Source organism: Sphingobacterium sp. 1.A.4 (genome assembly GCF_002734245.1).
Taxonomy (GTDB): Bacteria; Bacteroidota; Bacteroidia; order Sphingobacteriales; family Sphingobacteriaceae; genus Sphingobacterium; species Sphingobacterium tenebrionis.
Map to the genome: position 1 here is coordinate 115,343 of NZ_PEAZ01000041.1, position 87,808 is coordinate 203,150.

The window sequence follows — 87,808 nt, forward strand, 5'->3', positions numbered from 1 at the left end:
ATTTACAGACGATAAAGGCTGGGTTGCAAAACCCCGTGAAGACTTTGAGGGATTTATAGGTGGTATTGGAAGGGTGTGGCGTTGTGTAGGGTGTATTGGAAGGGTTTGAGAGGTTGAGTGGGGTTCGTCATTGCGAGGAGGCACGACGAAGCAATCTTTCGTTTTTGTCATGCTGAGCGAAGTCGAAGTATCTGAACGTTTACCACCAACCGTACAGATCCTTCGACGATGCTCAGGATGACAGGGTTAGTTAGATTGCTTCGTACCTCGCAATGACGCGAAAGTACCAATGATGCAAGAGGAACAAAAACCACAATACAAAAAATTAACATTAAAATTTTAAATTTAAACATGATAAGATTAGAACATATTTTCAAATGGTACAGTGTAGCAGGCACCAAATCCTTCATCCTAAAGGACATCAACCTCACCATCCAAGAAGGTGATTTCATTTCCATCATGGGGCCATCAGGTTCTGGAAAATCCACCTTACTCAATGTCATCGGGATGTTGGATGGACCTAATGAAGGAAAATACTTCTTCATGGATGAAGATGTTTTAACCATGAAACCGAAGAAACGGACCCAACTGTTCCAGTCCCATATGGGTTATGTTTTCCAATCCTATCACCTGATCGATGAACTAACAGTCTATGAAAACATCGAAACCCCATTGATCTATAAAAACATCTCCTCTTCTGAACGAAAAAGTATCGTCAGCGATCTGTTGGATCGATTCAATATCGTAGGTAAAAAAGACCTATTCCCCGCCCAATTATCTGGGGGCCAACAACAGATCGTTGGTATAGCCCGGGCATTAGCAGGATCCCCCAATTTATTGCTGGCCGATGAACCGACCGGAAACCTCAATTCAAAACAAGGAGAAGAGATCATGGAATTATTTAAACAATTAAATGATGATGGTGTCACCATCATTCAGGTTACCCACTCCGAAAAGAATGCCGAATATGGCAAAAGAATTATCCATATGTTGGATGGGCAGCTGAAATAATTTTTGAGTTGTGCCTTTATTTTTGTAATTTTCAATGTGAACGAAAAAGAAATAAAGGCACTAATTTATCTCTTGGACGATCCGGACACGGATATTTTCCGAGAAATCGAACACAAACTTATCACCTGTGGTCCCGAAGTTATTCCGCTCTTGGAAAGCTCTTGGGAGTCCTCATTTGATCCCCTCTCTCAGAGCAGAATCGAAAACATTGTTCATAAGATTCAATTTGATCAGGTCAAGAACGACCTACAGCTCTGGAAATTAAATAATGCAGAAGATCTTCTTGAAGGATTGTTGATCATCAATAGATATCAATATCCGAACCTGAATGATGAACAGGTGTATGTGCAATTGGCCGAGTTACGCCGGAATGCCTGGTATCATCTGATGTACGATATGAGCCCGGTAGAAAAGGTGAAATTATTGAACAATATCATTTTTAGGGAATTTGGCCTATCAGGAAATACCACAAATTACCACGATCCTCAGAATTCCTTTATCCATAAAGTCTTGGAGAGCAAAAAGGGGAATCCGATCAGCCTTGCCTGTATCTATGCTTTGGTAGCACAAAAATTGGATATCCCTATTTTTGGGGTAAACCTTCCGAAGCACTTTGTTCTGGCCTATGCAGATGGAGATAATCAGGATAAGGTACTCTTCTATATCAATGTATTCAACCGCGGTCAGATTATGCGGGAGGAGGATATATTTGCTTTCCTAAGGCAGCTGAATCTCCCCTTATCGGATGAATACACCTTGCCCTGTGATAACCTAGCGATTATCCGCAGAGTGCTTCGCAACCTGATTGCTGCGTATGACCATGTGGACAATGCCGAGAAAAAACTAGAAGTGGAATTGATGCTGCAATTAATTTCGAGCGTCGAGGGATAAACTCACTGGATTCAATCCTGCTCTAGAAAATTGGGATTCAGGTGCTACATCCCCATCCGCTGATTTCAGAAATCGATACACTAAAGAAGATCCCGGATCTGCCACATAAAAATATTTACTATCCTTTCTAAAGTCCAGGTCCACATCCGATGGTCTAATTAATTTTGTATTTGCTCCAGTGATGATTCTGGAAGGAGTAATCGTCTCTGAACCCTCCAGCAAGGAAGTAAAATTATCAAATATCAAGATCCTACCTGCCCCAGCTACCGAATTGTTATCCGGATAATCGGCTACTGCCATCATGTTGTTGACCGTATCGATCGAAATCCCCTGGATATTGGAAGTACCTACAATTTTCAAGCTTTTGGAAGGGCTTAAGTTCGGGATCAATGGTTCTCTACGTGGAACAAGATTATCAAAAATATCCAATCCACCATCCTTTCCTGTACGGCTAAGGATTAATTTTGAATTCACAATGGTGGCATCCCAGGCATTCAACTGATCAGCCAGTTCGATGGTCTGTGCAGGAATCACGACCTGGTTTATCCCACGTGGTCTATCAAAAACATACACATAGGAACTTCCTTCATTCACCTGAACAGTATATAATCGATCCAAATGAGGATGGAAAACCAACCCTCTTGGCTTCATCAGCAATTTGCTCATTATTTTACGATTATTTGCTGGTGCACCGGTCTCTCCAATGGTCGCGGTATGGATAATGGTATCCACAGCAGAAATATTCAAGGACGCATGGAATACCGTTCTCGCGGCCGGGTGGAAATAAATGGTAGACCCACCTGATGATGGGGTAAGGTAAAAGGATGTTGTCCTTGCATCTCCGAAATTGGTAGAATCGGCATTGGAAACAATCGCCATGTTATTGATCGGTGTCCCTTGTACATTCGGGTTCCAATTGGAATAGGAAATATACAACCTAGAAATGGACGTACTTTTAGCGGGTTCATCATCATCCATTTCACAGGAAGTAATCAATCCAAAACCTAACAAAATAAATAAAGCGTAAAGTAATCTTTGTTTCATCGGGAACCTATTATATTACAAATGTATAAAAATATCCCTTTCAGCAATCCTTGGCGCATGTGAAGAAGTGTTAATTTGATTAAATACTTGGTTTTTTGTACTATTGCAGAATAGTTTTGTCACATGGAGAAGAAAGAATTTGTAAGGGAGAAGCTAACGCTTCCGAATGAAGGCAAGAAATTATTGCTTCACTCCTGCTGTGCACCATGTTCTGGCGAGGTAATGGAAGCATTGATTGATTCGAAAATAGACTTCACTATCTATTTCTATAATCCGAACATCCACCCAAGAAAAGAATATGACCTTCGGAAAGAGGAGAACATCCGCTTTGCAGAAAAACACAACATTCCATTCATAGATGCAGATTATGATGTGGACCATTGGTTTGAACTCGCCAAAGGAATGGAAAATGAACCTGAAAAAGGCATTCGTTGCACCATGTGCTTTGACATGCGTTTTGAGAAAACGGCAGAATATGCGGCAGCCCATGGCTTTGACGTCATCTCTTCTTCCTTGGGTATCTCCCGTTGGAAAAACATGGACCAGATCAATGATTGCGGTGTTAGAGCGGCTTCCAGGTATCCGGATATGGATTACTGGACTTTCAACTGGCGTAAGAAAGGCGGCTCAGAAAGAATGCTGGAAATCAGCAAAAGAGAGCGTTTCTATATGCAGGAATATTGCGGTTGTGCTTATTCTTTGCGGGACACTAACAAATGGCGTATGGCCAACGATCGTCCAAAAATTGAACTTGGTAAAAATTATTACGAATAGCCTGTAGGATTTTTTAAAATAAATTTCATTTATGTTTAATTAATCGTTACTTTTGCAGGCTCAAATGCAAGATTGTGAAGTATCTAAAACAGTATAGAATACCTTTCTCAGGACTTTCGACAGGTAAACACAGCTTTGACTTTGAAATTGATGAGAAGTTCTTTGAATGTTACGAACATTCCCTAGTGAAAAAAGGCGACCTGAAAGTAGTGGTCGACTTGCAGAAACAGGAGAATATGTTGATTGCAAATTTTGATATCCAAGGAAGTATTGAACTGACTTGTGATGTTTGCTTATCCACATTCGACTCCCCTGTTCACATCAAGGAACGTGCATTGGTCAAATTCAGTGAAGAAGATTGGAACGATGATACCGAAGAGGTCATCATGCTTTCCAAAAGTGATTACGAATTGGATATTGCGCCGTTGTTATATGAATATATCAATGTCGCGGTTCCACCATACACGAAATGTTCGGAACAAGGTATTGGCGTTTCCTGCGACCCAGAAATGTTGAGCAGGATCGAAAACGAAAATAACGAGGATGATTCATCAGGTGGAGATAATGAAAACATTGACCCACGTTGGGAAGCATTGAAAAAAATTAAAAATAACTAAAATTAAAATACGAAATGGCACATCCAAAACGTAAAATTTCTAAATCTAGAAGAGACAAGAGAAGAACGCATTATAAAGCAGAAGCTCCAGGGTTGACAGTTTGTAAAGAAACTGGCGCAGTTCACAGACCACACCACGCTTATACAGTAGACGGTAATTTATACTATAACGGTAAATTAATCGTTGAGACTACTGCTGCTGTCTAAAGACATCTTTCTAAGTAAACATCCCAAAAAAGTGTAATATTTTTATATTATTCACTTTCACTTGGGATGTTTTTTGCGTATTATTGAATATTATAAATAATAACGAATGAAGATTGGATTAGACGTGTTGGGGGGAGATTTCGCACCTGATTCGAACATAAAAGGCGCAATTGATGCGCAGAAAGTATTGGAAGAATCACAGCGAATTGTCCTGTTCGGAGATGAAGAGGCCTGTAGAAAAGCGATTGAAGCGGCCGGTTCTGACCCCTCCAAATTTGACTACGTTCATGCACCTGAAGGGATTAGTATGCATGAACACCCTACTAAAGCGATCACACAAAAGCCAAATTCCTCCATTGCAAAGGGATTTGAACTTCTTAAAAACGGAGAGATCGACTCGTTCTCTTCGGCAGGTAACACAGGAGCTATGTTGGTCGGATCGATGTTCAGCGTCAAGACTGTACCAGGGGTACTGCGACCTGCCATTGCAACCAATGTTCCGAAGTTGAAAAGCGGTTTTGGAATCCTACTGGATGTTGGAGCCAATGCCGACTGTAAACCTGAAATGTTAAACCAATTTGCCATCCTTGGAAGCCTTTATGCCGAACATGTGTATGGTATTTCTTCTCCAAAAGTGGGACTACTCAATATTGGAGAAGAGGAAGAAAAAGGAAATAACCTAACTATTGCCTCATACGCTCTTCTTAAAGAAAACAACAACATTAATTTTATCGGAAATGCGGAAGGACGTGATCTTTTCAGCGACCATGCAGATGTATTTGTCTGTGATGGCTACACCGGTAATGTGGTGTTGAAACTGGCAGAGTCTTTCTATGTGGTAACCCTGAAAAAAGGGTTTAAGGATGAATTTTTCGATAGGTTTAACTATGAACGTTATGGGGGCAGCCCGATTTTGGGGGTAAATGCACCTGTAATCATTGGCCATGGAATTTCAACTCCGGAAGCCATTAAGAATATGGTTTTATTGTCTAGAGATATGATTGCATCCAACTTTGTGGATAGGATCAAATCTGCCTTTAATTAAGAAATATGTCAAAAATTCATGCAGCTATTACAGCTGTTAATGGTTATGTTCCTGATTATATCCTAACGAACAAAGAGTTGGAAACCATGGTGGATACCAACGACGAGTGGATCGTTACACGTACAGGTATCAGCGAAAGAAGGATCTTAAAAGACGAAGGAAAAGCAACATCAGACCTTGCCGTTCCAGCAGTAAAAGGATTATTGGAAAAAAGAGGAATCTCTGCTGAAGAAATTGAATTGATCATCTTCTGTACAAGTACTCCAGATATGTTGTTTCCAGCAACTGCCAATATCCTTGCCGATAAAATCGGCGCCAAAAACGCTTGGGGATACGATCTACAAGCCGCTTGTTCTGGATTTTTATTCGGATTAACTACCGGAGCTCAGTTCATTGAGTCGGGCAAGCACAAAAAAGTATTGGTTGTAGGTGGCGATAAAATGTCAGCTGTAGTCAATTATAAAGATAGAAATACCTGTATCCTTTTTGGAGACGGTTGTGGAGCAGTTTTGCTGGAACCAAACGAAGAAGGAAATGGTGTAATCGATTCTATCTTAAAAACAGATGGATCTGGTGGACAATACCTGAACATCAAAGGTGGAGGTTCTATGTACCCTGCCTCACATGAATCAGTGGATGCAGGCTTACATTATGCTTACCAAGAAGGAAGAACAGTGTTCAAATTTGCGGTTACCAATATGGCGGAAGTTGCTGCGGAAGTGATGGAAAGAAACAACTTGACCTCAGAAGATGTGGCCTGGTTGGTTCCTCACCAAGCGAACAAACGCATTATTGATGCCACAGCAGAACGCGCTGGACTACCTGAGGAAAAGGTGATGGTGAACATCCAAAAATATGGAAATACAACCAGTGGAACTATTCCTTTATGTCTATGGGAATGGGAAAACAAGCTGAAAAAAGGCGATAATTTGATATTAGCGGCTTTTGGAGGTGGATTTACCTGGGGCTCTATTTATTTGAAATGGGCATACTAATACAATAGATTTTATTACCTTTATAGCTAATCATTTTTACAATAATTAAACAAAACCTGCTAGCATATGAGTATGGATATCAAACAAATTCAGGATCTGATTAAGTTCGTTTCAAAATCAGGTGTGAATGAAGTATCAATCGAAGAAAAAGATTTCAAAATTACAATAAAAACAAATCAGGAGCCTACTTATGTAACTGCAACTGTTCCTGCCGCAGCACCTGCTGTTGCAGCACCACAAGCTGCTCCTGCACCTGTTGCTGCTGCACCGGCTGCTCCAGCTGCTGATGACAGCTCAAAATACATTACTGTGAAATCTCCTATCATCGGTACATTCTACCGTTCTCCAGGTCCAGACAAAGCTGTTTTTGTGAATGTTGGCGATGAAATCGCTCCTGGAAAAGTATTGTGTATTGTTGAAGCGATGAAATTATTCAACGAAATCGAGTCGGAAGTATCGGGTAAGATTGTGAAGATCTTAGTAAATGATGCGCAACCAGTTGAATACGATCAACCTTTATTCTTAGTAGATCCTAGCTAGAAATATGTTCAAAAAAATATTAATTGCCAATAGAGGGGAAATTGCGCTTCGTATCATCCGTACCTGTAAAGAGATGGGGATTCAGAGCGTGGCTGTATATTCTACAGCCGATCGCGACAGCTTGCACGTTCGTTTTGCGGACGAGGCAGTTTGTATCGGCCCTCCAGCAAGTAAAGATTCTTATTTAAATATTCCAAATATTATTGCTGCAGCGGAATTGACCAATGCAGATGCAATCCACCCAGGATATGGTTTCCTATCGGAGAACGCGAAATTCTCGGCAATCTGTGCAGAATATGGCATCAAGTTTATTGGTGCAACTGCGGAACAGATTGAACGCATGGGCGATAAGGCTTCGGCCAAAGAAACCATGAAGAATGCAGGAGTACCTACTATCCCTGGTTCTGATGGTTTGGTTCCTGATGTTAAATCGGGGATCAAAATTGCCAATGAGATCGGATATCCTATCATCTTGAAAGCTACTGCCGGTGGTGGTGGCCGTGGTATGCGTATTGTTTGGAAAGATGAAGAATTTGAACCTGCTTGGGATTCTGCCCGTCAAGAGGCAGGTGCTGCATTCGGAAACGACGGCATCTACCTGGAGAAATTTGTAGAAGACCCTCGCCATATTGAAATCCAGGTAATCGGAGATCAATATGGAACAGTATGTCACCTTTCAGAGCGTGACTGTTCCATCCAAAGACGTCACCAGAAATTGGTTGAGGAAGCTCCTTCCCCATTCATTACATCTGAGCTTCGTGCGAAGATGGGTGAAGCAGCCATCAAAGGTGCGCAAGCGGTAAAATATGAAGGTGCAGGAACCATCGAGTTCTTGGTTGACAAACACCGTAACTTCTATTTTATGGAGATGAACACCCGTATCCAGGTAGAACACCCGGTTACAGAGGAAGTGATCAACTTCGATTTGATCAAAGAACAGATCAAAGTGGCAGCAGGCATTCCTATCTCAGGAAAAAGTTATGAGCCAACCATGCATGCGATCGAATGTCGTATCAATGCAGAGGATCCGTTCAACAACTTCCGTCCATCACCAGGAAAGATCACCAATTTCCATTCTCCAGGAGGACATGGGGTTCGTGTTGATACGCATGTTTATTCGGGCTATTCGATTCCACCAAACTACGATTCCATGATTGCGAAATTGATCTGTGTGGCTCAAACACGTGAGGAAGCAATCAATACAATGTCTCGTGCATTAAGCGAATTCGTGATCGAAGGTGTGAAGACAACCATCCCATTACACTTGCGTTTAATGAATGATCCGAACTTTAGAGCGGGTAATTTTACCACCAAATTCATGGAAACTTTCGATCTTACGGAGTATCCTGATGAGGAAAGTGTATAAAATTTACTTTACAAATACAAAAGATGCCATTCTTCTGCAGAAGAATGGTATTTTTGTTTATTACGACTTAAATTACGCGTAAAAAAATTACATGTCAAAGAATATCAAACTTATACAGGCGATCAAGGATAAAGGAAAGAATATTGAGGCAGAAATGTCTTTCTTCGACCACCTTGAAGTTCTGAGATGGCATATCATCCGATCGGTAATTGCTATTTCCATATTTGCGATAATTTCCTTTTCTTATTTCGAACAACTATTTGATACCATCATTATGGGGCCTAAAAAACCAGAATTTTGGACGTATCAAATGATGTGCAAAGTGGGCGATGCCCTAAACCTGGAAGGGTTCTGCGTTAAGAATTTAAATTTCAATTTAATTTCCACAGAGGTTGGATCCCAATTTATGCTTACTATTAACGGATCTTTATTAATTGCTTTGTTCTTGGGATTTCCTTATCTTCTATTTGAAGTTTGGTTATTTATAAAACCAGCATTGACCAAAATTGAAAGAAAATCAGCACAAGGGTTCGTATTTTATGCCACCATATTATTTTTCTTAGGTGCATTGTTTGGATATTTCATTGTAGTACCCTTATCCATCAATTTCTTAGCAAACTATACCCTAAGTCCTGAGATCCATAACAACTTTACAACGGATAACTGGTTATCGACCATTGCAACCCTGACCTTAGGTTGTGGAATTATCTTCCTATTACCTATCCTGATATTCATCTTATCAAAGATTGGTATTATGACCCCAGAGTTCATGCGTGCTAGCCGTCGATATGCTATTTTAATCATTTTAACTATCGCAGCAATCATTACGCCTACGGCAGATATCCTGACCTTACTGACTGTGAGTGCTCCAATGTTCATTCTGTATGAGGTGAGTATCATGGTTTCCGCAAATGTGAAGAAGCGAAAAGAACAAGAAGAAAAAGAGTTTTACAATTCATAAATTATAGAAATCCATAACTTATAGATTATGTCTAAAAAAATAGCAATTGGCAGTGATCATGCCGGTGTAGATTACAAAGCAGCCTTGATTCCATTTTTGGAAGAATTGGGATATACTGTTCAAGATTTTGGTCCGAGTACTGCAGATTCAGTAGACTATCCAGATTTTGCTCATCCTGTGGCAAGCAGTGTAGAGACCAAAGAGAACGATTTGGGTATCTTAATTTGTGGAAGTGCAAACGGAGTTGCCATTACGGCGAACAAACATCAGGGAATCCGTGCAGCAATCTGCTGGTTGGAAGAAATCTCTGCATTGGCTCGTCAGCATAACGATGCTAATATTGTATGTATCCCAGCTCGTTTTATCGATCTAGATCTAGCAAAACGTATTGTTCGTACATTCGTGACCACTGACTTTGAAGGTGGCCGCCACGCTAACCGCGTAAATAAGATTTCCTGTTCATAACCAATATAAAACCATATGAAAAAGTTCTTTTTTGTATCCTTGTTGATCCCTACGCTGTTCAGCTGTTCGGTCAATCAACATACCCTTCAAAAGAAGTATGCAGACCTTTTAACCGAAGAATCTGCAAAGTCACATCTTACCATTCTTGCTTCGAAAGAATTTGCCGGTCGTGGAACTGGGCAAGAAGGTGGTAAAAAGACCGTAGAATACATCGCCAAGGTATTCCAGGAACTAGGTTTAAAACCAGCTGTAAATGGTTCTTATTATCAGCCTGTGAACCTTGTTAAATCTTCATATGTGGTGGAGCAGTTCAACCTGAACAACCAAACCTTGGTCAATGCCAAAGATTTTTATGTAACAGGATCCAATGCTTTCAGAAACTTCAATGCTTCAGAGATTGTATTCGTTGGATATGGAATTAATACGCCATCTTATAGTGACTATGCTGGACAGAATCTAGCTGGTAAAGTAGTTTTGGTCATCAACGAAGGCGAACCTATGGATGCCTCCGGAAACTCATTGATCACTGGAACTTCCACCTTATCGGATTGGTCGACCAGTCGTTCTAAAAGACTTCAAGAAGTCATGAAACAAAACCCAGCCTTGATCTTGTCCGCTAACTCTCAAGCAGCGGAAATGATCAAACGTTTTGGATCAAGAATGACCAGCGGAAGTTACAGGTTGAAATCATCAGATAAAGAAACTACAAATAACAGCACCGCAGCTCCAGTAGTAAATATTACAGAAGCAACTGCTAACCAGATATTGGCTGCAAACAATACATCGATTAGTAAATTCAAGCAAACTGTTAGCTCGACAAAAAAACCTAATTCTTCGGTCCTGAAAGCATCCTTGAATGCGAGCATGGGTTCTAAAAAAGAAGATCTATTCGATCCAAATGTACTAGGTGTTATCGAGGGAACTGACCTTAAGGATGAAGTATTGATCATCTCCGGTCACTATGATCATGATGGTGTATTGCCAGATGGCACTTTCTTTCCAGGAGCTGATGATAATGGTTCTGGAACGGTAGGTGTGATGGAGGTTGCGAAAGCTTTTGCAGCTGCAAAAAAAGCAGGTAGAGGTCCTCGTAGAACCATCTTGTTCATGGCTTTTGCAGCGGAAGAAAAAGGCCTTCTTGGATCCGATTTCTATTCCCAGAACCCAGTTTTCCCATTAGCAAATACGGTAGCCTGTTTGAATATGGACATGATCGGCCGTATCGACAATAAACATTTGGAAGGAAACCATAATTATATCCATGCCATCGGATCAGAAATGTTGAGCTCCGAATTGAAAGCGATCAATGAGAAAGCAAACCAGGATTTCACACAGATGGAATTGGATTATATGTACGATGATCCAAAGGATCCTATGCGCATCTATTACCGTTCAGACCAATACAATTTGGCTAAACACAATATTCCAGTGATTTTCTATTTCTCCGGATTACATCCAGATTACCATACGCCGAACGATACGGTAGATAAAATCAACTTCCCTATGATGGCAAAACGCGAGAAATTAGTGTTCCATACGGCATGGGAAATCGCTAACCGCGATAAAAAATTAGTGGTTGATAAAACCCCTCCTCCTGCTAGCGGAAGATAAAATATAAGATAATTTAGCCTTAAAGGCTTTTTGAGCTGTCCTGGAATGAAAATCTCCAGGACAGCTTTTTTTTAAATAATTCTTGGAAATTAAAAATCCTAGCTTATATTTGTAGTGTACTAACATACTAATACACTAAAACAATAAGCCTATGTTAACCGTCAATTCGGTATCCTATGGGTATACCAAAAAAAGAAAAATAATAAAAAATATCTCTTTAAATCTCCAACCTGGAACTATCTACGGATTATTGGGGTTGAACGGAGAAGGAAAAACCACCCTGATCAAATTGATGGAAGGTCTTCTTCTCCCCAAAGAAGGTGATATTAAATTCAGAGGGATAAATAGCAAGGAACGTTCAGGGAAATACTTCGACCAGGTATTTTATTTGGGAGACACGACCAATCTGCCTTATTTGTATGTCCATGATTTCGGTAGGATGTACGGTAATTTTTACAGCAATTTTAATTATACCGAATTTGAAAACTATTTACAGGAATTTCAAATTGATCCTAATAGTCACCTAAGCAGTCTCTCCTTAGGTCAAGGTAAAAAAGTACATCTGGCATTTGGATTAGCCTGTAATACGGCCGTTCTGTTGATGGATGAACCGACCAATGGATTAGATATCCCATCCAAAACTATATTCAGAAGGCTATTGGCCAATAGCCTCACTCCTGAAAAAACAGTGGTCATTGCCAGCCATCAAATCCGAGATATCGATCAGCTGCTCGATCACCTCTTGATCCTTCATCATGGTGAATTAATTTTAGATAAAAGCCTATCCGACATCAACGATCAATATGCCATTACTTCAGAAATCACTCCTGGAGATGAGATTATCTTTCAAACTGAAGAGGTTATCGGAAATAAATACCTGATTGTCAATAGGACGGAGGCAACCTCCAACATGGACATTGAATTTTTATTCAATGCATTTATTAATACTTCAAAAACTACAGTGAAATGAAAGCAGCTTTAAATTACGCCTTACTCATCTTCAAAGGGAACAAATCCATCTTAACCTCAATTATACTGGTTGCTTTGATTGGCTTTGGCATATTATTCTATTTTAGCAACCACAATACCTTAAGTATACTATCAGAAAAAAATGGTTTTGATACTGCAAAGAATTATATTACTGCGGTACAGCTTGCAGAGCGGACCTATTTTAATAGTGCGCCTTTTCTAGCTGTTCTTTTACCCTTCCTTAATCTTATTATTCTTCAAAAAAACATCTACAATCCGGTTGAATTTACTCTTCCATTAAAAACTATAGACAGATTTTTTGGAATTGTGATCTTTTGTAGCTTCGTTTTCTTACTCAATTTGATTTTGATTTTGCTCTGCAATTTTGTTGTTCAGCTTTATTTACAATTCAATTACCTGGATTTAGCAAAGGAAGGCTATGATAAATTAGGTTATCTGTACACAGAAATCCCAGATAATAGTATTCTATATAATGCCAATATAAACTTAGATGTATTAAAATATAGCTTTATTTTCTTCCTATTTCTACCCATTTATCTGGTAAGTATCCTATATTTCCGAAAATATAGCAGGATAAAATCCACCTTTATCATCATTGCTTATATTTTCTTTTCAGACCTCGCAATGGATAAATTATGGTCAGGAGCACATTCACAATACATCAATAATGAAACCTATGTAAAAGCTTATCCGTTTGTATTGGGAAGTATTGCAGCCATCTTCGCATACATAAGCTTTTACTATCTTCTAAAAGAAAAGGAGGTACACTGATGAAATTCTCCAATGAAAAACCCATATATATTCAAATAATTGATTTGGTGATGGAAAAAATCCTAAAGGATGAATGGAAATTGGACGAAAAGATCCCTTCTGTACGCGAATTGGGAGCTTTGATCGAAGTGAATCCGAACACGGTTATGAGATCATATGATAAACTCCAACAAGATGAAATCATCTATAATAAAAGAGGTTTAGGGTTCTTTGTTTCCTTGGATGCGAAAGATAGGATTCTACACGCTAGGCGATCAAATTTCCTTCTACATGAAGCCCCAAACTTTTTTCAAATGGCAAAACTGTTAGGCATCAGTAGAGAAGAATTAATCCAACTATATAACGATAATTAAGCAATCATGAAAAATACCAATATATTTATCCTCATAACACTATTAATTTTATGTTCAGGATTTTTTCTACTAGCACCCTTGAGTGGTTTACTCCGTATTGATCCTATCCTCTCTTCCAAAGACTTGAAGGCAGATCCGGTTACCAAAGATCCTATATCCAAATTCATGCTCCATTTTAGCCATGATGTAACCGCAGACCCTATTTCACTTGATGATATTGATGATATCGTGATAAATGGCAACGGCGACAAGGATTTGGTGTTATTGGAAATTAACGAAGATGATGAAAAGGCACGATTAGAATGTATGTCTCCCTATTATTTAATGGAGGTTGATCATCAAATAAAAAACAGGCAATTAATCCTGAATTTACAAGGCAGTAAGATCAAGAAGATAGTAATTAGCCTCTCTGCACAAAAAATAAAATCACTCCTATTAAATAATCTTAATGGTCAGGTGGAATACAGCAGTAGAGATACAGTAACGACCTCCATTGAAAGTTTCACCATATCGAAAAATTCAACTATTGCATTTCATGAATATTATAGAGATCCCATAAAAATTGTATCCACGTTAAATGTGAATCTCAAAGACGAATCAAAGCTAAGCTTCCAAGGATATAATATCCATCGATTGAATGCAAACATCGAAAATTCATTGATTGATGTATCCAATGTCAGTAAAATAGATAGTTTAGATGCCCAATTATCAGGACTCAGCCATATCAGGGGATTAAAAAAGAGCAAGGTGGTCAATCAGATCGGATTAGGTGGAAACTTAGATTACTATAATAAGCATTAATATTTAAATCTCAAGTGACATGATAGCTCATATTATTATCAAACTCCTTAAAATTATCATACTATTTCTTTTTGGTCTAAGTATCTCCCACGCCCAAATCATAAATGGTAATTTTGAAAGTTTTAATTCTGACGGAAAACCACAAGGATGGTATTTGAATAATCAAGATACTTTAAATAATATCCTAAGAATTACCACTTCCGATAAACATCAAGGTAAACACAGCCTACATTTTAACAAAAAGGAAGTAAAAGCCAAGTTAATGGCTTCCAATATTTTTTCGATTGAAATCAGTAAATTAACAAAGCTTCAAGTTTCCTCTAAAATAAAAACGGATAGCAAGCAGCTAGTGGCTAATTTTTTTATTCAGTTTTTTGATGAAAATAAAAAAAGAATTGGAGGAGAGGGAAGCCGAATAGTTGTTGATCCTTCCAAATCAGGTGAATGGCAAGATGTTAACTTCTCCATTTTGGTTCAACCAGAGGTCAAATCTATGATTCTTTTTGTTAATATGGGTGGACTTGGAAATCTATTTATAGATGAAGTAAAAACAGATTGGATTAATACTCCACCTGCTAAGGAAATCCTTGAATTTAGTGAAGAAATCAAATCAAAGATCCAACAAATGAGCATTGTTAATGATAGCTTAATTTGGAAAGATATCATCGCCCAAACACCTGCAGCATTAGCTGGTTTAACACTAGAAAATGGCGCACAACAAGTTGTAAATTTCTATTTAAATCATTTGAGAAAGGCAAAGGATTTTCATAGCAAATACTATAGTCCGGAAGCATATATTGCATATACCAGCAAACCCATAGAAGAAAATAAAACTAGGTCTCCTCTTGAATTACCCTCAGGAAAAATGCTCGATGAAAGAATTGCCTATGTCAATGTGCCTCGATTTGGGTCTACCTTTCCTGAAAGTCAGCAAGCATTTGCCGACCACCTAAATGATCTTGTTCTGTCCCTACAACAACAAAATCCAAAGGGATGGGTCATTGATTTAAGAACCAATTCGGGCGGAAATATGCATCCTATGATTGCTGGTCTAAATGCGCTTATTGCAGATGGAAATATTATAACATTTAAAACAAATCAAGGGGAGCAACCACTCTATTCATCAGCTGGAAAATTTGGAAGAATAACATTAAAAATTATGCCTAAAAGATTTAAGGTAAATAAAATTGCTGTTCTTACCAGTATTAAAACAGCAAGTAGTGGGGAGATGACCGCTATTTCTTTTATAGGTATGCCAAATGTAAAGTTGATTGGTGAAAACACAGCAGGACTAACAACAGCTAATCAGTTCTTTCCACTATCTAATGGTGGAGCGCTTAATTTAGCAAGTGCGGTAGTAAAAGACAGATTGGGAAAGGTCTATAAAGGGCAAATCATTCCCGATATATTAACAAAATCCCAAGATCCTCAAGAAACCTTAAACCAAGCAATAAAATGGATCCTAGAATAATTTAAGTTAGCAAAAAAAGAGCTATATGAACCAATGCCCACAGAAACGGTCAAATTTCTGTGGGCATCGGAAGTTCCTTTATTCAGGATTATCCGCAGTTGATTCCCTGGCCAAGGTCACCTCATCCGGTGCACTTTCCAAGAATTTATCCAACGCAAACAACGATTCATCGGTCGCACGATCTCCACCTGCAATCTTCAGTTTATCGATCAACTGAAGTGCTAATTTCTCTTCTTCAATCTGCTCCTTCACAAACCACTGTGCAAAATTCCATGTCGCCCAATCCTTTTCATCCATTGATTGGTTCACCAGGTTATAAATAGCATTGGTATTATCTATTTCATGTTGAAGCACCATATTGAAGCATTCCGTCATGCTCTTTGGCATTGTCTTAGGCGCCTCAACAGCCTCCACCTTCGGAGTCCCTCCTCTTTCCAATATGTACATCATGATCTTGATCATGTGATTACGTTCTTCTTGTGCATGGCGGAACAAAAAATTAGAAACACCACCATATCCTTGTGTATCCGCCCAGATTCCTAATGCCAAGTAAATCTGTGAAGCCTGATTCTCCTTCGTCATCTGTTTGATTAGCGACGATTCCATCGCCTTTGAAAGTCTATTCGTATTCATCTTATTTCTTTTTATTAATCAACACTTGGCAACGCACATTGTTTTGGGATAATCATCTTTGCTTTCCCGATTTCAGGTCGTACATTTGGGTAGAGGGAGGATAAACAAAACCCCTCTTCCACTTGTTCTATTTTTAAATCAAATTATAAAATGGCGTTTTTAGACTATTATAAAGTACTCGGTTTAGATAAATCGGCGAGCCAGGATGACATCAAAAAAGCTTACCGCAAGCTGGCAAGAAAATTCCACCCCGATCTAAATCCAAACGATGAAGATGCAAAAAAAAGATTCCAGGAGATCAATGAAGCCAATGAAGTATTGACCGATCCTGAGAAGCGAAAGAAATACGATCAATACGGTGAAAATTGGAAGCATGGCGAAGAATATGAAAAAGCCCAGCAACAGTACCGTCAGCAACAAGGAGCACGACAGGGTGCAGGGGGAAATCCTTTTGAAGGTTTTGACTTCAACTATTCCGGAAATTATGATACCGGCGAATATTCCGACTTTTTTGAAGAATTATTCGGTTCCCGCTTTTCCGGAGGTCGGAGTTCGGGCAGAAGAGGAAGCTACAGGGGACAAGATTATGAGACATCTTTGGAATTAACCCTCCTTCAGGCGTCCCAATCCCACAAGCAAACCTTTACCGTAAATGGAAAGAACATCCGTATCACTATTCCTGCAGGAGTGGAAGATGGCCAAAAGATCAGATTGAAAGGTCAGGGTGCAGAAGGTGTAAACGGCGGACCGAAAGGCGATCTATATATCACGTTCCATATTAAACCAGATCCGAGATTCCAGCGCAAAGGGAATGACCTCTATACCCATATCGACATCGACCTACCTACTGCCCTTTTGGGAGGAGATAGCTTAGTCGAAACACTTAGCGGAAAAATCAACGTGAAGATCAAACCCGAAACACAGAACGGCAGCAAGATCAGATTGAAGGGAAAAGGATTCCCGATCTATAAAAAGGAAGATGAACATGGCGATCTCTATGCAGAAATCCACGTGAAACTTCCCAAAAATTTAACAGAGGAACAAAAGAAAATTGTTCAACAATTAGCAGATTCAATGAAGTAGACTATGGAAAAGACATTATTTAAGGTAATCGATATCTGCCGATCCAACAATATCGAACAGGATTTTATCCAGGAACTTCATAACAATGGATTGATAGAGATTATTTACCAAGAAGAACAGGAATATATAGAAGAGGAACAGATCATTGTTTTGGAAAGATTTTCCACATGGCATTATGAACTGGAGATCAATGTACAGGGAATAGAGGTGGTGCAAAACCTGATCGACCGCATCGAATCCCTACAGCAGGAAATCCGGGAGATCAAATCAGGGAGAAAATAAGTTAGCCAAATCGGAAAGTTACAATGCAAATCGTAAAGGAAGTGCGTATTTTACTGCCACTTTTTCATTATTATGCACACCTGGCTTCCATTTGCTTTTTTTCGCAATTTCCTTTAATACACGTTTGTATTCCTCCCCCATACCGTAACCCATGTCCTTTACAATTTCGATATCGGTCAGTTCTCCAGTTTTAGAGATAACGAAAGTAGCCAACAAGGTGCCACTTGTCTTTGCTTTAATGGCTTCTTGAGTAGGTACAAAGAGACTGGCCACTTGATGGCGAAAAGCGTTCAAGCCAAATTCTGCTTCAGGAACTTGGTCTATTTTGTCCACCTTCCGAGAAAGTTCTGGTGCTTTATCTTGTGCATAAGCGCTTGTACCTATCAAAGTCACCAATAAGAAGGTCAGATACTTTAATTTGTCCATAATGTTCCTAATTAGTAGATATGGTAAATGGAATATTGTATCGAATGGATTTTGGTTGACCATCAACTGTTCCTGGCTTCCAGAGATATTTCTTCGAAGAACTCCTTATTACACGCCTTAATTCTTCGCCTGTTCCATGGCCTAAATGTTGAACTATTTTAACATCAGTTAGTTTTCCCTCCTTTGTGATCACAAATGAACAGATTACAGCGCCCTTTACACCATTGGTAATAGCTGAAGCAGGCAATCGATAATTGTTCAAAATCATTTTCCTAAAATTGGTCATTCCTTTTAATGGTTCTGCAGCAACAACACCCTCTCTTCCAAAATTCTCCAATGAGGTGCTATCATATACCGTATCCTGTTCAGCGGTTTGTGTTGGTAATACCTCCTGAGAAAACGATAAATTCACGAAAAGAAGTTGACTTACAACAAAAAGTGCAAAACTGGAAAGAATAATTGGTAACCTCATAATAATTGATTTTCACTTGGTTTTGTAAAAATACAAATAAAGTTAAATATTAATCAACATTCTTAGATTAAACTATATTCTTGGGCTTTAAAAATTAATGGGAAATTGTATCCCTTTTCTGAAACGCTAAGTTCTTATCCAGGTATTCGAGAAAATAGGTGCCTGGTTCCAATTTTAAACTTATTTCTGCAGGATCACCATGTTGCAGCAGTTGAAAATAAGCAATGACTTGATCATCATTTATCTTTTCAAATACCTTTAGGAAAAGCTGTTTCTCTTTTTTCAAAAGCTCCAATGGAATAGTTGCTTTTATCGCAGTAGATCGGCTATCGGAAATCCCTTGGCTACGCCAGGCCATTTTATAGTCCTTTTCTTTGTTTAGAGCAAAACCATTAATCTTTGCCAAGTAATCAAATAACGCCAAAGGGTTTTTTCTGTCTTCCGCATGGCTTACATAACCTAAAAAACTCAAAGGATCTTTATTCGGAACTTCTATGTACACTTCCCGAATCTTAAACTTTTCGTGAGCGATATCTCTTTGATAGTAGGTTACGCCTTGATATTCCTGCTTTTCAAACTGCTTTAAGTTTTTTAGAGCCCGACGATGCTGAACAGCGATCATATTATAAAATGGATGAATCTCGGGCACCACACTAAATAAAATACGGTTCCCTCTTTTCAAGAGATTGGCCTTATTCAACAATTCCTCATCTGTGGGATAAAGTGATTGGAGGCGTAATCCTGATTGTCCCTGCTCCCGATGTTTAAAATTATAATATAACCAAACATTGATTTCTTCCTTAGGGTTGAAATAGCGGTCGATATCACTAAAGAAATGCCCTTCTTTAATAAACCTTGGCCCAGAACAGGAAACAAAGAGGATGAAAAAAAGGATGTAAAGAAACCTTAATTTCATTATTGAATAGAAAGATCCATTCTGACAGGAAATGAAAATTTTACTGGTACATTCTCATTTTTTGCCTTAGCAGGAATCCAAGTTTGCGTATTTTCTAAGGCTTTGAGAACTGCTTGATCTAAATCCGGTGATAACGATTTGTCCACTTTGATATCAGTCAAATTGCCATTAACATCAATTACAAAGGAAATTTGTACCGTTCCTTTCAATCCAGCATCTATGGCGCTTTGTGGAAAAACAATTTTTTCCTGTACTTCTTTTCTAAAAGCCATTAGTCCACCAGGATATTCCGCAGGTGAATCCACTTGATCAAAAGCCACCACTTTTTTATTTTGAGGCTTTATGGTGTCTAAAGCAGCTTTTTCTTGTGCCTGATTGATAGATCCTGTTTCTATTGGAGTAGATGATTCCTTATTGGATTCCTGCTCAGTTAGTACTTGTGCATTTGCAACCAATTTGGTTGACCCAACTTCATTTGCCTCAACTTCATTCCTTCCAACCTGGCTTGATTCCATCACGGTTTTTTCCAATAAGGGCTGAATAACTTCTTCTTGATCTAATGTCTTAAAGCCTTGTGTTAAACCCATTAGTAACGCTAAAATCGGTAATACACTGAAATAGATCATTATTCTGTTTTTCTTCGTTTTTTCTTTAAATAACATGGTAATTCTTTCTTTTAGTAATGATTTATTGGAAAACTCATAACTCAACGCATACTGATTCGTGTTCAAGGCATAAGCCAACAAAAGCTCCGCGTATTTTACTTTGGAATCGCCAAAATTGCTATCCACCAAATATTCATGTAGCAGTTTCATCTCCTTCCGGAATAGGTAAACAACCGGGTTGAACCAATTGAGGATACAGATGATATCCATTAGCATGAGGTCATAGGAATGACCCTGTTTAACATGGATTTCTTCATGTTTGTTCATCAAACTGTTATCCTTTACCTTTTCGCCCATACTGATGGTTCCAAAAAAGGAGAAACTCTCATTTTCTGCTGGATTGGCGATTCGTCGGTTGACTAGAAAAAATTGGTAGACCAACCTTCCTATGCCTAATACGATGCCTAAGCCGTAGATGATCATAGCAATCTGTGAAATGCTCCATTCCTGCTTTTCTTCCTGCAAAGGTGATGCTGCAGGTTCTACATTTTCTATTCCGGCCTGGATAATTAGTTCCGGTATTTGGATGACCATTGCCTGAGGAACCTCATAGGAAATATATAATCCAATGGGCATCAGCATGGAAGAAATCAATCCCAATAGGATATAGAATCTATTCCATTTCAAAAAGGTCAACCTTTTTAAACCGTATCTATATAATAGATAAAATAATACCAGGGAAATATTGACAAGCAAAATATAGTTCATGGCAATCAAATAAGGTTTATGACTTATGTTTTTGAATCAGTTTTAGGATATCATCCAACTCTTGAACATCCAGTTTCTTATCTTCCAAGAAAAAAGACAACATGCTGCTCGCGGAGTTTTCAAAATATCCCTGCAGGAGTTTTCCTGTAATTAACTTCTTATACTCTTCTTTTTGAATCAATGGGAAATACCGATGGCTTTTCCCAAAGGATTCATGGCCCACGAAACCCTTGGTCTCGAGGATCCTGATGATGGTTGATACCGTATTATATGCTGGCTTTGGAGCGGGTAATTGGTCGATGACATCTTTTACAAATCCACCTTCAAATTCCCATAGCACGTGCATGATCTGCTCCTCGGCTTTAGTAAGTTCTTTTAATTCGTCCATACTTGTGTTTATTAAAAAAGACAATATTGCCTATAATCGATTATAGTACTAAGGTATAACTAAGTTTTTAGTTTATCAACTAATTTTTTAGTTTTTATTTGTTAATTTGGTTTAATTAGTTGATTTTCAAGGAATTATTTTTTTATCGTCATTGCGAGGCACGAAGCAATCTTTCGTCATTGCGAGGTGTCTTTCCCACGTCATTGCGAGGCACGAAGCAATCTTTCCGCATGTCATGCTGAGCGTAGTCGAAGCATCTAAATTTGGTACCCGTAGAGATCCTTCGACTCCGCTCAGGATGACATGGACGGCTCAGGATGACATGGACGGCTCAGGATGACATGGACCGCTCTGGATGATAAAAAAGTCCAAAGATTGCTTCGTCGTGCCTCCTCGCAATGACGCCACTCCATAATCCTACGGATTATACCGCCAGTTCCGGTCCGATTTCTTAGCACCTTGCTTCTTTTTCCGATCCAGCCTTTCCAACACCACACTCTTCGGAATCTTGGTCTTAATTCTTTTCTTCTCCACCTTCACCGCCTCTTCCATCACCTTCAAAAACCTTTCAACCACAATATCCTTATTCCTCAACTGGCTCCTATCCTCCGAAGAATCCATCAAAAGCTCCCCATCCTTATTGATCCTATTCGCCAATTTTTCCAGAATAATCCCCTTCTCCTGCTCATCAAAAACCTTTGACTCCGTAACATTCCATATCAAAGTAACCTTGGACGAAACTTTGTTCACATTCTGTCCCCCTTTACCCCCAGATCTGGAAGTTCTAAAGGACAATTCATTCAATAACGCTTCTGGATTATAGTTCATTTGTAATAAAATTAGCATAAATATTAAACTGATAAAAATTTTGCACTACAATTAATAAAGCATCCTTATCTTTAAACCAACAAACATAAACGTATGAAAATAGGAATCGTATGCTATCCGACCTTTGGGGGAAGCGGTGTAGTGGCAACTGAACTCGGTAAAGCATTGGCTAATAACGGACATCAGGTACATTTCATCACCTATTCCCAACCTGCACGATTGGATTTCTTCTCCGAAAACTTATATTACCATGAAGTGGCGATCAACCAATACCCTTTATTTGATTTCCCTCCTTACGAAACCGCACTGGCCAGTAAGCTGGTAGATGTGGTCCGGTTTGAAAACTTAGACCTCTTACATGTGCACTATGCTATCCCACATGCCTCTGTAGCCTTTTTGGCCAAACAGATCTTGGCAACCTACGGCATCAACATCCCGGTAGTCACTACCTTACACGGAACAGACATTACCCTAGTGGGTAAGGACAAAAGTTTTAGCCCGGTAGTTACCTTCTCGATCAACAAATCCGATGGGGTTACCACAGTTTCCGATAGCCTTAAAGAACAGACCCTAAGCTATTTCGATATCAGCAATCATATTGAAGTCATCCCTAATTTTATTGATCTTCATAGATTCCACAATAAAAACCATGAGCACTTCAAAAAGGCTATCGCGCCTAACCATGAACGGATTATTGTTCACACCTCCAACTTCCGTAAGGTAAAACGGGTAGACGATGTGGTCAAGATCTTCCATAAAATCATCCAGGAAGTTCCAAGTAAACTTTTAATGGTTGGAGATGGTCCGGAGCGTCGAAATGCCGAAGAGCAGGCTCGCGAATTGGGCATAACCGACTGTATCCGTTTCTTAGGTAAGCAGGATGCCATCGAGGAGATCCTTTCCATTGCCGATCTGTTCATTATGCCATCAGGATCAGAGAGTTTCGGTCTTGCTGCCCTTGAAGCCATGGCTTGTAAAGTGCCTGTGATTTCCTCCAATACAGGAGGTCTTCCAGAACTGAACGTGCAAGGATTCAGCGGATACCTGAGCGATGTGGGCGATGTGGATGATATGGCAAAAAATGCCATCCATATCTTGAAAGATTGCGAGGTGCTGAACCAATTTAAGGAGAATGCATTGACCCGAGCGAAGGAATTTGAACTCAGCAAAATCGTTCCACGATATGAGAAATTTTATGAAGAGGTGATCGAAAAGGTAAAAAAAGAGAATAAATCTAACTAATCGCAAGCAAAAAGTCATATCTTTGGCTTTTGGAAATATTCCAAAAATCAAATATGAAATACAAACGTATCCTCCTTAAACTCAGTGGTGAAGCTTTGATGGGTGAACAAAGCTACGGAATTGACATTAATCGTGTTCAACAATACGCAAACGACATTCAGGAACTTCATGCTTTAGGCATGGAAATCGCAATCGTAATTGGCGGTGGAAATATCTACCGTGGATTGAGTGCTGAAAAAGCTGGAATGGACCGTGTACAAGCGGATTATATGGGTATGTTGGCCACCGTGATCAACTCCATGGCTTTACAGGACGCATTGGAAAAAGCAGGGATGAAAACCCGCTTATTGACCGCCATCAAAATGGAACAGATCTGCGAACCTTTTATCCGCAGACGCGCTGTTCGCCACTTGGAAAAAGGTCGTATCGTGATCTTTGGTGCCGGAACCGGTAACCCTTATTTCACAACGGATACCGCTGCTTCTTTACGTGCTATCGAAATCAATGCCGATGCCGTATTGAAAGGAACACGTGTAGATGGTATCTATACTGCCGATCCAGAAAAAGATCCTAATGCGAAGAAATTCGATCATATCTCTTTCACGGATGTATATGAAAAAGGGCTGAACGTAATGGATATGACGGCATTTACCCTATGCCAAGAAAACAACCTACCTATCATTGTTTTCGACATGAACAAACCAGGAAACCTATTGAAATTGGCCAAGGGCGAACATGTTGGAACCGTAGTTAGTTAACTGAATAATAACGATAATATACAATCAAGATATGAACGAATTTATATCACTTCAACTGGACGAATGCAAAGAAAGCATGACAAAGGCTGTTGCTCATACGGAGACTGAATTAACGAAGATCCGTGCGGGAAAAGCAAGCCCAGGTATGCTTGATGGAATTTATGTGGATTACTATGGTACTTCTACGCCTTTGGCGCAGGTAGCCAATGTAAATACACCTGATGCAAGAACAATCGTGATCCAACCTTGGGAAAAACCCATGTTATCTGTGATCGAAAAAGCAATCATGGATTCTAATATTGGTTTGAACCCTCAAAACGATGGTTCAATCATCCGATTGGCTGTACCTCCTTTGACTGAGGAACGCCGTCGCGATCTAGTGAAAAAAGCAAAAGAAGAAACAGAAAAAGGTCGTGTTTCTATCCGTAATATCCGTAAGGATGCGAACGAAGCAATCAAGAAATTGAAGAACGACGGTGCATCGGAAGATGAGATCAAAACTGGTGAAGCTGAAGTTCAAAAATTAACGGATGCATATATCGCTAAAGTTGATCAATTAGCTGAATTGAAAGAAAAAGATATCATGACGGTATAAGTCAGATCAAATTTCGAACACATATGAAAGGATTCTATACTTAGAATCCTTTTTTTTTCGTTACTATTTCTAAATATTTTGGCTATATTCAATTAACAGATTAAAAACACTATGTTACAATCAAGAAGAAACTTCCTTAGGCTAGCAGGCTTAGGTATCGCAGGTGGATTAATTGCACCCCAATTTTTATCCTGTGATAACGCAAAACCAGGCTCTGATTCGCCACTCCACAATATCGGATTACAATTGTTCACTGTTAGGGATCTGCTCGCACAGAACCCCGAAGAAACTTTGAAGAATATCGCCAAGATTGGGTATAAACATGTAGAAACTTTTGGGGCAGATCCAAGTAATGGGAACCACTGGGGCATCAGTACGGATCAGCTCAAAAAATTCCTGAACGATAATGACTTGAAGACACATTCCGGGCATTATGATCTTCAGAAATATTTGGACAAGGATATTACGGATAAGGAAAACCTGGAGAAATATATTGAAGTTGCCCATAATCTAGGCCAGGAATTCATTGTAGTTCCCGTTCCTCCTATGCATAAGTTGAACCAATTGGATGTGGCCAGTTATCAATATATGGCGGAACAATTGAACAAGGCTGGGGAAATGTCGAAGAAGGCTGGGATTAAAATGGGATACCATAACCATTTCTGGGAATTTAAGGAATTTGGAAATGGAACGAAGGGATTGGATATCCTATTGGCATTTACAGAACCTGATCTGGTGAGTTTTGAGCTGGATCTATTCTGGATCAATAAGGCGGGAGAAAGCCCGCAGACGTATTTTGATAAGTATCCAGGTAGGTTTTCACAATGGCATGTCAAGGATATGGATAGAGCGAATTCTGTTCCTTTGGATCAGAATAAGTTGGATCCAAAGACTGGAAAAAGGGATACGATCAATTTGGATGAGATAACTCGGACGACTAAGTATACGGAGGTAGGTACTGGAAGTATTAATTATATTAATATGGCTACTTTTGCGAATGAAAGCGGATTGAAGTATGCGTATGTGGAGCAGGATGAGATTTATTCTGCGGATAAATATGCGAGTATTAAGAAAAGCTTTGATTATATGCAGAAGAATTTTAAATAAGGATTAGGAGAAATTGCATTTCTCTCGTCATTGCGAGGAACGAAGCAATCTTTACACCCGTCATTGCGAGGAGCCCGTCATTGCGAGGAACGAAGCAATCTTCCCGCATGTCATGCTGAGCGAAGTCGAAGCATCTGTTCGGTTGTATACGTACAGATCCTTCGACTTCGCTCAGGATGACAAAAACTACAATCAGGAAGACAAATACTACGCTCAGGAGGACAAAGTCCAAAGATTGCTTCGTCGTACCTCCTCGCAATGACGCTAAAGCCCAAGGCCTAACCCCCAGCACCTAAAACCTTAATCTCTCCACTTCTTCCGCGGTCTCTTCCACCTTCTCCCTCAACTCATCCTTAAACCCCTGCACCGCAGCGACCAACTTATCATCTGCCGTAGCCAATATCTGCGCGGCCAAAATCCCAGCATTCTTTGCTGCATTTAAAGCAACCGTAGCCACCGGAATCCCATTTGGCATCTGCAGAATAGACAACACCGAATCCCATCCATCAATAGAATTAGACGACTTCACAGGAACACCAATCACCGGCAAGGTCGTAATCGACGCCACCATCCCTGGCAGGTGCGCAGCACCCCCAGCTCCAGCAATAATCACTTTAATCCCTCTCACAGCAGCCTGTTCTGCAAAATCGAACATACGCTTTGGCGTACGGTGTGCCGAAACGATGGTCACTTCACATTCAACACCTAAATATTTTAAAACTTCAATAGCATCCTGCATAACCGGAAGATCTGATTTACTTCCCATGATGACACTTACTTTTGGATTTTCCATCTTACTATATTCTGTTTTATGCTATAACTTTAATTAAAGATTGTATTTTTCGAGCATTCTCAATCGCTAAGGATCTATCCGGATTCACGATCGTAACATGACCCATTTTACGGAACGGCTTGGTATATTTCTTTCCATACAAATGCACATATACACCATCCATCGCCAATGCTTCTTCCAGACCCTCGTATCTCGCCAGTCCCTCATACCCATCCTCACCCAACAGATTGATCATGATCGCATTGCTACGTGATTCCGTATTTCCTAATGGAAGATTGAAAATCGCACGTAGATGCTGCCCGAATTGCGAAGTATAATTGCCTTCAATGGTCTGATGACCACTGTTATGCGGCCTTGGAGCCAATTCATTCACCAATATATCCCCATCTGCTGTTAGGAACATCTCTACGGCCAACAAACCCACGATCTGAAGATCATTTGCAATCTTCTTGGCAATGCTTTCTGCTTTTGATTGGATATCGAAGGAATAGGTAGACGGTGCAATCAAGAACTCCACCAGATTTGCCTGCGGATTGAATTCCATTTCCACCATCGGAAAAGTACTCATTTCCCCACGATCGTTTCTGGCTACAATAACCGCTATCTCCTTCTCAAAATTCACCAGTTCCTCTACGATGCTTGGTTCATCAAAAGCATGCTCAAAATCAGCCGCTGTTGATATTTTTTTAACCCCTTTACCATCGTATCCATCTTTTCTCATTTTTTGGATATAGGGCAGTTGAATATGGCAATTACCTAGCCCTTCCCTGTTGGAAACAAACTGAAAAGCTGAAGTTGGAATATCATTCTGTTTAAAAAATTGCTTTTGCAACCCTTTATCCTGAATCAACCGAATCACGCGGGATTGTGGGTACACAATAACACCCTCTTCCTCCAAAGCCTCCAGTGCATCCACATTTACCTTCTCAATTTCAATCGTGATCATATCCAGATCCTTACCGAAATTATAAACGGTATCATAATCCGATAGTGACCCTACTTCAAACTGATTACATAGTTTCTTGCAGGGCGCATTCGGATCAGGATCCAACACATGGATATTCACATTATAATTGATAGCTTCTTGGATCAACATCCTGCCCAATTGACCACCGCCTAGGATCCCTAATCGAAGGTCACCATAAAAATCTTTTGCCATATTGTATGCTATTGCTCTACTGTTGTGGGAAATATATCCCCCTGCAGTAAAGACTGTTTTTCTATTATTTTCTGTAATTCCAGGAACGCTCCGATCAATGCTTCTGGCCTAGGAGGACATCCCTGCACATACACATCCACCGGAATGATCTTATCCACTCCTTTTACCACATGATAACCGTGTTGCCAATAAGGTCCACCACAGTTGGAACAGGAACCCATCGAAATCACATATTTCGGATCGGGCATCTGTTCGTATAATTTCTTGATCCGGTCGGCCATCTTAAAAGTCACCGTTCCAGCAATGATCATCACATCCGACTGCCTAGGTGAAGGCCTCGGGAATACCCCTAATCGATCCAGATCGTAAGTGGCAGCCATGGCGCCCATCATTTCGATTGCACAGCAGGCAATACCAAAACTAATTGGCCACATCGATGACAACCTTGCCCAATTCAGCAGATCGTCCATCTTGGCGATGATCACCCCATTATTTTGCTGCAAACGTTGATCTAGGCTCATGATTCGGAATTTGGTTTCTTAAATTTCGGCTTAAATCCCAATTTTACCGGAGCAGCTGCCTTTTCGGCAAGTACCTCTTCTATTTCCTTCTCTTTAAAATCTCGGACAGCATAGGTTGTTGCATTCAATTGATCATAGGCTGAGGGTGGAATACCGACCGAAACCGTAGGTTTCTGATGGGTGGGTTTTATCCAACTGATATCCCCACTTTTCCAAACATAGATCAAGCCTACAACCAGGATGGCTAGGAAGATCCCCATTTCAATCAAGGTAAACCAACCCCAACGGGAATCAGCAGCAATAAAATCTGCATTCCCGAAAACGGTTGCCCAAGGAAATATAAACAACAGCTCCACATCAAACAATAAAAAAACCAAGGCAATGACATAAAACCTGGGATTAAATTGTACCCAGGAAGTCCCCTTGGATTCTTCACCGCACTCATAGGTGCTCAATTTGATGGGATTCGGATTTTTTGGAGAAAGGAATTTAGCTAATAACATGGTCCCAGCAACCAATAAGATACCAATGATAGCCATTAAAAGTATCTTACCGTATTCTGATATCTGACTGGGTTCGTCCATATTACAAAATTAACAATTATTTCAATGCTTCCCTTCTTCTATTAAAAAGGTTTACCAGGCATTTTAGGCATATTACGCATCATTTTCGCAGCCATTCCTGGATTGGACATCTGCTTCATGACCTTACGCATATCCGAAAATTGCTTCATCAACTTGTTCACTTCATCCAGATTTGTACCTGAACCTTTTGCAATACGATTTCTACGACGTTGATCGATCGCATCCGGGTTCTCACGCTCAAATGGGGTCATGGAATCAATGATCGCTTCAATAGGCTTGAACGCGTTATCATCGATTTCCACATCTTTGATGGCCTTTCCAACTCCTGGAATCATACCCATCAAATCCTTCATATTACCCATTTTCTTGATCTGTTGGATCTGGGATTTGAAATCGTTGAAATCGAATTTATTTTTGCGGATTTTCTTCTGTAGCTCCGCCGCTTGTTTTTCGTCAAATTGCTGTTGCGCACGCTCAACCAAGGATACCACGTCACCCATACCCAAAATACGGGATGCCATACGATCAGGGTGGAAGACATCCAATGCCTCCATCTTCTCGCCGGTACCAATAAACTTGATCGGTTTGTTTACCACCGATTTAATGGAAAGAGCAGCACCACCACGGGTATCACCATCTAATTTGGTCAATACGACCCCGGTAAAATCCAGACGGTCGTTGAAGGTTTTCGCGGTATTCACGGCATCCTGTCCAGTCATGGAATCCACCACGAACAAGATCTCTTGAGGCTTGGTCGCTTCTTTCACCGCGGTAATCTCCTGCATCAATGGTTCATCGATGGCCAAACGACCAGCTGTATCGATAATGACTACATTGTTTCCGTTTCTTTTGGCTTCTTCCACACCCGCAACGGCAATGGCAATAGGATCAGTAGACGTTCTATCGGTATAAACCGGAACACCTACCTGCGAACCCAAAACTTCCAATTGGTCAATCGCAGCCGGACGGTAAACGTCGCCTGCTACCAATAATGGTTTTTTACCTTTAGATGCTTTCAAGAAATTGGCCAACTTACCCGAGAAGGTCGTTTTACCGGCACCGTTCAAACCAGCGATCAAAATTACAGTTGGGTTTTTGCCAAGTTCCAATTCAGTAACCGTTCCACCCATCAACTCCGTTAATTCGTCGTTCATGATCTTGGTCAATAATTGACCTGGCGAAATACTGGTCAGTACATTCTGCCCTAAGGCTTTTTGTTTTACATCATCGGTAAAGGTCTTGGCTGTTTTGTAATTCACATCGGCATCCAACAATGCCTTGCGAATTTCCTTCATCGTCTCAGCGACGTTGATTTCCGTAATATTCCCCTGCCCTTTTAATACTTTAAAGGCTCTGTCTAATTTATCCTGTAGATTTGAAAACATCTTATAATCTCTTGAAAATTCTTGCTAAACCACAAAGTTAATAATTACTTGTTAATTAGCGAAAATCTACTTTTTACTGGACTTCTTTTGACCACCTTTTTCGGTACGTTTTTGGGCTCTCACCGCAGAGTTTTGAAAAACAAGCACTGAAATTGTTCTCATCTTCAAATTGAAGCTCTCTAGCGATTTCTTTTATACTTTTGGTACTATTGACTAAAAGGTGTTTACTTATTTTCAGCATACCGATGCTAATGAGTTCTTTCGGAGTCTTGCCGAACACTTTCTTGGTTACAGAAGTCAGCTTTCTTTGGCTTACACCCAACTGTTCTGTATAGAAAGGTATTTTTTTCTCCTGATGCACGTGCTTACTGATCAGGCAACGGAACTTATTCGACAATTCGATCTCTTCCATCCGACCTTTCCTTTCCACCACTACAAAATCGTCCAAATAAATATTTCCGGTCAACAGGACCTGCTTGATCAGGGTCAAACCAAATTCCTTATAAATAAGTTCATTGCTGTGTTGTTTCGCAAGTTCCATATGGAAAGCCATGAATTCATTATAGCCACTATATTTTTCTGGAATGATGACCGTTCGGTAAAAAAGATTTTCACCGCTGAAAATATGTGATTGTTGTAGGGGTTGAAAATCCATGACCATTCGGTCAAAAAAAGATTCTGAAAAATAAAGGAGGAAAAACGGCCTGGGTTCTCCCGCTACCGCCCTTAGCTGTATATCTTTGGGTATAAATACCAAACTGTAGGGCTTAAACTCAATCTCTTCTCCATGAATATCTATTTTCCCTCCGTGCTCAAAAATCATCACGACTTTTAAAATCGCACAATTCCAGGTATTCACTGAAAATAATTCTCCCAGTGAATTGCCTGAAACTTCTTTAAAATCAAATTCCATAGCATTAAATGATATCTTTCAATATCTAAGTTCTTCATTAGGTTAGGCCTCAAAATAGGTAAAAATTCCCAAATAAATGAAATATTTTCTTAATAAATAAAAAAGGCCACCTCTTGAGGTGGCCTTGTGTATATCTTTGATTTTTTATTAGTCTCTTCTTCCGCCGAATAAAATGGAAGCATAGTACAACAACGTAACCAATGCGGATAATGCTGCTACCACATAAGTCATTGCCGCCCATTTTAATGCATCTTTTGCACCATCGTGCTCTTCCGTACTATGGGTAATGTTTGCCGTATTCAACCAGGCCAATGCTCTATTGGATGCATCAAACTCTACCGGAAGGGTAATAAAACTGAACACCGTCGTTAGGAACAGAGCACCCACACCAATGGCCAATACATAAAAATTGCCTGAAGCCGCCATGATCACACCTAAGAGCAACACCCAAGACACGATCTTAGAAGCCACACTCACCATAGGAACCATGGCCGAGCGGAACTGCAACCAAGAATAGGCTGTTGCATGCTGCACAGCGTGTCCACATTCGTGGGCTGCAACCGCCGCAGCAGCGACACTGCGACCGGCATATACATCCGGGCTCAAATTCACCGTTCTATTCGCTGGGTTGTAATGGTCCGTCAATTGTCCTTCTACCGAAATCACCTGAACATCACTGATCCCATTATCACGCAACATTTTTTGTGCAATCTCTGCACCGGACATGCCCGATGATAAAGGCATTTCCGAGTATTTCTTAAATTTACTTTTAAAGCGCCACTGGACTATCCAGCTCACCAACATAATTCCAATAAAAATTATCCAATACATATCTTTAATATTTTTTTTCTTATTTAATTACCTTTAACAAATCTGATTCCAAATCTTAATTCCTCCAAATAAATAAAAATATCCGACATTTTTGATGCATAAATTGGCAATTTTAGACAAATTGACATGGAAATTACGGATTTAGGGCATAAAAAAATCGGCAGGTAAAACCTGCCGATCTCCTATTTCGATTACTTAGTTCTATCCAAATTGAAATACCATATTATTCTCTTCGATCATTTTACGAAGATTGGTCAATGCATAACGCATCCTTCCTAAAGCGGTATTGATACTGACCTCGGTGATATCGGCGATATCCTTAAAACTCATTTCACAGAACAAACGCATGATAAGCACTTCTTTCTGATCGTCTGGTAAGAGTTGGATGATCTTTTTCAAATCAACGTCCCGTTGATCTTTTACCATTTTGGTTTCTACCGAATCGTCTGAAAATTGAAGGACCTCGAAAATATCAAACCCATCATTGTTCACAATGTTAGGGGTTCTTTTCTCCCGACGGAAATGGTCAATCACCATATTATGCGCAATACGCATTACCCATGGCAGGAATTTGCCCTCGTCATTATAACGGCCAGCTTTAAGTGTGTTGATTACTTTAATGAATGTCTCTTGGAAAATATCTTCGGCAAGGTATTGATCTTTCACCTGGTGATAGATCGACGAATAGATCTTCGTCTTATAACGCTCCAGTAATACCTGAAGGGCTTTCTCCTCGCCTTTTACGTACGCTTGTACCAATTGCTGGTCACTCTTCTTATTCAATAGTTTCATAATTATTCCTCCACAAATCTTGATAGAGTATTTCTATGTCTTTGTAATATTTTAGTTGTAGCGTAATCGTGTTCCTATAGGCGTTTTATTAAAATTTATATAATCAAAGAGAGTTAAAAATATCGGGTATTCAAAAATTAGGTTGCTATTTTAACATTTCTTCACAGTAATTACTAGTAACAAAAATAGCTCCAAATTATCTTTGGAGCTATTAATATTTTAAATTTTTAAGATTTATCTATTTATATAAAGGAAACTTAGCCATCATCTCTCTCACTTTTCCGTGGATTGCATTTAATGCAGCCTCATCAGCACGCTTTGTAATCGCTTCATCGATCAATTCACCGATCTGTACAATTTCGTTTTCCTTGATTCCACGAGTAGTGATCGCAGCCGTTCCGAAACGAACGCCTGATGTAACAAATGGAGAACGGGTATCAAATGGAACCATGTTTTTGTTGGTCGTAATGCCCGCCAATCCTAGAACAGCTTCCGCTTCTTTACCAGAAATATCCTTATTTCTTAAGTCTACCAACATCAAGTGGTTGTCTGTACCTCCTGAAATAATGTTATAGTCTTTATCTACAAAGTACTGAGCCAATGCTTGTGCATTTTTCTGAACTTGTTTGATGTAGGTTAAATACTCATCAGACAATGCCTCGCCATAAGCGATCGCTTTCGCAGCAATCGTATGTTCCAAAGGACCACCTTGTGTACCTGGGAATACCGCAAGATCTAATAATTGTGTAATGGTACGAGTCTCTCCTTTTGGAGTTTTGATTCCCCATGGGTTTTCGAAATCTTTTCCTACCATGATCATACCACCACGAGGACCACGTAAAGTTTTGTGGGTAGTGGTTGTTACGATGTGACAATGAGGGATCGGATCATTCAATAATCCACGAGCGATCAATCCAGCTGGGTGAGAGATATCTGCAACCACCAAAGCACCGATCTGATCGGCTACTTTACGGATACGAGCATAATCCCAATCACGCGAATACGCTGAAGCTCCTACAATGATCACTTTTGGTTTCTCACGTAAAGCTGTTTCTTCCAATTGTTCGTAATCGATCAATCCGGTATCTTGTTTTACTCCGTAGAATAACGGTTGGTATAATTTTCCGGAGAAGTTTGCTGGAGAACCATGTGTTAAGTGGCCACCATGAGAAAGATCAAAACCTAAAATCTTATCGCCAGGTTTTAAGATCGCTAAGAAAACCGCAGCATTGGCCTGCGCTCCTGAGTGTGGCTGAACATTCACCCACTCCGCACCGAACAATTCCTTAGCACGGTCGATAGCGATCGTTTCGATTTGATCGACAACTTCACAACCACCGTAATAACGTTTTCCCGGTAATCCTTCCGCATATTTATTGGTCAGTACAGAACCAGCAGCTTCCATCACTTGTTTGCTTACGAAGTTCTCCGAAGCGATTAGCTCAATACCCTCTTCTTGGCGTTTAAGCTCGTCGGCAATTAGATTGAAAATGGATTGATCTCTTTCCATGTTGATTATTTTTATTGGGGAATTTAATAATTCGATTTTAAGCAGCAAATATAGAGATTTACAAAGAATTGGAAGAGTATTCTTCCAATTTTATGAAGGTATGGTAATATGGTATGTCATCCTGAGCGTAGTCGAAGGATCTCTACGGTTACTAGCGACCAGATGTTTCGACTACGCTCAACATGACATGGACTACGCTCAACATGACATGTAGTACGATCAACATTTAATGCCAAATATTAACATTTATCCATTTAAAAAGCACTTTCTAACCTTAAAACCTTTGTTTAAGCATATTTAAACCAAGAAAAAAGCATGTTTTTATACCCATAACATACTAAATACATACTTTTACATTACTTTCACCCTACTTTCGCAGCGAAGCAAGTCGGCAAATTGTCATAAAACTCCCCCTATATCCAAATCCCTTTCAAAATGCTTAAATTTGCAACAATAAACAATAAGAAAAAGACATGTCAACAGAAAATATATCAACAGCAGCACCCTTAACCTTAACCGAAGGAGCTGTGAAAGAGCTAAAAAAACTGATTGATCAACAAGAAATCTCCGAAGACTTCGGGCTTCGTGTTGGTGTAGAAGGTGGTGGATGTTCCGGCATGAGCTATATGTTGGGCTTTGACCAAAAGAAAGAGGGAGATTCGGAATACCTGGTGAATGGCATCCGTTTGTTCATGAACAAAGCACATGGCCTTTACCTGGCCGGAATGGAAATCGATTTCAAATCCGGATTAGATGCCCGTGGCTTCACCTTCAATAACCCCAATGCCACCAGTACTTGTGGCTGCGGCAGTAGTTTCAGCGCATAAAAACACGAATAAAGAATATAAATGCTCCGATAGGGGCATTTTTTATGTGCTTTTAATTCATTAAATTAGCGACCTTAAAATTTAGAATAGGAATTTGATGTACAAGGAATATAAGCAGTTAAATCTATCAGAGATCGGCAAAGAAGTATTGAAACGTTGGGAAAACGAAAATATATTCGAAAAAAGTATTTCCAATCGCCCTGCCAGCAAACCATACACCTTTTATGAAGGCCCGCCTTCAGCAAATGGAATGCCCGGCATTCACCATGTGATGGCGCGTGCGATCAAGGATATTTTCTGTCGTTATAAAACCTTGAAAGGTTTCCAGGTAAAACGTAAAGGAGGTTGGGATACCCATGGTCTTCCGATCGAACTGGCGGTGGAAAAAACCTTGGGAATCACCAAAGAGGATATCGGCAAAAAGATTTCTGTGGAAGAGTACAACGATGCCTGTCGCAAGGAAGTCATGAAGTACACCGATGTATGGAACGACCTTACCTTGAAAATGGGGTATTGGGTAGATCTGGAAAACCCGTACATCACCTACCAGAACGAATATATCGAGACCCTTTGGTTCTTATTGAAAGATCTGTACAAAAAAGGGCTTTTATACAAAGGCTATACCATCCAGCCATATTCTCCGGCTGCAGGTACGGGCTTGAGTTCGCACGAACTTAACCAGCCTGGTACCTATAAGGATGTAAAGGATACCACGATCGTTGCGGAATTCAGATTGGATAAACAACAGATCCATCCGATGTTGGACAGCCTAGAGGAATCTCCAGAGGAAGATGTCGCATTCATCGCCTGGACCACCACGCCATGGACGCTTCCAAGCAACACCGCATTGGTTGTTGGAAAGAACATCGATTATGTAAAAATCCGCACCTTCAACCAGTACACCGGTCTTCCAGTATCCGTAATTTTGGCGAAGGCATTGATCCCGAAACACTTCAAGGCCGAAGGCCAACAGGTATCCTTCCAGGACTATAGCTTAGGCGATAAAATTATCCCTTGGGAAATCGCAGCAGAATTCAAAGGGGAAGAACTTGCGGGATTGAGGTACCATCAATTGTTGCCTTACATCACCTCCGAAGAATTGCTTGACAAAGCCTTCCGCGTGATCATAGGTGATTTTGTAACCACGGAAGATGGTACAGGTATCGTTCATGCTGCACCAACCTACGGTGCCGATGACTTTAGGGTAGCCCGCGAAAATGGGGTACCTGCTATCATGGTGAAAGATGAGTTCGGAAAAGATGTTCCTACCGTAGACAAAACCGGTCGTTTTGTGAAGGAAGTAACTGATTTTGCTGGCCGATTCGTGAAGGAAGAATACTATTCGGCAGAAGAAAGAGCCGATAAGGATTTCCGCCCTACGGATGTATTGATCGCCATCAAACTGAAAGAAGACAATAAGGCATTTGATGTCAAAAAATATGAGCACACCTATCCTCACTGTTGGAGAACGGATAAACCGGTACTTTACTATCCTTTGGATAGCTGGTTCATCAAAACTACCGCACGTAAGGAAGAATTGGTGGCTTTGAACAAAACCATCAACTGGAAACCTGAAGCTACGGGTTCAGGACGTTTCGGAAACTGGTTAGAAAACCTGGTCGACTGGAACCTTTCCCGTTCTCGTTACTGGGGTACTCCTCTTCCGATCTGGAGAAGTGAGGACGAAAACGAAGAGATCTGCGTAGGCTCCATGCCGGAATTGAGATCTTTGTTGGAAGCTTCCCTATCGACTGATGTGCTTTCAGCAGATGAAAAAAGAGTGAACAAGGCCTATCTGGATAAATTCGGTACGGATGAATTGGATCTACACCGTCCTTATGTGGATGATATCATCCTGGTATCAGAAGGTGGTCAGAAATTATACCGTGAACCCGATCTGATCGATGTATGGTTTGATTCTGGAGCCATGCCGTATGCACAATGGGGATTAGACTACGATAAATTGGCGAAAGGTGATCCTCAGCCGTTCAAAGACGAATATTTCTCTGCTTTCCCGGCAGATTTTATTGCTGAGGGAGTAGATCAAACGCGTGGCTGGTTCTTTACCCTTCACGCGATATCGACCATGTTCAAGAATTCAGTAGCCTTCAAAAACGTCGTTTCGAACGGCTTGGTACTGGACAAAAATGGAAACAAAATGTCCAAACGCCTGGGTAATGGTGTGGATCCATTTGCGACCATCGAAAAATACTCTGCGGATGCAACCCGTTGGTACATGATCAGCAATGCTGCTCCATGGGACAACCTGAAATTCAATGAGGAAGGATTGGATGAAGTACGCCGTAAATTCTTCGGTACGCTTTACAATACCTATGCCTTCTTCGCCTTATATGCAAACATCGACAAATTCAGTTATGCTGAGCCGGAAATCGCTATCCAGGATCGTCCGGAGATCGATAGATGGATCATCTCTTTACTGAACAGTTTGAGCAAAGAGGTGGATGAATTCTATGCCGATTACGAACCGACCAAAGCCGCACGTGCGATACAGACTTTCGTGGATGAGCATTTGAGTAACTGGTATGTACGTTTATGTCGTCGTCGTTTCTGGAAAGGCGAATATAGCCAGGATAAGATCTCGGCCTATCAGACCCTTTATACCTGTTTAGATACTATTGCCAAATTGATGGCACCTATATCGCCATTCTTTGCAGATCAACTGTATCTGGATCTAAACGCTGCTACGAAAAAAGAAAACTTCGAATCGGTACATTTAGCAGATTATCCTGCCTACCATGCTGATTTAGTTGATAAAGACCTGGAAGAGCGTATGGCTTTGGCGCAGGATATCTCTTCCTTGACCTTATCCCTACGTAAAAAGACGGGTATCAATGTTCGTCAACCTTTAGGAAAGATCATGGTTCCGGTATTGGACAACGCCTTCCAGGAAAAGGTGGAGAAAGTAAAAGATTTGATACTTTCCGAAACGAACATCAAAAACCTGGAATTCATTACCGATACGACCGGCATCATCAAGAAAAAGGTAAAACCTAACTTTAAGGTTTTGGGTGCTAAAGTCGGAAAGGATATGAAAGCAGTAAGTGCAGCTATTCAGGCATTGGATGCCCAACAATTGAACGAACTGGAAATCAAAGGTCAAATCCAGCTTCCAGGTACTGCCTACAGCATTACAACAGAGGATGTGGAAATTATTGCCGAAGATGTAGAAGGATGGCAAGTGGCCAATCTTGGTCGTTTAACGGTTGCTTTGGACATCCATATTAGCCAAGAATTAAAAGAGGAAGGTCTTGCTCGTGAGCTCATTAATCGCATCCAGAACTTAAGAAAAGACAAAGGATTTGAAGTTACCGACCGTATAAATGTAACTATTAGTCAAAATACTGAAATTCAAGAAGCTGTACAAAATAATTTCTCGTATATTTGTACGGAAATTTTAGCCAACAGTCTTAAAATCGACGGTACACTGGCAAATGGAGACACCGTTGAGATTAATGGAGAGAATTTATTGCTACTAATAGAAAAAATTTAAAGTATGGGAAACACAGAGAAAACAAGGTACAGTGATGCTGAATTACAGGAGTTTAAAGCAATAATTCTTGAGAAGTTACGTATTGCCAAAGAGGAATTATCCTCGTTGACCAAATCATTGAGCAACAGCAATGCGAACGGCACTGATGATACAGCAGGTACTTACAAAACATTGGAAGATGGATCGGCAACTTTGGAAAAAGAGCAGATCAACCAACTGGCAGCACGTCAGAAAAAATTCATCGATAACCTAGAGGCGGCTTTAGTGCGCATCGAGAACAAAACCTACGGCATCTGTAGAGAGACTGGAAAGCTTATTCAAAAAGAAAGATTGAAAGCAGTACCTCATACTACCTTAAGTATCGAGGCAAAAAACAAACAATATTAAGCGAAAGATTAAAAACAAATGGTCTTTGTAATTGCGCAAAGACCATTTTTTATGTACTATGAAAGGATATACCAAGCCCGTATTACTCATTACCATCATTTTATTGATCGACCAGATTTCTAAATTCTGGGTAAAACTGAACATGACCATTAACCAACAATTCAAAGTGATTGGCGACAAGGTTTTGATTCATTTTATCGAAAACCCTGGAATGGCCTATGGCATGGAATTCGGTGGAGAATATGGCAAGTTATTTCTTAGCGTGTTTCGTATCATCGCGGTAATCGGTATCGGTTATGGCTTGCATTACATGATCAAGAATAAGTATAACCGTGGTTTTATCCTGAATGTAGCCCTGATATTTGCCGGTGCCATGGGAAATATCATCGATTCTGCATTTTATGGTATGATATTCAGCGAAAGTACCCCTTTCCAAAAAGCGGTATTATTTCCTGAAGGCGGTGGCTATGCTACCTTTTTACATGGCTATGTGGTCGATATGTTGCATTTTCCATTGATCAATGGCACCTTTCCGGATTGGTTCCCATTCTGGGGTGGCGAACGATTCCAGTTCTTCAGCCCGATCTTCAACGTCGCTGACTCCGCCATCACCGTGGGGGTTATCATGATCTTGATTTTCCAAAAACGCTATTTCAAAGAAGAGCACGTGGAAAATTCAAATGTGAATTCAGAGATCGTAGAAGATTAATTCGTCGCTACTAACCATATATTCATGGATTAGTACCTCCTTCCTTTTTTGGATTATGTATATTTGGTCATGATAAATTTCCGAAAGCCATTTGTTGTGGCATCCTTAATCCTTAGCTGTTGCTTTATAAGCCTTTCTCAGGCTCAAGTAAAAGTGAAGAACCTTAAAAAACATATCGAATACCTTTCTGCCGATAAGATGAAAGGTCGGGAAACGGGTATGGAAGGATCTTTGAAAGCAGCCGATTATGTAGAGAAACATTTCAAAAAATATGGTCTGCTTCCCAAAGGCGAACAAGGATACCGGCAGCCCTTTCTTGCTAAAGTTACCCGTAAAAAAGTAGAAGACCCAGAAAGATCATCGGATAATATCATCGGCTTTATAGACAACCAATCTCCCTATACCATTGTTATTGGCGCGCATTACGACCATTTGGGTTATGGCCATATTGGCGGATCAAGGGATTCCTTGGGTGTAGGAAAAATCCATAATGGTGCAGATGATAATGCTTCCGGGGTAGCGGGGTTATTGGAGTTGGCAAGACATTATTCCAGCAATAACATTAAAGAGGCATTCAATTTTCTGTTCATAGGTTTTGGAGCGGAAGAACTGGGCTTATTAGGATCGAAACATTTCACAGAAAAACCGACCATTCCATTGGAAAACATACATTGGATGTTGAACATGGATATGATCGGCCGATACCAACCGGAAAATGGATTGGCGGTTATCGGATATGGCACTAGCTCGGCCTTTCCAAAGATATTTGAGGGCATCAGCAGCAGCATCAAATTCAACAAGAGCAAAGATGGGAATGGTGGATCCGATCAGACCTCCTTCTATCGTAAAAATATCCCTGTTTTATTCTTTCACACCGGTGGTCATGATGATTACCACAAACCAACGGATGATGCGGATAAAATAGATTACAAGGCTTTAGAAGCTATCCTAAAATTAGAAATCGATGTAATCGATAATTCGATGAAACAACCTAAAATGGATTTTATATGGACAAATTAGGGAATTCTTCTACTAGGGTGCTATTGACAGGTTCAAATGGTTTCTTGGGACAAAAGTGCACGGATTTTATTCTTGAAAAAACACATTATACGCTTTGTTGCACTTCCCAATCGCCCAACCGCAATCCGAACAATACGGGTTATCGTTTTGTTCAACTGGACCTGTTGGATCAAGAGGGCTTAGTTGAATTGATGGAGGAATTCCAACCGACCCATATCCTACATACTGCAGCGATGACGGCTGTGGAAGCCTGCGAACAGGATCCTGCATTATGCCAAAAGCTGAATGTGGATGTCGTGAAGCTGCTATTGGAAGCTGCAGAAAAAAATAATATCCATTTAACCTTTCTATCCACCGATTTTGTATTTGATGGCAAAAATGGGCCTTATAAAGAGATCGATGAAACGAATCCCTGCAATGCCTATGGCGCGAGTAAAGTTGCGGCGGAGCAGATCATTTTGGCTTCTTCTGCCAAAGCGGCTATTCTCCGAACTATTTTGGTCTATGGCGTCATCGCCGATAAAAAAAGATCCAATCTGGTTTTATGGGCTAAATCAAAATTAGGTGCCAATGAGGCCATCAAGGTGGTTAATGACCAATGGCGTATGCCTACCTGGGTGGATGATTTAGCGGATGCCTGTATCTTGTGCATCGAAAAATCGGCAACCGGCATCTATCATATTTCCAGCGAAAAGATGTATTCGGTTTTAGAAGCCGTACAGGAGATCGCTGATTACTGGGGATATGATCAATCCCTGATCAGCCCGATCAGTGCGGGAGAAATTGGCCAATCGGAAAACCGTCCGCAAAAAACGGGGTTTATACTTGATAAAGCGAAGAAAGAACTGGGGTATCAACCTACGTCCTTTCGTGATTCGCTTCCTTCAATCGATCAACAGATCAAATTTTACATGAAATAATGATGCGAGAGAAATTTGCTAGAGAATCCTATACAGAAATGAACGAGTTGGTGCTACCCAACGATACCAATACCTTCGGCAATCTAATGGGTGGTCGCTTATTGTACTGGATGGATATCTGTTCGGCCATGGCGGCACAAAAACATTGTAATAATCAGGTTGTCACCGTTTCTGTGGATAATGTATCGTTTAAACGGTCCATCAAATTGGGCGAGGTGGTTACTATTCAGGCACAGGTAACCCGTGCCTTCAATACTTCCGTAGAGGTACGCATGGAAATCTTTGCACAGAACCTTCCACAAGGGACGAAAGTAAAGTCCAACGAGGCTTATTATACCTTTGTTTCCATCGATGAAGAGGGAAAGCCAAAACCTATCCCTGCATTGGTCGCGGAGACGGATACGGAAAAGATCCTGTTTGAGGAGGCGCAACAACGAAGAGAATTAAGACTTTTATTGGCTGGTAAACTAAAACCAGAGAATGCAACGAAGATCAAAAACCTGGTTAAGTTGTTTGCACCGAAAGATCCTGCATAAAGCTAACTGCTGAGTTGCTATTTCCGAGGTAGGAAAATAGCAACTTGAGTCGTGTACCCTGGCTCTTTATGTGCTTCATCAAATAATAGATGGGCAAGGGGCGTAGGATAATTCTCATTGATCATATGGATCCGTTCCTGTATTCCCTTGATCCCAAAGGAGGTGGATTTAAAAACATTCGGTTTGTTCGGTTTTTTATTTTGGAATCCGACGCCATTATCTAAGATCCAGATCATCACCTGATCTTCATCCACTTCCATACGAATCAGGATTTTGCCCGGTTTATCTTTCAGATGCCGTATCCCATGATGCACTGCGTTCTCCACTAAAGGTTGGATCAGCATCGAAGGGATCTTAATCTCTTCATCCAATGCTTTTCCATAGACTATTTCAAAATCAAAAGCATGATTGAATCGATGCTGTTCCAATTCCAGGTACAAACGCACCAATTGGATCTCTGATTTGATGGAAACAATGGAATATTGGGAATTTTCCAATACGATCCGGCTCAAGGAGGAAAACTTCTGGATCAGATTGCTGGCGTTCCTGCTATCATTTTCCACGACATAAGCCTCAATAGAATTCAGTACATTAAATATGAAATGCGGATTCATCTGCGAGCGTATGGCTTTCAGTTCACTTTCAAACAACTTCTGTTTGAAATCCTTTTCCATCTTATCCTGTTTTTCCCTTTCAATGTCGGCTGCCTGTATTTTTATCGTTTCTACCTTTAAGGCTAATTCCTCCTCTAACTTTTCATTGTAATTTGCTTAGATACGGTTTATTTTCTTTTGCTGATGGATTCGATAAGCGAAGAACAGGATTATGGCAGATAGGAAGAAAAGCGCCAGCAAGGTTTTAAACCAGCCCGTAGCATACCAATAGGATTTCATCTCGATAGGGATTTCCAATATCTCGGATGACCAATTCCCAAACCTATCCCCTACTTTTACCGCAAATACATACTCTCCACCCTTGAGATTATTGTAATAGGCGGTCTGCTCAGTGTTGGCTACTACCCAGTCCTCATCCTGCCCCTTTAATTGATAGGCAAACTTCAACGGTTGGCCGGTGGCCTGTTCGGGAATCGAAAAGGATAGGGAAAAATTGTTCTCTTTGGCGGCGAATACGAGTTTATCCTTTCTCAATCGGTAGGATTGATCCTGATGAGAGACCATAAGCCTACTCAGGATGGGTCTATGGTTTTTCGGTTGCTGTTGGAAAGGTAGTGATCGAAGATCTCCAATTATCAATCCTTTATCGGTGCACCAAACCAAGGTTTGGCCTCGGAGGTAAACATCAAAGGTATGAATATGTTCCGCAGGATATATGCCCTTACCTGGCAAAAGTTGATGGAATTGTTTGTTCTTCTTATCAAAAACCATGGTACCATCAGATGTGCTCATCCAGATCAGTTTATTTCCATCCTCTAACATGCGCTTGGCATGCAACCATGGTAAAGCATGATCATCCCGATATTGTTTGAACTCGTAGGTGTTGCCCTGCTTGATGATTTCTCCTATCCCCGTTTGCAGATTGCTGAACCAAAACCGATCATCACTGTCGGAAAAGAATGAGAATATGGTATTCGATTCTAAAGCATTCTCCTTTTTTTCATTGAAACGGAACTGTTCAAAAGCCTTATCGGGGTGTTCCTTGTTCTTTAATAACAGCAGGCCAAAACCATCCATCCCAATCCAAATATCACCCCGAGGATCTTTACCAATACTGATCACTTTCTGATTGGGCAATCCATTCTTTTCATGGTAAAGTTCCATGGTTTTGCTCGATAGATTATATTTATAGAGTCCTGAGCTCCAGGATCCGATCCAATAATGTGGGATTCCCTTGATGGTATCCACGATCAGTTTATTGCAATCGGCCTTTCCAAAGCCATGGGTATGGCCTATGATTTCCAAGGGTTCCAGTTTCTTTCTATCTTCCACGAAACGATAAACGCCATTATCGTAAGTGGAGAACAATAGGCCTGAAGAGGTCGCATGGATGGCACTAATCTTTAAGCTATCCAAGGAAAAACTGCTCAGTCTTTGCTTAAAATCTGGGCTTATCTTGCCAAAAGTGGTTTGTGTAAAATACCAAGGATCTCCCCTCCAATTGCGGATATGTTGAATGGGATCTGTTGCATATTTGGGGTTAGAAATCAAGGTAGAAACAGTATTCAATGGATTGGCGTAGAAGAACAATCCCGATTCGCTACCGATCCAATAGCCTTGTTCAACCGGCAGAATCTCCTGTATCCGGGAAGGCTTAGGAAGCTCGGGCATCAGTTTATCCCAGGAGATACGTTCGATCTCACCGTTATGCCTATGAAGGATCTCCATACCCCTAACATTATGCCCAACTAGCAATTGATCTTCCTTCGGAAGGTAGGCCAAAGCACTGGCAAAATTATCATAGAAATCTTTATTCTTGTTCCAGTGCAACAATTGCGATTGAAATCGCTTCATGTCATAATCCAAGCGGATCACGTCATGATCATAATAACCTGCATAAACCGCATCCGGTGCAAGCGCAAAACTGGACACCGCATTCTCACCCGGATTTTCCAGGTTGAAGTATAACGTTTGTTTGGTTTTGGGATGATATTTCAGTAACCCATTATACCGGGTACCAATCCATATATTACCTTCCTGATCCTCCGCTAAGGAATAAACACTGGCAAAGGTATGGCGTGTTAATCCAGGGAAGTGAACCAAAGAAACCTCTCCAATTTCCGGATTCAACACCTGAAGATTGGTTTCCTGCCCTCCAAAATAAACAAGACCAGACTTAGCAGCCAGCACATCGTACAGATCGGATTTGATCAGGTCACCATTGGAGACTTTTGCATAAAAAGACTTCACCGCCTGATCTGGCGGAAACGACGGATCATAACAGAGTAGGCCACGATTATGGGTAGTGATCCATAAACGGTCTTTTTGGTCTATGGAAATTCGACCCAGGTTATTAGAAAAAGCTTCCTTGGCGTAATTGAGGTTGACATCTACAAACCGGAGTCCATCAAAATAGGATAAACCCCTCTTTGTACTGATCCAGAGCAGCCCTTTGCTATCTTTCGCCAACCCAGCAATCCGATCACTGGCAAGCCCTTCTTTTACCGTAAAATGCAGAAAATTATAGGTTCTTTCCTGTCCAATCGTAGAGTTAAACAGAAAGGTAAAAACAACCAAAAGGAATATCCTGCATGCCAAAACAGATTGTTTTAAGTGGAAAATAATCGTTCTATCAATAGGTTTTTCTTACTGGCGGAGACTTCAAGTTCTGAACCATCAATCATCTCCACCGTACCACCATCGCCTTTTTTGTATTTGATGATATAATCTAAATTTACGATTATACTTCGGTTTATCCGCAAGAAATTACCTGTCTCCAATTGAACCTCAAACTCTTTCAACGTTTTGGATACCATGATCTTAGAGAGGTTCGTGAGGTAGAAAACACTGTAATTGCTCATGGCTTCTACACGGAGGATATCTTCTCTTTTAATTAAATGTATCCCCTCGGAGGTCGGTAAAGCCATTTTTAAAGCAGGATTTGGTTTGGATTCGTGAAAATCCATTTTCCGGATCTTCTCTTTCAACTGAATTTTAGATTCCAGTTTGTCTATTGCCTTTCTGAGCTCTTCCATATCCACAGGTTTGAGCAGGTAATCCAGCGCATTCGCCTTCAGCGCATCAAGTGTATAGATATTATAGGCGGTTACAAAGATGACTTCAAAATCAAACTGGCCAAGGCTTTCCAGGAATTCAAAGCCATTCATAATGGGCATTTCCACGTCCAGAAACACAACATCGACCTTGAGGTTTCTTATTTGTTGTAAAGCCTCCTGGGGATCGTTATAAACAGCGATCACTTCAATTACCTCCCTGAAATCCTGAAGCTTATGTTGAAGTAAGGTGCTGCCACGGCTTTCATCATCCAAAATTACCGCTTTTATCATGGTAAAGCATATATAATTAGCCAATAAGGATGTATGGGCTTTGTGCCTGTCTGCATACATACTTATTAAAGGTAAATTAAATATTTAGGAGATTAAAAAAGAATGAGTGAATAAGGCTATTCACTGTGTAAACATGGATTTTGAATGAGTGATGCTTTCGGATCTACTCGCCAGTACCCATAGCGACCAATCGATCGAATTCTTCTCTTTTCAAGGGCATCACCGATAATCGTCCCTGTCTAACCAAGGCAATATCCTGCAATTGCGGATCAGCTTTAATGGTTTCCAAGGTTACGGGAACCTTGAATGTTTCAACAGGTGCCAGATCCACCACTACCCAACGCTCATCCTCGGTCGTTGGATCTTGGTAAAATTCCTTGACCACCTTCGCCATACCTACAATTTCCTTCCCTTCATTGGAATGGTAAAATAGAACAAGATCACCCTTTTTCATGGCTTTCAGGTTGTTCCTCGCTTGATAATTACGAACACCGTCCCAGAAAGTTTCACCATCTTTATTAAACTGTTCCCAACTATACTTGAAGGGCTCTGACTTTACCAAAAAATAATTCATGTCCTTTATGATGTGTATAGTTGAAGTTAATTCTGTTGTTCTAAAATCTCCATTTTATCGGCGTAATGTGCGCAATAATCCCGAAGATCGGCAATTACTTTTTCGGCCATTGGATCACCTCCAGATGCTCTAAGGAAAGAATCGCCTAAGGTTTGCATAGTCTCGTAAAAGAATCTTTTCATTTCATCGTACGGCATATCCTTGGTCCAAAGATCAATACGCATGGAATTTTTATATTGGCTATCCCATAAAGCTAAAAACATAGCCTTTGCCGGCAATTCATCACTTGACTCGCCATCCGATGAACTCCATAGGATCTGCTCTGGAACATTCTTATCATCCAATTCTACTTGGAGCTTTATTTCTGCTTTTTTCATATCTAAAACTGTGTTTTTATCAATATACTAATGATCCCCACTACGAGCACAAAGCCAATCTGCATCATCCATAATTTCTTGAGATCCTTGGTCCATAATCGGAACAGGATATCCAGAATAATCAGGACAACGATCAACAAAATGAGCCATCCCCAGGAAAACAAGGGTTCTTTTGAATCGCCCATTTCAGAGATTGCCCATACGATAATACAGGCCAATGTGATATTGAGGGGAGTTAATTTCATCTTCTTTTTCCAGATTTTGAAGGCCCTTTCTTAGGTCCTTTCCCTTTTCCTGCTCCCTTTGCTCCCGACCCCCGGCCAGACGACTTTCTGTTGTTCATCTTCATGGCATATTTCTTCTCATGGAAAGCACCTTTGAAATCAGGATCGTCCTTCTTTTTCTGGTTATCTATTTCACGGGCAATTGCTTGTTTCTCATCGAACGGTGTTTTCTCCAGTACCACTTCTGCAGGCATCTCCTTCACTGGAATGGTTTGCTTGATCAACTTTTCGATCTTCACGACATAATATTCTTCAGCTGGATTACAAAAGGTAATCGCATCACCAGTATTATAGGCTCTTCCCGTACGACCAATGCGATGTACATAATCTTCAATAACGATCGGTACATCAAAATTGATCACATGGCTTACCTGAGTCACATCCAATCCTCGAGCTGCCACATCCGTAGCGACCAAAATACGTACGGATCCTTCCTTGAAGGAATTAATCGAATTGATCCTGGTATTTTGTCCTTTATTGGCGTGAATCACACGTACCGCTTCTGGTCCATATTTACGCTCCAGATAACCAAATATATTATCGGCCACTGTTTTTGTTTTACAGAAAACGATGACCCTTGTAAAGGCTTGATCATCTTTAAAGAAATGCTGTAATAAATTCAGCTTCGTCTTTAAATTAGGTACATGATATAGACTTTGTTCGACTGTTTTGGCGGGTGTAGCTTGTTCCGTCACCTCTATTACAGTTGGGAATTCCAAGAAATCTCCTGCAATCTTACGAACTAATTCGCTCATGGTGGCCGAGAACAGTAAGTTTTGACGCTTACGTGGCACGATTTCCAAAATCCGATGGATTTTACTGATAAAACCCATGTCCATCATCTTGTCTGCCTCATCCAAGACTAAGAATTTGAGACTTTTGGTGTTGATCTCTCCTTCTAGGTATAGGTCCAAGAAGCGACCTGGTGTAGCCACAATTATATCACAGCCTTTTGCCAGTTGTTCTTTTTGGGTTTTAGGACCTAGACCACCGTATAATAATACGGTACGTAAATCCAGGTAGGTGGAGAACAAACGGATATTCTCTTCAATCTGCATAGCCAATTCCCGGGTAGGGCTTAAGATAAGCGCCCGAGGGTCATTGCCTTGTGCATATTTCAGCTTCATCAGCATGGGTAGTACATAAGCTGCAGTCTTTCCCGTTCCGGTTTGGGCAATTCCCATCACGTCCTGTCCCGCTAGAACAGGGGTGATTGCTTTTTCCTGAATTTCCGTTGGAATGGTATAGCCTGCTTCTGCAACCGCATTGAGAAGCTGCTTGTTGAGTTTAAAATCTTCAAATGATGCCATCCTTGCAAAGATAGCGAAACATTTTTCTAAATTTGTGATACTACAAAATAGGTTGATATGAAAAAACTGGTATTATTATGTGTGCTGACCCTAGTTAGCACCTTCTCGTTTGCGGACGAGGGTATGTGGTTCCTGATGTATCTGAAAAAGATGAATGAGGCCGACATGCAAAAAAAAGGGTTGAAGCTTTCTGCTGAAGAGATATACAGCATTAACAACTCCAGCCTAAAAGATGCGATCGTACAATTCAACGGTGGATGTACAGCAGAGATCGTATCTGGAAGCGGATTGGTGTTCACCAACCACCACTGTGGTTATGGCGCCATCGCTGAATTATCTACTCCTGAAAACGACCATTTAACCAATGGTTTCTGGGCAAAAAACCATAGCGAAGAGCTAAAACCTAAATCTTTATTCGTTCGTTTCTTCGTTCGTATGGATGATGTTTCCAAACGTATTTTAGGATTGGTAAATGATAAGATGACCGAGAAGGAAAGAGAGAAAATCATTAACCAAGAGATTGCAAAGATCCAGGCAGAGAATAGTGAAGGTGGTAAATATGTGGTTTCTGTACGTCCTTTCTTCAACGGAAATGAATATTATTATTTCGTTTACCAAGATTATACCGATGTACGTTTAGTAGGTACTCCTCCGAACAGCATTGGTAAATTTGGTGGAGATACCGATAACTGGGAATGGCCACGCCACACCGGTGACTTCTCGATCTTCCGTGTATATGGTGATAAGAACGGTAACCCGGCAGAATACTCCAAAGAGAATGTGCCATTGAAACCAAAACATTTCCTTCCGATCAGCATCAAAGGGATCAAAGAAGGTGATTTCTCCATGATCTTAGGATACCCTGGCCGTACCAACCGTTGGATGAATGCAGCAGGTATCGATCAGAATGTGAAATTCGCTTACCCGGCTTGGGTGGAAGCTTCGAAAGTGGGTATGGATGCCATGAAAAAATACATGGATAAAGACCAAGCTGTTAAGATCAATTATGCCTCTAAATATTCTGGTGTTGCTAACTATTGGAAAAACAGACAAGGGATGATCGATGCATTAACGAAGCACAAGACCGCAGCTACAAAAGCAAAACAAGAGAAGAAATTCAACAAATGGGCGAACAAAGCGGCTAATAAAGCAGAATATGGCGATGTGATCAGCACTATTAATGAATATTATGCAAAAACCAATGAAAAGGCTAGACATGATAACTATTTAACAGGCATGATGCGTTCTTCTACTTTTGCTTCCCTACCTTATTCATTAAGTTCTGCATTGCAACAATATGCTAGCTTAGACCAAGCAAAACGTGCAGAATTAGCTACACGTTTACAAGCGTTCATCAATGACAATTACGATAAGGCCTATATGCCGTTGGAAGTAGATGTGTTGGCAGATGAGTTGAATCTTTATGCTGCAAAAGCAGGAAACATTGCTCCATACATCCGCGAGATGGCAAACAAAAACAATGGTAATTTCCAAGCAGATGTTCAGCAAGCGTTTGACAACAGTATATTCGGTTCTAAAGCGAAATTGGAAGCTTATTTGAAAAATCCAGATGCATCGAAAGTTACAAATGATCCTTTGTTAAAAATTTCTAATGCATTGGTAGAAAAAAGTCGTGAGAGCAATCCGGAGTTGGCAACATTGACGGATAAGTTCCAAGCGGCTACCCGTAAGTACATTGCAGGTGTATTGGAAATGGATCCAAAAGGAAAATATTACCCAGATGCAAACTCTACCTTACGCTTAACTTATGGTACCATTCGTGCCCTTCCTAAGGATGCTCGCAACGATGCCAAAGTAAATAATTACACGACCTTGAAAGGTACGATCGCGAAATATAAAGCAGGTGACGAGGAGTTCGATCTTCCTAAACGTTTAATGGAACTATATGAAAATAAGGACTATGGACGTTATGCAGACAAAGCTGGATACATGCCGGTGAACTTCTTGAGTGATCAGGATATCACAGGTGGTAACTCAGGTTCCCCTGTATTGAATGGCAATGGCGAACTTATTGGCTTAGCTTTTGATGGTAACATCGAGGCAATGGCTGGTGATGTGATTTTCGATCCTAAATTGCAACGTACAATTTCAGTAGATATTCGATACGTTTTGTTCATCATCGACAAGTTTGCTGGAGCAACAAACATCATCGACGAATTGAAAATTGTGGAGTAATTGCCTCAAAACGGTGTTTTGAAACATAAAAAAAGATTACAAAATTCGCTTTGTTTGTATTCCTTTTGTATATTTATGATATATTAGAGAATTAATTAAGAAAAACTAAAATTATATTAATTAAAAAATGGAAAACTACACTAAATTAAAAGAGCTAGTAGCTTCTATCGAAGCTGACGCAGAAAAATTCTTCAACAACGGTAACTCTGCTGCTGGAACACGCGTGCGTAAAGGTTTACAAGACATCAAAACATTAGCACAAGAAATTCGTAACGAAGTAACTTCTAAGAAAAACGAAGGTAAAAAATAAGCTTGCTTATTTTTGAAAATAAAAAAGCCCGATTCCATTGAATCGGGCTTTTTTAGCTATTGGCTCCTCGTCTATAGGAATAGACTGGCCATCATGAGATCAATCTGTTTATCGGTCATCCATTGTCCCATAACTTCTTTCATTTTAGCCTTGACCTCTCTGCGGGTATTGGGCTTATCTTTTTTCTTGAAGATATCGGTCTTAATGGTAGGCGCGGTCATTTCCACTTTGGTTGCGTAGATGTTGAAGTGCTGCTCCGGAACCACAAACCCTAAGATCATCCCTGGTAAACCATGGATACTTCCCGGTCCTCCTGATGTAGGGATCTGATCCGTATAGAAAGCAACTACATACACTGAATCTAAGGTAATTCCATTCGCACGGCGGCAATCGTAGCCAGCAATGTTTCTGTATTCATTGGTAATCTTCCATTTTACGTCCGTTAAGCTATCCTGAACAACGATGGCAGAACCACCAAAATCCATCGCCATGGATACTTGTTCTTTTTCCAGGTTTTGGTAGACCTTAGCCCCATTATCCAACATCATCAGCATTTGGGAAACCAGTTGGTTCTGTTCACGAGGCATCGGTTCAAAATAGGTTTCATTGCCACGGAATGATAATTTCCTTTCTAAAACAGCTGTTTCCGGAGATTTTGATACCATTTGTTCCATATATGTACGTGACATATCCCCGTCCTTTAAACTGTTCATATAACGTCTCATCAAGTTCTTGATGTGGATGGTCTTTTCGTATGTAATTGCTCCCTCAGTTGGGAAATAGGCGTATTGTGCTTGCGCCGCTTGCAAACCTAGGCCTAGAAAAAATAAAACGGCTATATATAAATGCTTTTTCATGATTAATTTACTCCTATCATTTTAGTGAACTCCCAAGTTAACTTCAACATGTAATACCTGGAGATGGTGTTGTAGGTATTCTGTGTAATCGCTCCGTTGTACTGCGATCTGCTGAACCCCTTATTCTGATTGAACACATCATTTACATAAAAGTCTAAGATCAGACCTTCACTTTTCAAGAATTTCTTGGAAATCCCCGGTTTGAAAAGAATACGTTCGAAACGTTCAGGTAAAGCATCCGTAGGTGCTTCATAGTCATAAGTACCCTCTCCATATAAGGTAATTTTCCAAGGAAGGTAAGCTTTCACCGTCAGATCACTGTTGAAGGTGAATCCGTCACTGTTACGTTCTGGGTTCAACGAAGTTTTCAAGGTACGGAACCCTGGTGTAAAGGTCCAGTTGAAATCTACTTTCTTCGTCGTGTTTCTTTCAAAACCGATGCTCAGTCCGTAATTAAAATTGTCATTTACGTTCTCCGCAAACTCATCAGTAGGATTCGCAATTGTTCTATCGTTAATATAATTATAGTATCTATTGTATGAGGCATTCAGATTGAAGTTGGATTTTAATTGCCATTTACGGATCAGATCAAATCCGGCACCTCCATAAACAGATACATTGGTGGAGTTTTTATCCATGTTCTCGTAATAAAGCTTCCTTAAACCTCCCTTTTCGATCACCACATTGGTCTGGATCGCATCGATGGTCTGTCCTGCATTTGCCCATAGGTAGATATATTTACCTTTCATCATATCCCAGGAGTTGAACCCTAACCCGAAGCTACTTGATTTGGAAGGAACCAGGTTTTCATTACCAAAATATTCGTTCATCTGGTCCGTATTCTGACGTAATGGTTGAATCTGGAACAGCGAAGGCAAACTATTGCGATAGCTATAATTTAAGTTAATACGTTTAGATTTTGAAATGTTGTATCGCAAATAAGCGTTCGGGTTATAGGTCAGATAATCCCTGCTCAGCCCTGTATTTGCATAATTGTTCATTTGGCTCAAGTCATCATGACGAAGCACATTATTCAGATACACATCGATCTTTTCCGTCTTATATCCAAAACCGATTCCTCCGGAATTGCGGGTGGTGTTAAAGTTGAAGTCATTACTGAATTCATCATCCAATACCGTATAGCCACCACTTGCATCCTTATTGAAGGAATTTACAATGGCATGGGTTTTAGAGGATGCAAACTCATAATTGAATGAGGTTCTGAAAAGCTTGCCCAAAGGTTCTGTATACGTCACGGAAGAAACAATGTTATCCGAATTGGATGTCTTATTCTTCAATTGATCGATTACTTGGGAAGTTCCCAAAGCATAATTGTTGTTTTCAGATTCCAATAAAAGATCGCCTTCCTCTTCTGAATTATTACCTGCGAAACGCAAAGCCAATGAACGGCCTTCTTTCTTGAATTTACGAGTTAGATAGGCATCATAGGAAACGTTTTGGGTTGTTGTCTCCCCACGTTGCTCACTACTGTTATCCGATACTTTTGTACCATCCTGGAAAGTCTCCCCATTTACCATTAAACTATTGGTATTCTTTTCTCTTGAGCCAGAAACCTTTAGCGTCAATGCCGTTAATGAATCGATCGCATAATCGTATTTGGTATTGAAACGATGTCTATTCGCATCCGTTTGATTATTATTGGTGGTATTGCTGTTCAAATAGCCCCCTTCGGTTGGCGTCTCGCGGATAAAATTATCCGAAAAATTGTTTTCGATCTGACCATATTTATAGCTTAAGTTCAACTTATGCTTTTTGTCTTTCCAAGCATCCATATAAGATACCCCACCAGTCAAAGCCTTCGGTTGTCCTTTTCCATTCCAATTGCTAAAAGCATCACCACCGAAGCTGAAGTTTACCCCTCCATCTTCCATAACCTCTATTCCACCATCGCCCATTCCAAACTTCTCTTCATCTTCCCAACCTAAGCTGATAGTTCCATCATTGGCACCCACTCCAAAAGCGGAGATTTTAGTCGATCCTTTGAATCGGTTTAAGGCTAATTTTCCTAAGTAGAAACCATTATCACCATCGGTACCCCCTCCGGCTTCCGCTTTTCCGAACATACCATTCTTCGCTTCTTCTTTCAATTTCACATTGATGGTTTGCACACGCGTTCCATCATCCACACCTGTACGTTCAGCCGCTTCCGTTTTCTTCTCATATACCTGCACCTTATCCACCATATCTGAACGGATATTACGGGTCACTAAGGTAGGATCGTCTCCGAAGAATTCTTCTCCGTCAACCAATACCTTTTCTACAGTCTTACCCTGCGCGGTAATCTTTCCACTCGCATCGACCGAAATCCCTGGCAATACCTTTAAAAGATCCTCCACCTTCGCATTCTTTTCCGTTGCAAAGCTGGATGCGTCATATTCGACCGTATCCCCTTTGACCACGACCGGAATCTTTCCGGTCACCAAAACTTCTTCGATCAAACTGGCGGCGGATTGCAAATTGATCTGTCCCAATGCCAAATCACCAGTTCCTTTTTTGATGTTCTGGAAGTACTCACCAAATTTTGGATAGCTTACGATCAATAGGTAATCTGCCGTATCTGGATTGTTGATACTGAACTTACCATCTTGATTTACTCGGGCAAAATCCACCAAAATGGAATCTTTAGCCTGCAATAGCATCACGCTGGCATTGCTAAGTTTTGTTTTGTCGGTTTCTGAAAGAATCTCTCCAGTAATTTTTTTCTGGGCAAAAGTCTGCAAGGAGATCAAACCGAAAAAGAGGGTTAGAAAAACGCTTGTAAAAAATTTCATAGAATTAATAAAAAAGTTCAAAGGATTAAATGGTACGCAAAATTATCACAAAACTGAGAAATACGGTTAAAAGCATTTCGTTTTAACAAATAATTAACAGCAATCGGATAGCTAGCTGATCCATTCAATTCATTTCATTTGTCGACCCTAGGGGCAATTTGTTACAGCCTTACTAAAATATATTTCATTACATTTGTAAAAACCCATTAAAAATGCAAAATATCAAAGACTATGTAGAAGCAAATAAGGATCGCTTCTTAGAAGAATTATTTGAATTATTGCGCTTTCCGTCAGTAAGTGCAGACCCTCAATTTAAAGAAGGCGTATTGAACACCGCGGAATTTGTAGCACAAAAACTTAAAGATGCGGGAGCAGATAATGTAGAGATTTGTCCTACAGCAGGCTACCCAATTGTATACGGAGAAAAAATCTTCGACCCATCTTTACCTACTGTTTTGGTTTATGGACACTACGATGTGCAACCGGCAGATCCTATTGAACTATGGGAGACTCCACCATTTGAACCTACCGTACGTGATGGTAAAATCTATGCTCGTGGTGCAGCTGATGATAAAGGTCAGTTCTACATGCACGTGAAAGCTTTCGAATACATGATGAAGAACAATGCTTTGGCATGTAATGTTAAATTCATGATCGAAGGTGAAGAAGAAGTTGGTTCGGCCAACTTAGGTATTTTTGTAAGTGCCAATAAAGAACGTTTAAAAGCTGATGTGATTGTTATTTCGGACACCTCGATGATCAGCTTGGAAAGCCCATCGTTGGAAACAGGTCTACGTGGACTATCTTACGTAGAGGTAGAGGTAACAGGACCAAACCGCGACCTTCACTCTGGTGTTTACGGTGGAGCAGTTGGAAACCCAGCAACCATCCTGGCTAAAATGATCGCTTCTTTGCATGATGAGAACAACCACATCACTATCCCTGGATTTTATGATGATGTGTTGGAATTGACTGAAGCAGAAAGAAAAGCATTGAACGAAGCGCCATTTGATATCGAAACCTATGAAGAAGATTTAGGTGTTCAGGAATTATGGGGCGAAAAAGGATTCACAACGATCGAACGCACAGGTATCCGTCCTACTTTGGAGGTAAATGGTATCTGGGGTGGATATATTGGTGAAGGTGCAAAAACAGTTTTACCTTCTAAAGCCTTCGCAAAAATCTCTATGCGTTTGGTTCCTAACCAAAACTCTGAGCGTATCACGAAATTATTCAAAGACCATTTTGAAGCCATCGCTCCAAAATCTGTAAAAGTAGAAGTAAAACCTCATCATGGTGGAGAGCCTGTGGTTACTCCTACCGATAGCATCGCCTATAAAGCAGCAGAGAAAGCACTTGAAGAAACATTCAACAAAAAACCTATCCCTACTCGTGGTGGTGGTTCGATTCCAATCGTTGCTCTATTCGAGAAAGAATTAGGTATTAAAACCGTATTGTTAGGTTTCGGATTAGACAGCGACAACCTGCACTCCCCTAATGAAAAATATGGCATTGAAAACTACCTGAAAGGTATCGAAACAATTCCATTGTTCCATAAATACTATGCGGAAATGTCGCGATAGCGCAGCTATCGCTCGCTAGTATTTAGTATATAGTAGTTAGTATTTAGACCTATGTCTTCTAGAAGTAGTTAGTATATAGTAGTTAGTATTTAGACCTATGTTTGTTAAAAAAGATTTTGAATTTTTAAATAATTTTAAAGTTTTAAATGATTTATTAAGCCGCCAGGGTCTAAATACTAAATACTTACTACTAAATACTCAAAACAGGTCTAAATACTAAATACTTACTACTAAATACTAAAAAATGCATAGGTTTTTCTATTTCGCTGCGGTACTATTTTTCTACATCCTCAGCTACCCTATTCTTTATTTTTTAGCGAAAAACCCGGAAAAGCATTACAACTCTATTGTATGGTTCCGTAAATGGATCAGTGTGACCAGTTTATACCTGGTGGGTATAAGGATTAAAGTGCATTATGAAGAACCGGTAGATTGGTCCCAAAATTACATCATCTGCCCGAACCATACATCTATACTGGACATTACGGCGTTGACCTACTTGTGTCCAAAACCTTTTTCTTTTATTGGAAAGATCGAATTGATGGACAATCCGGTTACCAGGATATTCTTCCGTACGATCGATATTCCTGTTAAGAGAGAAAGTAAGATATCCTCCTTTAAAGCATACAAGCGTGCGACCGAATTGCTACAGCAGGGAAAAAACGTGGTTATTTTCCCGGAAGGAAAAATAGACGATGGTTATCCGCCGATACTGCATCCTTTTAAAGCCGGCGCCTTTAAAATGGCGGTAGAAAATAATATCCCCATCCTTCCCGTGGTGATCCACAATGCCTGGAAAATTATGTTTGATGATGGATCAACATATGGATCCAGATCCGGCGTAATTGAAATCACGGTATTAAAACCTATACAGACCGACCCGAAACTGCATGATAACGATAAGAGTTTTGAGCAGGAAGTCTACGAAAAAATGAATAAAGCCTGGACGGAATACAATAACCGTAAATAAATTTTTCATTTTAGAAATCTGATTATCTGATACATACACCCATTAACAAAGAATTAAGGGGAAATTTCTTGCATTAGTTAAATTAAATATTATTTTTGCGAAAAATGTAACTTAATTAAAGAGATATGTATTGGACACTTGAATTAGCTTCGCATTTAGAAGACGCTCCTTGGCCGGCTACCAAAGATGAATTGATTGATTATGCTATCCGTTCTGGCGCACCTGTTGAAGTGATTGAAAATCTTCAAGCGTTGGAAGACGATGGTGAACCATACGAGAACATCGAGGAAATCTGGCCGGATTATCCGACAAAAGATGATTTCTTTTTCAATGAAGATGAATATTAAATTCAAATAAAAAGCGCCTTTTTATCAAGAGGCGCTTTTTATTTAATCCTTTTATGTTTTTATTGGTCAAAGATTCTAAATAAATTAAACATGAAACCGCATTTACTGTATTTGATATTGTCCATCAGCCCTTTGATCTCTTTCGCACAGGCAAAACCTAATCAGGCTAAAATGGAGCATATGGAAAGCAAATCAAGCAAGGAAAATCTATCCTTGGTCAAGAATTTTATACATGACCTAGCAAACGAAGAGAATGCATTGGATGTGATCCTTAGTCAATATGTTACGGTAAATGATCCTTCCGATGAGATGTATGATTACCTGGAAGTTAGTCTTCAGGAAATCAGAATCAATTTGATGACCAAAAAACTGGAGAATATACAATATAAGACCTACAGTCAATTACCACGTAAGGAGGTTCGGGATATCGATCCAGAGGATATGGATGTGAACAATATGTACTTCCTTTACCATAAGGACCGGTTGGTGACCAGCATTTATGTGGAGGATGGAAAAATTGCTTCATTTACCTTGGTTTCTAAAGGGGAAGAGATGGCTCATTTTGTCACCTATTAACAAAAAATCATTTTTTTATTTGATTTCTTGCAAATATCAAAACAATCGTTGATATTTGTTTCATTAACAATGAAAGCACAACAGTTCAATACAATTTGGTGGTGGCACAACAATTAATGTTGTGGCAATGACCTATTGAATGAATTAATGAACTCAAAAAATAGCGGGCTTGCCTTTTAGGCAAGCCTTTTTTTATGCACTGATATGAAAGAAATTTTAGCCCATTTATTTGAATATAAGTCTTTTACAAGAAAAGAAGCGTACGATATCCTCACGAATATCGCGACCGGCAAATACGATTCGCATCAAATCGCGGCATTCATGACCATCTATGGGATGCGCAGCATCCGCGTAGAAGAATTGGGCGGCTTTCGCGATGCCATGTACGACTTATGTAATAAGCTGGATTTCGATGGCTATGACCTGATCGATATGTGCGGTACAGGTGGTGATGGAAAAAACACCTTCAACATATCCACTTTATCCTCCTTTGTCGTAGCGGGTGCTGGCTATAAAGTAGCCAAACACGGTAATGTGGGTGTATCCTCGGGCTGTGGATCTTCCAATGTGATGGAATCCTTAGGTTATACCTTTACCGCAGACAGCGACGCCTTAAAGAAACAGCTAGACGAGGCCAATATCTGTTTCCTGCATGCCCCACTCTTCCACCCTGCCATGAAAACCGTGGCGCCAATCCGTCGGGCATTAGGGGTAAAGACCTTCTTCAATATGCTCGGTCCATTAACTAATCCTGCCAACCCCAAATTCCAATCAGTTGGGGTGTTCAATCTAGAACTGGCAAGGCTATATGCCTACCTGTATCAGAACAGCAATAAACAATATAGCATCATCCATTCCATGGATGGATACGATGAAATATCCCTGACCGGCGATTTCAAAGTAATCAATAATGCGGGTGAGAATTATTATACGGTGGAGGAATTAGGTTTCCAACCTGTTGCAGCGGCAGATCTGGCCGGTGGAGATCAGGTCGAAGAATCGGCGAATACCTTCAAGAAGATCATCCAAGGTGAAGGTACGGATGTACAGAACAATGTGGTGATGAGCAATGCCGCCTTCGCCATCAAAACTTTCCATCCGGAAAAAAGCTTTGCCGATTGCTACTATGAAGCCGAAGCATCCTTATTGGGATTAAAAGCAGAAGAGAGCCTTAAAAAACTGATAAATGCCTAAGAGAAATATATTGATCAAGGTATGTGGCATGCGAGACCCTGAGAATATCAAGGAACTGGCTGGCTTACCTCTTAATTACATTGGCCACATTTTTTATCCGAAATCCGCTCGCTATGTGGGCAACCTGTCGACATTAGCAGATGCTCCAGGATTAAAGAAAACGGGCGTTTTTGTAAATGCCAGCCTTTCGGAAATTACGTCGGCAATAAAACAATACGACCTGAAGGTCATCCAATTGCATGGCGATGAATCCCCGGCATTGGCAAAAGACCTTAAAGGGTTAGGTATGGAAGTCATCAAGGCATTTGGCATTGATGAGGGTTTCGACTGGTCTAAGGTAGCTCCTTTTCTAGATCAGGTAGATTACCTCCTTTTCGACAGTAAGAGCGCAGCCTACGGCGGTACAGGCTATACCTTCAATTGGGAAAAATTAACATCCTATCCCTATGAAAAGCCTTATTTCCTAAGTGGCGGACTTTCATTAGAAAACCTTTCCGAGGCATTGGCATTTGATGATGCCAGATTAGTTGGCCTGGATCTAAACTCCAAATTCGAACTCGAGCCGGGATTAAAAGATATCGAAAAAATAAAAGAAGCATTGAAAACCATACACCATGAGTAAATATCAAGTAAACCAAAAAGGGTATTATGGCCCATTCGGAGGAGCATACATCCCCGAAATGCTGTATCCCAATGTAGAAGAATTACAACAACAATACCTTTCCATCATAGAAGACCCTTCGTTTAAGGAAGAGTTTGAACAATTATTACGGGATTATGTAGGCCGTCCATCCCCTCTGTATCCAGCAAAAAGGCTATCGGAAAAATACGGTACCAATATTTTCCTGAAGCGTGAAGACCTGAACCATACCGGAGCGCATAAGATCAACAATACCATCGGTCAGATTCTCTTGGCAGAAAAACTGGGCAAGAAACGGATCATTGCCGAAACCGGCGCTGGGCAGCATGGTGTGGCAACTGCGACAGTCTGCGCCCTGAAAGGTTTGGAATGTGTGGTGTATATGGGCGAGATCGACATTCAGCGTCAGGCGCCAAATGTTGCCCGGATGAAAATGATGGGAGCTACGGTCATTGCGGCCACTTCGGGCAGCAAAACATTAAAAGATGCGACCAATGAAGCCTTAAGAGATTGGATAAACAATCCGGTGGATACCCACTACATCATCGGTTCGGTGGTTGGACCACATCCCTATCCCGACATGGTGGCGCGCTTTCAGTCCATCATTTCTGAAGAAACCCGGAAGCAACTATTGGAAAAAACCGGAAAAGAGACCCCAGATATCGTGATGGCCTGTGTAGGCGGAGGATCGAATGCTGCAGGGATGTTCTACCATTTTTTGGATGAAGAGGATGTTCAGATCATAGCTGTGGAAGCCGCAGGTCATGGTGTTGACAGTGGCGAATCAGCTGCTACCACCCAATTGGGACATGAAGGCGTGCTACATGGCAGTCGCTCCATCCTGATGCAGACCGAAGATGGACAGGTGATTGAACCTTATTCCATTTCGGCCGGGCTCGATTACCCTGGTATTGGCCCACAACATGCTTGGTTGTTCAAGTCTGGCAGAGGCAGCTATGTCAGTGCTACCGATGAGGAAGCGATGAATGCGGGACTACTTCTGACCAAATTGGAGGGGATCATCCCAGCGATCGAAAGCTCGCACGCCTTAGCGCATTTGGAGAAGATGACTTTTAAAGGCGATGAAACCGTCGTGATCTGTCTTTCCGGACGTGGCGACAAGGATCTTGATAATTATATGAAATACTTTGGCTTTTAACCATGATGCAGATAAATAAACAAGCAAACGGATTGCTATCCATCTATTTTACCGCCGGTTATCCATCCTTGGACAGCACCTTGGATATTGCCGAGGCGCTCGAAAAAGCAGGTGCAGATTTTTTGGAAATCGGTTTCCCCTATTCCGACCCTGTGGCCGATGGACCAACTATACAGCATAGTTCGGAAGAAGCCCTAAAAAATGGCATGACCCTGAACATTCTTTTTGAACAATTAAAAGACCTCCGGAATAGGGTTTCCATTCCTGTCTATTTAATGGGTTATGTAAATCCCGTTATTCAATATGGGGTAGAGAATTTTTGTAATAAATGTAAGGAGGTCGGTGTAAACGGAACAATCATCCCTGATCTACCGATGTATGAATACGAAGAACTTTACCAGGATGTATTTAAGGAAAATGGAATCAGCAATATCTTTTTGGTAACTCCACAGACTTCGGAAGCACGAATCCGTAAGATCGATGATCTTTCTACCAGCTTTATTTACCTACTATCTTCCAATGCGACTACCGGTAAGCAATTGGCTATCCAGGATCAATCGGAAGCCTATTTCAAAAGAATTAAAGACATGGATTTGAAAAATCCGGTAGTAATTGGATTTGGTATCCATGATCGGGATACATTCCGAAAAGCAACGAGCTATGCGAATGGAGCCATTGTTGGGACAGCATTCGTAAAACTATTGGCAGCCGATAATTATTTGGACAAGATTTCGGGTTTTATTCAAAGCATAAAATAATCTTCTTTTAGTTCAGAAATACAATTTCCAAAATAGGAATGCTGTACAAGTAAATTCCAAGTGGGATGTAAGTGAGTTGTAAGTGACTTAATGCACTTACAAGTCACTTACACCTCACTTAAACCTCACTTAAACCAAGACCAAAATCTATTTTTTCAGAGGGCATAATTAAGCCTTCCAAAAAAAAGAGGCTGTATCATTTTTATGACACAGCCTCTTCATAAATTCCAATATTTACAGGATTGGAATTTATGGGCAGCATTTCCCGAGATTAATTTACTCTTCTTAAGATTTTGTTGAAAACGAAAAATACCAAGCCCGCAGCGCATGTTAAGCCTATAACGCCAAAATACAGCAAGTTTGGATGTGCAGCTAAAGTTTCCATAAATTATTAGGTTTATTACATTAAGTTGAGTCCAATATAAAAACCAATTTTTTTACACGCAAGAATTAATTAAAATAATTTATCAACATTTTCCCATAACAATTGTTATATTTGGATAATCTATGCGAAAAATTATTGCCATATTACTCCTAATGATTTATTCTGTATGCAGTACGGGGGCAACAATTTATCTCCACCATTGTGGAAAATCGACATTTCTATCGCTAGATCAATCCACCAAAGTATCACATGAGAATTGTCCTAATTGTTCAAAATGCCAGGACAAAGCTTCCCATAAACACGGTGATTCCTGTAAGAAAGGATGTTGTCAGGACAAGGAATTAAGCTTGAAATCGGACAGCGAACAATTACAGTCAAAATCCACCTTTACAGATTTAATCAATTTTGCGCCAGCAGTGGTCCTGATCCCTTGGATCATGGAACAATGGAAAATCTTTGTTGATGATCCTGACCAAGAGTACCACAGTTTGGCCTTTATTCCTATTCAGGATCTCGAACCCGTCTACATCTTAAACTGCACGTATAGAATTTAGTATTGAATTGACTCCAAATATTTAAACATTATTTGAATCAATTTTTTATTAAATTTTATGAATACCCTTAAAAATTATTTATTAATAACATTTATCCTATTGGGCAATCTGGCATTTGCGCAGACCAATACGGTAGAATTTGAAGTGGCCGGAAATTGCGGCATGTGTAAAAAACGAATTGAGAAGGCAGGAAAAGATGGCGGTGCAAACAGCATCACCTGGGATCAGGCAACCCAAAAAGCCAAAGTAACCTTTGACAGCAAAAAAACCACAGTAGATAAAATAAAGAAATCCATTGCTGATGCTGGGCACGACACAAAAGAGTTCCGTGCTTCGCAAGAGGTATATGACAAATTGCATGAATGCTGTCTATATGAACGTATGGGTGCCGATGGTATCAAAAATGAAGATGACCATGAAGGCCATGACCACGATGACCATGAAGGTCACGATCATGCATCCCACGAAGGACACGACCATGATGAACATGAAGGCCATGATCACGCTAAGAAAGCGGATGACAAAGGTGGACATGACCATGATCACGACCATGAGGTGACCGGTGTAGTAGTTAATGAAAATGATCGTGGTGATCTGACCCCAATTTCTGATGTTACCGTTTATTGGAAAGAAGATCCTTCCAAAAAAATAAAGAGTAATGAGAATGGTGTGTTCAAGATCATGCACGTAAAACCATATCGTTACTTGGTAGTAACCCACGCCAGCATGAATTCGGATACGGTGGAGGTTAAGAACCTACATGATATCGTGATGATCCAGGCGAAGAACAATGTATTGAAGGAGATCGTTGTTTCGAGAAGACAGAAATCGAACTATATCAATAAGCTAAGCCCTGTGCGTGTGGAAACCATCACGGCAAAAGAGCTTTTCAAAGCTGCCTGTTGTGATCTTTCGGAAAGTTTTTCTACCAACGCATCAGTTGATGTGGTAAGTAGCGATGCGGTAACCGGAAGTAAACAGATCCAGATGTTGGGATTAAGTGGTATCTATACGCAGTTGACTGTAGAAAACCTACCAGGTCCGCGTGGTTTTGCCTCTCCCCTTGGTTTGAACAGTATCGCTGGTACTTGGATCGAAGCGATCAACATCAGTAAAGGTATCGGTTCTGTTGCCAATGGATTCGAGAACATGGCCGGACAGATCAATGTGGAATTGAAAAAACCACACAATACCGATAAATTATATTTCAATGCCTACGCCAATAATATGGGCCGTACGGATATCAACCTGAATGTTGCTACCCACCTGAACGAAAAATGGTCAGTAGGATTGTTGCTGCATGACAACTTCATGTACAATAAGAAGATGAACTTCAGCGACAATGGATTTAGGGATATGCCGGTTGGAAACCTATTCTCCGGTATCAATAGATGGCATTATGAAAATGGAAAAGGTGTCATTGCACAATTTGGGGTAAAATTCCTACATGATGACCGTGTTGGTGGACAGATCGATTTCAATGAAGACACCGACAAGTTTACGACCAACCAATATGGCTTGGGCTTCAAAAACGAGCGTATTGAAGGTTTTGGTAAACTAGGTTATGTATTCCCGACCAACAAACATCGTAGTATCGGTCTACAATTATCAGCAAGCCGCTATAAACAGGAAAGTTTCTTCGGATTGAATGCTTACGACAGTGAGCAGAAATCCATGTATGCCAACTTATTGTTCCAGGATATCATTTCCGATGTGACCCATAAATACAAAGTGGGTGCATCCATCCAATATGATGATATGGATGAGCAGTTAAGCCGTGTGAACAGCACAAATGATTACGATTATAACTTCGGAAGAAAAGAATCGGTTGCGGGTGCATTCTTAGAATATACCTTTAGCCCTTCGGAGAAATTCGATGCGGTATTGGGTATCCGCCAGGATTACAATAACCTATATGGTTGGTTCACCACACCACGGGCGGTACTGCGTTATGAGCCTATCTTAGGAACCACTTTCCGCATCAGTTCAGGACGTGGACAACGTACAGCGAATGTTTTTGCAGAGAACTTAGGTATTTTTGCATCCAGCCGTACTATTAAAGACTTGGCCCAATTGGTGTCTGGTGAAGCAGCTTATGGATTAAAACCAGAGGTTTCTTGGAATACAGGCTTTACATTTGACCAAAGCTTCCAATTGTTCGGTCGTGAGTCTGGCTTATCGTTAGAATTGTTCCACAACAACTTCCAAAACCAGGTCGTGGTTGATTTCGAAAACCCACGAGAAGTAGCATTCTATAATCTGGATGGCAAATCCTATTCGAACAGTGTTCAGGCAGAATTCCGTTTCATGCCGGCACAGCACTTCGAAGCACGTTTTGCATACCGTATGTTGGATGTACAGACCGAATATACTTCCGGAAAATTACAGAAACCATTGACAGCAAAACACCGTGGATTCATGAACTTGGCCTACAACCTACATTCGGGATGGAGTTTTGATTATACCTTGAATGTGGTGGGCAAGAAACGTCTTCCAAGTACGGTAGGTAATCCAGAGGCGTATCAATTGGCAACGGAATCAGATGCTTATGTTACGATGAATGCTCAGGTGAGCAGAACATTTGGAAAGAACAAGAATTTTGATGTGTATGTTGGTGGTGAGAACCTGAGCAACTACTTCCAAAAAGATCCGATCTTGGCACATGACAACCCGTTTGGAGCTAATTTCGACACGAATTTAGTTTGGGGTCCGATAGTAGGAAGAATGTTTTATACCGGTATCAGATACCATATTAAGTAAAAAGGTAAAATATTTATTAAGTAATAGCATGAAGAGCCTCTGGTGTAAAAGCTGGGGGCTTTTTCTGTTTTAGCAGGGGATAAATGAAAGATATAGAAATATTTTTTTGTTAATATAAAATCTTATCCCTACCTTAGCACCGCTTATAGAGAAAGGCAGAGGGACTAGACCCGATGAAGCCTTAGCAACCTGTCCCTTGACAAGGTGCTACATTCTACCTCTAAAGAGGAACGATAAGCTGGACTCACTAATCCTTAGGAGCCTTCTCTTAGCAAACGACTTTAGTAAAAATTAATTAAGTACAATACTTTATGTTATTAACGAACAATTTAGGTTACCCACGTGTGGGCGCGTTCCGCGAGCTAAAGAAAGCTAATGAAGCTTACTGGGCAAAAAAAATCAGCGCGGAAGAATTATTGCAAGCTGGACTGAAAATCCGTGAAGGCAATTGGAAGACTCAAAAAGATGCAGGCATCGATTTGATCCCTTCTAACGATTTCTCATTCTACGATCAAGTATTAGACCTATCCTTAACTGTAGGCGCTATCCCTGCTCGTTACAACTCCCTTTTGAACAAAATCGATCGCCAGTATAACTTAGACCTATACTTCGCGATGGCTCGTGGTTTCCAAGAAGGTGGTGTCGATGTGACCGCTATGGAAATGACCAAATGGTTCGATACAAACTACCACTATATCGTTCCTGAATTCGTTAAAAACCAAGAATTCAAATTGACTTCAGAGAAATTCCTAAGCGAATACAATGAAGCAAAACAACAAGGTATCGAAACTAAACCGGTGATCATCGGCCCAATCACTTACTTATTATTAGGTAAAGAAAAAGAAGCTGGATTCAACCGTATCGATCTTATCGATAGTTTATTACCTGTTTACGAAGAAATCTTAGCAAAATTGGCTGATGCTGGCGCTCAATACGTACAGATCGACGAGCCTTTCTTAGCTTTGGATATCAACGATGCTACCCGTGCGCTATACGCAAGTGTTTTCGAAAAACTTGCAGCAGCAGCTAAAGGCATCAAATTAATCGTTGCAACTTATTTCGAGGCATTACGTGACAACGAAGATACTGCTTTGGCACTTCCTGTACACGCGCTTCACCTGGATCTAGTTCGTGGTGAAGATCAACTCGACTCTATATTAGCGAAAGTTCCTGCTAACCTAACCCTTTCCTTAGGGGTGGTTGAAGGCCGTAACATTTGGAAAAATGATTACGAAAAATCCTTGACAAAAATCAACCAAGCAGTTGAGAAATTAGGAAAAGACCGTGTATGGGTTGCTCCTTCTTCTTCTCTATTGCACGTTCCTTTTGACTTGGACAACGAAAACAACGAAGAGTCTCTTCCTGCGGAAGTTAAAAACTGGTTAGCGTTCGCTAAACAGAAATTAGCTGAAGTAAAAGACTTAGCGGTATTGGCAGAAGGTGAAGTAGATGCAGCAACACAAAAACGTTTCGAAGCCAACAAAGCAGCAAACGAAAGCCGCCGTACTTCTCCATTGATCCACAAACCAGAAGTTAAAACCCGTGTAAGCAACATCACTGATGAAGACGCTACACGTACTTCTAAATTCAACGATCGTAAAAAAGCGCAAAAAGCGAAGTTCAATCTTCCTGACTATGCAACTACGACAATCGGTTCCTTCCCACAAACTAAAGATGTTCGTAAATGGAGAGCTGACTTGAAAAAAGGTGCTATTTCCCAAGAACAATATGATAAAGAAATTGCTGAAGAAACAGAAAGAACGATCCGTTTACAAGAGCAATTGGATATCGATGTATTGGTACATGGTGAATTTGAGCGTAACGACATGGTGGAATACTTCGGAGAGCAATTAGCAGGTTATGCATTTACTCAAAACGGTTGGGTTCAATCATACGGTTCTCGTTGTGTGAAACCTCCGATTATTTATGGTGATGTTTACCGTCCTGAAGATATGACTGTTCGTTGGTCTGCTTACGCACAATCATTGACTAACCGTCCGGTAAAAGGAATGTTAACTGGTCCTGTTACTATTCTTCAATGGTCTTTCGTACGTAACGATCAACCTCGTTCAACCACGACTTACCAAATCGCATTAGCGATCCTTGATGAGGTTCAAGCTTTGGAAAAAGCAGGTATCAAAATCATTCAGATCGATGAGCCAGCAATCCGCGAAGGATTACCATTGCGTAAAGCTGATCAACAAGCGTATTTGGATTGGGCTGTACGTTCATTCCGTGTATCTTCTTCGAATGTGGATGATGATACGCAGATCCATACACACATGTGTTACTCTGAGTTCAATGATATCATCCAAGATATCGCAGCAATGGATGCTGACGTAATCACGATCGAGACTTCACGTTCTCAAATGGAATTATTGGATGCATTCGCTGACTTCAAATATCCAAATGATATTGGTCCTGGTGTTTATGATATCCACTCGCCACGCGTTCCTAGCACAGAAGAGATGGTAGACCTATTGCGTAAAGCAAAAGCGGTTGTTCCTTCGGAGCAATTATGGGTTAACCCTGACTGTGGTTTGAAAACTCGTGCATGGCCGGAAACTAAAGCAGCATTGGAATCTATGGTAGAAGCTGCCAAGATTTTAAGAGCTGAATAAGCCTACGCATTTTTGATTATAAAATATAATTTGTTTTCAGGCCGAACGTTATGTTCGGCCTGATTTTTTTGGTCAAACCTTTTCCATGCCTTATTGTTTATTAATAAAGACAATTGCACTATGAAAAGAATCAACGGAGTATTACTATTATTTTTAATGACGAATTTATTGACTGGATGTTCCGTTATTGAGGGGATATTTAAGGCAGGTCTATGGTCAGGGATCATCTTCGTCGTTGTTATTGTTGCCTTATTGATCTGGTTGATCACCCGTTTCATGGGTGGCGGTGGAAATAGACAATAGTTAACTTAAAATTCATCGCTTATTAATAAACGATTCTGTATTTTCATGTCAAATTAGAGACTGGAAATGAACAGATTGCTATTAATATGCCTACTTATTATAAATTGTCTTGTCTCTTTGGGGCAGGACAATTATCCTACCCCCACCCGCATGGATGGGGTTTTGTTTTATATACAGCATAACCGGGGGAAGAATACCTATATCTACAGTCTGAATTATAAATCGGATAAAACGATAAATAAGGATGAACCCATTCAGGTTTATCGCCAATTATTTGACAATGGTGGGGTTATAAGGCCATTGACGATCATTCAAAAGAATTTTGCGTATGGAATTTATTCGAAGCTTTTGAAAAATAAAAGTTATGAGGCTTCCATTGTTTCTCTACCTGAACAAAAGTTATTTCTTCATTTTCCATCTAAGGGTGATCCTTATGTGAGTACCACGGTTGCTGGGACCAGTTTTATCCTCAAACGGATTTTTATTAGGCAGAAAGATGGGACGTCGGGATTGTCGACCAAGGTGGATTATATTCTGTTTTATGGGGTTAAGGATGGGAAGCCTTTGGTGAAAAAGCTGGTGTTGTAAATAATATTGCAATTATTCTTTTATATTTATTTTATTATTAACTTAATCTTCTATTAACATTATAAACCGTTCTTAGCACGAAATTTCATAAGGACACAATTTCTTTTAATTACCCTATTGTATGACAGAAAAAGAAGAATCAATTTCCTCTAATACAGGGGAGACAACATTCGAATCATTTTTTTATCAATATCATACTTTGCTTTATAATTATGCTTTAAATCATTTAAAGGATGAGGATATAGCTGCCGATGTCGTGCAAGAGGTTTTCATTAAAATCTGGAACAATTTTGACCAGTTAGATTTTGAAAACAATCCGAAAGCTTATTTATTTACCATTTGTAAGAACCAAGTGCATGATGAACTGAAAAAGAAGGCCAAATTCCAAGTCTATGCTTCGAACCAATTGAAGGTAAATAGCAATTTCTGCAATAACAATGAAGAAGAGCAGGAATACCGAGAATTAAAAAGGATCTATTCCGAAGCCATTGAACAATTACCTGAAAAAAGAAAACATATTTTTTGGTTAAGTAGAATGGAAAACTTGAGCAATACCCAAATTGCTCAACACCTAAATCTATCCATCAACACCGTTAGAGATCAACTAGTTAAAGGAAATAAGACCATTAAGACTTATATATTAAAAAAACATGGTCCTATTCCAAAAAAAATATTTTTGATCAGCATCGTCTTTTCGCTGAGCATGTCAGTATATAATACAGAAGAACACCTGAAAACGGCATGGACAAGGAAAGATTTGAATATTTATATACCAAGTACCTTCAAGACAATTGCTCAGAAAATGAGTTAAAGGAATTCTATGAACTATACCATTCATTAGAAGATCCTCAGCATTTACTCGACCTAGAAAGATTTGAGGAGAACTTTCCACTAGAAAAACAACTCTCTCCCGAAAAATCATCCGCTATATTAGCCCATATTCAACAGCCTAAAACTATTTCAAAACAGGCGAAGATCATCAAACTGATCCCTATTGCCGCCGCTTTCCTTATCATTGGCTTTGCTGCATTATGGTTCATGAAATCCAACGAAAATTCCGAGGTTGATTATTTCCGCTATAGCAATACCAGCAAAAAGATAAAAGTATTGACCTTAGAAGACGGCACGAGAATCTTGTTGAAACCCAATAGCGAACTCGTGCAGAAAAGTGACTTTGCAAAAGCTTCAGAACGTATCATCTCGTTCAAAGGGGAAGGTTTTTTTGATGTTAGTAAAAGATCAAATCAACCCTTTAAAATTGTATCCCAAAATCAAGCGGAAATTAAGGTTTATGGCACTAGGTTCAATTTAATATTCCATGGCGACCAGCAAGAAGCAGTTTTAACTGAAGGCTCAATTGCGATGAAATTGGGCACCGAGGAAGTGAAAATCAAACCATCGGAAAGGGTGCACATCGATAAGGGAGCCATAAGGACATCGGTGGTCGATACTATGCAATATATTTCATGGACCAACCATCAATTATATTTTAACGATAAGCCATTACAAGAAGTTATCAACCAATTACATACAGCATATCCGGATCAGAAAATCCAAATAAACAACCAAAATTCCAACCTCTACTTTACCGGCTATTTACCAACAGATGATTTTGAGGATTGTATCACCATCCTACAAAAAACTTTTAAAAATTATAACCTCGTTATTTCAATAGAAAAATGAAAAAACAAAAGCTAACCCTGGCATTAGCGCTGGCATTGAGCCTTGGCTTGCCAAACATTAACCATTCCTATGCGGGTAGTCTCTCCTCCTATCAGGATAAGAATATCACGGAATTAATTCAAAAATTGGAGAAAAAGTTCAAGGTTAGGTTCAACTATGAATCTAAACTGAAAGATCTTAAGATTAAGAATAATTATGAAATTGGAAGCTTAAAGAAGTCCGAAATCGTAAATTTTCTTAGTGAGGTGAGCTTTCAACAGATTCAGATTGATAAAGTGGGCGATAATGCCTTTACTATGCGTCTAAAACCCAACAGTTCAACCAATGGAACAACAGGTCAGAACCTACAGGGTTCAAGAACATCATCTAATCTCCAAAATCAAATTACAGGAACTGTTTTAGATGGACAAACCAATGAGCCACTTGCGAATGTAACTGTACGAGTGAAAGGTACGGAGACCGCTGCACAAACTAATGAGCAAGGGAAATTCACGATCATGATTCCCAATGATAACAGCGTTCTGGTATTTTCCATAGTAGGATACAATAGTTTAGAATCTTCTGCAAGGAACAATGCTACCATTACCTTACTGCGTTCAGAAGAATCCATTGACGAAGTAGTTGTAACGGCTCTAGGTATCAAAAGAGAAACGAAAGCCTTAGGCTACGCGGTTCAGGACATTAAAGGTGATCAATTACAAAAAGTTAAAGGTGTAGACGTTGGTACAACATTAACTGGTAGGATTTCGGGATTACGTGTTTTCAACAGTACAGAATTTAACCGGATGCCTTCGATCTCCCTAAGAGGTATGTCGCCAATTTTGGTGATCGATGGGGTAGCTTATGAAAACCTTAACCTAAGGGATATTCCAGTAGATAACATTGAAAACATTTCGGTATTAAAAGGAGCAACTGCAACCGCCCTATACGGAAGCATGGGTGCTGGGGGTGCCATCATGGTCACCTCTAAAAAAGGATTGGGTGAAATGGGTACCGAAATCTCGGTAAACAGCAATAATATGTTTTTCGCGGGCTATCTTGCCCTTCCAGAGGTACAATCATCCTATTCAGCTGGTGAAGGCGGAAAATACAATACAAATGATTATGTATGGGGGGATAAGTTAGATATTGGCAGACAATATAGTCAATGGAACCCGATCACTAAACAAATGGAAATGACCGAATTGACCTCAAGGGGCAAGAACAATTTCCAGAATTTCCTAGAACCTGGTGTAATTTCCAACAATTCGGTTAGTTTCACCAACCAAGGAGAATATGGAAGTATCCGTACTTCGATCAGCCATATCTATAATAAAGGTCAATATCCAAATGCCAAATTGAATATGACCAATATATCCGTATCTGGAGAAACCAAGATTTCTAAAAAAATATCCTTGGAATCAAGATTTGGTTACAATAGAAGGAACGCTCCTAATGATTTTGGTGCTGGATATAATGCTCAAGGATATATTTATAATATTTTGGTATGGACCGGTCCAGAATATGACCTTATGCAATATAAGGATTACTGGCTAGCCAAAGATGAGAAACAAAACTGGCATTATAATGCTTGGTATGACAACCCTTATTTATCGGCCTATGAAAAGATAAGTGCAGAATTGGTCAACAAATTGAATGCGGCTGTCACGTTGAATTATCAAGTGAATGATTGGGCTAAATTCATGTTGAGAACGGGCTATGATTATTATGGAAATACCCAAACGCAAACCAATCCAAAAGGCATCTACGGTACTCGTGGAGGATTTAGTGGTTACCATAGTAATGGTAAATATTGGACCAACAAAACGGATGGTTTTGGAACCAACAATGATTTGATTTTTACCGCAAAAAAATCTTTTAGTGATTTTCAAATTGACGGTTTAGCAGGTGCTGGCGTATTCTATAGAAGGGATAATGGTTTAATTGCCTCTACGGTAAATGGTATTTCAATTCCTGGATTCTATTCCCTTAAAAATTCGATTGATCCCGTTTCAACTTCCGAAACGAAAAATAAAGAAATGATCAACAGTTTATATGGTCGAATTTCCCTATCCTGGAAAAACGCCATTTTCTTAGAAGCGACAGGAAGAAATGACTGGTCTTCCGCTTTACCGGAAGAGACCAGGTCCTATTTCTACCCATCAGTTTCTGGTAGTGTGGTTGTTTCTGATCTATTGCAGGATTATAAACCATCTTGGCTATCGATGTTGAAACTGAGAAGTTCTTGGGCAGTCACAAAATCTGTACCTGCTCCTTATGAGATCAGACAGACTTATAGCGTTAGCTCCAATGTTTGGGAGGGTCTTTCTACCGCATCGTATCCGAGTTCGATCAAGGATTTTTCCATTTCTCCAACACAAAGAGACCTTTCCGAGTATGGTGCTGATATTTCCTTATTCAACAACAGATTATATGCGAATTATACCCGATACTATCGATTACTGCATAATGTAACTACCTATGCAAGTATTTCACCATCCTCAGGGTTCAGTTCTCGATTGATCAATACCGACCAACAATTGATGACCAAAGGCCATGAAATCACGGTTGGAGGTACAGCGATCAAAAAGGATGATTTCTCTTGGGATATCATGACCAACTTTTCGCAAAATCTGGAATATTATCATAAACTAGATCCTATCTATACAGCAGATGCCTTATACATCAAAAAGGGATTGCGTACTGACTTTTATGCTACACGCGATTGGGAAAGAAGCCCTAATGGAGAAATTGTACATAACTCTGCAGGTATGCCGGTTTCCGCCACACATGCGAACAGATTGTTTGGCTATACCGCACCAAAATGGTTTTGGGGTTTGACCAATCAATTTGGATATAAGGATTTCTCATTATCCTTTAGTTTAGATGGACGTATAAAAGGATTATCCTATTCCAATATGAATGCAAGGTTATGGCAAACAGGTGCCCATCCAGATGCTGCATCTCCTGAGCGTTATGAGGAAGTAGTTAATGGTAATAAAACCTATGTAGGAAATGGTGTTAAAATTACTTCAGGAACAGTGACCTATGATAAATATGGACAAATCTTAACGGATACCCGTGAATTTGCACCTAATGAAACAGCTGTGTCGTTTGAAAACTATTGGAAAAGGGCATATTCCGGTACACATAACATTTGGGATGAAACGTTCATTAAATTAAGGGAAGTATCCATTAATTATAACCTTCCAATAGGTCTTGCACAAAAGATAAGTGCTAAAAAAGCCAGCATTGGAGCTACTGGACAGAATCTATTTTTATGGACAAAGGAATATAAATTTTCAGATCCGGACACGGGATCAGAGGATTTAAATTCCCCATCCATGAGATATGTAGGGTTCAATCTTAACATCACTTTTTAATCCTTAATTTTTACAAGAAAAAACATGAAAAAGCTATTCAAATATATATTAATTGGAGTCACTGGTTTTTCAGTACTATCCTGTTCCAAATTTGAGGAAGTGAATACTAATCCCGAAGCGACCGAGAAGGCAACATCGGCGATGATTGCTACTCGTATCATCTTGAATTTGGCAAACCAATCGACTCAAAAGAGTTTTATGATGCCCTATCTGCTTAACAAGAACGTCATTTGGACGGAATTTGTGGAAAGCTATCAATACAATGGATTTGGAACCAGTTCTGTTAGTATGACGGCGATCAATGATGCGGAGAACATGGTGAAATTTGCCGCTACGGAAAAACTTGCCAAATCCTACGAAGGATTGAAATATTTTGCAAGAGCAATAAAGTTTTATGAATCGACCATGGATTTGGGAGATATTCCTTATTCTGAAGCTTTAAAAGGAGAATCAGAAAAGAATTACTTCCCGAAATATGATACACAAAAAGAGGTGTTTTTGGGAATCTTAAATGAATTGGAATTAGCTGATAAGGCCTTTTCTGAAGGGGAGAAATTTTCTGGAGATCCAATCTATGCTGGAGATATCAACAAATGGCGGAAATTAGTGAACAGTTTCTCTCTTAATGTGTTGATGCAGTTAAGCAAAAAGGAATCCGATCCTGATTTGAATGTTAAAGGTAGGTTTCAGACCATCTTAACAAGCAAGCCTATATTTGCATCCAATGCAGATAACTATGAGATAAAGCGTTCCGATAAGAATGGTCAACAATATCCTTTCTATAAAGTTGGAAACAATTTTACGATCTATCCAACCATGTCTACAGAAATTGTTGATCGATTAAAAGATAAACAAGATCGTCGGTTGTTTTACTATGGTAATCCTGCAGCTAAAAAATTATCCGAAGGTAAGACCCAATCTGATTTTGCTGCCTATGTAGGAATTGATCATTCCCAGTCTTTTGACGTGATTACAACGATCAAAAACAGTGGCGATTATTCTAAATTGAATGATCGTTATATGGAAATACCGACTGGCGAACCAACCCAACAATTATCTTATGCCCAAGTATGTTTTATCATTGCTGAGGCTGCTGCGAGAGGATGGGTTTCTGATCCTGCGGTTGAATGGTACAAAAAAGGTGTGGAAGCATCTATGAAATTCATTTATGCCAATACCCCAAATACGACCCAATTCCACCATAACATGCCTTTGGACGATACTTATATCAGTACGTATGTGGCTGGTTTAGGAACTTCTTTTCCAACCAATCTTGAAGCAAGGATAGAGGAGATTTTGGTACAGAAATATTTGGCAAGTTTTCTTCAATCCGAATTTGCTACTTATTATGATTACCGGAGAACGGGGTATCCAAAATGGAAAATCAATCCTGCAACGAGTTTAAATTCGGAAGCTCCAACAAAAATACCAGTGCGCTGGAAATATCCTACGGTGGAGTTCGATTATAACACCGAGAATGTTGATGCAGCTGTTCAAAGACAGTTCAATGGGGTGGATGATATTAACCAACTCATGTGGATATTAAAATAATTTAAATTAAAAATTTAATATAAGCCGGCAATATGTTGATGTATTGCCGGTTTTTTTATTCATAATTATCAATTTCTTAACATAGAATCCATTAATATTCACGATATTTCAACAATCAAATAATTAACCAATATGAAAACAACCGTTTTAATCATTACCTGTCTTTTGACCTTCATGCAGTTTGGAACAGCACAAACTAAAGAGGCTAAAATAACGACTGCCATTTCGAATGAACTTACGCATGCTCGATCAGTGAAAGATTTAGCCGCAGTTTGGGAATTGAAAAAAATGGTAAGCCCAAATGGAGATACCATTAACACCAATTCGGTTGGATATTTGAAAATCTACCAGCAAGATCAATCCTTTCAAATCTTAAAACCTAGTAGAAAGGGGTTTTTCGTTGCCTTAACAGGTACTTATGAATTACCTTCAGAAGGGAGATTGGTTGAAAAAGTGATTAACAATTCAGGTATGCCTGGAACGGAAAACATAGAAAATAAAGAACCAATGAACTACAGTATTTCTGCCGACCGGAAATTCATGACTTTAAAATATAAGTTCAAAACACTTTCAGGAGAAATGATTACCTCAACTGAAATATGGCAGCGGGTTACTCATGATGTACCTACTGAATAGGTTCTTGTTTTCTGTATAGGTTCTATTTTTTCCCGGCGAACTTTTCTTCGTAAGATTTTTCTAGGGCAAACATTTCGTCCCTTAGTTTGGCAGCTTCTAGGAATTCCATTTCTTTGGCTGCCTTTTCCATACGCTTACGAACAGTCTCGATGGCTTTTTTCATTTCCTTTTCACTCATGTATTCGATGAGTGGATCGGCCGCCACTGCTGTACTTGCATCAGGTTCGATGTAAGCTTTCGGTTCGCCTTTGAAGTCCGCAACAGAAGTCTGTTCCAGAATCTCTTCCCTGGTTTTACCTACCGTACGTGGGGTTATTCCGTGCAGTTCATTGTATGCAACCTGCTTTTCCCTTCTTCGATTGGTTTCTTCTATGGTAATCTGCATGCTATCGGTCATCTTATCCGCATACATGATCACACGACCCTTATCATTACGGGCAGCACGTCCTATCGTCTGGATCAGAGATCGCTCTGAACGTAAAAACCCTTCCTTATCTGCATCCAATATCGCCACTAAGGTCACTTCTGGCAAGTCCAACCCTTCACGCAAGAGGTTCACCCCTACCAATACATCAAACTCCCCTAAACGCAGACCGCGAAGAATTTCTACACGTTCCAAGGTTTTTACTTCGGAGTGGATATAACGTACCTTAATATTCAATCGGGTCATATACTTGGTCAATTCCTCCGCCATACGCTTGGTTAAGGTGGTTGCCAACACTCGTCCACCTTCTTTGATGGTCTTATCTACCTCTTCCAAGAAATCATCCACCTGATTGATAGCAGGTTTTACTTCCACAACCGGATCCAATAATCCAGTAGGTCTAATCACCTGCTCTACCACCACGCCCTCCGTCTGTTGCAACTCATAGTCACCCGGTGTTGCTGAAACATAAATGGTCTGATTGGTCAAGGACTCGAATTCTGGGAAATTCAATGGCCGGTTATCCAATGCCGCAGGCAATCGGAAACCATGTTCCACCAAAGATATCTTCCGCGAGCGGTCTCCACCATACATCGCACGCAATTGTGGGATGGTTACATGGCTCTCATCGATCACCAAAAGATAATCTTCCGGGAAATAATCCAATAAACAGAACGGCCGCATACCTGGTGTTCTTCCATCGAAGAACCTAGAATAGTTCTCGATTCCGGAACAATAGCCAAGTTCACGCATCATTTCCAGGTCGTAGTTTACCCTTTCTTCCAAGCGTTTTGCTTCCAGCATCTTGCCTTCACCTTCCAATTGAGCTTTCCGGCTTACCAATTCTTCCTGAATGGAAAATATGGATTGAGTGAATTTTTCTTTAGGGGTAACAAACAGATTGGCTGGGAATAAAGCCAAGCTTTCATGTTTCTCCAGGGTTCTTCCAGATACCGGGTCGATCTCGCTCAACTCATCGATCTCATCCCCAAAGAATGAAATCCGATAAGCAGTATCCTGATATGCTGGATATACATCGATGGTATCCCCTTTCACTCGAAAGGTACCCCGTTTAAATTCTGCAGTAGTCCTGGCATACAAAATCTCCACCAGTTTATATAAAAAGGCATTCCTACTGATTGTCGTCCCTACGCCAAAGCGGAAGATGGAACGGGAAAAATCCTCTGGATTTCCCATACCATAAATACAGGAAACAGAAGAAACCACAATGACGTCCCGCCTACCTGACATCAAGGCCGAAGTGGTGGCCAGACGTAGTTTTTCGATCTCTTCATTGATGGCAAGATCCTTCTCAATATAGGTGTTGGAGGAAGCAATGAATGCTTCCGGCTGATAATAGTCGTAGTAGGAAACAAAATAGTTGACCGCATTTTCTGGAAAGAATTGCTTGAATTCGCCATATAGTTGGGCGGCCAAGGTTTTGTTATGGCTTAAAATCAACGTCGGCTTCTGTGTCTGTTGGATCACATTGGCCACTGTAAATGTCTTACCGGAACCGGTGACTCCCAAAAGAGTTTGATAGGTTTCTCCCGTATCCACTCCTGCTACTAATTGCTCGATGGCGGTAGGTTGGTCTCCAGTTGGTTTATACTCAGATGTTAATTTAAATTTCATAGCATGCCTTTCACTCTTTAAAGTTATCAAATATTATTCCCTATCAAAACTATATAGCTATTCATCGGTTAAATACCAATATTTATTAGTATTTTGGAGGATAAGAAGACTTTTTGTCATGGTAACGATTTTAACAAAACAGAACACGATTGCCAATCATTTTTTGGCAGAACTGAGAGATGTAAGGATTCAACAGGATAGGATGCGTTTTCGAAGAAATCTGGAACGCATTGGCGAAATCATGGCCTATGAGATCAGTAAGTCTTTCGAATACAAAGCTACCGAAGTGGAAACACCCTTGGGATCTGCCAATACACACCTGATGAGCAACCAACCGGTGATTACGACCATAATCCGAGCAGGCCTACCTTTTCATCAAGGCTTTTTAAATTACTTCGACCGTGCGGATAGCGCCTTTATCGCCGCCTTCCGGCATACCAAGAAAAGCGGGGAATTTGAGATTCATAAGAAATACCAAAACACCCCGAATTTGGATGATAAGATCGTTATTGTGGCTGACCCGATGTTGGCAACAGGCCGTAGTCTGGTGTTATGTTGTAAGGATCTATTAAGCGATTATAACATCAGGGAACTCCATATAGCCACTGTTATTGCCTCGGAAGAAGGGCTACAGCATGTGCAGGCTTTTTTACCTGAAGCACAGATCTGGGTTGGTGAAGTGGATAAGGAATTAACCTCCAAATCCTACATCGTTCCTGGATTGGGTGATGCAGGTGACCTGGCTTACGGAAACAAGGAATAGTAAAGCCTTGGTTGACCAGATTAACAAATAAACAATTAGCAATTACTTAATACACAATTAAAAGATAATGAATAAGATATCAGTAAATTTAATAAACAAATCTTCGCAATATGGAATGGCAAAAATACAATGGCGAGACATTAAAATTACCCATATGGTCCGCAGTTGAGGAAACAATCGTCCGGGAGAACCAAGCCGGAAATAAACTCAAGGTCTACATCGGAACCGATTCCCAGGTCAAACGTGGAACTGTTGAGTTTGCTACCGTCATCGTCTTTCTCCGGGAGCACCGTGGTGGCTTCATGTTCATCAGAAAAGACCGCAAGAACCACAACATGTCCATTAAGGAGCGAATGCTTTTAGAAGTTCAGCATTCGATCGAAACAGCCTATGAACTTTGTCCGCTTCTAGAGCAATACCACATCGATCTAGAGGTACATGCCGACATCAATACAAACCCCAATTTTCAATCCAACACCGCACTTAAGGAAGCCATGGGCTACATCCTGGGGATGGGTTTTATTTTTAAGGCAAAACCAGAGTCTTTTGCAAGCACCAACTGCGCGAACAAACTCGTTCAGTAGACTTGTTTAAGCCTTTTTACAGCTTGATGTAGCTGTTTACAGCTTGATGTAAATATGGCTTAGAGGCTTTTCTTAGGTAATAAATGCTATCTTTAATTATCGAAATAATTGAAGAATGCAGGATTTACTCTCTCAACTTTTCCAACAATTTCTAGCAACAAGTCTGTTGGAGTGGATCGCTACCCTCTCCGGTTTCCTCTGTGTATACCTTGCAGCCAAACAAAATATCTGGAACTGGCCAATCAGTATCATCTCTGTTCTGACCTATTTTTATATATTCTACCATAGTAAGCTTTATGGGGATTCTGTTTTGCAAATTTATTTTCTTGGAACGGCCATTTACGGTTGGTATTATTGGAACAAGAGAGCGCATTCGGATGAGAAACCGATAAGTTCCTTCAATAGCAAGCAAATGATGATGACCATGGTAGTCATTGCTGTTCTATCTTTTTTATTGGGTTTCGTCTTAGATCGTTGGACGAATTCTGATGTGCCTTATGCCGATGGTTTCTGTACGGCAACCAGTTTTGTTGCCCAATTTTTAATGACCAGGAAGGTGCTACAGAATTGGCTGATCTGGGTGTTTGTAGACATCTGCTATATTCCCTTATATTACCACAAAGATTTATTGTTGACGGCGGTGCTGTATTTCGCTTTCGCCATTATTGCCTGGAATGGATATCGGGATTGGCGGAAAACCTATCAGAATTTTCAGTAATATTGCCTTCATGCAAGAAAAAGAGATTGCCTACATGCAAGGAAACGAAAGTAAAACCCTAAAAATAGCTGTTGTTGGGCCTGAGTCCACCGGAAAATCCACTATGGCTAATTATTTGGCGGAAAAGCTGCATACTTTATGTGTTCCGGAATATGCACGCTTTTATTGCAAGAATCTAAATCGGGCCTATACGCTGCAAGATGAGGTCAATATGTTTTATGGCCAAGTGGCTTTAGAGGAAGCTTTTCTGAACCGGAGTCCAGAGATCTTGGTCTGTGATACGACCATTTTGACCGTAAAAATCTGGTGTGACCATCTGTTTGGGTCGACTCCTGCGGAAGTGACGGATGAGATCGCTGTACGGAATTATGATTTTTTCCTGTTGATGGATATCGATCTGCCTTGGGAGGATGATCCCTTACGGGATTTCCCAGAGCAAAGAGAGCATTTCCTTGACGTATGGAAAAAGGAATTAAAGGCCTTGAATGCGAACTATGAATTGATTTCTGGCCTTGGAGAGCAACGTTTGCAAAATGGTTTGGAAGCGGTTAAAAGAAATCTTTCTGGATATGAATAAACTTTTTTCTGGTCCAAAACAATAATAAATGCTCTCTTTTGAGGAGAGCCATATACTCACTTTTGTTTAATTCTCTTGTTTTGTTCCCCTTTGAAATTCTGATCCGACCAAGATCATTGGGGAAACAATTATGCCCAATAACTATCCTACTGGTACTTTTTGGAGGAAGTACAATCCTTAATTCTTCTTTATTTATTTCCAAAACCTCAAGTTTTATTCCTTTTTGATGAAACGATAGTTCAGAATAACCTTCAGCTAATTCAGTAACAGGTAAATAATCTAAAGTCCATTTACTACTATATTCTACCGAATCTTTTAAAATGATAATACGTATTGGTTCGTCAAAAAAATTAATGATATAAATAGGCCAGGAAAAACTACATGATTGTAATAATAATACAAACGGTACAATTAATAGTAATTTTCCCTTTTTCATGACGATAAATCTTTAAAAAAGGGTGTCAAATACTTGACACCCCTTCTTGAAATCATTTATTGAAAGATTAATACCTGTAAGCTTCTGGCTTGTAAGGGCCTTCCACGGTTACACCTATATATTCAGCCTGTTCTGCTGTTAATTCTTCCAGTTCAACACCGATATGCGCTAAGTGCAAACGTGCTACTTTCTCATCAAGGTGTTTTGGAAGTGTATAAACTTGTTTTTCGTATTTATCTGTATTGGTCCAAAGTTCTAATTGTGCCAATGTTTGGTTTGTGAAGGAATTAGACATCACAAAAGATGGGTGTCCTGTTGCACAACCTAGGTTTACCAAACGACCTTCAGCCAATAGGATAATATCTTTACCATCGATGGTATATTTATCAACCTGAGGTTTGATCTCGATCTTAGTATCGCCGTAATTGTCGTTCAACCAAGCCACATCGATTTCATTGTCGAAGTGTCCGATGTTACAAACTACTGTTTTATCTTTCATCGCTTTGAAGTGCTCAGGACGAACGATATCCTTATTACCTGTAGTGGTAACTACGATATTTGCTTCCACAATCGCATCCGCCATTTTCTTCACTTCAAATCCTTCCATTGCTGCTTGTAATGCACAGATTGGATCGATTTCAGTAACAATTACACGAACACCAGCTGAACGTAAAGATTCTGCAGAACCCTTACCTACATCACCATAGCCCGCAACAACCGCAACCTTACCTGCCAACATCAAATCGGTAGCACGACGGATCGCATCAACCAATGATTCACGACAGCCATATTTGTTGTCAAACTTGGATTTAGTAACCGAATCATTTACATTAATTGCCGGTAAATGCAAGGTTCCGTTTTTCATACGTTCGTATAAACGGTGAACTCCAGTAGTTGTTTCTTCAGATAAACCTTTGATACCATCAATCAATTCTGGGAATTGATCAAATACCATATTGGTCAAATCTCCACCATCATCCAGGATCATGTTCAATGGCTGGCGATCTTCGCCGAAGAATAACGTTTGTTCGATACACCAGTTGAATTCCTCTTCGTTCATCCCTTTCCAAGCATAAACCGGAATACCAGCAGCGGCAATAGCAGCAGCAGCATGATCTTGCGTAGAAAAGATGTTACATGATGACCAAGAAACATCAGCACCTAATTCCACAAGGGTTTCAATCAATACGGCAGTTTGAATGGTCATGTGCAAACATCCTGCAATACGGGCTCCTTTTAAAGGTTTAGACGCTCCAAATTCCGCACGCAAGGACATTAATCCAGGCATTTCCGCTTCTGCTAACTCTATTTCTTTACGGCCCCACTCTGCTAAAGAGATATCTTTTACTTTGTAAGGAACATAGGTAGTTTCTAATGATGACATATGTATTCTTTTTAGTTTTAGAGCCACAAAATTACTTGATAACCAAATCAATTCAAAATTTCATGTTGTTATTCGAGATAAATTGACATTATCTTGAGGATATAAACTTGGTTTGGGCGGCTTTTCAACTTATATTTGCATTAAACAAAAAAGGAAATAGTATGTATCCAGAATATTTAGTAGCACCAATGCGTCAAGAATTAGTTGATGCTGGTTTCGAAGAATTAAAATCAGTTGAGGAAGTTGATGCTGCCATCCCAACCAAGGGAACAGTATTCGTAGTGGTCAATTCGGTATGTGGTTGTGCGGCAGCAAATGCTCGCCCAGCGGCTAAAGCTGCCGTTAAAAACGAAAAACATCCTGACAAATTAGTTACTGTATTTGCAGGAATGGAAAAAGACGCTGTTGATAAAGCACGTCAATATATGTTGCCTTACCCTCCATCTTCACCTGCAATGGCATTGTTCAAAGATGGTCAATTGGTACACATGATAGAAAGACATATGATTGAAGGCCGTCCGGCTCAAATGATTGCAGACAACCTTGTTGCTGCATTCGATGAGTACTGCTAACAATCATTGTATTTTGATTTTTGAATTCGAAAAAGCTTCTTTTTTTAGGAAAAGAAGCTTTTTCTGTTCTATAGAAATTTCAGCAATTTCTTAGTACATTTGTTCATAAGGCTTCCTAAATAATGAACAAGAGCATTACCAAACTTTTCTTCTTTTTACTGTTAGGTTGTTTATTTGGTTGTACGACCAATAAGCAAATCGATCTTATTGTTTACAATGCTAAGGTATATACGGTCGATTCTGCCTTCACGACCATAGAGGCATTTGCCGTAAATAACGGTGTGTTCATTGAAACAGGATCTTCCCAGGATCTGTTGAATAAATACGAAGCCAAAGAAAAAATCGATGCTGAAGGTAAGTACATCTATCCAGGTTTTTATGATGCCCACGGGCATTTCTTCATGCTGGCCGAGGCCATGGATGAGGTCAATCTGGTCGGAGCTGCTTCCTATAATGAAATCCTTGATCGTTTGAGAACATTCATAGCTGCCAATCCGGATAAGAAATGGATTGTTGGTAATGGTTGGGACCAAAACCTATGGGAGGATAAGAATTTCCCTGTAAAGGACTCCTTGGACAAATATTTCCCAGATCTTCCAATCTACTTGACCCGCATAGATTACCATGCAGCATTGGCAAGTGGAAAAGCACTTGAAATAGCGAGCTTGGATTCTGCTTATTTTGTAGATGGCGGATTGATTTCGGTGAATGAGGAAGGATTACCCGATGGGATTTTGGTAGATAATGCCATGCAATTGGTGAGCAAGCATATCCCCAAAAATCAGAACAGTGCATTGCTGAAAATGCTGAGAAGAGCTCAAGATTCATTGGTTTCCGTCGGATTGACAAGTATTGTGGATGCTGGCCTTAATGAAAGCCAGATCGATGCCTTAAAAGTTTTTTATAATGAGGATTCTTTACAGATAAGGGATTATGCCATGGTGATGGCGACTCCTGAAAGTGTGAAAGAATTTCTGCGCACCGGCACTTTCGAATCCGACCGATTAACGGTTAGATCTTTCAAGCTGATGGCCGATGGCGCTTTGGGATCACGAGGAGCTTGTTTGATACATGCTTATCATGATGCTCCAACAAATGGTTTTCTCCTAAAAAGTCCAAAAGATTTTGATGATCTCATCCAACGATTGGCAAGGAGCAACTTCCAGGTCAATACTCATGCTATCGGGGATTCAGCCAATAGGATCATCTTGGATAGCTATGGCAAATACTTGAAGGATGGAAAAGAACGTCGCTGGCGGATAGAACATGCACAGGTCATCCAGCCTAATGATTTCCATAAATTCAAAGATTTTCAGATCATTCCATCTGTCCAACCAACACATGCTACTTCAGATATGTACTGGGCAGGAGAAAGATTGGGGGAAGAGCGCCTAAAAACTTCGTATGCCTACAAGCAATTGTTGGATCAATATGGTTTATTGGCGTTGGGCAGTGATTTTCCCGTGGAACATTATAATCCACTCTATGGTTTCCATGCCGCTGTTGCACGAGTGGATAAAAACGGTTTTCCAAATGGAGGCTTCCAAATGGAGAATGCCATCAGTAGAGAACAAGCCTTACGCGGAATGACCATTTGGGCTGCCTATTCCTGCTTTCAAGAACGAAAACGAGGAAGCATTGAAAAAGGTAAAGACGCCGATTTTGTAATTCTTGAAGAGGATATCATGACCGCAAAAAATGAAACCCTTCGCGATATCAAAACCTTGAGAACCGTAATTGCTGGAGAGACCGTCTTTAAGCGCTAAGATTTTTCCAATAACGCTCTACTAAATAAAGAGCAGCAAGAATGATCAGGATTCCCGGTATTCCGATGGTCAGCAACGAGAACAGGAAAAATTTAAGGTAATAAGCAGATAGGTAATCCCTATCTACATCTTGCCCTTGATAAATGTTTCCAAAACCACTTTTATAAAACTCGTGTGTCTGGCTCATTTTGGAAAACAGACCTTGCGCATTATTTCTGGGCATCCGTTCCAAATAACTGAATTGTCTTAAGTTCAGTCGTTTAAAATGGGAAAGCGAACTTTCAAGGAATTTATTTACAGACTCTTCATTGACTTCATCAGCAGCAAACATTTTACTGTAATCGAAAGCCATCCATCCACGCGCATAGGCCATGTAAGGTTCATCTTTTTGGAAAATCGGAACAAGGAATAAGGCTTCAATTTTCTTCTTGCCTAAATTGAACAATCCACTTAAAGGTACTTCCCTCGACACCGGTATCACCTGCATCCTATCGACATACCAATCATCAGCATCCAGAAACAATGCCTTATCATAAGGTTTGAGATCGTAAATAGTCTTTAAGGTCCTTACTTCTCCAAAATTGTATCTTAGGCTCTTTACCAATGGCTGAAATAATAGGGATACCAGAATAGGTAGCATGACACCTATGATGATCAAGCCCTTGCCAATCCGCTGTCTTGCCATGAATATAACAAATAAGGCAACAACAGCCGGAAAGATGATCATAGCCCAAACCGGCCAATTCCCGCTGGAACCAAATAGAAATAAGATATAAAGTATACTGGAAAGCGATAAACTCAGGATCAAGAGTATTACAATGGAAAGCACAGATTTTTTCAGGTTCATGATGAGCTGGTAAGTTTCCTAAAAATAAAAAAATCCTTAGAGATTTCTAGGGCACTGAAAAAGTCCTCTTTTAGATTGGGCTAAAAAAAGGAGTGGAAAACAACAGTTTTCTGCTCCTTTTTTCGTATCTTAAAGTAGGCTTTAACGGACATCAGGATGCTTTCTACCCAACAAAAAATACAGTTCAGTTCCTATTCGGGATTGTACGATATCATTGTTCCAAAAGACAATCTACTTCGCAAAATCAACGATCTTATCGATTTCAGTTTTATACATGACGAGCTTCTGGAGAAGTATTGCCGGACCAATGGACGCAACGCTGAAAGTCCAATCAAGATGTTCAAATACCTTCTGTTAAAGACTATCTATACCGTTTCAGATGTCGATGTCGTTGAKCGYTCCAGATATGATATGTCCTTTAAATATTTTCTTGAAATGGCTCCTGAGGAGGATGTGATCAATCCAAGTTCGCTCACTAAATTCCGTAAACTACGATTAAAGGACATGGATCTATTGAACCTGTTAATCAACAAGACCGTAACGATCGCTCTCGAAAAGGGTATTATAAAATCAAGGTCCATCATCGTAGACGCGACCCATACCCATTCCAGATCTAACCCCTATTCAGCATTRGAAGTCCTCAAGGAGCGTTCCAAGCTGTTAAGGAAAGCGATATATCAGATAGATGAGGACTACAAAGGGCGTCTGCCACAAAAGAACGAGTCCAACGACCTGGACCAGGAACTTACCTATTGCAGGGAATTACGGAGAGTGCTGGATCAGGATCAATCCATCAGTGAAATACCGGCTGTAAAGGAAAAGCTGAACCTGTTGAAGGAAACCATCGAGGACATAAAAGAATACTATCTGCTCTCTAAAGATGATGAAGCCAGGCTTGGATATAAATCTGTAGACAGTAGTTTCTTTGGTTATAAAACACATCTGGCGATGACCGAGGAACGCATCATCACAGCAGCGGTCGTTACTACGGGCGAAAAAGGTGATGGTCCGGAACTGCCCCGGTTATTGGAGATCAGTAGGCAGAATGGAATGGAAGTAGATACTATAATAGGTGATGCTGCATATTCTGGAAAGGACAACCTTCAACTGGCAAAAGAACAGAACATTGATATCATCGCTAAATTGAATCCAGCAGTTAGCCAGGGATGCAGGAAAGAGGGAGAACACTTCCACTTTAACAAGGACGCAGGGATGTTTGTCTGTCCAGCAGGCCATTTGGCTATCAGAAAAGTTCGGGGAGGAAAAAAGAACGGAGTGAGCAATCAAGTTGATAGCTATTTCTTTAATGTAGAGAAGTGTAAGGTTTGCCCACTTAGAGAAGGATGTTACAAGGAAGG

General features: G+C 40.2%; 88 protein-coding genes and 1 riboswitch (1 of these 89 only partly in view). Of the genes, 58 read left to right on the plus strand and 30 right to left on the minus strand.

From position 1 onward, the window contains the following. From CRJ00_RS05615 to CRJ00_RS05625, 3 genes are all read left to right on the plus strand, one after another. Positions 1–59 carry the end of an FtsX-like permease family protein gene (locus CRJ00_RS05615; RefSeq protein WP_099365897.1) on the plus strand. Its footprint begins 2,338 nt before the window's first position, so the window shows 59 of its 2,397 coding nt (coding positions 2,339–2,397); its start codon lies beyond the left edge, outside the window; it ends in the stop codon at positions 57–59. Between the two features lie 292 nt (positions 60–351). Beyond that, a complete protein-coding gene (locus tag CRJ00_RS05620) occupies positions 352–1,011 on the plus strand; it encodes an ABC transporter ATP-binding protein (protein WP_099365898.1) in 660 nt (219 codons plus the stop codon). Between the two features lie 36 nt (positions 1,012–1,047). Further along, positions 1,048–1,902, plus strand: coding sequence for a transglutaminase-like domain-containing protein (locus CRJ00_RS05625; protein WP_099365899.1), 855 nt, complete (start codon positions 1,048–1,050; stop codon positions 1,900–1,902). Here CRJ00_RS05625 and CRJ00_RS05630 read toward each other — a convergent pair. Beyond that, positions 1,879–2,946 carry a hypothetical protein gene (locus CRJ00_RS05630; protein WP_099365900.1) on the minus strand — a complete coding sequence of 356 codons (1,068 nt, stop codon included), beginning with the start codon at positions 2,944–2,946 and terminating at the stop codon, positions 1,879–1,881. The two genes, CRJ00_RS05625 and CRJ00_RS05630, sit on opposite strands and share 24 nt — an antisense overlap. Before the next feature lie 123 nt (positions 2,947–3,069). Between CRJ00_RS05630 and CRJ00_RS05635 the strand changes: the two genes are divergently transcribed. The 15 genes from CRJ00_RS05635 to CRJ00_RS05705 all read left to right on the plus strand — a co-directional run bounded on the left by CRJ00_RS05635 (position 3,070) and on the right by CRJ00_RS05705 (position 15,912). Then, a complete protein-coding gene (locus CRJ00_RS05635) occupies positions 3,070–3,720 on the plus strand; it encodes an epoxyqueuosine reductase QueH (RefSeq protein WP_099365901.1) in 651 nt (216 codons plus the stop codon). A 74-nt stretch (positions 3,721–3,794) separates the two neighbouring features. Beyond that, positions 3,795–4,337, plus strand: a complete 543-nt coding sequence (locus CRJ00_RS05640) for a YceD family protein (protein WP_099365902.1) — start codon at positions 3,795–3,797, stop codon at positions 4,335–4,337. Positions 4,338–4,351: 14 nt separating this feature from the next. Beyond that, positions 4,352–4,543, plus strand: a complete 192-nt coding sequence (rpmF, locus tag CRJ00_RS05645; RefSeq protein WP_099365903.1) for a 50S ribosomal protein L32 — start codon at positions 4,352–4,354, stop codon at positions 4,541–4,543. Between the two features lie 106 nt (positions 4,544–4,649). Continuing rightward, a complete protein-coding gene (plsX, locus tag CRJ00_RS05650; protein ID WP_099365904.1) occupies positions 4,650–5,588 on the plus strand; it encodes a phosphate acyltransferase PlsX in 939 nt (312 codons plus the stop codon). 5 nt (positions 5,589–5,593) lie between these two features. Continuing rightward, complete coding sequence (locus CRJ00_RS05655) at positions 5,594–6,583, plus strand: beta-ketoacyl-ACP synthase III (protein WP_099365905.1); 990 nt, start codon at positions 5,594–5,596, stop codon at positions 6,581–6,583. Positions 6,584–6,649: 66 nt separating this feature from the next. Next, positions 6,650–7,123 carry an acetyl-CoA carboxylase biotin carboxyl carrier protein gene (accB, locus tag CRJ00_RS05660; RefSeq protein ID WP_099365906.1) on the plus strand — a complete coding sequence of 158 codons (474 nt, stop codon included), beginning with the start codon at positions 6,650–6,652 and terminating at the stop codon, positions 7,121–7,123. 4 nt (positions 7,124–7,127) lie between these two features. After that, positions 7,128–8,489: an acetyl-CoA carboxylase biotin carboxylase subunit gene (gene accC, locus CRJ00_RS05665; protein WP_099365907.1), complete on the plus strand. Its 1,362-nt coding sequence runs from the start codon at positions 7,128–7,130 to the stop codon at positions 8,487–8,489. 91 nt (positions 8,490–8,580) lie between these two features. Next, complete coding sequence (gene tatC / locus CRJ00_RS05670) at positions 8,581–9,450, plus strand: twin-arginine translocase subunit TatC (protein ID WP_099365908.1); 870 nt, start codon at positions 8,581–8,583, stop codon at positions 9,448–9,450. Between the two features lie 27 nt (positions 9,451–9,477). Next, complete coding sequence (gene rpiB, locus CRJ00_RS05675) at positions 9,478–9,915, plus strand: ribose 5-phosphate isomerase B (protein ID WP_099365909.1); 438 nt, start codon at positions 9,478–9,480, stop codon at positions 9,913–9,915. 15 nt (positions 9,916–9,930) lie between these two features. Beyond that, entirely contained in the window at positions 9,931–11,526 is a 1,596-nt protein-coding gene (locus tag CRJ00_RS05680) for a M28 family peptidase (RefSeq protein WP_099365910.1), read from the plus strand. A gap of 151 nt (positions 11,527–11,677) precedes the next feature. Further along, positions 11,678–12,496, plus strand: coding sequence for an ATP-binding cassette domain-containing protein (locus CRJ00_RS05685; protein WP_099365911.1), 819 nt, complete (start codon positions 11,678–11,680; stop codon positions 12,494–12,496). Then, positions 12,493–13,287 carry a hypothetical protein gene (locus tag CRJ00_RS05690; RefSeq protein WP_099365912.1) on the plus strand — a complete coding sequence of 265 codons (795 nt, stop codon included), beginning with the start codon at positions 12,493–12,495 and terminating at the stop codon, positions 13,285–13,287. Before CRJ00_RS05685 ends, CRJ00_RS05690 begins: the two co-directional genes overlap by 4 nt. After that, positions 13,287–13,640 (plus strand): GntR family transcriptional regulator, encoded by a 354-nt coding sequence (locus CRJ00_RS05695; RefSeq protein ID WP_099365913.1) that lies wholly within the window; start codon positions 13,287–13,289, stop codon positions 13,638–13,640. The genes CRJ00_RS05690 and CRJ00_RS05695 overlap by 1 nt, the downstream gene beginning before the upstream one ends. A gap of 78 nt (positions 13,641–13,718) precedes the next feature. Continuing rightward, positions 13,719–14,441 (plus strand): hypothetical protein, encoded by a 723-nt coding sequence (locus CRJ00_RS05700; protein WP_099365914.1) that lies wholly within the window; start codon positions 13,719–13,721, stop codon positions 14,439–14,441. A gap of 19 nt (positions 14,442–14,460) precedes the next feature. After that, entirely contained in the window at positions 14,461–15,912 is a 1,452-nt protein-coding gene (locus tag CRJ00_RS05705) for a S41 family peptidase (protein WP_099365915.1), read from the plus strand. Positions 15,913–15,990: 78 nt separating this feature from the next. Here CRJ00_RS05705 and CRJ00_RS05710 read toward each other — a convergent pair whose 3' ends face one another. Beyond that, on the minus strand, positions 15,991–16,545 hold the full coding sequence (locus CRJ00_RS05710; protein ID WP_099365916.1) for a ferritin: 555 nt from the start codon (positions 16,543–16,545) through the stop codon (positions 15,991–15,993). A 150-nt stretch (positions 16,546–16,695) separates the two neighbouring features. Between CRJ00_RS05710 and CRJ00_RS05715 the strand changes: the two genes are divergently transcribed. Next, positions 16,696–17,628, plus strand: coding sequence for a DnaJ C-terminal domain-containing protein (locus CRJ00_RS05715; protein WP_099365917.1), 933 nt, complete (start codon positions 16,696–16,698; stop codon positions 17,626–17,628). A 3-nt stretch (positions 17,629–17,631) separates the two neighbouring features. Then, entirely contained in the window at positions 17,632–17,910 is a 279-nt protein-coding gene (locus tag CRJ00_RS05720) for a chaperone modulator CbpM (RefSeq protein ID WP_099365918.1), read from the plus strand. Between the two features lie 18 nt (positions 17,911–17,928). On the opposite strand, the gene CRJ00_RS05725 is transcribed toward CRJ00_RS05720, so the two are convergent. From CRJ00_RS05725 to arfB, 6 genes are all read right to left on the minus strand, one after another. After that, on the minus strand, positions 17,929–18,336 hold the full coding sequence (locus CRJ00_RS05725; RefSeq protein WP_180268424.1) for an energy transducer TonB: 408 nt from the start codon (positions 18,334–18,336) through the stop codon (positions 17,929–17,931). Positions 18,337–18,343: 7 nt separating this feature from the next. After that, positions 18,344–18,808 carry an energy transducer TonB gene (locus tag CRJ00_RS05730; protein WP_099365920.1) on the minus strand — a complete coding sequence of 155 codons (465 nt, stop codon included), beginning with the start codon at positions 18,806–18,808 and terminating at the stop codon, positions 18,344–18,346. Between the two features lie 94 nt (positions 18,809–18,902). Then, positions 18,903–19,724: a hypothetical protein gene (locus CRJ00_RS05735; protein ID WP_099365921.1), complete on the minus strand. Its 822-nt coding sequence runs from the start codon at positions 19,722–19,724 to the stop codon at positions 18,903–18,905. After that, positions 19,724–21,097, minus strand: a complete 1,374-nt coding sequence (locus CRJ00_RS05740; RefSeq protein ID WP_099365922.1) for a M56 family metallopeptidase — start codon at positions 21,095–21,097, stop codon at positions 19,724–19,726. Before CRJ00_RS05740 ends, CRJ00_RS05735 begins: the two co-directional genes overlap by 1 nt. A 16-nt stretch (positions 21,098–21,113) precedes the next feature. Next, positions 21,114–21,485 carry a BlaI/MecI/CopY family transcriptional regulator gene (locus CRJ00_RS05745; RefSeq protein WP_099365923.1) on the minus strand — a complete coding sequence of 124 codons (372 nt, stop codon included), beginning with the start codon at positions 21,483–21,485 and terminating at the stop codon, positions 21,114–21,116. Positions 21,486–21,902: 417 nt separating this feature from the next. Further along, entirely contained in the window at positions 21,903–22,313 is a 411-nt protein-coding gene (arfB, locus tag CRJ00_RS05750) for an alternative ribosome rescue aminoacyl-tRNA hydrolase ArfB (RefSeq protein ID WP_099365924.1), read from the minus strand. 93 nt (positions 22,314–22,406) lie between these two features. Here arfB and bshA point away from each other — a divergent pair, with 93 nt between their 5' ends. The 4 genes from bshA to CRJ00_RS05770 all read left to right on the plus strand — a co-directional run bounded on the left by bshA (position 22,407) and on the right by CRJ00_RS05770 (position 26,015). After that, complete coding sequence (gene bshA, locus CRJ00_RS05755; protein ID WP_099365925.1) at positions 22,407–23,555, plus strand: N-acetyl-alpha-D-glucosaminyl L-malate synthase BshA; 1,149 nt, start codon at positions 22,407–22,409, stop codon at positions 23,553–23,555. Between the two features lie 53 nt (positions 23,556–23,608). Further along, the gene (gene pyrH, locus CRJ00_RS05760; protein WP_099365926.1) at positions 23,609–24,313 is read left to right on the plus strand and encodes a UMP kinase; all 705 of its coding nucleotides are present in this window, start codon (positions 23,609–23,611) and stop codon (positions 24,311–24,313) included. Positions 24,314–24,344: 31 nt separating this feature from the next. Then, positions 24,345–24,908: a ribosome recycling factor gene (gene frr / locus CRJ00_RS05765; RefSeq protein ID WP_099365927.1), complete on the plus strand. Its 564-nt coding sequence runs from the start codon at positions 24,345–24,347 to the stop codon at positions 24,906–24,908. 111 nt (positions 24,909–25,019) lie between these two features. Further along, positions 25,020–26,015, plus strand: a complete 996-nt coding sequence (locus CRJ00_RS05770; RefSeq protein ID WP_099365928.1) for a sugar phosphate isomerase/epimerase family protein — start codon at positions 25,020–25,022, stop codon at positions 26,013–26,015. 292 nt (positions 26,016–26,307) lie between these two features. Here CRJ00_RS05770 and purE read toward each other — a convergent pair whose 3' ends face one another. The 9 genes from purE to glyA all read right to left on the minus strand — a co-directional run bounded on the left by purE (position 26,308) and on the right by glyA (position 34,503). Beyond that, positions 26,308–26,808, minus strand: coding sequence for a 5-(carboxyamino)imidazole ribonucleotide mutase (gene purE / locus CRJ00_RS05780; RefSeq protein WP_099365930.1), 501 nt, complete (start codon positions 26,806–26,808; stop codon positions 26,308–26,310). A 16-nt stretch (positions 26,809–26,824) separates the two neighbouring features. Further along, complete coding sequence (locus CRJ00_RS05785) at positions 26,825–27,967, minus strand: 5-(carboxyamino)imidazole ribonucleotide synthase (protein WP_099365931.1); 1,143 nt, start codon at positions 27,965–27,967, stop codon at positions 26,825–26,827. 8 nt (positions 27,968–27,975) lie between these two features. Next, complete coding sequence (locus CRJ00_RS05790; RefSeq protein WP_099365932.1) at positions 27,976–28,488, minus strand: NADH-quinone oxidoreductase subunit B; 513 nt, start codon at positions 28,486–28,488, stop codon at positions 27,976–27,978. After that, positions 28,485–29,072 carry an NADH-quinone oxidoreductase subunit A gene (locus CRJ00_RS05795; RefSeq protein WP_099365933.1) on the minus strand — a complete coding sequence of 196 codons (588 nt, stop codon included), beginning with the start codon at positions 29,070–29,072 and terminating at the stop codon, positions 28,485–28,487. Before CRJ00_RS05795 ends, CRJ00_RS05790 begins: the two co-directional genes overlap by 4 nt. 41 nt (positions 29,073–29,113) lie before the next feature. Next, positions 29,114–30,457, minus strand: a complete 1,344-nt coding sequence (gene ffh, locus CRJ00_RS05800) for a signal recognition particle protein (RefSeq protein ID WP_099365934.1) — start codon at positions 30,455–30,457, stop codon at positions 29,114–29,116. A 73-nt stretch (positions 30,458–30,530) separates the two neighbouring features. After that, positions 30,531–31,370: an AraC family transcriptional regulator gene (locus tag CRJ00_RS05805; RefSeq protein WP_099365935.1), complete on the minus strand. Its 840-nt coding sequence runs from the start codon at positions 31,368–31,370 to the stop codon at positions 30,531–30,533. 147 nt (positions 31,371–31,517) lie between these two features. Continuing rightward, entirely contained in the window at positions 31,518–32,201 is a 684-nt protein-coding gene (locus tag CRJ00_RS05810; protein ID WP_099365936.1) for a zinc metallopeptidase, read from the minus strand. A 201-nt stretch (positions 32,202–32,402) separates the two neighbouring features. Next, positions 32,403–32,993 (minus strand): RNA polymerase sigma factor, encoded by a 591-nt coding sequence (locus tag CRJ00_RS05815; protein WP_099365937.1) that lies wholly within the window; start codon positions 32,991–32,993, stop codon positions 32,403–32,405. A gap of 238 nt (positions 32,994–33,231) precedes the next feature. Then, positions 33,232–34,503: a serine hydroxymethyltransferase gene (gene glyA, locus CRJ00_RS05820; protein ID WP_099365938.1), complete on the minus strand. Its 1,272-nt coding sequence runs from the start codon at positions 34,501–34,503 to the stop codon at positions 33,232–33,234. Positions 34,504–34,976: 473 nt separating this feature from the next. Here glyA and CRJ00_RS05830 point away from each other — a divergent pair, with 473 nt between their 5' ends. The 7 genes from CRJ00_RS05830 to CRJ00_RS05860 all read left to right on the plus strand — a co-directional run bounded on the left by CRJ00_RS05830 (position 34,977) and on the right by CRJ00_RS05860 (position 42,413). Further along, positions 34,977–35,330 carry a HesB/IscA family protein gene (locus CRJ00_RS05830; RefSeq protein WP_099365940.1) on the plus strand — a complete coding sequence of 118 codons (354 nt, stop codon included), beginning with the start codon at positions 34,977–34,979 and terminating at the stop codon, positions 35,328–35,330. 97 nt (positions 35,331–35,427) lie between these two features. After that, the gene (gene ileS / locus CRJ00_RS05835) at positions 35,428–38,841 is read left to right on the plus strand and encodes an isoleucine--tRNA ligase (RefSeq protein ID WP_099365941.1); all 3,414 of its coding nucleotides are present in this window, start codon (positions 35,428–35,430) and stop codon (positions 38,839–38,841) included. Positions 38,842–38,844: 3 nt separating this feature from the next. Beyond that, positions 38,845–39,228 carry a TraR/DksA family transcriptional regulator gene (locus CRJ00_RS05840; RefSeq protein ID WP_099365942.1) on the plus strand — a complete coding sequence of 128 codons (384 nt, stop codon included), beginning with the start codon at positions 38,845–38,847 and terminating at the stop codon, positions 39,226–39,228. A 58-nt stretch (positions 39,229–39,286) separates the two neighbouring features. Continuing rightward, positions 39,287–39,937, plus strand: coding sequence for a lipoprotein signal peptidase (locus CRJ00_RS05845; RefSeq protein WP_099365943.1), 651 nt, complete (start codon positions 39,287–39,289; stop codon positions 39,935–39,937). A 96-nt stretch (positions 39,938–40,033) separates the two neighbouring features. Beyond that, positions 40,034–40,957, plus strand: a complete 924-nt coding sequence (locus CRJ00_RS05850; protein ID WP_257213697.1) for a M20/M25/M40 family metallo-hydrolase — start codon at positions 40,034–40,036, stop codon at positions 40,955–40,957. Beyond that, on the plus strand, positions 40,945–41,877 hold the full coding sequence (locus CRJ00_RS05855; protein ID WP_099365945.1) for an SDR family oxidoreductase: 933 nt from the start codon (positions 40,945–40,947) through the stop codon (positions 41,875–41,877). Before CRJ00_RS05850 ends, CRJ00_RS05855 begins: the two co-directional genes overlap by 13 nt. Positions 41,878–41,879: 2 nt before the next feature. Next, complete coding sequence (locus CRJ00_RS05860) at positions 41,880–42,413, plus strand: acyl-CoA thioesterase (protein WP_099365946.1); 534 nt, start codon at positions 41,880–41,882, stop codon at positions 42,411–42,413. Between the two features lie 17 nt (positions 42,414–42,430). On the opposite strand, the gene CRJ00_RS05865 is transcribed toward CRJ00_RS05860, so the two are convergent. The 7 genes from CRJ00_RS05865 to CRJ00_RS05895 form a co-directional block, all read right to left on the minus strand. After that, a complete protein-coding gene (locus CRJ00_RS05865; RefSeq protein ID WP_099365947.1) occupies positions 42,431–43,087 on the minus strand; it encodes a sensor histidine kinase in 657 nt (218 codons plus the stop codon). Between the two features lie 96 nt (positions 43,088–43,183). Continuing rightward, positions 43,184–45,625 carry a ligand-binding sensor domain-containing protein gene (locus CRJ00_RS05870; protein ID WP_099365948.1) on the minus strand — a complete coding sequence of 814 codons (2,442 nt, stop codon included), beginning with the start codon at positions 45,623–45,625 and terminating at the stop codon, positions 43,184–43,186. Between the two features lie 11 nt (positions 45,626–45,636). After that, positions 45,637–46,374, minus strand: a complete 738-nt coding sequence (locus CRJ00_RS05875) for a LytR/AlgR family response regulator transcription factor (RefSeq protein ID WP_099365988.1) — start codon at positions 46,372–46,374, stop codon at positions 45,637–45,639. Between the two features lie 163 nt (positions 46,375–46,537). Then, the gene (locus CRJ00_RS05880; protein ID WP_099365949.1) at positions 46,538–46,948 is read right to left on the minus strand and encodes an EVE domain-containing protein; all 411 of its coding nucleotides are present in this window, start codon (positions 46,946–46,948) and stop codon (positions 46,538–46,540) included. Between the two features lie 26 nt (positions 46,949–46,974). Next, positions 46,975–47,325 (minus strand): gliding motility protein GldC, encoded by a 351-nt coding sequence (gene gldC / locus CRJ00_RS05885; RefSeq protein ID WP_099365950.1) that lies wholly within the window; start codon positions 47,323–47,325, stop codon positions 46,975–46,977. Positions 47,326–47,327: 2 nt separating this feature from the next. Continuing rightward, positions 47,328–47,570: a hypothetical protein gene (locus CRJ00_RS05890; protein WP_099365951.1), complete on the minus strand. Its 243-nt coding sequence runs from the start codon at positions 47,568–47,570 to the stop codon at positions 47,328–47,330. Then, the gene (locus tag CRJ00_RS05895) at positions 47,567–48,919 is read right to left on the minus strand and encodes a DEAD/DEAH box helicase (protein WP_099365952.1); all 1,353 of its coding nucleotides are present in this window, start codon (positions 48,917–48,919) and stop codon (positions 47,567–47,569) included. Before CRJ00_RS05895 ends, CRJ00_RS05890 begins: the two co-directional genes overlap by 4 nt. Before the next feature lie 57 nt (positions 48,920–48,976). Here CRJ00_RS05895 and CRJ00_RS05900 point away from each other — a divergent pair, with 57 nt between their 5' ends. Then, a complete protein-coding gene (locus CRJ00_RS05900; RefSeq protein ID WP_099365953.1) occupies positions 48,977–51,115 on the plus strand; it encodes a S46 family peptidase in 2,139 nt (712 codons plus the stop codon). 127 nt (positions 51,116–51,242) lie between these two features. Next, a complete protein-coding gene (locus CRJ00_RS05905) occupies positions 51,243–51,425 on the plus strand; it encodes a histone H1 (RefSeq protein WP_099365954.1) in 183 nt (60 codons plus the stop codon). Positions 51,426–51,496: 71 nt separating this feature from the next. Here the strand turns inward: CRJ00_RS05905 and CRJ00_RS05910 are convergent, their stop codons facing one another. After that, on the minus strand, positions 51,497–52,282 hold the full coding sequence (locus tag CRJ00_RS05910) for a GLPGLI family protein (protein WP_099365955.1): 786 nt from the start codon (positions 52,280–52,282) through the stop codon (positions 51,497–51,499). Positions 52,283–52,284: 2 nt separating this feature from the next. Then, entirely contained in the window at positions 52,285–55,074 is a 2,790-nt protein-coding gene (locus CRJ00_RS05915; protein ID WP_099365956.1) for an outer membrane beta-barrel protein, read from the minus strand. 212 nt (positions 55,075–55,286) lie between these two features. Between CRJ00_RS05915 and CRJ00_RS05920 the strand changes: the two genes are divergently transcribed. The 18 genes from CRJ00_RS05920 to CRJ00_RS06005 all read left to right on the plus strand — a co-directional run bounded on the left by CRJ00_RS05920 (position 55,287) and on the right by CRJ00_RS06005 (position 76,744). Further along, positions 55,287–56,657 (plus strand): dipeptidase, encoded by a 1,371-nt coding sequence (locus tag CRJ00_RS05920; protein WP_099365957.1) that lies wholly within the window; start codon positions 55,287–55,289, stop codon positions 56,655–56,657. Positions 56,658–56,901: 244 nt separating this feature from the next. After that, positions 56,902–57,627, plus strand: a complete 726-nt coding sequence (locus CRJ00_RS05925) for a lysophospholipid acyltransferase family protein (protein WP_099365958.1) — start codon at positions 56,902–56,904, stop codon at positions 57,625–57,627. Between the two features lie 125 nt (positions 57,628–57,752). Further along, positions 57,753–57,974, plus strand: coding sequence for a DUF2795 domain-containing protein (locus CRJ00_RS05930; protein WP_002996718.1), 222 nt, complete (start codon positions 57,753–57,755; stop codon positions 57,972–57,974). A gap of 90 nt (positions 57,975–58,064) precedes the next feature. Continuing rightward, on the plus strand, positions 58,065–58,550 hold the full coding sequence (locus CRJ00_RS05935) for a hypothetical protein (RefSeq protein ID WP_099365959.1): 486 nt from the start codon (positions 58,065–58,067) through the stop codon (positions 58,548–58,550). A gap of 204 nt (positions 58,551–58,754) precedes the next feature. Next, a complete protein-coding gene (gene trpD, locus CRJ00_RS05940; protein ID WP_099365960.1) occupies positions 58,755–59,744 on the plus strand; it encodes an anthranilate phosphoribosyltransferase in 990 nt (329 codons plus the stop codon). Continuing rightward, positions 59,737–60,366: a phosphoribosylanthranilate isomerase gene (locus CRJ00_RS05945; protein WP_099365961.1), complete on the plus strand. Its 630-nt coding sequence runs from the start codon at positions 59,737–59,739 to the stop codon at positions 60,364–60,366. The genes trpD and CRJ00_RS05945 overlap by 8 nt, the downstream gene beginning before the upstream one ends. After that, positions 60,359–61,543 carry a tryptophan synthase subunit beta gene (trpB, locus tag CRJ00_RS05950; RefSeq protein WP_099365962.1) on the plus strand — a complete coding sequence of 395 codons (1,185 nt, stop codon included), beginning with the start codon at positions 60,359–60,361 and terminating at the stop codon, positions 61,541–61,543. Before CRJ00_RS05945 ends, trpB begins: the two co-directional genes overlap by 8 nt. Positions 61,544–61,545: 2 nt before the next feature. After that, positions 61,546–62,301, plus strand: a complete 756-nt coding sequence (gene trpA, locus CRJ00_RS05955; RefSeq protein ID WP_099365963.1) for a tryptophan synthase subunit alpha — start codon at positions 61,546–61,548, stop codon at positions 62,299–62,301. A 507-nt stretch (positions 62,302–62,808) separates the two neighbouring features. Then, on the plus strand, positions 62,809–63,240 hold the full coding sequence (locus tag CRJ00_RS05960; protein ID WP_099365964.1) for an HYC_CC_PP family protein: 432 nt from the start codon (positions 62,809–62,811) through the stop codon (positions 63,238–63,240). A 57-nt stretch (positions 63,241–63,297) separates the two neighbouring features. Beyond that, positions 63,298–66,000, plus strand: coding sequence for a TonB-dependent receptor domain-containing protein (locus CRJ00_RS05965; RefSeq protein WP_099365965.1), 2,703 nt, complete (start codon positions 63,298–63,300; stop codon positions 65,998–66,000). A 140-nt stretch (positions 66,001–66,140) separates the two neighbouring features. Then, positions 66,141–66,240: riboswitch (SAM riboswitch) on the plus strand. Between the two features lie 71 nt (positions 66,241–66,311). Beyond that, a complete protein-coding gene (metE, locus tag CRJ00_RS05970) occupies positions 66,312–68,621 on the plus strand; it encodes a 5-methyltetrahydropteroyltriglutamate--homocysteine S-methyltransferase (protein ID WP_099365966.1) in 2,310 nt (769 codons plus the stop codon). 120 nt (positions 68,622–68,741) lie between these two features. Further along, entirely contained in the window at positions 68,742–68,924 is a 183-nt protein-coding gene (locus CRJ00_RS05975; RefSeq protein WP_099365967.1) for a hypothetical protein, read from the plus strand. Positions 68,925–68,990: 66 nt separating this feature from the next. Further along, entirely contained in the window at positions 68,991–69,512 is a 522-nt protein-coding gene (locus tag CRJ00_RS05980; protein ID WP_099365968.1) for a DUF4833 domain-containing protein, read from the plus strand. A gap of 121 nt (positions 69,513–69,633) precedes the next feature. Beyond that, entirely contained in the window at positions 69,634–70,323 is a 690-nt protein-coding gene (locus CRJ00_RS05985) for an RNA polymerase sigma-70 factor (RefSeq protein WP_099365969.1), read from the plus strand. Further along, positions 70,254–71,195: a FecR family protein gene (locus CRJ00_RS05990; protein ID WP_099365970.1), complete on the plus strand. Its 942-nt coding sequence runs from the start codon at positions 70,254–70,256 to the stop codon at positions 71,193–71,195. Before CRJ00_RS05985 ends, CRJ00_RS05990 begins: the two co-directional genes overlap by 70 nt. Next, positions 71,192–74,557, plus strand: coding sequence for a SusC/RagA family TonB-linked outer membrane protein (locus tag CRJ00_RS05995; RefSeq protein WP_099365971.1), 3,366 nt, complete (start codon positions 71,192–71,194; stop codon positions 74,555–74,557). The genes CRJ00_RS05990 and CRJ00_RS05995 overlap by 4 nt, the downstream gene beginning before the upstream one ends. A 24-nt stretch (positions 74,558–74,581) precedes the next feature. Continuing rightward, positions 74,582–76,108, plus strand: coding sequence for a SusD/RagB family nutrient-binding outer membrane lipoprotein (locus CRJ00_RS06000; RefSeq protein WP_099365972.1), 1,527 nt, complete (start codon positions 74,582–74,584; stop codon positions 76,106–76,108). Between the two features lie 132 nt (positions 76,109–76,240). After that, on the plus strand, positions 76,241–76,744 hold the full coding sequence (locus tag CRJ00_RS06005) for a DUF4488 domain-containing protein (RefSeq protein ID WP_099365973.1): 504 nt from the start codon (positions 76,241–76,243) through the stop codon (positions 76,742–76,744). Positions 76,745–76,766: 22 nt separating this feature from the next. Here the strand turns inward: CRJ00_RS06005 and uvrB are convergent, their stop codons facing one another. After that, positions 76,767–78,803 carry an excinuclease ABC subunit UvrB gene (uvrB, locus tag CRJ00_RS06010; protein WP_099365974.1) on the minus strand — a complete coding sequence of 679 codons (2,037 nt, stop codon included), beginning with the start codon at positions 78,801–78,803 and terminating at the stop codon, positions 76,767–76,769. A 118-nt stretch (positions 78,804–78,921) separates the two neighbouring features. Between uvrB and upp the strand changes: the two genes are divergently transcribed. The 4 genes from upp (at position 78,922) to CRJ00_RS06030 (ending at position 81,445) form a co-directional block, all read left to right on the plus strand. Next, on the plus strand, positions 78,922–79,566 hold the full coding sequence (upp, locus tag CRJ00_RS06015) for a uracil phosphoribosyltransferase (RefSeq protein WP_099365975.1): 645 nt from the start codon (positions 78,922–78,924) through the stop codon (positions 79,564–79,566). A 110-nt stretch (positions 79,567–79,676) separates the two neighbouring features. Beyond that, positions 79,677–80,150: a ribonuclease H-like YkuK family protein gene (locus tag CRJ00_RS06020; protein ID WP_099365976.1), complete on the plus strand. Its 474-nt coding sequence runs from the start codon at positions 79,677–79,679 to the stop codon at positions 80,148–80,150. Positions 80,151–80,265: 115 nt separating this feature from the next. After that, a complete protein-coding gene (gene pnuC / locus CRJ00_RS06025; protein ID WP_099365977.1) occupies positions 80,266–80,868 on the plus strand; it encodes a nicotinamide riboside transporter PnuC in 603 nt (200 codons plus the stop codon). Further along, complete coding sequence (locus tag CRJ00_RS06030; protein ID WP_306473101.1) at positions 80,825–81,445, plus strand: ATP-binding protein; 621 nt, start codon at positions 80,825–80,827, stop codon at positions 81,443–81,445. The genes pnuC and CRJ00_RS06030 overlap by 44 nt, the downstream gene beginning before the upstream one ends. Here the strand turns inward: CRJ00_RS06030 and CRJ00_RS06035 are convergent. Together CRJ00_RS06035 and ahcY are read right to left on the minus strand one after the other, a co-directional pair. Continuing rightward, complete coding sequence (locus CRJ00_RS06035; protein ID WP_099365978.1) at positions 81,417–81,881, minus strand: hypothetical protein; 465 nt, start codon at positions 81,879–81,881, stop codon at positions 81,417–81,419. The two genes, CRJ00_RS06030 and CRJ00_RS06035, sit on opposite strands and share 29 nt — an antisense overlap. A gap of 67 nt (positions 81,882–81,948) precedes the next feature. Beyond that, positions 81,949–83,265 carry an adenosylhomocysteinase gene (gene ahcY, locus CRJ00_RS06040; protein WP_099365979.1) on the minus strand — a complete coding sequence of 439 codons (1,317 nt, stop codon included), beginning with the start codon at positions 83,263–83,265 and terminating at the stop codon, positions 81,949–81,951. A 161-nt stretch (positions 83,266–83,426) separates the two neighbouring features. Between ahcY and CRJ00_RS06045 the strand changes: the two genes are divergently transcribed. Continuing rightward, positions 83,427–83,837: a BrxA/BrxB family bacilliredoxin gene (locus tag CRJ00_RS06045; protein WP_099365980.1), complete on the plus strand. Its 411-nt coding sequence runs from the start codon at positions 83,427–83,429 to the stop codon at positions 83,835–83,837. Positions 83,838–83,959: 122 nt separating this feature from the next. Then, complete coding sequence (locus tag CRJ00_RS06050; RefSeq protein ID WP_099365981.1) at positions 83,960–85,603, plus strand: amidohydrolase; 1,644 nt, start codon at positions 83,960–83,962, stop codon at positions 85,601–85,603. Here CRJ00_RS06050 and CRJ00_RS06055 read toward each other — a convergent pair. Continuing rightward, on the minus strand, positions 85,593–86,450 hold the full coding sequence (locus tag CRJ00_RS06055) for a hypothetical protein (protein ID WP_099365982.1): 858 nt from the start codon (positions 86,448–86,450) through the stop codon (positions 85,593–85,595). The two genes, CRJ00_RS06050 and CRJ00_RS06055, sit on opposite strands and share 11 nt — an antisense overlap. A 156-nt stretch (positions 86,451–86,606) precedes the next feature. Here CRJ00_RS06055 and CRJ00_RS06060 point away from each other — a divergent pair. Continuing rightward, positions 86,607–87,808 (plus strand): IS1182 family transposase (locus CRJ00_RS06060; RefSeq protein WP_099365983.1); only part of this gene is annotated, 1,202 nt, incomplete at its 3' end.

Excerpts from the sequence above, each read along its gene's own strand:
- CRJ00_RS05635 (WP_099365901.1), top strand. The coding sequence starts at position 3,070 with ATGGAGAAGAAAGAATTTGTAAGGGAGAAGCTAACGCTTCCGAATGAA.
- rpiB (WP_099365909.1), top strand. The coding sequence starts at position 9,478 with ATGTCTAAAAAAATAGCAATTGGCAGTGATCATGCCGGTGTAGATTAC.
- CRJ00_RS05975 (WP_099365967.1), top strand. The coding sequence starts at position 68,742 with ATGAAAAGAATCAACGGAGTATTACTATTATTTTTAATGACGAATTTA.
- CRJ00_RS05695 (WP_099365913.1), top strand. The coding sequence starts at position 13,287 with ATGAAATTCTCCAATGAAAAACCCATATATATTCAAATAATTGATTTG.
- ileS (WP_099365941.1), top strand. The coding sequence starts at position 35,428 with ATGTACAAGGAATATAAGCAGTTAAATCTATCAGAGATCGGCAAAGAA.
- CRJ00_RS05655 (WP_099365905.1), top strand. The coding sequence starts at position 5,594 with ATGTCAAAAATTCATGCAGCTATTACAGCTGTTAATGGTTATGTTCCT.
- accB (WP_099365906.1), top strand. The coding sequence starts at position 6,650 with ATGAGTATGGATATCAAACAAATTCAGGATCTGATTAAGTTCGTTTCA.
- CRJ00_RS05795 (WP_099365933.1), bottom strand. The coding sequence starts at position 29,072 with ATGGACGAACCCAGTCAGATATCAGAATACGGTAAGATACTTTTAATG.
- CRJ00_RS05735 (WP_099365921.1), bottom strand. The coding sequence starts at position 19,724 with ATGAAATTAAGGTTTCTTTACATCCTTTTTTTCATCCTCTTTGTTTCC.
- CRJ00_RS05860 (WP_099365946.1), top strand. The coding sequence starts at position 41,880 with ATGCGAGAGAAATTTGCTAGAGAATCCTATACAGAAATGAACGAGTTG.
- CRJ00_RS06045 (WP_099365980.1), top strand. The coding sequence starts at position 83,427 with ATGTATCCAGAATATTTAGTAGCACCAATGCGTCAAGAATTAGTTGAT.
- CRJ00_RS05740 (WP_099365922.1), bottom strand. The coding sequence starts at position 21,097 with ATGAACTATATTTTGCTTGTCAATATTTCCCTGGTATTATTTTATCTA.
- CRJ00_RS05855 (WP_099365945.1), top strand. The coding sequence starts at position 40,945 with ATGGACAAATTAGGGAATTCTTCTACTAGGGTGCTATTGACAGGTTCA.
- CRJ00_RS05680 (WP_099365910.1), top strand. The coding sequence starts at position 9,931 with ATGAAAAAGTTCTTTTTTGTATCCTTGTTGATCCCTACGCTGTTCAGC.
- CRJ00_RS06055 (WP_099365982.1), bottom strand. The coding sequence starts at position 86,450 with ATGAACCTGAAAAAATCTGTGCTTTCCATTGTAATACTCTTGATCCTG.
- glyA (WP_099365938.1), bottom strand. The coding sequence starts at position 34,503 with ATGGAAAGAGATCAATCCATTTTCAATCTAATTGCCGACGAGCTTAAA.
- CRJ00_RS05935 (WP_099365959.1), top strand. The coding sequence starts at position 58,065 with ATGAAACCGCATTTACTGTATTTGATATTGTCCATCAGCCCTTTGATC.
- CRJ00_RS05725 (WP_180268424.1), bottom strand. The coding sequence starts at position 18,336 with ATGGACAAATTAAAGTATCTGACCTTCTTATTGGTGACTTTGATAGGT.
- pyrH (WP_099365926.1), top strand. The coding sequence starts at position 23,609 with ATGAAATACAAACGTATCCTCCTTAAACTCAGTGGTGAAGCTTTGATG.
- trpA (WP_099365963.1), top strand. The coding sequence starts at position 61,546 with ATGATGCAGATAAATAAACAAGCAAACGGATTGCTATCCATCTATTTT.
- CRJ00_RS05810 (WP_099365936.1), bottom strand. The coding sequence starts at position 32,201 with ATGTATTGGATAATTTTTATTGGAATTATGTTGGTGAGCTGGATAGTC.
- bshA (WP_099365925.1), top strand. The coding sequence starts at position 22,407 with ATGAAAATAGGAATCGTATGCTATCCGACCTTTGGGGGAAGCGGTGTA.
- CRJ00_RS05900 (WP_099365953.1), top strand. The coding sequence starts at position 48,977 with ATGAAAAAACTGGTATTATTATGTGTGCTGACCCTAGTTAGCACCTTC.
- plsX (WP_099365904.1), top strand. The coding sequence starts at position 4,650 with ATGAAGATTGGATTAGACGTGTTGGGGGGAGATTTCGCACCTGATTCG.
- CRJ00_RS05785 (WP_099365931.1), bottom strand. The coding sequence starts at position 27,967 with ATGGCAAAAGATTTTTATGGTGACCTTCGATTAGGGATCCTAGGCGGT.
- CRJ00_RS05630 (WP_099365900.1), bottom strand. The coding sequence starts at position 2,946 with ATGAAACAAAGATTACTTTACGCTTTATTTATTTTGTTAGGTTTTGGA.
- CRJ00_RS05845 (WP_099365943.1), top strand. The coding sequence starts at position 39,287 with ATGAAAGGATATACCAAGCCCGTATTACTCATTACCATCATTTTATTG.
- CRJ00_RS05840 (WP_099365942.1), top strand. The coding sequence starts at position 38,845 with ATGGGAAACACAGAGAAAACAAGGTACAGTGATGCTGAATTACAGGAG.
- CRJ00_RS05710 (WP_099365916.1), bottom strand. The coding sequence starts at position 16,545 with ATGAATACGAATAGACTTTCAAAGGCGATGGAATCGTCGCTAATCAAA.
- CRJ00_RS05960 (WP_099365964.1), top strand. The coding sequence starts at position 62,809 with ATGCGAAAAATTATTGCCATATTACTCCTAATGATTTATTCTGTATGC.
- metE (WP_099365966.1), top strand. The coding sequence starts at position 66,312 with ATGTTATTAACGAACAATTTAGGTTACCCACGTGTGGGCGCGTTCCGC.
- pnuC (WP_099365977.1), top strand. The coding sequence starts at position 80,266 with ATGCAGGATTTACTCTCTCAACTTTTCCAACAATTTCTAGCAACAAGT.
- trpD (WP_099365960.1), top strand. The coding sequence starts at position 58,755 with ATGAAAGAAATTTTAGCCCATTTATTTGAATATAAGTCTTTTACAAGA.
- frr (WP_099365927.1), top strand. The coding sequence starts at position 24,345 with ATGAACGAATTTATATCACTTCAACTGGACGAATGCAAAGAAAGCATG.
- CRJ00_RS05730 (WP_099365920.1), bottom strand. The coding sequence starts at position 18,808 with ATGAGGTTACCAATTATTCTTTCCAGTTTTGCACTTTTTGTTGTAAGT.
- CRJ00_RS05880 (WP_099365949.1), bottom strand. The coding sequence starts at position 46,948 with ATGAATTATTTTTTGGTAAAGTCAGAGCCCTTCAAGTATAGTTGGGAA.
- CRJ00_RS05685 (WP_099365911.1), top strand. The coding sequence starts at position 11,678 with ATGTTAACCGTCAATTCGGTATCCTATGGGTATACCAAAAAAAGAAAA.
- purE (WP_099365930.1), bottom strand. The coding sequence starts at position 26,808 with ATGGAAAATCCAAAAGTAAGTGTCATCATGGGAAGTAAATCAGATCTT.
- CRJ00_RS05805 (WP_099365935.1), bottom strand. The coding sequence starts at position 31,370 with ATGGAATTTGATTTTAAAGAAGTTTCAGGCAATTCACTGGGAGAATTA.
- CRJ00_RS05925 (WP_099365958.1), top strand. The coding sequence starts at position 56,902 with ATGCATAGGTTTTTCTATTTCGCTGCGGTACTATTTTTCTACATCCTC.
- CRJ00_RS05790 (WP_099365932.1), bottom strand. The coding sequence starts at position 28,488 with ATGAGCCTAGATCAACGTTTGCAGCAAAATAATGGGGTGATCATCGCC.
- CRJ00_RS05875 (WP_099365988.1), bottom strand. The coding sequence starts at position 46,374 with ATGATAAAAGCGGTAATTTTGGATGATGAAAGCCGTGGCAGCACCTTA.
- CRJ00_RS05705 (WP_099365915.1), top strand. The coding sequence starts at position 14,461 with ATGATAGCTCATATTATTATCAAACTCCTTAAAATTATCATACTATTT.
- gldC (WP_099365950.1), bottom strand. The coding sequence starts at position 47,325 with ATGAAAAAAGCAGAAATAAAGCTCCAAGTAGAATTGGATGATAAGAAT.
- tatC (WP_099365908.1), top strand. The coding sequence starts at position 8,581 with ATGTCAAAGAATATCAAACTTATACAGGCGATCAAGGATAAAGGAAAG.
- rpmF (WP_099365903.1), top strand. The coding sequence starts at position 4,352 with ATGGCACATCCAAAACGTAAAATTTCTAAATCTAGAAGAGACAAGAGA.
- CRJ00_RS05980 (WP_099365968.1), top strand. The coding sequence starts at position 68,991 with ATGAACAGATTGCTATTAATATGCCTACTTATTATAAATTGTCTTGTC.
- upp (WP_099365975.1), top strand. The coding sequence starts at position 78,922 with ATGGTAACGATTTTAACAAAACAGAACACGATTGCCAATCATTTTTTG.
- CRJ00_RS05815 (WP_099365937.1), bottom strand. The coding sequence starts at position 32,993 with ATGAAACTATTGAATAAGAAGAGTGACCAGCAATTGGTACAAGCGTAC.
- accC (WP_099365907.1), top strand. The coding sequence starts at position 7,128 with ATGTTCAAAAAAATATTAATTGCCAATAGAGGGGAAATTGCGCTTCGT.
- CRJ00_RS06005 (WP_099365973.1), top strand. The coding sequence starts at position 76,241 with ATGAAAACAACCGTTTTAATCATTACCTGTCTTTTGACCTTCATGCAG.
- trpB (WP_099365962.1), top strand. The coding sequence starts at position 60,359 with ATGAGTAAATATCAAGTAAACCAAAAAGGGTATTATGGCCCATTCGGA.
- CRJ00_RS05965 (WP_099365965.1), top strand. The coding sequence starts at position 63,298 with ATGAATACCCTTAAAAATTATTTATTAATAACATTTATCCTATTGGGC.
- CRJ00_RS05985 (WP_099365969.1), top strand. The coding sequence starts at position 69,634 with ATGACAGAAAAAGAAGAATCAATTTCCTCTAATACAGGGGAGACAACA.
- CRJ00_RS05715 (WP_099365917.1), top strand. The coding sequence starts at position 16,696 with ATGGCGTTTTTAGACTATTATAAAGTACTCGGTTTAGATAAATCGGCG.
- CRJ00_RS06035 (WP_099365978.1), bottom strand. The coding sequence starts at position 81,881 with ATGAAAAAGGGAAAATTACTATTAATTGTACCGTTTGTATTATTATTA.
- CRJ00_RS05920 (WP_099365957.1), top strand. The coding sequence starts at position 55,287 with ATGCAAAATATCAAAGACTATGTAGAAGCAAATAAGGATCGCTTCTTA.
- CRJ00_RS05690 (WP_099365912.1), top strand. The coding sequence starts at position 12,493 with ATGAAAGCAGCTTTAAATTACGCCTTACTCATCTTCAAAGGGAACAAA.
- CRJ00_RS05745 (WP_099365923.1), bottom strand. The coding sequence starts at position 21,485 with ATGGACGAATTAAAAGAACTTACTAAAGCCGAGGAGCAGATCATGCAC.
- ffh (WP_099365934.1), bottom strand. The coding sequence starts at position 30,457 with ATGTTTTCAAATCTACAGGATAAATTAGACAGAGCCTTTAAAGTATTA.
- CRJ00_RS05910 (WP_099365955.1), bottom strand. The coding sequence starts at position 52,282 with ATGAAAAAGCATTTATATATAGCCGTTTTATTTTTTCTAGGCCTAGGT.
- CRJ00_RS05830 (WP_099365940.1), top strand. The coding sequence starts at position 34,977 with ATGTCAACAGAAAATATATCAACAGCAGCACCCTTAACCTTAACCGAA.
- CRJ00_RS05995 (WP_099365971.1), top strand. The coding sequence starts at position 71,192 with ATGAAAAAACAAAAGCTAACCCTGGCATTAGCGCTGGCATTGAGCCTT.
- uvrB (WP_099365974.1), bottom strand. The coding sequence starts at position 78,803 with ATGAAATTTAAATTAACATCTGAGTATAAACCAACTGGAGACCAACCT.
- CRJ00_RS06020 (WP_099365976.1), top strand. The coding sequence starts at position 79,677 with ATGGAATGGCAAAAATACAATGGCGAGACATTAAAATTACCCATATGG.
- CRJ00_RS05905 (WP_099365954.1), top strand. The coding sequence starts at position 51,243 with ATGGAAAACTACACTAAATTAAAAGAGCTAGTAGCTTCTATCGAAGCT.
- CRJ00_RS06000 (WP_099365972.1), top strand. The coding sequence starts at position 74,582 with ATGAAAAAGCTATTCAAATATATATTAATTGGAGTCACTGGTTTTTCA.
- CRJ00_RS06050 (WP_099365981.1), top strand. The coding sequence starts at position 83,960 with ATGAACAAGAGCATTACCAAACTTTTCTTCTTTTTACTGTTAGGTTGT.
- arfB (WP_099365924.1), bottom strand. The coding sequence starts at position 22,313 with ATGAACTATAATCCAGAAGCGTTATTGAATGAATTGTCCTTTAGAACT.
- CRJ00_RS05620 (WP_099365898.1), top strand. The coding sequence starts at position 352 with ATGATAAGATTAGAACATATTTTCAAATGGTACAGTGTAGCAGGCACC.
- CRJ00_RS05915 (WP_099365956.1), bottom strand. The coding sequence starts at position 55,074 with ATGAAATTTTTTACAAGCGTTTTTCTAACCCTCTTTTTCGGTTTGATC.
- ahcY (WP_099365979.1), bottom strand. The coding sequence starts at position 83,265 with ATGTCATCATTAGAAACTACCTATGTTCCTTACAAAGTAAAAGATATC.
- CRJ00_RS05895 (WP_099365952.1), bottom strand. The coding sequence starts at position 48,919 with ATGGCATCATTTGAAGATTTTAAACTCAACAAGCAGCTTCTCAATGCG.
- CRJ00_RS06030 (WP_306473101.1), top strand. The coding sequence starts at position 80,825 with ATGGATATCGGGATTGGCGGAAAACCTATCAGAATTTTCAGTAATATT.
- CRJ00_RS05945 (WP_099365961.1), top strand. The coding sequence starts at position 59,737 with ATGCCTAAGAGAAATATATTGATCAAGGTATGTGGCATGCGAGACCCT.
- CRJ00_RS05770 (WP_099365928.1), top strand. The coding sequence starts at position 25,020 with ATGTTACAATCAAGAAGAAACTTCCTTAGGCTAGCAGGCTTAGGTATC.
- CRJ00_RS05720 (WP_099365918.1), top strand. The coding sequence starts at position 17,632 with ATGGAAAAGACATTATTTAAGGTAATCGATATCTGCCGATCCAACAAT.
- CRJ00_RS05890 (WP_099365951.1), bottom strand. The coding sequence starts at position 47,570 with ATGAAATTAACTCCCCTCAATATCACATTGGCCTGTATTATCGTATGG.
- CRJ00_RS05930 (WP_002996718.1), top strand. The coding sequence starts at position 57,753 with ATGTATTGGACACTTGAATTAGCTTCGCATTTAGAAGACGCTCCTTGG.
- CRJ00_RS05990 (WP_099365970.1), top strand. The coding sequence starts at position 70,254 with ATGGACAAGGAAAGATTTGAATATTTATATACCAAGTACCTTCAAGAC.
- CRJ00_RS05865 (WP_099365947.1), bottom strand. The coding sequence starts at position 43,087 with ATGGAAAAGGATTTCAAACAGAAGTTGTTTGAAAGTGAACTGAAAGCC.